This window comes from Pseudomonas saxonica (genome assembly GCF_007858365.1).
Lineage (GTDB): Bacteria > Pseudomonadota > Gammaproteobacteria > Pseudomonadales > Pseudomonadaceae > Aquipseudomonas > Aquipseudomonas saxonica.
Genome location: NZ_VFIO01000003.1, coordinates 57,672 through 171,020, shown reverse-complemented (window position 1 = coordinate 171,020; position 113,349 = coordinate 57,672). Strand labels below are relative to the sequence as shown.

Genomic DNA, 113,349 nt, shown 5'->3' with positions numbered 1-113,349 from the left:
TAGGGCTGGCCCACAGGATTTCCAGCGCACCGTTGGATATGGACAATGCCCGGCGCAGGTTCTGTTCCATCAAGCCACCCAGAATAAAGCCCAACAGTACGGGCGAAAGAGGGAAGTCGAGTTTGCGCAGGATGTATCCAAAGATGCCAATACCGATCATCAGGAACAGATCGAAGGTGGTGGCGTGTACGGCATAGACGCCAATGGCCGTGATGATCGCAATCACCGGAACCAGCGCCCAATTGGGGACGGACAGGATACGGGTGAATATGCGAATCATCGGGATGTTGAGGATCACCAGCATAATATTGGCAACGAACAATGACGCGATCAGGCCCCATACGATGTCGGGTTGCTGTTGAAATAACAGCGGGCCGGGAGTGATGTTGTACAGCGACAGGGCGCCAATCATCACCGCCGTAGTACCTGACCCTGGGACACCTAGCGTCAGCATGGGCACCAACGCACCGCAGGCCGAAGCGCCAATGGCGGTTTCGGGGGCGGCCAGGCCGCGCATGTCGCCTTGACCAAAGGTGCCTGATGCCCCGGCCAGACGTTTTTCAGTCATGTAAGCCACGGCACTTGCCAGGGTTGCTCCTGCGCCCGGCAGTACACCCATGATGAACCCGAGCAAACCGCAACGGATATTCACGACAAAGACTGAAGACGCTTCCTTGAAGTTGAACAGCATGCGGCCTGACGCTTTTACGGCTTCCTGACCGCGATGGGTTTTTTCCAGCAGCAACAGAATTTCACTGATCGAAAACAACCCCAGTACCAGCACGACAAACTGGATGCCATCAGTTAAATGGATATTGTCCCCTGTAAAACGGTAGACGCCGCTGTTCGCATCTATTCCCACTGCCGACAAGAACAAGCCGATCAAGGCGGCGATAAAGGTTTTGAGTGGACGATCTCCTGCCATGCCGCCTAAGCACACAATGGCAAATACCATGAGTACGAAATATTCTGCCGGGCCGAAGGCTATCGCCCATTTGGCCAGCAGGGGAGCAAAGAGCACCATGCCGCAGGTAGCAATAAAGGCGCCAATGAATGAGCTCCAGGCTGAAAGTGAAAGCGCCACACCTGCCAACCCTTTGCGGGCCATCGGATAACCGTCGAGGGTGGTCATCACAGTCGATGCTTCGCCGGGTATGTTCAGCAAGATTGAACTGATACGCCCGCCGTATTCGCACCCCAGATACACGGCAGCCAGCAAAATAAGGGCGGACTCGGGGGGTAAGCCCAGGGCAAATGCGATTGGAATCAACAGCGCGACGCCGTTGATTGGCCCAAGTCCGGGCAGTAAGCCGACAACGGTGCCAATTAACGTGCCGCATAGAGCGGTAATCAGGTTGTAAGGACTGAGCGCGACCCCGAAGCCTTGACCTAAATAGCTGAACGTATCCATATCAGTTCTCCAGAATGTCGAGCACACCCAGCGGCAGGTGAACTTCCATTGCTTTATCAAACAGCAGATAGAGGCCAATGCTGACCAAGCTGATAATCACGATGCTGGATAACCAGCGGCCGCCATACAGGCGTGCCATCGGGATGCCGATCAATAGGCTGCTGAGGATAAAACCCAGGGGTTCGAAGGTGCCGGCGAACACCAGCAGCAGTAAGACGCACAGAGCAATCTTGGTCAGGGTTTGGCGATCGAGTTTTGGGTCTTCTTCGCTATGCACCACAGGAGATGGTCGCAAGATCATGTAGATCAAACCCACTCCCATCAGCGCAAGCATCAGTAAGGGGAAGGCCCGAGGCCCGACAGGTTCGTAAGAAAAGGCGGCCTGATAGGGCCATGCCATCGCTGCCAGTCCCGCGCAGACGAGCAGCAGCGCCGCAGCAAAAATGCGTTGTAAGAGCATGGTGCACTCCAGGGCTGCGCCGCATTGAAAAAAGGGCGCAGCCTGCGATCAGCGAAGGTTACTGAATCAGGCCAAATTCTTTGGCCAGCGTTTTGTAATCTGCGACCTGTTTCTTTATGTAGGTATCCAGCTCTGGGCCGGTCATGGCAAAGGGAAACAGTTCGCGCTGATCGCGCAGTTTGGCGAAGTCTTCGGAGGCCAACAGGGTGTCGAAAGAGGCTTTCCACCACGCGTAGTCTTCATCGCTGACTTTTGGGCCGAGATAGAAGCCGCGGACCACCGGCCATACGATGTCGTAGCCTTGTTCTTTGGCTGTTGGAATGTCTTTCATGTCCGGCTCATCCAGACGGTCCTGCGAGAACACCGCCAAGATGCGCATGTCACCGCTCTGGATATGGGGCATGGAGTCGGAGATGTCAGTGCTGCCTACCTGAATGTGGCCCCCTAGCAACGCAGTGGCAATTTCGCCGCCACCTTCAAGTGCTACATAGCGCAAGTCGCGAGGGTTGATACCGGCTGCTTTGGCGATCAATGCCGTTTGCATCCAGTCTTGACTGCCCACGGTGCCGCCGGAACCTATCACCACTTTGCCCGGGTCTTTTTTAAGGGCTTGGACCAGATCGTCGAGGTTTTTGTAGGGGGAGTCGCTTTTAACTGCGATGGCTCCGTAGCTTGTGCCGATGGCTGCAAGCCAACGTACGGCGTTTTCATCGAAGCGACCGAACTTGCCTTGTGCAAGGTTTAGCAGAGAACCGCTGGACCACGCCACGAGCGTGCCCGCATCGCCTGGGCGTTGCGCAACGACGGCGTTATAGGCCACCGCGCCAACGCCTCCGGGCATGTACGTCACACGCATCGGTTTGCTCAACAGTTTTTCATTGACCAGGGCGCTTTGCGCCAATTTGCAGGTCAAGTCAAAACCACCGCCTGGTGAGGCCGGGGCGATGCATTCCGGGCGTTTAGGTTCAGCCATTAATTGGCCAGCGAGCAGCATGCAGCTGGCAGCAAGAGCTACAGAGCGCAGTGAAAGATTCATGTTGTCTCCACAGGAGTTGTTATTTTTAGGGGGGCAAAGAGGGTACTGGTCGGCCAAAACGCTGGCGTCAGGGATCGCTCATTCAAGAGAGCAAGGTCAGGGCGATATCAGCGATAGAGCGATAGGGGCAAAGGTATGGGCGCGCAATACGGGCTTGAACATATGAGGTGCTCCGTTTTTATTCTTATTCGTCGAAAACGCTTCGAGGCGTTTTTCTGGTCGCAACAGTGACTGGGTGTGAAATTGTGACTGTTGGTTTCTTGATCCTATTCCCCCAACCTTTCACTAACCTTTCAGGGTAGTGCACTGTTTTTTGCCCTTCACAAGCGCCTCAGCGTCTGTACACTCCGTGCACAAAAATAATGAGGCAAATCCCATGCGTGTTCTGTTGGTCGAAGACCAGTTGCAGTTGGCCGAGAGTGTGGCTCAAGCCCTTAAAACACAGGGCCTGACCGTGGATGTGCTGCACGATGGGGTGGCTGCCGACCTGGCGTTGAGCAGTGAAGAATATGCGGTGGTTATCCTTGATGTCGGACTGCCACGTATGGACGGTTTTGAGGTGCTTGCACGTATGCGGGCGCGCGGCAAGAACCTCCCTGTATTAATGCTGACAGCGCGCAGTGACGTACGTGACCGGGTTCACGGGTTGAATCTGGGCGCCGATGATTATTTGGCCAAGCCGTTTGAGTTGACCGAGCTGGAAGCACGAGTCAAAGCCTTGCTGCGGCGCAGCGTGTTAGGTGGCGAGCGTCTACAGGAGTGTGGTGCGCTGATCTACGACCTGGGTACGCGACGTTTTAGCCTGGGGGGTGAAATGCTCAATCTCACCTCGCGTGAGCAGGCCGTGCTGGAGGCCTTGATCGCAAGGCCCGGCAGAGTGATGAGCAAAGAGCAATTAGCCGCGCAGGTCTTTGGCCTGGATGAAGAGGCGAGTTCCGACGCCATCGAGATTTACATACACCGCCTGCGAAAAAAGCTGGATGGTCATTGCGTGGCCATTGTGACGTTCCGGGGCTTGGGCTACTTACTTGAAGGTCGCGATGCATAAGCTCGACAGCTTGCGCTGGCGCTTGCTGTGGAACCTGACATTAATGCTGGTGGTGTTGATGCTGGCCAGTGGTTTAAGTGCGTATTACAACGGCCGTGAGGCCGCTGATACCGCGTATGACCGAACCTTGCTGGCGTCTGCTCGCACTATTGCTGCTGGCCTTTCGCAGCGCGATGGCAGCTTGAGCGCCGATGTTCCTTATGTAGCCCTCGATACGTTTGCCTACGACAGTGCAGGCCGTATCTACTATCAGGTCAATGATATTCATCAGCGCCTTATTTCCGGCTATGAAAACCTTCCTGCGCCCCCCCCCGGCACGCCCCGCACCGATGACTATCCGGCCTTGGCGAGTTTTTATAATGGTCAGTATCAAGGTCAGAATGTGCGCGTGGTGAGTCTGCTCAAAGCGGTAAGCGAGCCGAACATGAACGGCATGGCTGAAATTCGAGTGGCCGAAACCGATGAGGCGCGTGTGTCCATGGCGCGCAGCTTGATGGCTGATACGTTACTGCGTCTGGGCATGCTGGGGCTGGGCGCACTACTGGTTGTATGGTTGGCCGTCAGCGCTGCCTTACGACCGCTGGAACGCTTGCGGCGTGCCGTCGAAGAGCGTGAGCCGGATGACCTCAGGCCGTTGCCGCGAGTGGCGGTGCAACGTGAGTTGCGGCCTTTGGTACAAGCGCTCAACCACTTTACCGAGCGTTTACGTGGGCAGTTTGAACGTCAGTCGCAATTTATTGCTGACGCGGCACACGAGCTGCGCACGCCTTTAGCTGTCATCAAAGCCCGCCTTGAATTGGGTTTGCGCGCCAATGATCCTGCGACCTGGCGCAGTACGCTTGAACAGGCTGTGCAAGGGACAGATCGATTGACCCATTTGGCCAATCAATTACTGTCACTGGCTCGAATCGAGAATGGTGCGCGAGCGATAGCTGAAGGGGGCGCGCAAAGGCTCGACCTCAGTCAACTGGCTAGAGAGCTGGGCATGGCTATGGCTCCTTTGGCGCATGCGCGAGGAGTTGCGTTGGCACTTGAGGCCGATCAACCGGTCTGGTTACGCGGCGAGCCGACATTGCTCAGTGAGTTATTGAATAATTTGCTCGACAACGCGATGGCGCATACGCCCATAGGCGGCAATGTGATCTTGCGGGTCACACCGCAAGCGGTGCTGGAGGTCGAGGATGACGGGGTAGGGATTCCCTTTGAAGACCGCGAACGTGTGTTCGAGCGTTTTTATCGACGTAACCAGCAAGTCGCCGGGTCGGGCTTGGGGTTGGCGATTGTGGGTGAAATTTGTCGCGCGCATCGGGCGCGCATCACCCTGCATGACGGCGCACAAGGCGGGTTGAAAGTACGCGTCAGTTTTGCCCCGTTGAGCGGTGGGCGGGGCGGTGAAGCTGGTGAAGAAAGGTAAACCCTACGGCCAGCCTTAAATAAACATCCCGCGTGCGGTGTTTAATTCGCTCAGCAATTTTGGGCTGTCGGCCTCTATTCCCAATTTTAAAAACGCAGGCAGGGCGTTCAGTTCTTGTCTAAGTACCGTCTCGCCATGTTGAGAACAGATGACCGTCGCAATTTGCACCAGATCGATATAGTCAAGGTGTGCTGAGTTTCGACTGAAGTCGAGGTATTGGCCGGGTAGCTTTACCAGCATTTCCGGAAACTCCCAGCCGGCGAGCAATTTGTCCCCGATCAGCGGGTGGATGCATTCAATGACGTGATTGAGTGAAACCGGGTCTGATAGCAATTCGTTGTGGTCTTCGGCATAGGTCAGAATCGGCAGCACGCCGATTTGATGAACCAGCCCGCCGAGTGCGGCCTGGTCAGGTTTGAGCGAGGTGTAGCGCCGACACAGGGTGTAGCAAATACCTGCAACTTCCAGGCTTTTGCGCCAGACATCCCGCATTTTTCGTTCGACCACTTCCGAGCGGGCATGGAAGATTTGCTCCATGACCAGCCCGATGGCCAAATTGCTACTGTAGTTGACGCCCAGGCGGGTGATGGCAGTGTGCAGGTCAGTCACCTCATACAGGGCTCTCAACAAGGGGCTGTTGACGACTTTAATCAGCCGCGCACTCAATGCGGTATCACGACCGATGACTTTGCTCAGATGACTGACGCTGATTTCAGGATTTTCTGCAGCCTTGCGAATATTTAACGCCACTTCCGGTAGCGTCGGCAAAACCAGGTCATCTTTATCGATGGCCTTAATCAAGTCCATTTGGACTTTGTGCGCCAACATGCTCATTTCTGTTCTCTACCGTACCGCGATTCAAAGTGTGGCAATTAGCGCTGGATCTCGCGATCGCGGTCTAGTGTGTAGGGCAAGTCAAGCACCGTCAGCTTGGGACCTTGTGCCTCAGCCACATGAATTTCGCCTGCTTCAACTGCATCAGCGGTCAGGACGGCGAGCAACTCGATGCCTTCTTCTGCGTACGCGGCAATGACCACTTCGCCTACGGCACTGCTGTGACCGGGGGCAAACAGGGGGGTTCCAGGGAGTGGCAGTTCGGTGGCGCCGAGCGACAGGCGGTACAAGCGGCGCTTGAGCTTGCCCAGATATTGCATGCGCGCGACTATTTCCTGGCCGGTGTAACAGCCTTTTTTGAAGCTGACCCCGCCCACCGCTTGAAGGTTGAGCATTTGTGGAATGAACAGCTCTCGGGTTTCACCCATGACCTGACCAATACCGTCGCGAATTTGTCCGAGCAGCCATTGATTGAGATCGGCTTCACTCAGTTGCGTTTTGAGACGCTGCGAAAGGTCTTCGGACTGCTCTGCAGGGGCCCATAATTCAGCCCGTTCATGGGATACGCGAATGGCAATCAGACCATCTGCCCTGGCTACACTGTCAGTCTCTGCAGGCAAATGTATACCCAGACTGTTCAGCGCCGCGTCACCTTTGTAGAGGCCGAAACGCGCCCAGTGGGCACTGTCGTCGGTCAGTTTTGATTTGGAGAATACGGCGTATTTTTTCAGGTCTGCCAACTGAGGTTCAACCAGTTCGCGCGCCATCGCCAGCAAGCAACCTTCAGGCTCAAGGACGATGCGAAAGCTGGACTGCATCCGGCCTTTTTGCGTGCAGCGGGCACCCAGACTGGAGTGGGTTTCACTCAAGTAATTGAGGTTACAGGTCAATTGGCCCTGCAAGAACTTGCTGGCGTCGGTGCCGATAACAGCGAGAACGCCTTCGTGAGACAGGGTGCAGAAAAAAGCAGAGTCGGCCATGGGTCATCGCAGGTAATAAAGTCTGAGGCACATCATAGAGGGGCGATCTGCAAATGGGTAGTTCGCAAGGATCAACGAGCAGCGACCAAAGCCGACTGTTCTAGAGTGGATCGGCCTGTATACTTGCGCTCTATTTGTTGAGGAACGCTCCATGGTCGAAGATGTTGAACTCAATCGTCTCTACTGGCACAGCCGCCGCGGCATGCTTGAACTTGACGTTCTGCTGGTGCCTTTCGTCAAGGAAGTGTATGCCACCCTTAATGATGTTGACCGCGAATGCTATCGCAAGCTGCTTGAGTGTGAAGACCAGGACATGTTCGGCTGGTTTATGGAGCGCTCGGAGTCCGAGGACCCAGAGTTGCAGCGCATGGTTCGCATGATTTTGGACCGTGTCCAGCCCAAGTAATTACTTCGAATGCCGCTGGCAGGCCTCCGGGCAGTTGCTGGCGGCGTATCTTGCAGCCCAGTTACTGGCGCTGATCGCAATCGGTCTTCTCGCTATTCCCGTCTGGGCGCGCCTCCTTGGCGCAGTGTTGTGCCTGTTGCATGGGCTCTGGACTGTGCCCAGGCATATCACGCTGACCCACTCGAGGGCGTTCAGTGCAATGCGTCGCGATGCACAGGGTTGGCAATTGTGGAGTCGTGGCAAGGGTTGGCAAGCCATGCAGCTGCGTCGCGACAGCCTTGCGTTGCCTTTTGTGGTGATTGTGCGCTTCAGATTGAGCGGCGAGCGGCGTATTCGGGCCGTGTGCATTCCCCACAACGCGCTGGCGCCGGATCAGCACCGGCGTTTGCGCGTAAGACTCAAGTTCAGCCGGCGTAGGTGGTTGGCACCAGAATAGTATCGAGCGCTTCGGGCAGCATGTGCGGGTAGTCGAGGGTGTAGTGAAGGCCCCGTGATTCCTTTCTCGCCATTGCGCTGCGGATCATCAACTCTGCAACTTGTGCCAGGTTACGCAGTTCGATCAGGTCGCGGCTGACCTTATAGTTGCTGTAGAACTCGTCAATCTCGTCCAGTAACAGGCGCACACGATGCTGCGCGCGTTGCAGGCGCTTATTCGTTCGCACGATACCCACGTAGTCCCACATGAAACGGCGTAACTCATCCCAGTTGTGGGCAATGATCACGTCTTCGTCCGAGTCCGTGACCTGGCTGGCATCCCAGCTTGGCAACGCTGACGGGATGGTGATGCGTTGCAATTGGGAAAGGATGTCTTGGGAGGCAGACCGTGCGTAAACGAAGCATTCAAGCAGTGAGTTGCTGGCCATTCGATTGGCACCGTGCAAGCCGGTAAAACTGGTTTCACCAATGGCATACAACCCCGGCACATCGGTGCGGCCATGGCCGTCGACCATCACACCGCCACAGGTGTAGTGCGCCGCAGGCACCACCGGAATCGCCTCTTGGGTGATATCGATCGAGAATTCCAGACAGCGCTCATACACGGTCGGAAAGTGGGTTTTGATAAACGTGCTGGGTTGATGGCTGATATCCAGATACACGCAGTCAATGCCCAGACGCTTCATTTCGTGGTCAATGGCGCGGGCAACAATATCGCGTGGGGCCAATTCTCCTCGCGGATCGAAGCGGTGCATAAAACGCTCGCCGTTGGGCAATTTGAGGTGAGCACCTTCGCCACGCAGGGCTTCGGTGATCAAAAAGCTTTTTGCTTGAGGGTGGTACAGGCACGTGGGATGGAACTGATTGAACTCCAGGTTGGCCACGCGACAACCCGAACGCCATGCCATAGCGATGCCATCACCGCAGGCCCCATCGGGATTGCTGGTGTACAGGTACACCTTGGCGGCGCCGCCCGTTGCCAGTACGGTGAAGCGTGAACCAAAGGTGTCGACTTCGCCGCTCGTGCGGTTTAGCACGTAAGCGCCCAGGCAACGATCACCTTCAATACCCAGTCGCGGTTCGGTAATCAGGTCAACGGCCACGCGCTGTTCGAGCAACTCAATATTGGGTCGCAGGCGCGCCTGATCGAGCAGGGTTTTGAAAATCGCTGCGCCGGTTGCATCGGCGGCGTGGATAATTCGCCGATGACTGTGGCCACCTTCGCGGGTGAGATGGAACTCAAAACCCGGATGATCGGGGTCGGCAGGTTCGTCACGGGTAAACGGCACACCTTGATCGATCAGCCACTGAATCGCCTCGCGGCTGTGCTCGACGGTGAAGCGAACCGCATCTTCATGGCACAGTCCGCCTCCGGCGTTAAGCGTGTCTTCGACATGCGACTGTACGGTGTCGGTATCGTCCAGCACGGCAGCTACGCCGCCTTGCGCCCAAAATGTCGAGCCATTGGCCAGATCGCCTTTGCTCAGCACCGCAATGCGCAGGTGTTCCGGCAATGTCAGGGCAAGGCTCAAACCGGCAGCGCCGCTGCCAATCACCAGCACATCATGTTGAAAATGTTGGCTCATTCTTCTGACATCCGCAAAAAAAGCGCCCACTAGTATATAGAGGGGGGGATCGGCACAATAGCCGGGCCTTGGTGGCATTTGGAAAGTACAGCGGGGGGCAAGTGTGCCTCAGACTTTAAGTGCCTGCATGTCGATTTGCACAAATAATCGGCATGGGTTCACAGGGTGAATCAAGGGGTGACCTTGTCCTCAAGTCTCGAATGATGGGGTTTCGTACGAGACTTTTGAACTTTTCTGATCGCCAAGGGTTCCATAGAGGGTTGTCCTTCATGGAGGAAAACAGCGCCGCAGTGCAGCTAGGTTTGTGTTTTGACCCGGATGCACACGCTGGCGACAAGATTATCGACGCAGCCGGGCAGGCCCGAGCTGCGTTTTTCGTGCGTGCCAAATTCGAGTGCGCAGGAAACTTGCCAAGGGGGAGAGAACTTTTGTGTAAAGCCCGAGTCTATGTTTGCAAGCCTGATCAATTAGCAAAGCAATCTTCCTCTCGGTCTTATGAGGAGTATTCATGCTAACCCAGGAAGAGGATCAGCAACTGGTCGAACGCGTACAGCGCGGCGACAAGCGAGCTTTTGATCTGCTCGTGTTGAAGTATCAACACAAAATTCTCGGGTTGATCGTGCGTTTCGTGCACGACACCCATGAAGCCCAGGATGTCGCCCAGGAAGCTTTCATCAAAGCTTACCGGGCACTTGGTAATTTTCGCGGTGACAGTGCCTTTTACACATGGCTCTATCGCATCGCCATCAACACGGCGAAAAACTACCTGGTGTCACGCGGTCGTCGTCCACCCGATAGTGATGTGAGTTCTGAAGACGCTGAATTTTATGATGGGGATCACGGTCTCAAGGATCTGGAGTCGCCGGAGCGCGCTTTGCTTCGTGACGAGATTGAGGGCACGGTCCACCGCACCATTCAGCAACTGCCAGAAGATTTGAGAACCGCGTTAACTTTACGTGAGTTTGATGGTCTGAGTTACGAGGACATTGCGAGCGTCATGCAATGCCCGGTGGGTACCGTGCGCTCCCGGATTTTCCGCGCTCGGGAAGCCATTGATAAAGCCCTGCAACCGTTGTTGCAGGAAAACTGAGACAGCGGCGACAGCCAAGAGAGGAACCGCAATGAGTCGTGAAGCCCTGCAGGAATCGCTGTCCGCGGTGATGGATAACGAAGCGGACGAACTGGAACTACGTCGGGTATTGAATGCCTTTGACGATACACAAACACGTGATACCTGGTCTCGTTACCAAGTGGCCCGTGCTGTGATGCACAAGGACCTGCTAATTCCGCGTCTGGACATCGCATCAGCCGTTTCGGCCGCTTTGGCTGAAGAGCAAACCCCTGCCAAGGTTGTACGTGGTCCGTGGCGCAGCATTGGCCGTCTGGCCGTCGCTGCTTCGGTCACAGTGGCCGTGTTGGCGGGTGTACGCCTGTACAACCAGGACGACATCGTCGGTGCTCAACTTGCTCAGCAAGGCAGCCCGCAAAGCGTGATTACGCCGACTGTTAAAGGCCCGGCAGTATTGGCCAACTACAGTGAGAGCGCCGATCAGGGCACGGGCCCGATGGCCAATGGTGTGCTGCAAGGTCAGCCGGGTTGGCAAGATCAGCGTCTGCCGGGTTATCTGCGTCAGCACGCTCAGCAGGCCGCGATGAAGGACACCGAAAGTCCTCTGCCTTATGCACGTGCTGCAAGCCTGGATAACCGTTAAGGAACATGATGCGCGTTCTACCTCTGTTACCTCTTCTGCTCAGCGGCTGGTTTGCCGTACCTGCTCAGGCGAATGATGCCCAGGACTGGCTTAAACGTCTTGGGCAGGCTGAGCAGCTGCAAAGCTATCAAGGCACTTTCGTTTACGAGCGTAATGGTAGTTTTTCTACCCATGGCATTTGGCACAGCGTGCTGGATGGCAATACGCGGGAACGGTTGATGCAATTGGATGGCGCTACTCAGGAGGTAGTTCGCAGTGACGGACGCACCGATTGTGTCGGTGGCAAGACGATTTCCGGACTAGGCAAAGTCAGCGTTGCCGCGCCGCGCAAGTTTGATGCGCAAAAATTGATCAACTGGTATTCAGTGGCCAAGACGGGAGACTCACGGGTTGCCGGTCGGCCGGTTGAAGTGATTACCTTGACCCCGCGCGATCAGCATCGCTATGGGTTCGAACTTTATCTGGACAGCGAAACCGGTGTGACCCTCAAGTCCTTGCTGCTTAATGACAAAGGTCAGTTGCTGGAACGCTTTCAGTTCATCACGTTTGATCCTGCTGCGCCCAGCGAGAGTCAATTAAAGCCTACAGCGCGATGCCTTCCAGTGGTTGCATCAAACACCTCAGCGTCTGCGCCAAAATCATCCCAGGTTTGGCACTCGGACTGGCTGCCGCCCGGCTTTGAACTGGTCGCAAGTGCTGTTACACGTGATCCCCAGACTAAGTCAGAAGTCACTAACCTTCTGTATGACGATGGCTTGACCCGCTTCTCGGTCTTTCTTGAGCCGTTGCTTGGCGCTGCGGTTCCCGACAGCCGCTTGCAACTGGGTCCCACTGTTGCTGTTTCACGTCACCTGACCAGCCCGGACGGCGATATGATGGCGACTGTGGTAGGTGAAATTCCGATGGGCACCGCTGAGCGGATCGCGTTGTCAATGCGCTCAGGTGTTGTCACGCCTCAGGGTAAGCCCTAGGCGGTTCAGACATGGCAGGTGACAATTTCAGTTTGCCATTCTCTTATTATGAAGGTCAGAGTCCTGAAGGGCTTTGGCCTTGTTTGTTTTTCGGGGCCTGAAAAACGGTCTATGCTTTGACCTTGGTTTTTGGTGCCTGCCGCTTAACTTTGCTGCTAATAACGGGAGCTGTATATCGATGCCTCGATTGAAATCTTATTTACCCATTTTTGCAGCCGTACTGATGCTCGGGCAGGCAGTGCCAGCCTTTGCTGAAGCACAGCTACCTGACTTCACGCAGCTGGTCGAGCAAGCCTCGCCGGCAGTGGTGAACATCAGTACTACGCAAAAATTGCCGGATCGTCGAATTTCCAGCATGGGCCAAATGCCTGACCTGGAAGGTCTGCCACCAGGTCTCCGTGATTTCTTTGAGCGCAGCATCCCGCAACCGCGAGGCGGGCAGGGCGGACGACAGCGTGAGGCTCAGTCGTTGGGGTCAGGTTTTATCATCTCGCCAGATGGTTACATTCTGACCAACAACCATGTGGTGGCCGATGCCGATGAAATCATCGTGCGCCTGTCCGATCGCAGTGAAATGAAAGCCAAGGTTATCGGCACCGATCCGCGCTCCGATGTGGCCTTATTGAAAATCGATGGCAAAAATTTGCCTGTCTTGAAACTGGGCAAATCTCTGGACCTCAAGGCGGGTCAATGGGTGGTGGCGATCGGATCTCCGTTCGGTTTTGACCACACGGTGACCCAAGGGATTATCAGTGCAATCAATCGCAGCTTGCCGAATGAAAGCTACGTGCCATTTATCCAGACAGATGTGCCAATCAATCCGGGGAACTCGGGCGGGCCTCTATTCAATCTGGCGGGCGAAGTGGTCGGCATCAACTCGCAAATCTACACCCGTTCCGGTGGGTTTATGGGGGTGTCTTTCGCGATTCCTATCGACGTCGCGATGGATGTTGCCAACCAGCTGAAGGCCGGTGGCAAGGTTAGCCGTGGCTGGTTGGGCGTGGTCATTCAAGAGGTCAACAAGGATCTGGCCGAGTCGTTCGGTCTGGAAAAACCAGCCGGTGCGCTGGTGGCTCAGGTGCTTGAGGACGGCCCTGCCGCTAAAGGTGGTCTGCAAGTGGGTGACGTGATTCTAAGCATGAATGGTCAGCCAATCATTATGTCTGCTGACCTGCCGCATCTGGTCGGTGCACTCAAGGCGGGCAGCAAAGCAAGCCTGGAAGTTGTCCGTGACGGCAAGCGCAAAACCCTGGACCTGACCGTGGGTGCTATCCCCGACGAAGGCAAGGAAATGAACGCTGTCACCGGCGCCGAGCAAAGCAGCAACCGTCTGGGCGTGTCTGTGGCGGACTTGAGCGAAGAGCAGAAGAAAGCTAACGACATCAAGGGCGGCGTCATCATCAAGGATGTTCAGGACGGTCCAGCGGCCTTGATCGGTCTGCAACCGGGCGATGTGATCACTCATTTGAACAACCAGGCAATCAACAATGCCAAGGAGTTCGCTGACATTGCCAAGGCATTGCCGAAGAATCGTTCGGTGTCGATGCGGGTTCTGCGTCAGGGACGTGCCAGCTTTATTACCTTCAAGCTGGCCGAATAGTTGATGCTCATGCGTAACCCTTATCGGATGCCTTAGGCTGCGCAAATAAAAGCCCGTATCGAGAGATGCGGGCTTTTTTGTGTGCTCTATTTTTTCGGCTTGGGAATGCGCACCAACTGAGTGCTGGAATACAGGTCATGCCAAGTGCGCTTTTGTCTGTCAAACAGCGACCAGAAAAACCCCAGCCCTAAACACAGCCATGAGCCAATCGATACGATAAACCGCAGCAAAGCTTGCCACAGGCTAATGGCGGTGCCGTCGGCATTCTGAACCCGCACGCCCCACACCTGCATGCCCAGGGTTTGCCCTGAGTGAGTCCAGAACTTGGCGAAGAAAGCGAACAGAACAAAAAATAAAATCGTAGAGAGCAACGGGTCGCCATCCAAGGCACCGGATTCTGACAGTGCCCGCATTTTGGCTTCGCCGATAAAGCCCATCATGACCAGCTTATAAATAAAGGTGGTGACGATCAGCAAGGCCGTACACAGCAAAGAGTCATAGAAGATGGCTGCCAAGCGACGCCCCAGACCGACGGCAGGAAACTCGCCTTGGGGGCTAAGCGGTGGATTTGACATGGCAGGCTCTCTGTAAGGTAAAAATCAATCTTACAAAATTGCGCCCATAAAAAAGCCTCTGATATCAGTATCAGAGGCTTTTGTGCAGCAGAAAATTAACCTTCGGCTTGCACTTCGTCAGCTTGCAGGCCTTTTTGGCCCTGAACCGAGATGAAGGTAACTTTCTGACCTTCTTTCAGGCTTTTGAAACCATTGCCCTGAATGGCTCGAAAGTGCACAAACAAATCGGGACCGTTTTCAGGGGTGATAAAACCAAAACCTTTCTCGTCGTTGAACCACTTGACGGTACCGCTTTGACGTTGGGACATTTCTTAATTCCTTGACACTAACAATTGATGGCAGCCTCTTCGCGTGGAAGAGGATCGGTGCTGGGTTGCAGGAAGTAAGAGACGTAGAGCGGGTTGTAGCAAACAATGAAGCTACTGCCCAGGTCACGGTTCCAGCGACCCATGCAAACACAGTAAGCAAACTCTACGAAAATGAAATTAAAAAAACAACCCTCTAATCGAAGTGCAGTGAGTTCTGTTTGTTATGGTTGAGTCCTGTTTAATAAACAGAACATATTAATAGTCGTGTTCAATTGAATGAATGTTTTAAGTCAATTTTTTACTATCGTTATCCGATATTGATATATCGCAGTTGCAGGCACTTGTGCAGGGCCTGCAACTGTTAAGGCCGCGTTTAACCTCTGTAATAGCGCTGCGGCACAAACGGCATTTTCGCCACTTTCATCGGCACTCGTTTACCCCGCACGATGGCCCAGACTTCGGAGTCCAATGGGGTAAACGCGGTGTTCACATAACCCATCGCCAAAGGCGCACCCAGCGTAGGGCCAAAGCCGCCGCTACAGACCGTGCCGATAGACGTACCGTTAGCATCGACAATCTCTGCACCTTCACGTACCGGGGTGCGTTCTTGTGGCAGCAAACCCACGCGTTTGCGCGTCACGCCCTGTTGCTGTTGGGTGAAAATCTGTTCTGCGCCCGGGAAACCTCCGGCACGCGTGCCATCGCTACGGCGCGCCTTTGAAATCGCCCACAGCAAGCTTGCTTCAATCGGCGTGGTTCCTTGATTCATATCGTGCCCATACAGGCACAGCCCGGCCTCCAGGCGCAGCGAATCCCGGGCTCCCAGACCTATCGCCTGAACCTCGGGCTCTGCCAGCAGGCGGCGAGCAAGCGCTTCAGCGTGTTCGGCCGGGACGGAAATTTCAAAGCCGTCTTCGCCGGTATACCCTGAGCGGCTGACATAACACGGCACACCTTGCAGCGTGACCGGGGCAAATTGCATAAAGGTCATGCGGGCCACTTCAGGCGCCAGCCGTTCCAGCACAGTCACAGCCTGCGGGCCCTGCAGGGCAAGCAGAGCGCGCTCTTCGAACAACGGTTCGATCGTGCAATAGGCGCTCAAGTGTTTGCGCAGATGCGCCAGATCCTGTTCTTTGCACGCCGCGTTGACCACTAGAAACAGTTGATCATCACCCAGGTTGGCAACCATCAAGTCGTCCAGAATGCCGCCTTTTTCGTTGGTAAACATGGCATAGCGCTGCATGCCCACTGGCAAGTCGATAATGTCCACCGGCACCAGAGCTTCCAGGGCCTGGGCAGCATTAGCACCGGTCAGGCGAATTTGACCCATGTGCGATACGTCAAACAGCCCGGCATGCTCACGGGTGTGTTGATGCTCTTTCATTACACCCAGTGGGTATTGCACGGGCATGTCATAACCGGCAAAGGGCACCATGCGGGCGCCGAGCTCAATGTGCAGTGTGTGCAGAGGGGTTTTAAGCAGTTGTTCGGTGGACATTCGAGACTCCTTGAAAATCAGCACTCAATAATGTTGACAGCCAGACCGCCGCGAGCGGTCTCTTTGTATTTGCTTTTCATGTCGGCGCCCGTCTGGCGCATGGTGCGGATCACTTTGTCCAATGACACAAAGTGCTGACCGTCGCCTCGCAAAGCCATGCGCACGGCGTTGATGGCCTTGACCGAACCCATGGCGTTACGCTCAATGCAGGGCACTTGCACTAATCCGCCAATCGGGTCGCATGTCAGGCCAAGGTTGTGCTCCATGCCGATCTCGGCTGCGTTTTCAACTTGCTGAACGCTTCCGCCCAGCACTTCACACAAGGCCCCGGCAGCCATCGAGCAAGCCACCCCAACCTCGCCTTGGCAGCCAACTTCGGCCCCTGAGATCGAGGCGTTTTCCTTGTATAAAATGCCAATGGCAGCGGCCGTGAGCATAAAGCGCACCACGCCGTCTTCATTGGCACCGCCAATAAAGCGCATGTAGTAATGCAACACAGCGGGAATGATCCCGGCCGCGCCGTTAGTGGGGGCAGTCACTACGCGCCCGCCGTTGGCGTTTTCTTCATTGACCGCCAGTGCATACAGGTTCACCCAGTCGAGCACCGAAAGCGCATCGCGCAACGCGGCTTCGGGGTTACTGCACAATTGACGGTGCAGGGCGGCGGCCCGTCGTTTGACCTTCAAGCCTCCGGGCAAAATGCCTTCGTTGCGACAGCCTGCGCTGACGCAGTCCTGCATGACTTGCCAAATGTTGAGCAGACCCCTGCGAGTTTCGGCTTCCGGGCGCCATGCGCTTTCATTGGCCATCATCACCTGACTGATCGACAGACCGTGGGTGACGCAATGGCGCAGCAGGTCTTTAGCGGTCTTGAACGGGTACTTCAGCTCGGTGCTGTCCTCGACGATGCGATCAGCGCCCGCCGCGCCTTCATCGACTACGAAGCCACCGCCTATGGAGTAATATTCGCGGCTGCGAATTTGAATGCCGGCGGCGTCCAGAGCGCGGAAAATCATCCCGTTAGGGTGATAGGGCAGGGGTTTGCGAATCATCGCCAGATGCGACTTTTCATTGAAATCGATGGGGTGTTCGCCCAGCAGGTTCAAGCGCCCGCTGCTGCGGATCGTGGCCAGACGTTCGGCCACGGTGTCAGTGTTAACGGTGTCCGGGTGTTCGCCCTCCAGGCCCAGCAATATGGCTTTGTCGCTGCCATGACCTTTGCCGGTAGCGCCCAGTGAGCCATACAGCTCCACTTTTACGCAGGCGGTATTTGGCAGTAGCTCATCGCGGCGCAACCCTTCGACAAAGCGCGCGGCTGCGCGCATGGGGCCGACGGTATGGGAGCTGGAAGGGCCGATGCCAATCTTGAACAGGTCGAACACGCTTAACGACATAGGGTTCTCCGGTTTCTTATTAGGGACAGGTGAAAAGGTGTAGCCGCTGCCGCAGGCTGCGATGGACTGCGAAGCTGGCCCCCGCTTCTAAACGTGCAAGCGAAGGCCCTTCAGTCCTTATCGCAGCCTGCGACAGCGGCTACGGGGTGCTTATGCCTCTTGGTAGCTTTCGATCGACGGGCAGGCACAGACCAGATTGCGATCGCCGAAGACGTTGTCGACCCGGCCAACCGGCGGCCAGTATTTACCTTCGATCAAGGACGCTACCGGGTACACAGCCTGCTCGCGGCTGTACGGATGAGTCCATTCGCCAACCATTTCAGCTGCGGTGTGCGGAGCGTTTTTCAGCGGGTTGTCGTCTTTGTCCAGCGTGCCGTTTTCGACCGCGCGAATCTCGTCGCGGATGCGGATCATCGCTTCGCAGAAGCGATCCAGTTCTTCTTTGGATTCACTTTCGGTTGGCTCAATCATCAGCGTACCGGCCACCGGGAACGACATGGTCGGGGCGTGGAAGCCAAAGTCGATGAGGCGCTTGGCCACGTCGTCGACACTGATGCCGCTGCTGTCCTTGAGCGGGCGCAGGTCCAGAATGCATTCGTGCGCCACCAGGCCATTGCTGCCCGAGTACAGCACCGGGTAGTGCTCTTCAAGGCGGCGGGCAATGTAGTTGGCGTTGAGGATGGCCAGTTGCGATGCACGCTTGAGGCCTTCGCCGCCCATCATGCGGATGTACATCCAGGTGATCGGCAAAATGCTCGCGCTGCCAAAAGGCGCTGCGCAGACTGCACCCTCTTTGCGTTCCATCGTGCCATGCCCCGGCAGGAAGGGAGTCAGGTGCGATTTGACGCCAATCGGGCCAACACCCGGGCCACCACCGCCGTGGGGAATGCAGAAGGTTTTGTGCAGATTGAGGTGGGACACATCACCGCCGAACTTGCCCGGCGCGCACAAACCGACCATTGCGTTCATGTTGGCGCCGTCGATGTACACCTGACCGCCGTTGTCATGAATGATGCCGCAGATTTCGCGGATGCCTTCTTCGAACACGCCGTGGGTGGACGGGTAGGTGATCATCAGCGCTGCGAGATGATCACGATGCTCAAGGGCTTTGGCGCGCAGGTCTTCAATGTCGACGTTGCCGCGTGCGTCACACGCGGTGACTACGACCCGCATGCCGGCCATGTTGGCGGTGGCCGGATTGGTGCCGTGGGCCGAAGACGGAATCAGGCAGATGTCGCGGCGCTCATCGCCACGGCTCTGGTGATAGGCTCGAATCGCCAGCAGGCCCGCGTATTCGCCCTGAGAACCGGCGTTCGGTTGCAGTGAAATGGCGTCATACCCAGTGGCCGCGCAGAGCATGGCTTCCAGTTCAGTGGTCAGCTGCTGGTAGCCCAGGCTTTGTTCAGCAGGCGCAAATGGGTGCAGGTTGCCAAACTCGGCCCAGGTCACCGGGATCATTTCGCTGGCAGCATTGAGTTTCATGGTGCACGAACCCAGCGGAATCATTGTGCGATCCAGTGCCAGGTCCTTGTCAGCCAAACGACGCAGGTAGCGCATCAGCTCGGTTTCGGAGTGATAGCGGTTAAATACCGGGTGGCTGAGGATCGGTGACTGACGCATCAGCGCTGCTGGCAAGGTGCCAACTACGCTAGCCGCCAGTGCGTCGAAGTCAGGCAGGGCCTGGCCATCGGCGGCGAACAAGCCCCACAGGGCAATCACATCGGATTCGCTGCTGGTTTCATCCAGTGACAGGCCAAGACGCTGATCGCTGATAACGCGCAGGTTGATGTTCTGTGTCAGGGCTTTGGCGTGCAGCGCGGCGGTATTTGCGCCAGTGTTGAGCGTCAGGGTGTCGAAGAAGTTCGCTGTCTCGACTTTCAGGCCCAAATCGATCAGGCCTTTGGCCAGAATGGCAGTCAGTTGGTGAGTGCGCTGAGCGATTTGGGTCAGGCCCGCCGGGCCGTGATACACGGCGTACATGCTGGCGATATTGGCCAGCAGCACTTGTGCGGTGCAGATGTTACTCGTGGCCTTTTCACGGCGGATATGTTGCTCGCGGGTTTGCATCGCCAAACGCAGCGCCGGCTTGCCATGACGGTCAACCGACACACCGACCAGACGTCCCGGCATGTCGCGCTTGAACGCGTCGCGGGTTGCGAAGTAGGCCGCATGCGGGCCACCAAAGCCCAGTGGTACACCAAAACGCTGAGCGCTGCCGATGGCCACGTCCGCGCCGAACTCTCCCGGCGGCGTCAACAGGGTCAATGCCAGCAGGTCTGCCGCAACGGCAACCAGTGCATTGGCGGCGTGAAAGCGCTCTACCAACTCGCGGTAATCGAATACATCGCCGTTGCTCGCGGGGTATTGCAGCAGCGCGCCGAAGAAGGTCGATACGTCACTCAGTTCACGTTCATCCGCAACGACCACTTCAATGCCCAATGGCTCGGCCCGCGTGCGCAGCACGTCGAGGGTTTGCGGGTGGCAGTGGCTGGAAGCAAAGAACTGATGGCTGGTTTTGTTCTTGCTCAGACGTTTGCAGAAGGTCATCGCTTCGGCAGCCGCGGTGGCTTCATCAAGCAACGAGGCATTGGCGATAGGCAAGCCGCTGAGGTCGCTGATCAACGTTTGGAAGTTGAGCAGGGCTTCGAGTCGGCCTTGGGATATTTCTGGTTGATACGGCGTGTAGGCGGTGTACCAGGCCGGGTTTTCCAGCAGGTTGCGCAGGATCGGCGAGGGCGTGTGGCAGTTGTAATAGCCTTGGCCGATATAGGTTTTACACAGTTGGTTTTTCGTCGCTATGGCTTTGATCGAGGCCAGGGCATCGGCTTCGCTCTGGCCAGCGGGCAGGTCGAGCACGCTGGTGCCCTTGATGCTGTCCGGGATGACGCTGGCGCTGAGCGCTTCCAGAGAGTCAAAACCGAGGGTGGCGAGCATCGCCTGCTCATCGGCGTGACGCGGGCCAATGTGGCGAGCGATAAATTCGTTGGCAGTGCTGAGATTGATGGTCATGACGGCTCCTCAGGCTTGGGCGTTGGCTTTGATCAGGCGGTCATACGCATCTTGATCCAGCAGTTTGCTGACGGCGCTGGCATCGGTGGGCTGGAAGCGGAAGAACCAGCCTTCACCCAGCGGGTCTTCGTTAACCAGTTCAGGGCTGTCATCCAGTGCCGGGTTCACTTCGAGCACTTTGCCGTCCAGGGGCATGTAAACACCGCTGGCCGCTTTTACCGACTCGACCGTGGCGGCTTCTGCGCCCTTGTCGTAGACCTGCAACTCAGGGAGTTGCACAAACACCACATCGCCCAGAGCGTTTTGCGCAAATGCAGTAATGCCTACGGTGATGCTGCCGTCAGCTTCGGCGCGCAGCCATTCGTGGTCTTCAGTAAAACGCAATTCGCTCATGCAAACTCCTCAGGGCCAGACACGTCTGGTGGTCACAGTTAATGCTCGCGCAGGTCGAGCTTATTGAGGAGATGAATGCAAGATGGTTGCCAATTTGAAAATATCGTTATTTATCAATGGCTTAATTAATTTTTAGAGGCTTGGCTGGTGAGTCGGCTGTAGCGAAATCGCTACAGATACCGGGTTGGAAAAAAATCTATGCGGATCAAAGCCTTGCACTGTTGAGCTTGTAACCGAGTGTATCGAAATCGCTCCACTGGAGCGAAAACGATACAGTTGCACCTCAAGACTTGCCGGGGATGCCGTACTTGCGCAGTCGGTGCGCAATGGCGGTGTGCGATGTTTGCAGGCGGCTGGCCAATTGCCGAGTCGAGGGGTAGCTGACATAAAGTGTTGTCAGCAAGGCTTTTTCGAAGGCTTCTACAGCGCCTTCGAGGGTTTCAATTTCGCCGTCACTTTGGCGTGCAACGGAGGTTCCGGCGATGTCCAGGTCACCAATGTCGACCAGCGTGCTTTCGCAGATGGCGGCGGCGCGGAAGATGACATTCTGCAATTGCCGCACGTTGCCGGGCCAGGGGTTGCTTAGCAACGCCGGGTAGGTGCCTGGCGCAAGGCGGCACACCGGACGCTGTATTTGCGTGCAGGCCTGCTGCATGAACGTACGCGCCAGCAGCAGAATGTCCTGACCGCGCTCACGCAGGGGCGGTACGGCGATGTTGAGTACATTCAGCCGGTAGAACAGATCCTCGCGAAAGGTGCCCTCGCTGACCATTTTGTCGAGGTCGCGGTGGGTGGCGCTGAGGATGCGTACATTGACCTTGACCTCGCGCTCGCCACCGACCCGGCGAAAGCTGCCGTCGTTTAAGAAGCGCAGCAATTTGGCTTGCAGGTACGGTGACATTTCGGCGATTTCATCAAGAAACACTGTGCCGTGGTTGGCCAATTCCATCAGTCCCGGTTTGCCCCCGCGTTGGGCGCCGGTAAAGGCACCGGGGGCATAGCCGAACAGTTCGCTTTCGGCGAGGTTCTCGGGCAGCGCTGCACAGTTCAAGGCCAGAAAGGGTGCATTGAAACGATCACTGATGGCATGGCAGGCGCGGGCCACCAGTTCTTTGCCGGTGCCGGTTTCGCCCTGAATCAATAGCGGTGCATCCAGCACGGCCACGCGTTGAGCGCGGGCCTTGAGGGTGCGGATAGCCGGTGAGTCGCCCAGCAGGGCGTCAAAGCCTTCGGCATGATCGTGATGCAGGGCCGCCAGTCGCTCACCAATACGGCTGGGCTGGTACAGCGTGAGCAAGGCGCCTGCATCGGTGATCGGCGTTGCGTCGAGCATCAGCGGGTGACCATTGAGCGTGACTTCGCGCAGGGGAAGACGAAAGCCGTTGCTCAGCAACACATCAAGCAAGCCGGGGTCGCTGAACAGTTCACCGATACTTTCACCGGTCGGCTCATGCCCGTAAAGAGCCACAAGTGCAGGGTTGGCCAGCAGCACGTGGCCGTCACTGTCGAGCGCCAACACGGGGTCGGTCATGGCTGCCAGCAGCGCGTCGAGTTGCAGGTGGCGGCGTTGCCCCGGAAGTATGTCGACCACCGTGACAGCCTGTACGCCCTTGATGTTGAAGAGCGCATCGCGCAACTCATCGAGGACCCGCTGACTCAGGGTCGGGGCGTCGATGTAAACGTTGGGCGGAACCATTTCCACGGCATCCAGATTAAGGTTTCTGCCGCCGAGCAAGGCCAGGACTTCCTGGGTGATGCCGACACGGTCGATAAAACTGACATGGATGCGCATGAACGGTGATTACTTTTGGCCAGCAGGGTTGGCCAGTATGCCTTGGAGGGGGGGATAGGTGAAATGTGGCGGTTACTAACGTGCTGCTGACCCGCACAGGCCTTGACTTGTAGTCGCTGGCGAAGGCTGCAATCGAGCGCGAAGCGGTCGCAACATGCAATGCCACGGGTATCCGGTTGTTCGACGGCGTTGCCGCCGATTACAGCCTTGGTTCCTCGTCAGCGACTACCAGAGCAGTCGAGCATCCAACAGTTCAGTCGAGATGACTGAGATCAATAGGGTCACCCGGCTTGTGATTAAGCTGGGCCATCACATCCGCAAACATTTTGTCGTAGAAACCGTGCATCGCGCGGATGTCTGCAGTCTTTGGAATACCGTGTTTCACCGCAATCTGGAAGGCATCATGGGCAAAGTTGAAGGCCAGATCCTTGGGCAGGGTGAATGACTCTTTAAAGTCTTTGCCTTTGATTTGGCCGTGCATGTCGAATTGCATGGCTTTACCAACCTTGGGGTCTTGCACGACCTTGTAATCAATCTTGATGTCGTACCCGAAATCGCCAGGTTGCAACGGCTCTCGATGGATGTGCAAGTGACCGGGTTCGAACGAGGCCATAGAGGAACTCCTTGAGGCATGGGGTTAAAGGGCAGACCCTGCGGCCCGCCCTCTGGTTCAGAAGTAGGTGATGCCTGGCTTCTCGGTGCTGACCCGAGTGCCTGCTTTACCTTGAACGATTGCTTCAATATCCGCCAGTGCGCCAATGACTGCGGTATGGCCGGTTTTACGGGCAAATTCGCAGGCAGCTTCTACTTTAGGCCCCATCGAACCTGCCGCGAAGCCGAGTTTTTCCAGCTCGTCCGGGTGGGCATGGGAGATGCCTTTTTGTGTGGGTTTGCCCCAGTCGATAAACGCGGCGTTGACGTCTGTAGCGATTACCAGCAGGTCGCTTTTCAGCTCTTGAGCCAGCAGCGACGAGGCCAGGTCCTTGTCGATGACCGCTTCGATACCCTGAAGTTTGCCGTCCTCGGTGTACATGGTCGGAATGCCGCCACCCCCTGCACAAATCACGATGGTGCCTTTTTCCAGCAGCCATTTGATCGGGCGAATTTCGAAAATATGTTTGGGTTTCGGGCTGGGCACCACACGGCGGAATTTGTCGCCGTCCGGGGCAATGGTCCAGCCTTTTTCGGCCGCCAGACGCTTGGCTTCTTCTTCGCTGTACACCGGACCAATCGGCTTGGTGGGTTTTTGGAAGGCCGGATCTTTGGGATCGACTTCGGTCTGGGTCAGCAAGGTGGCGAAGGGCACTTCCTTGGGCAATACATTGCCCAGCTCCTGCTCGATCATGTAGCCAATCATGCCTTCGGTTTCAGCACCCAGCACATCCAGAGGATACGGCGCGACTTCTTTGTAGGAAGCGGCCTGCAAGGACAGCAGGCCCACTTGCGGGCCATTGCCGTGAGCCACCACCAGTTCGTTGCCGGGAACAATGCGGGCGATTTGTGTGGCGGCGGTGCGGATGTTTTCGCGTTGATTCTCAGCGGTCATGGGCTGACCGCGACGCAGTAGGGCGTTACCGCCCAGTGCTACGACGATACGCATAGATAATGTCCTTATTGAAAGGCAAATTGGAACAGCAGGAGCGGGCAGACCCGCTCCTGCGCTGAGGCTTAGATATCAGCCAGTGCTGCCACCAGAATGGCTTTGATGGTGTGCATGCGGTTTTCAGCTTGTTCAAAGGCAATGTTGATCGGGGATTCGAACACTTCCTCAGTCACTTCAATGCCGTCTTTAAGGTTCGGGTGATGCTCTGCCACATCTTTGCCGACCTTGGTTTCACAGTTGTGGAACGCAGGCAGGCAGTGCATGAATTTAACCCGTGGGTTTTCGGCCGCCTTGATGATGTTCGAGTTGACTTGGTACGGCAGCAGCAACTTGATGCGCTCGTTCCAGGCTTCAACCGGTTCGCCCATCGATACCCACACGTCGGTGTGGATAAAGTCGACGCCTTTTACCGCTGCTTTCGGGTCTTCTGTCAGGGTGATGCGTGCGCCGCTTTCTTTGGCGAATGCCTGGCACTCTTTTACAAACGACTCTTCAGGCCACAGGCTTTTTGGTGCGCCAATACGCACGTCCATGCCCAATTTCGCGCCGATCAGCAGCAACGAGTTACCCATGTTGTTTCGGGCATCGCCCAGGTACGCATAGCTGATGTCATGCAGTGGCTTGTCGCTGTGTTCGCGCATGGTCAGCACGTCAGCGATCATTTGTGTCGGGTGGAATTCAGCGGTCAGGCCGTTGAACACCGGTACACCGGCATACTTGGCCAGTTCTTCGACGATGGCTTGTTCAAAGCCGCGGTATTCGATGGCATCAAACATACGGCCCAGAACGCGGGCGGTGTCTTTCATGCTTTCTTTGTGACCGATTTGCGAAGAAACCGGGTCGATGTAGGTCACGTGTGCGCCCTGATCGTGGGCGGCAACTTCAAACGCGCAACGGGTACGCGTCGAGGTTTTTTCGAAGATCAAGGCAATGTTTTTGCCTTTGAGGTGTGGCTGTTCCGTGCCGGTGTACTTGGCGCGCTTCAGGTCGCGGGACAGGTCCAGCAAAAAGTGCAGCTCACGTTGAGTGTGGTGCATCAGACTCAGCAAGCTGCGGCCTTTCATGTTAAACGCCATGGTGATCTCCTTGGTTTTAAGTTAACCGGCTTGCGCCAGCCCTTTGTGAGGGCAGGCGCAAGCAATCAATAAATGAATTAATTAATAGTCGATTGGGTCGCGAATGATTGGGCAGGTCATGCAGTGACCGCCGCCACGGCCGCGTCCCAGTTCCGATGCACTAATAGTGATCACTTCCACACCGGCTTTGCGCAAGAGGGTGTTGGTGTAGGTGTTGCGGTCGTAGCCGATGACCACACCCGGTTCCAGTGCTACCACGTTGTTGCCGTCGTCCCACTGCTCACGTTCGGCGGCGAAGGCGTTACCGCCGGTTTCGACCACGCGAAGTTTTTTCAGGCCCAGTGCCTTGGCAACCACGTCAACGAAGCTGCCTTCTTCCTGGACGACTGCGATACCGCCGTTGCGGCTTTCGTCCGGATACAGGGAGAACGCAACGATCTGGTTCACGACTTCAGGGAAAATGGTGACCAGGTCGTGGTTGCAGAAGCTGAACACGGTGTCCAGGTGCATCGCCGCGCGAGATTTTGGCAAGCCCGCGACGATGACGCGTTCAACCGCTTTGTTTTGGAACAGGTTTTGCGCCAGTTGGCCAATGGCCTGACGCGAGGTGCGTTCGCCCATACCGATCAGCACCACACCTTTGCCGATTGGCATCACGTCTCCGCCTTCAAGGCTGGCGTTGCCGTGGTCAACAGTCGGGTCGCCGTACCAGATCTGGAAGTCGGCGTTGGTGAACTCAGGGTGGAACTTGTAAATCGCCGTGGTCAGCAGGGTTTCCTGACGACGGGCAGGCCAGTACATCGGGTTCAACGTCACGCCGCCATAAATCCAGCAGGTGGTGTCACGGGTGAACTGGGTGTTAGGCAGCGGCGGCAGGATAAAGCTGGTGTGGCCCAGTACGTCGCGGAACATCTGGATGGTCTTGCCACCAAAGCTGTCGGGCAGATCATCAGCCGACACGCCACCAATCAGGTATTCAGCTGCTTTGCGTGGCTCCAGACTTTTAAGCCAGGACTTGACCTCGTTGACCAGGCCCACACCCACTTGGTTTGGCGTTACCTTGTGCTCAAGAATCCAGTCCAGCGCTTCTGGAATGGCAACGATGTCGGTCAGCAGGTTGTGCATTTCCAGCACGTCGATACCGCGATCACGCATTTTGGTCACGAAATCGAAGTGGTCGCGCTTGGCCTGGTTGACCCACAGTACGTCATCAAACAGCAGTTCATCGCAGTTGCTGGGCGTCAGGCGCTGATGTGCCAGCCCAGGGGAGCAGACCATTACTTTGCGCAGCTTGCCGGCTTCGGAATGTACGCCGTACTTCACTTTTTCGGTGGTCATTACAGTCATCCTCCAAAGAACATAAACAGGTGTGTTACAGGGTCAGGAAGCCGTCGTAGAGCCCATAGGCCGCTATGAGGGCACCTATCACGACGGCGGCAAAAATAACTTTTTCGATGTTGGTGAAAACGGGTTGACCGCTTTCACGCTTGGCCTTGGCGAACAGGATGGCGCCTGGTGCGTACAGCAAGGCCGAGAGCAGCAGGTATTTCAGGCCACCGGCATAGATCAGCCAGATGGCATAGATCAACGCAATACCGCCGATGATCAGGTCTTTTTTGCGTTCGGCCAGGGCGTTCTCATAGGTCTCTGCGCGCACCGCCAGCAGGAAGCCGTAGGCTGCAGACCACAGGTATGGCACCAGGATCATCGAAGTCGCCAAGTAGATAAGCGACAGATAAGTACTGGCCGAGAACAGCGTGATGATCAGGAACAGCTGAACCATGGCGTTGGTCAGCCACAGGGCGTTGACCGGCACGTGGTTAGCGTTTTCTTTCTTCAGGAACGCCGGCATGGTGTGGTCTTTAGCGGCCGCGAACATGATTTCGGCGCACAGCAGCACCCACGACAGCAGCGCACCCAGCAGCGAGATGATCAAGCCCACACTGATCAGCACTGCGCCCCAGTGACCGACCACATGCTCAAGCACGGCCGCCATCGAAGGGTTCTGCAGTTTGGCCAGTTCAGGCTGAGTCATGATGCCTAGGGACAGTACGTTCACCAGCACCAGCAACAGCAGAACGATGATGAAGCCGATGACGGTGGCTTTACCCACATCGGAGCGTTTTTCTGCCCGAGAGGAGAAAATGCTCGCCCCTTCGATACCGATAAACACCCAGACCGTTACCAGCATCATGTTGCGGACCTGATTCATCACACTGCCCAGATCAGGGTTTTTAACGCCCCAGATGTCGCTGGTGAAGATGTCCAGTTTGAAGGCGAAGAAGGCGATCAGAATGAACAGCACCAGCGGCACGACTTTGGCAATCGTGGTCAACAGGTTGATGAACGCTGCTTCCTTGATACCGCGTAGCACCAGAAAGTGCACGGCCCAGAGCAGGATTGACGCGCCGATAATGGCTGCCGGCGTGTTGCCTTCGCCGAAGATCGGGAAAAAGTAGCCCAAGGTGCTGAACAGCAGCACGAAGTAGCCGACGTTACCCAGCCATGCGCTGATCCAGTAACCCCAAGCAGATGAGAAACCCATGTAATCGCCAAAACCGGCCTTGGCATAGGCGTACACACCGCCGTCAAGATCGGGTTTGCGATTGGCCAGGGTCTGGAACACAAAAGCCAGCGTCAACATGCCGACCGCGGTGATCGCCCAGCCGATAAGAATGGCGCCGACATCGGCACTGGCTGCCATGTTTTGTGGCAGCGAAAAGATACCGCCGCCAATCATTGAGCCGACTACCAGAGCAACCAATGCACCCAGTCGAAGTTTTCCAGGAGTATCAGACATTTGTAGTGACTCCAATCCAGGAGAGATAAGGTCTAAAAGATTAATCCGTTGTTTTTTAAGCCGGTTGACTTAGGTCAGGGCATTACGACATTCCATTGTCAGTCGAGCGAAGAGGGGGCAATCGATAGCGCGGTTTATTATCGACCACACTGAGAAAGCCTGATTCAGAGGCTTTCGTAGCGACAGTTGCGCTTTTAACTGCGGTGTTGTGGGTATTGAAGCTAGACAGTATTTTCAGATTTGCAAATGCACTGCTCATGTTTCATCTGCTTCGAAAAAATCTAAAAAGCCGCCTACATATGAATTGTTTTTTAGGTTTCAATAGATAATCTTGCGATTAAAAAATCGGGGTTATTACGCGGCGTATTAAACGAATCAGGCCCGCATATATTTAGTCAGTGAACGCCTGTAGCCTGCTAAACATTAAACATCAACTTAAACACAGAGGTGTCGATGGATCAGCAGACCCAGAAGCTTCGGCTCAATGCATTGATTGCATTGGTGGTCGGCTCAATGATTGGCGGCGGTATCTTTTCCTTGCCGCAAAATATCGCCGAGCACTCTGCTGGTGGTGCCGTACTGATCGGTTGGGCGATTACAGCGGTGGGGATGCTCGCATTGGCCTTTGTGTTCCAGACGCTGGCCAATCGCAAGCCGGAACTGGATTCAGGTGTTTACGCTTACGCCAAGGCCGGGTTTGGCGATTACATGGGGTTCTCATCCGCCTGGGGTTACTGGATCAGTGCCTGGATGGGTAACGTCGGTTACTTCGTGTTGCTGTTCAGCACCCTGGGGTTTTTCATCCCGGCATTTGGTCATGGCAACACCCCGCTGGCCATCGGCTGTGCATCGTTACTGCTGTGGGGGGTGCATTTTTTGGTGATGCGCGGCATTAAGGAGGCCGCCTTTATCAATCAGCTCACCACCATTGCCAAGCTGGTGCCCATCGTGATGTTTATCGTGCTGGCGGGGGTCGCCTTCAAAGCCGATATCTTCACGATGGATTTTTGGGGCGAACAGACCCCGGCGCTCGGCAGCGTCATGGATCAAGTGCGCAATATGATGCTCGTCACAGTGTTTGTGTTTATCGGTATCGAGGGGGCCAGCGTTTACTCGGGGCGGGCCGAGAGGCGTTCGGACGTGGGCAAGGCGACGGTGATCGGTTTTCTCGGGGTGTTGGCATTGCTGGTGATGGTCAGCGTGCTATCTCTGGGGATCATGACTCAACCTGAACTCGCCAAATTGCAAAACCCCTCGATGGCCGGAGTACTCAAGCATGTGGTGGGGGAGTGGGGCGCGATCCTGATCAGTATCGGGTTGGCCATTTCGCTGTTGGGGGCGTTGTTGTCCTGGGCGCTGCTGTGCGCTGAAATTCTCTTTGCCACGGCCAAGGACAAGACCATGCCGGCGTTCCTGAAAAAGGAAAACGCCAATCGTGTGCCGGTTAATGCCCTGTGGCTGACTAACGTGATGATTCAGGTATTTCTGCTGATTACACTGGTGTCTGCCGGAAATTACACCACGCTGATCTATCTGGCGTCATCGATGATATTGGTGCCGTATTTGTGGTCGGCTGCCTATTCAGTGCTGCTGTGCGTGCGCGGTGAGACCTACGAGCGGGCGAGTCGTCGCCGTATCAAGGATTTTCTGGTGGGCGCGGTGGCACTGATTTATGCCGTATGGCTGTTGTATGCAGCGGGGCCCAAATACCTGTTGCTGTCCGCGTTGTTATACGCGCCGGGGATCGTCTTTTTTGCCAAGGCCAAGCATGAACAAGGCCAGGTGCTGTTTAAACATTGGGAAAAAGTGATCTTTGCCGGGGTGGTGGTGGCCGCGCTGGTGGCGGCTTATGGGTTGTACAGCGGCGCGTTGACGTTGTAGGGCTGCCCCCTGTAGTCGCTGCCGCAGGCTGCGATAAGAACCGCCGGGCCTTGGCTCAGGCAGAATCGCGAGATCCGCTGCGCAGCCCATCGCAGCCTTCGGCAGCGGCTACAGGAGCGGGTGTGGGTAAACGCTCGGGGCGCGACCAGATCCACAGATTACCCAGACTCATGCCCGCAATGGCCAGAAATACCGGCCAGTTGTGATCAAGCACGTACAGCATCACCCCGGCGCACACCAGCATGCTGAGGGTGGCGCTGACTTTGGCTTTGCGCTGGATTATTTTGCCATTACGCCAGTTGCTCAGAATCGGGCCGAACAAACGGTGATTTTCAAGCCATGCGCTCAGGCGCGGGGAGCTTTTGGTCGCGGCCCACGCGGCAAGCAAAATAAATTCGGTGGTCGGCAGGCCAGGAATCACGATCGCGATCAGGCCAATGCCCAAACTTACATAAGCGAGCAAGCCGAACAGGATACGAGCGATTTTCGACGAGGATCGGGTTTGGCAGGTCATAAGCTCAGGACGTATAAAAAGTACACCCGGTCAGCGAGGGCTAACCGGGTTGCTAGCTTAAGCCAGTTCAGGTTGTTTCGCGTAGGTCTGTTCCAGCAAGAAGGTGAAACGACTGAAGGCATCGTTGGCTGCTTGCTCCAGCTCGGCATCTTCCTCAGGCGTGAGTTCGATGCTGTCGAGCATTTCGATGAAGCTCTTCCAGTTGCGGCCACGGCCTTCGGCGGGCTCGCCCATGTGGCGTGCTCCGTGGGTTTCGCTCAGGCCCAGCAGACGCGCCTGTTTGATCAATACACCGGCACCCAGTTTCGAGCCTTCTGAGACAAATACCCAGCCCAGCGCTTGCGCTTTGCTCGGGTTTTTCACAGCGCCCGGAACCGGGGCAGGCAGGTCGACACCCAGGTCATTCAGATCAGCCTTGATCTGCGACGCACGGCAACGCTCAGGCAGGTTCGGAATGTGTTGGGTCAGTCGTGGGTCTGTGTGCAGTGGCGCCAGTTCAGTCAGGAACAGATACTGCGCAGTCGCGAAATGGATGTAGTTTTCGAGACTGCCAAACGGGTCGCGCCCCATGACTTTTTCGCCCAGCGTGTCGTGAGTTTCACGGGTAGCGAGGGTCAGGCGCTTGGAACGCTCGGATGGACGCAGAGCTGAATCTGTTGTGGTCATGAAAATATCCTTTGAGGATGAAATGCGCTTTGTAACTAGACGAACAAGAAGACGCATCACAGTAAAAAATCCTCACTGCGTAGCGTTAATGTCTACGCAATGAGGCCCCTGGCTTAGATGTCCCAGACCAGATTGACCGAGAAGTTACGGCCTGGAGCCGTCAGGCGGTCCATGTTGGCCGGGTTCAGCACGCCCGCTTCACCGACGCTGTCATAGCCGCGCACGTCATCCCAGTTCCAGTACTTCTTGTCGGTCAGGTTGTACAGGCCCGCGTTGACGGTGACGTCCTTGGTCACTTTGTAGTAACCGCTCAGGTCGACGACGCCATAGCCCGGCGACTTGAATTGGGAGCTGGTGCCATCTGGCGAGAAGAAGGTGCTGTCGTCGACCTGGTCTTTGCGCTTCACCAATGTCCAGCTCACCAGCGCCCCATAGTTTTGTTGCTCGTAACCCAGGCCCATGACTGCTGTCAGCGGGTTGACGCTGTTGATCGGCTGACCGGTGTCGTTGTTGCGGCCGTGGGCATAGGCCACCGAGCCCCGCGTGTAGAGACCCTGAGGAGCACCGAACGCGTCCAGGTTCAGGCGGCCTTTGACTTCAGCCCCCTTGATGGTGGCGTGTTTGATGTTGTTGCTCTGGAAGGCAAGTTCGCTGTAACCGGGGGTGATAGCGTCTTCGTTTATGAAGTCGCGGTATTTGTTGTAGAAAATAGCCAGATCGAAGGTGCCAGCCTCAAATTTACCGCGCAGGCCAGTCTCGTAGCTTTTGCTTTTTTCCGGCTCAAGATTCGGGTTCGGTTCTACGGAGTAGCCCGCCTCAAGGTTTTCAAAGCGGCCATACAGCGCCTTGGCAGTTGGCGTGCGGAAGCCTTCGGCGTATTGGCCGTACCAGGTGTAGTTGTCGTTAAACTCGTACGTCACGCCAAACTTGGGCGACAGACGATGCCAGACTTTGTCGGCATCGCTCACCGGGTCTTTCTGGAGGGGGTTAACGGTGTTGAGGAACTCCTGAGTGATATGCGGAGTGAGCTTGGTGTAGTCGTAGCGCAAGCTCGGCATGAAGGTCCAGTTGTTCCAGCTGATTTGGTCTTGCGCGAACAGGCTGTAGGTGTTGATGGTCGGGTCCGGGAAGTCGCTGGACTTGACCAGATAGTCACTGGGGCTCGGGGCTCCTATCGCCGTGCAACCCCGACCCACAGCCAGGCATATGCCCGAGCCGCTGCGTGAGCCGGTGACTTTCTGGTGTTTGACGGTGGCACCGTAGGTCAACAAATGATCGGTGTCGCCAAGGTGGAAAGCCTTATCTGCCTGAGCGTCGAGCACCCACATTTTTTCTTCGTAGGTGGTAGTGCGCGAGCGCATCACGCGACGGGTGTAAGGGAAATAATCCTCCAGCGTGTCCTGATCGGTTTTAGCGACCTGATAGTTCAGGCTCCACTTGAAGTGATCAGCCACCGCGGTGTCGAGCACCATGCTGTTTTCCAGCCCGAAGCGTTCGCGGCTAATGGTGTCTTTACCCTCGCGCGAAAGGTACATGCCAAGAGGTTTGCCTGCGTTGAACGGCCCGCCGACAGCGCTTTTTTCATTGACCGAGACGCGGTCCTTGTACTTTTCGTAGGTAAACCCCAGACGGTCGTCTTCGTTGTAGTTCCAGCCTGCCTTGGCCAGCACGTTCGTGGTTTTGATGTCTTCCGGGTTGGCAGCGGTGCGGGACAAACCGGTACCGCCATGATCACCGTAGGATTCGGTTTCGTGACCTTCGCGCTGGCTCAGGTGCAGCAAACCGTCAAACTCACCAGAACGGCCCGCCACGGTGCCGGATTTCAGCCAGCTGCGATCGGCCGAGCTGTAGCCGGCCTTGAGGCGGGCGCCCACATCCTTGCCTGGCTTGATGATGTCATCCGGGTCGAGGGTGAAATAACTGACGGCGCCGCCAATGGCGTTACTGCCATACAGCGCTGAAGCCGGGCCACGCAGGATCTCAACGCGCTTGATGATTTCCGGGTCGACGTAGTTACGCTGAGTCTTGGCATAGGGGCCATTGAAGAACGAATTGGGAATTTCGACGCCATCGATCTGGGTCAGAATCCGGTCGCCGTCGATGCCTCGAATGTTGTAGTTGCTGATACCGCCGCGCTGACCGGCACCGCCTACTGACACACCTGGCTCATAGCGCACCAGATCCTTGATGTTATTGACGTTATCGCGGTCGAGCTCTTGGCGATCATGCACGGTGACTGTGCTGGGTACCGAGTTGACGTCCTGTTCCTGACGCGTCGCGCTGATGGTCACTTGTTGAAGGGCCAGCGTGCCGCTGTTGCCGCTGCGCTTTTCAAGCACGATGTTGTTGGCGCTCAGTTTGCGATAACCCAGGTTGGTGCCAATGAGCAAACGGTCCAGCGCTTTTTCGGGGGAGAGCGAGCCGTGTACACCTGGTGAGGACACATCCTGCGCCAGTTCGGCGGGTAGTCCCACCTGCCAGCCGGTGACGGCAGTAAAGTCATTCAGGGCGGAGGCGAGGGGCTGTTGAGAAATTGCAAACTTGTAATTGCCCACGGAGGTGCTGGCAGGCGGCGTATTGGTTGCGGCGATGGCCGGAACCGCTTGTACGCCGGCTAAAAGCACGGCGACGGTCAACAACGACAGCGTGTATTGCTGCAACCCGCCTGTGCGGGCGTTGGAGTTGGACCGGCTGTTGAAACGTGTGGGCATTGATAGCGCTCCGTGGTGAACGAATCTTATTAGTTGCGAAGCTGACTCAAAATGCGAATCAGTTGCATTGACTACTACGAGACGTATGACCTACGGCGATCGCGTAAAAAAATAGTTAATCGTTTAATTTTTAATTGAGGATCACCAGTGCCGGAAATTCCGAAACACGGCTGGAAGTGATGCTGGCCAGGGAACGAATGATGTCCAGTGGCTGGTCGAGCCGGTAATTTCCGGTTACGGCGACCTGTGAGAGCTTTTCGTTGTTGTTGATGATCCAGCCGGGGTAATAACGGCGTACTTCATCAAGCACTTTACCCATCGGGCAGTTCTCAAACACTAAACGTCCCTGAACCCAGGCCAGGTCGGTTTGCGGATTGAGCTTCGCGGTCTTGCTGAAACCGTTGGGGCCAATGCTGACACTGTTACCCGCAGACAGGCGCATTTGTGTGCCCACGCTGTTGACCTGTAATTCCACATTACCGCGTTGTACCCGTACTTGCGCTTCACCGTTGAGGTAGCGCACGGCAAAAGCGGTATCGCGCACGCTGACGCGAACCGGGCCAGCGTCGAGCACCAAGGGAAATTCAAGGTTGGCTGGAATTTCAAAAAAAGCCTCGCCCTGCAACAGCCGCGCGCTGGCCTGTGCATTAACGACTTTGCTGGAAAATGCAGAATTGGTGTTCAGCAGGACTTTGGAGCCGTCTTCGAGTTGCAGGCGCTGACGCTCACCGATCACGGTCAAATGATCGGCTTGTAGGCGCATGGGCACATTGCTGTAAGTGCCCACCGTCAATACCAGCACGGCAGCTGCGGCGACGTGTTTCCAGTGACGGCTGATGCGCCGTAACCGGCTTGGCGTGGGCCGAGCGTGCAGGGTTTGAGCGGCCGCCAAAACAGGTTGTCCGTTCCAGATAGCGCTGGCTTTGGCGAAGGCTTGAGCATGTGACGAATCAGCATTGAGCCAGGCATCAAAAGCGACTTTTTGCTCTTCGCTCGCGCACTCAAGGGTAATCAGCCAGTCCAGAGCCTGATCCATGGCGCTGTCGCGCAGCACGTCTTGAGCAGATTTTTGTATATCCGTCACGGGTGTTCCTTGGCAGTCTCAGAACTTTCTTACAAGAATCGGCTGTGCAGATTAAGGCCGATTGAGTCTGTCGGCTACCCCGATACAGATCGCCATGATCAATTTGAGTTCTTTTTGAACGGTGCTCAAGGAAACATTCAGTTCTTCGGCGATTTCTTGATAACTGCAACCATGCAGGCGGCTAAGGATGAAAATCCGTTGTTGGCGCGCCGTTAACTGGCTCAGGCTCACACTCAAACGCTCCAGTAATTGCGCGGCTTGATGGGCTTCTTCGGGCGTGCTTAGGGGGGAAGCGACCCCTTCAATAATCTCCGTTGGCACATCTTCGACGACAGTGCGCGATTGAATGCGGCGAGCCCGCAGATGGTCGAGCGCCAGGTTGCGGGCAGTCTGGAAGACAAAAGGCTCAAGGTGCTCAACGGTGCGGTCATTAAGGGCGCGGGCGACGCGCAAGTAAGTCTCTTGCAACAAGTCCTCGGCGGTACTGTGGTTGTTCACCATCCGCTGTAACGTGCGCAGCAAACTTTCCCGCTGAGTAAGGAAGACTTGATTGAAGTGGGACTGACTCACAGAACTACCCGACCGGTTTTGAGCGAATGATAATGCTTATCATCTATGGTGTTGGTCAAGTAATGTTTTGCAAAGAGGGGGAATACAGAGGGTGCAGTGACTGATGAGGAGCGACAGGGTATCGCCAGCGGTGTTTTGATCTGCTTGGGATCTGCTTGTGATCTGCTTGTGATCTGCTTGTGATCTGCTTGTGATCTGGTTTTTGATCTTGATCTGCCGCCCCTTCGGGAGGCCGAATGGAGGTTTCGCGGAGTGGGTCGACCGGCATGGATGCCGGGAGAGCTGCGATCGGGCCAAGGATGGCCCGTCGCAGCGTGCCCACGGAGCGGGACCGGAGTGAGGGACACCTGAGCGAAGCGAGGGCCGTACGCGGGGGCGGAAGCGTTTTGGTTACTTTGTCATGGTCCGACACTCGGCTTTTGCAAAGTGACACGCCGTAAGGGCGTAACCCGTAGAACGTCTTAATACACCCAATGGATATGTACGCAGGCCAATTAAAAGCTTCGAGTACATATCCATTTCATGCTTTTAACTGGAATAAAGGTTTCGCCCATACGGCGAGGCACTTTTGTCAAACAGCCGAGTGTCGGACCACCTTTAAACCCGGCCCTTCAAATACGCGTTGTAATCGGGAACGCGATGCTCATGCGGCTGCCCCATCAAGGGGCTGCTGATTAAATAATCGGCGCTGCATTCATTGCATGCCACGGGAATGTTCCACACGGCGGCCACCCGCAACAGTGCCTTAATGTCCGGGTCGTGCGGCTGGGGCTCGAAGGGGTCCCAAAAGAACACCAGCATATCCACCCGCTGCTCGGCGATACGTGCGCCGACTTGCTGATCACCCCCCAAGGGGCCGCTGATCATGCTTTCAATCGGCAAGCCCAGGCGCTGACTCAACAACAAGCCCGTTGTACCTGTTGCGCACAGGTCGTGCTGGCTGAGGGAGGTTTTGTGGCGCTCGGCCCAGTCCAGCAAAAAGCCCTTGCAGTTATCATGAGCCACCAGGGCGATACGCTTGCGCGCCGCCAGGGAGGCCGTCGTGAAACTGATGCCGATCATCGCGTTACTCCGCGTTGTGCAGCGCCAGGCAGTTGTCGAGCATGCGGTTGGAGAAGCCCCACTCGTTGTCATACCACGCCAGCACTTTCAGCAATTTGCCACTGACTTTGGTGTGATTGGCATCAAAAATAGACGAAAGCGGGTTGTGGTTGAAGTCGCTCGACACCAGCGGCAATGCGTTGTAACCCAATACTTTTGAATGTTGGCTGGCTTCTTTGAACACCGCATTGACTTCGGCTGCGGTCGCTTCGCGCTTTAGCTCAATGGTCAGGTCGACCAGTGACACATTAATCACCGGAACGCGCACCGCCATACCGGTCAACTTGCCTGCCAGTTCGGGCAATACCAGGCCTACCGCTTCTGCGGCGCCGGTTTTGCTCGGGATGATGTTGTGCGTGGCCGAACGCGCGCGGTAGGGATCGCTGTGGTACACGTCGGTCAGATTCTGGTCGTTGGTGTAGGCGTGGATGGTGGTCATCAGGCCATTGGCAATGCCGAATTCGCGATTCAGGATTTGCGCAACCGGTGCCAGGCAGTTGGTGGTGCAGGAGGCGTTGGAAATAATTTGATGCGATTGGCGCAGAATGTCGTGGTTAACCCCATAGACTACGGTCGCATCGGCATTTTTGCCGGGGGCAGAGATAATCACTTTGCGTGCGCCAGCGCTGATGTGCGCCTCGGCCTTGCTACGTTCAGTGAACAAACCGGTGCATTCAAATACAACGTCAACCTTCAAATCGGCCCATGGCAGATCAGCCGGGTTACGGATGGCGCTGACAGCAATACGGTCACCGTTGACTGTCAGGCTCTCCTGATCGTGCTCTACGGTCGCATCGAAAGTGCCATGAACGGTGTCGTACTTAAGAAGATGAGCATTAATCGAGCTGTCACCCAGATCGTTAATAGCGACGATCTGCAAGTCTTGGCGGTAGCCTTGGGTATACAGTGCACGCAGGACGTTGCGGCCGATACGGCCAAAACCATTGATTGCGATTCGTAGAGTCATGGGGAGCGCCTGCCTCGATTTGTTGTTGGAATTACAAGATTATTCTCATAAAAATAGAAAACAAGCCATTTAAGTGGCAATATTTTGTTTTATCTACAACGAGTGACCTGAATCAACGGGTCCGAATGATTGAATCGGCGTATCTACGCCCTCGGTCAGCATAGGACACGTACAGGTCGCCACATCCGTTAGCCTGGAGTTCAACACATGCATCCCCGCGTTCTTGAAGTTACCGAGCGTCTTATTGCCCGCAGCCGAGCAACCCGAGAGGCGTATCTGGCGCTGATTCGCGGCGCTGCCAGCGACGGTCCGCAACGCGGCAAGCTGCAATGTGCCAACTTCGCTCACGGGGTGGCCGGGTGCGGTACGGATGATAAAAACAACCTGCGCCTGATGAACGCTGCCAACGTGGCAATTGTTTCTTCCTATAACGACATGCTCTCGGCGCATCAGCCCTACGAACATTTTCCTGAGCAGATCAAGCAGGCGTTACGCGAAATGGGCTCTGTGGGTCAGTTTGCGGGTGGCACCCCGGCCATGTGCGATGGCGTGACTCAAGGCGAAGCAGGGATGGAACTGAGCCTGCTGAGCCGCGAAGTGATTGCACTGTCCACGGCGGTGGCGCTGTCGCACAACATGTTCGATGCCGCAATGATGCTGGGTATTTGTGACAAGATCGTGCCGGGCTTGATGATTGGGGCGCTGCGCTTCGGCCATCTGCCTACTATTTTTGTGCCGGGCGGGCCTATGCCGTCGGGTATTTCCAACAAAGAAAAAGCCGATGTTCGGCAGCGCTACGCTGAAGGCAAAGCCAGTCGCGAAGAGCTGCTGGAGTCGGAGATGAAGTCGTACCACAGCCCTGGCACCTGCACCTTTTACGGCACGGCCAACACCAATCAGTTGCTGATGGAGGTCATGGGGCTGCACTTGCCGGGCGCTTCTTTCGTCAACCCTTACACACCGTTGCGCGATGCACTGACCCGCGAAGCCGCCCATCAGATCACCCGTCTGACCAAGCAAAGTGGCAACTTCATGCCGTTGGGCGAGATCGTGGACGAGCGCTCGCTGGTCAACTCCATTGTGGCGCTGCACGCGACGGGTGGTTCGACCAACCACACGCTGCATATGCCAGCCATTGCCATGGCGGCGGGTATCCAGCTCACGTGGCAAGACATGGCTGACTTGTCCGAAGTCGTACCGACCTTGTCCCATGTGTATCCAAACGGTAAAGCCGATATCAACCACTTCCAGGCCGCAGGCGGCATGGCGTTCCTGATTCGTGAGTTGCTCGAAGCCGGTTTGCTGCACGAGAACGTCAACACCGTGGCCGGCTTTGGCCTGAGCCGTTACACCCGCGAACCGTTCCTGGTTGATGGTGAGCTGGTATGGCGCGACGGGCCGATCGAAAGCCTTGATGAAACAATTCTGCGCCCAGTGGCGCGTGCGTTCTCGTCCGAAGGCGGGTTGCGGGTGATGGAGGGCAATCTGGGGCGCGGTGTGATGAAAGTCTCGGCCGTTGCGCCAGAGCATCAAATCGTAGAAGCCCCAGCGCGTGTGTTCCAGGATCAACAAGAGCTGGCCGATGCGTTCAAGGCGGGTGAACTGGAGCACGACTTTGTGGCGGTCATGCGCTTTCAGGGGCCACGCTCCAATGGCATGCCTGAGCTGCATAAAATGACGCCATTTCTTGGCGTGTTGCAGGACCGCGGCTTTAAAGTCGCGCTGATCACTGACGGGCGTATGTCCGGTGCGTCAGGCAAAATCCCGGCGGCCATCCATGTCAGTCCCGAAGCAGCTGTGGGGGGCGCGCTGGCGAGAGTGCGTGATGGCGACATGATCCGTGTCGATGGCGTAAAAGGCACGTTGCAACTGCTGGTGGATGAGGCAGAATTCGCCGCACGTACTCCGGCAGTCGGCACGCTGAGCAATGCAATCGGCACGGGGCGCGAGCTGTTTGCATTTATGCGCCAGGCCTTCAGTTCAGCTGAGCAGGGCGCCAGTACTTTCACCTCGTCTCTGGAAACCTTGAAATGAAACTCGCGCTGGTCGGTGATATAGGCGGTACCAACGCTCGCTTTGCGTTATGGGAAAACGACCAGTTGCATTCGGTTCAGGTTCTGGCGACTGCTGATTTTGCATGCCCCGAGGACGCCATCAGGCTTTACCTGAGCGGTCTGGATTTAGCGCCGGGGGCGGTAGGTTCGGTGTGCTTGTCCGTCGCCGGGCCAGTCAGTGGCGATGAGTTTCGCTTTACGAATAACCATTGGCGGTTGAGTCGAACGGCGTTTTGCCAGCAATTACAGGTCGACAACCTGCTGCTGATCAATGACTTCAGTGCGATGGCGTTGGGCATGACCCGCTTGCAACCTGACGACATACGTCAGGTCTGTCCCGGCATGGGTGAACCGTCGCGACCGGCAGTGGTGATCGGCCCAGGCACCGGCCTGGGTGTGGGCACGCTGCTGCGTTTGGACAACGGGGAATTCATGGCGTTGCCGGGGGAGGGCGGTCACGTCGATCTCCCTATGAGCAACCCGCGCGAAGTGCAGTTGTGGCAACACATTTACGCTGAAATGGGTCATGTCAGTGCCGAGTCCATCTTGAGCGGCAGCGGTTTGCCCCGTGTCTACCGTGCGATCTGCGCGGTAGATGGCCATACACCTGTGCTGGACAGCGACCGGGCCATCACGGCGGCCGCGCTGGCTGGCGATCCGGTAGCGCTGCAAGTGTTGGAACACTTCAGTTGCTGGCTGGGGCGTGTGGCGGGTAATAACGTCCTAACGGTAGGTGGTCGAGGCGGGGTGTATATCGTGGGCGGGGTGATTCCACGCTTTGCTGATATTTTTCTGGCCAGTGGCTTTGCCCGCAGTTTTGCCGACAAGGGTTGCATGAGCGATTACCTAAAGGGTATTCCGGTGTGGCTGGTTACGGCGCCGTATTCCGGTTTGATCGGTGCGGGCGTGGCGTTGCAGCAGGCGTTCGCTTGAAAAGCACCTCTCCCTGAGGCAGAGGAGGCTGATTTTCGATGTTGTTGAGGCTGCAGGGAGGCAGTTGGGGAGCGAGGGGCGGGCTGCGGGCCATCTATAACAATAAGGAACACCGCTATGAGCGCACACGGCAAATCCATCTTGCTGGTCGATGACGATCAGGACATTCGAGAACTGCTTGATCAATACCTCAGCCGGGCTGGCTTTGTGGTGCATACCGTAGGCGATGGCGCGGGTTTTCGTCAGGCGCTGGAACATGTGCCCTGTGATTTGCTGATCCTTGATGTGATGTTGCCCGACGAGGACGGGTTTAGCCTGTGTCGCTGGGTTCGCCAGCACGCACGCTTTGCCCAGACCCCCATCATCATGCTGACCGCCAGTTCTGACGAGGCCGACAGGGTCATCGGGCTTGAACTGGGCGCGGACGACTACCTGGGTAAACCTTTCAGCCCCCGTGAGCTTCAGGCGCGCATTAAAGCGCTGTTGCGCCGTGCGCAATTTGCAAGCGTTGGGGCGCCGGCGGGAAGCGAAATATTGGCATTTGACGAGTGGCGTCTAAACACCGTGACCCATCGGCTGTTTCATGCCGATGGCGAAGAAGTCATCCTGTCCGGGGCTGACTTTGCACTGCTCAAGCTATTTCTGGATCACCCGCAACAGATCCTTGATCGCGACACGATCGGCAACGCTACCCGTGGCCGCGAGCTGATGCCCCTGGATCGTATTATCGACATGGCGGTCAGTCGCTTGCGCCAACGCCTGCGCGATACCGATAAGCCTCCTCGACTGATACGTACCGTTCGTGGCAGTGGTTACCAATTAGCGGCGCAGGTCGCAGCCGTTCATGGGCTTTAAATTCTTTCGTAAAGTCCGTGTGCCCCGTTCGTTGTTGGGACGCATGTTGCTGCTGACGTTGCTGGCCATTGTGTTGGCACAAACCTTGTCGAGTGCTATCTGGTTGTCACAGTTGCGCACCACCCAACTGGAAGGGCTGGTGACCAGTGCCCGTAGCCTCGCGCGCTCCATGACCGCCACCGTGACCTACTTGCGCTCATTACCCTTGGCTTATCGCCCGCTGGTACTGGATCAAATGCGCAGCATGGGTGGCACACGTTTCTTCGTGAGCCTCAATGACAAGCCTTTAGGGATGCCGACGTTGCCTCCCTCACCCCGCAAGCAAGCGGTACTGGAGGCAGTGGATCAAGTGCTGCGTCAATCCCTGGGCGCTGATGCGGACGTGTCCGTGAAATTTGTCAGCCCCACCGATTTACGCATCTTCAATGCGGGTCTCAAGCTTGAAGAGCTGCCGCGCTCCTGGGCGCACTTTGCCCTGACTCTGGAGCCGGTCAACCCGCCAGTATTGGTCACGCAAATCCAGATGGCGCCGGGTGAGTGGCTGTACATTGCCTCGTTACTGCCCGAGCCCTACACCAGCCTTGAAGAGGAAGGTTTGCCGGCGGTGCAGGTCTGGTTTATCGCACTGAGCAGCATCTTCCTGTTGCTGTTTATCGGTTTGCTGGTGCACTGGCAAAGTCGTCCGCTTAAGCGTCTGGCGCGGGCGGCACGGGATATGTCGTTGGGTGAGGATGAGTTTAAACCGGTTGAAACAGGCGGCGGCAGTGAAGTTGTTGAAGTGGGGCGCGCGTTTAACACCATGCGTGCTCGCATCAGCCGTTATTTGACCGAGCGCAGCCAATTGTTCAGCGCCATTTCCCATGACTTGCGTACACCCATCACCCGCTTGCGATTACGGGTGGAGCTGCTTGAGGACGAGCAGGTGCAGCACAAGTTTGGTCGCGATCTGGATGAGCTTGAAATGCTGGTCAAAGGTGCGCTGCAATGCGTGAAAGACACTGACATTCACGAAAACATTGAACCCGTCGACCTCAATGTGTTGCTCGATTGTTTGATCGAGCCTTACTTGCTCCCCCACGGAAATGGCCGAGTGACCTTGCACGGCAAAGCGCTGAGGCCCTATGCAGGTAAACCGTTGGCTTTACGTCGCTGTATGGGCAACTTGATCGATAATGCCCTCAAGTATGGGCAAAACGCCCATTTGTGCATTGAAGACAACCACAACGCTTTTATGTTGATCGTTGATGACGAAGGCCCAGGCGTTCCTGAACAGCGACTTGAGCAAGTGTTTGAGCCGCACTTCAGGCTATCGGGAAACCAGCAGGGTTATGGCCTGGGGCTGGGTATCGCGCGCAGCATCGCGCACAGTCATGGTGGCGAAGTCAGTTTGCAAAACCTGAGTGCCGGTGGTCTACGCGTTACTTTATGCATGCCGCGAAATGCCGATTGATAGACTCGCGTGCCTGCTCGGCACTTATTGGTAGAACGGGCTCCAGATTAGGGTCTGGTGTGTGTTCAGTGGCAGTTTTTGATGTGTGAGTTTTATCCATCGCAGCCTTGATTCGTTTTTCGCGCACGCAACGGCTGGTCTGGCTGAAGTGCTGCTGTAGTTTTTCCATGGCGACGTCATAAGGTTCGCTGCACAGCGTCAATTGCCGCTCGCGCTCTTGCAGGGCCAGTTGCAAAGCGCCTTCGTTGCCATATCGATCAATACGAAAGCTCTTGCTCAGGTTGTAGCCATGAATCCGCGTCGTAGCTCGCCAGTAGTCCACGTGGTTGGATTGCACGCGATACACGCCTGGATGACCGCTGGTGTTGTTAGGCATTACCCGTTGACGGTTTTCATAGGTGAACACCTGCGGCATTTTTAAAACCAGCAGGTTGCGTACACTTTCTGCGGCCTCTAATGCGGCATATTCGTTTATATAGTCGGCGAAGTTGAAAATTTGCGTGTGCAGTTTGCCTGCGCGCTGAATGTCGATTTTCCAGGCGTAGGGTCGACCGGCATCATCCTTGAGCGGGTAAATAAAGCAGTGATTGCGCTGGGTCAGATTACGCTTTTGCATGGTCTGCATCTCCTGATAAGTGTCGGCATCCGTTCATTTCGTCGTGTCGATGACTAGCAGACTCGCTGAAGTTTTTTGCCAGTACAACGTGGGAAAACGACTTCGGGATGCGTCCTACAGGCAATGCGGAAAATGCTTTATTTCAAAGTAGGGCTATCTTTAGTGCGTCGGCAGGGCCGAGTACTTGTTTTTATTGATAAAAATCCAAACGCTATTTAACTGTCACAGGTTGGTGACATTTGTGCGTCTCTTCGTTACGTGAGTTCCCTTAGCGATGGATACACTCATGACAAGCGCAAGCAAAAGACTTGCTCAGTTATAACAACAAGAAAGGTCATCTCATGCATTCATTCAGCCGCCTCGCGGTTTTCGTCTCTCTCGCCTCTCTCTTTCCTTTGAACGTCTATGCCGCCGACTCCAAAGGCACCGTAGAAGTGGTGCACTGGTGGACGTCGGGTGGTGAAAAAGCCGCTGTGGATGTCCTCAAGTCCCAAGTTGAAAAAGATGGCTTCACCTGGAAGGACGGCGCTGTCGCCGGTGGCGGTGGGGCTACGGCCATGACCGTACTGAAAAGCCGTGCCGTTGCGGGTAATCCGCCTGGCATGGCACAGATCAAGGGGCCCGATATTCAGGAATGGGCGTCCACCGGTCTGCTCGACACAGACGTTCTCAAGAACGTCGCCCAGAGTGAAAAATGGGACGGCCTGCTCGACAAGAAAGTCTCGGATACGGTGAAGTACGAAGGTGATTACGTGGCAGTGCCGGTGAACATTCACCGCGTGAACTGGCTGTGGATCAACCCTGAGGTATTCAAAAAAGCCGGCATCGAAAAGCCCCCTGCCACGCTTGAAGAATTCTACGCGGCGGGCGACAAGCTCAAGGCTGCGGGTTTTATCCCGCTTGCCCATGGTGGCCAGCCTTGGCAGGACAGCACTGTTTTCGAAGCGGTGGTGCTGTCAGTGATGGGTGTGGATGGCTACAAAAAAGCCCTGGTCGATCTGGATAACGACACCTTGACCGGCCCGCAAATGGTCAAGGCGCTTACTGAGCTGAAGAAAGTCGCCACCTACATGGACCCGGATGGCAAAGGTCAGGACTGGAACCTGGAGGCCGCCAAAGTCATCAACGGCAAGGCCGGCATGCAGATCATGGGCGACTGGGCCAAGAGCGAATGGACTGCGGCGAAAAAAGTCGCAGGCAAGGACTATCAGTGCGTTGCCTTCCCGGGTACCGACAAAGCCTTTACCTACAACATCGACTCGCTGGCAGTGTTCAAACAGAAAGACGCCGGCACAGCCGCTGGTCAGCAGGACATCGCCAAGGTGGCCTTGGGTGAAGATTTCCAGAAGGTCTTCAGCATCAACAAGGGTTCCATTCCGGTGCGCAACGACATGCTGAACGACATGGGCAAATACGGATTTGACGCCTGTGCCCAAACGGCTGCCAAAGACTTTCTGGCGGACGCCAAGTCCGGCGGCTTGCAACCAAGCATGGCGCACAACATGGCGACCACGCTGGCTGTACAGGGTGCGTTCTTTGATGTCGTAACCAACTTCATCAACGACCCGAATGCCGACCCTGCCGATACCGCTAAAAAACTCGGCGCAGCGGTCAAGTCAGCCAAGTAATCCTTAATGCGGCAGGTCCTCCAGATTGGAGGGCTTGTCTGGATTGCGGGTCAGTCATTCCCTGTCAACGCTGAAAACCCAGTTCAGCAAAGACCTTGTTGTTTTCTTTCCTGCATGGATTTCTCCCATGAGTTCTGTTGCTGTGTTCAGCAAAGTCTCACCCCTCGATGCCTTGCAGCGCTGGCTACCCAAACTGGTACTGGCGCCCAGCATGTTCATCGTTCTGGTGGGCTTTTATGGCTATATCCTGTGGACGCTTGTGCTGTCGTTCACTAACTCGACTTTTTTGCCGACCTACAAGTGGGTCGGTCTGGCTCAATACCAGCGTTTGTTCGACAACGACCGTTGGTGGGTGGCCAGTAAAAACCTGGCGGTATTCGGTGGCATGTTTATCGCCATCACCTTGGTGATTGGCGTGACGCTGGCGGTATTTCTCGATCAGCGAATTCGCCGCGAAGGGTTCATTCGGACCATCTATCTGTATCCCATGGCGCTTTCGATGATCGTGACCGGTACGGCCTGGAAATGGCTGCTCAACCCGGGCATGGGGCTGGACAAGCTGCTGCGGGACTGGGGCTGGGAGGGCTTTCGCCTTGACTGGCTGATTGACCCTGATCGCGTGGTGTACTGCCTGGTGATCGCTGCCGTATGGCAAGCCTCGGGCTTTATCATGGCCATGTTCCTGGCCGGCCTGCGCGGTGTGGATCAATCGATCATTCGTGCGGCCCAGATCGATGGCGCGAGCTTGCCGCGAATCTACTGGACCGTGGTGTTGCCCAGCCTGCGGCCGGTGTTCTTCAGTGCAGTCATGATTCTGGCGCATATCGCGATCAAGAGTTTTGACCTGGTGGCAGCGATGACAGCCGGTGGTCCGGGCTACTCATCTGATCTGCCCGCCATGTTCATGTATTCCTTCACCTTCAGTCGTGGCCAGATGGGCGTGGGGTCGGCCAGCGCCATTTTGATGCTCGGTGCGATTCTGGCGATCATTGTGCCTTACCTGTACTCCGAGTTAAGGGCCAAGCGTCATGACTAGTTTCGTGGGTAAATCATCCTTGAGCTTGAGTCGCCTCGCGATTTACGCCGTGCTTATTCTCGCCGTGTTGCTGTATCTAGTGCCTTTGGTGGTCATGCTGTTGACCAGCTTCAAGACCCCCGAAGACATTAGCACCGGTAACTTGCTCAGTTGGCCGACCGTCGTCACCGGCATAGGCTGGGTCAAGGCCTGGGCCACCGTAGACAGTTACTTCTGGAACTCCATCAAAATCACCGTCCCGGCGGTGCTGATTTCGACGGCGATCGGTGCGTTGAATGGCTATGTGCTGTCGATGTGGCGCTTTCGCGGTTCGCAGTTGTTCTTTGGCCTGTTGCTGTTTGGCTGCTTTCTGCCGTTTCAGACCGTGCTGCTGCCGGCGTCATTCACCTTGGGCAAGATGGGGCTGGCCAGCACCACTACGGGGCTGGTATTCGTCCACGTGGTTTACGGGTTGGCGTTTACCACGCTGTTCTTTCGTAACTACTACGTCAGCATTCCCGATGCTCTGGTCAAGGCTGCCCGCATGGACGGTGCAGGTTTCTTCACCATTTTCCGGTTGATCATTTTGCCCATGTCGACGCCGATCATCATGGTCTGCCTGATCTGGCAATTCACGCAGATCTGGAATGACTTCCTGTTTGGGGTGGTGTTCTCCAGCGGCGAATCGCAGCCCATTACCGTGGCCCTGAATAATCTGGTCAACACCAGCACAGGTGCCAAGGAATACAACGTGGACATGGCGGCGGCGATGATCGCCGGGCTGCCGACTCTGCTGGTCTATGTGGTCGCAGGCAAGTATTTCGTGCGCGGGCTTACGGCCGGCGCAGTCAAGGGGTAAGGCATGGCAACGCTCGAATTACGTAACGTCAACAAAAGCTACGGCAAGGGTTTGCCCGATACGCTCAAAAACATTGAACTGAAAATCGATGACGGCGAATTTTTGATCCTGGTGGGGCCTTCGGGCTGCGGCAAGTCAACCTTGATGAACTGCATCGCCGGGCTTGAAAGCATTAGCGGCGGCTCGATTCTGGTGGATGAAGCCGACATCAGCGGCATGAGCCCCAAAGACCGCGACATCGCCATGGTGTTTCAGTCTTATGCGCTGTACCCGACCATGAGCGTGCGCGACAACATCGCATTCGGTCTAAAGATCCGAAAAATGAGTGCGGCAGCGATCGATGAAGAAGTCGCTCGTGTGGCCAAGTTGCTGCAAATCGAACACCTGCTCAAGCGCAAGCCCGGTCAGTTATCGGGCGGCCAACAGCAGCGCGTCGCAATGGGACGGGCGCTGGCGCGGCGACCCAAGATTTACCTGTTTGACGAACCGCTGTCTAACCTCGACGCAAAGTTGCGGGTTGAGATGCGCACCGAAATGAAGCTGATGCACCAGCGACTTAAAACCACCACTGTCTACGTCACCCATGACCAGATTGAAGCCATGACACTGGGCGATAAAGTGGCGGTTATGAAAGATGGGATCATTCAACAGTTTGGTACGCCGAAGCAGATTTATAACGATCCGGCCAATCTGTTTGTCGCCAGTTTTATTGGTTCACCGCCGATGAACTTTATTCCGGTGCGCTTGCAGCGCCGCAATGACTGTTTGCTGGCTGTACTGGAAAGCGGACAGTCACGGTGCGAGTTGCCGTTGGCCTTAAGCGATGCGGGGCTGGAGGACCGAGAGTTGATCTTGGGCATTCGCCCCGAGCAAATAGTATTGGCGTCAAGTGAACTCAGTAATTTGCCCATTCTGCGAGCAGAAGTGCAAGTTGTAGAGCCAACTGGGCCTGATACTTTGGTTTTTGTAAACATCAATAACACTAAGGTCTGCTGTCGTTTGACACCGGATTCTGCTCCTGACTCCGGCCAAAATCTAACTCTACAGTTCGATTCCAGTAAAGTGTTACTATTTGATGCTAATACTGGTGAACGTCTCAGGGCCTTGTGTGTGCCTCAAGAATGCGTGGCGTAGTTCAGGCGTGTTGAGTTTAGGCAAATAATTTGCTGCCTGCTCTGTTTGAGCTATACCACGTACACAGTCGAATAAAGAAATTTGAGGAATATGGGATGGACAACAGAATCACTCGCCCTCGACTGGCGTGCCAGCTTTTAGCTGTAGCATCGCTAGGGCTTTGTGCCAGCAACAGTTTTGCCGCGGAAGAAGCCTTCAGCGCTGACTCCAAGTGGATGTTCGGTGACTGGGGTGGTACACGGACTGAACTGCTGGAAAAAGGCTACGACTTTACCCTCGATTACGTGGGTGAAATGGGTAGCAACCTTCAGGGCGGCTACAACAAGAACACCACGGCACGATACAGCGACCAGTATGGCCTTGGGGTCAAAATGGATCTTGAAAAGATCCTGGGCTGGAAAGATACCGAGTTCAAGGCAATGATTACTGCCCGTCAAGGCAATAACATTTCCAATGACCGTATTGGCGATCCGCGCGTTGGCACACTGAGTTCTTCTCAAGAAGTGTGGGGTCGTGGCCAAACAGTACGTTTGACCCAATTGTGGATCAAACAAAAGTACTTTGACGGAAAGCTGGATGTTAAAGCCGGTTATTTCGGTGAAGGTGAAGACTTCAACTCATTCCCTTGTGATTTCCAGAGCCTGTCATTGTGTGGTTCCCAAGTGGGCGACTATGACGGCGGTGTTTGGTACAACTGGCCCGTCAGTGTTGCGGCTCTTCGCGTGAAGTACAACATCACGCCAGAGTTCTACGCGCAGATCGGTGCGTACAACATGAACCCTTCGCAGCTGGAGTCCGGTAACGCCTTCAAGCTGAGCGGCAGCGGCACCAAAGGTACTGTGCTTCCCGTTGAGTTGGTATGGTCGCCCAAGGTCAATGGCCTGCCGGGTGAATACCGTGTGGGTTACTACAAAAGCACTGCAGATGCTGACGACGTCCGTAAAGATGTAAACGGTCAGGACGCGGTCATTACCGGTAATGCCTTCCGCAGCCACGACAGCAAGTACGGTTACTGGTTGGTTGTGCAGCAGCAGCTCACCACTCATAACGGTGATGCTTCTCGTGGTCTGCACTTCTCGGCCAACGCCACGTTCCATGACAAAGACACCAACATGATCGACAACTATCAGTCGTTGATGCTGGTTTACAAAGGCCCGTTCGATTCGCGTCCTAAAGATGATATCGGCATCGGTGTCGCTCGTATTCACGTCAACGACGACGTGACCAAAGGTGAGCGTCTGCTGAATGCTTACAACGATGTGTCCAACTACGACAACCCGTTGTATCAGCCAGTGCAGCACACTGAGTACGACATTGAAGTCAATTACGGTTTCCATGTGACCAACTGGTTGACCTTGCGTCCTAACTTGCAGTACATCAAGCACCCAGGTGGTGTGACTCAAGTAGAAAATGCTCTGGTTGGCGGCCTGAAGATTCAAGCTGCATTCTAAGTCGCACTTTCAAGCGCTTGGAAATTGCCCGAAACGGACAGCCTAGGCTGTCCGTTTTTGTTTCAGTACGTCACCTTTCAGCGGGCAGGCCCGCACGATTTCAGGACTGCGGCACATGCATGAAAACCCGCTTCACCGCTTTTATAAATCCAAGCGCGAGCAACCGATCTTCCAGTGGGAGCGCTTTCAGCAGCGCGACGTATTGGTCATTGATCACCCGCATTGCCAGGCGGTGTTCAGTCGTCAGGGGGCTCAGTTGCTGCACTTTCAGCCGACCGGGCAAAAGCCCTGGCTGTGGTGCGCTGCCAAGTGGCCTCAGGTGGGGGCAATTCGTGGAGGGGTTCCCATTTTTTGGCCCTGGTATGGCCGCCATCCCAGCGAAAATGCGTGGCCATCCCACGGTTGGGCGCGTTTGATTGACTGGAAACTGTTGAGCAGCAGTTCAGATGAAGACGGGGTTTCCTTGCACTGGCGCTTGCAGTTGTGTGACTGGCAGGTTGATTTGCATGCGCGTCTGGGTGAAGAGATGGAACTGCGCCTGAGCACTGAGCATCAGGACGATGAACCTTGCCAAGTGAGTCAGGCGTTGCGCGCATACTGGCGTATTGGCGACGTCGCGGAGGTAGCGCTGTCTGGGCTCGAAGGTGCTCATGGTTATGATCAGCTGAATCGACAAGTCTGCCAGCAACAAGGTGAGTTACGCGTCGAAGGCGGTTGCCAGCGCGTGTTCCAGCAAGAAGGTGAAATGCAGCTCAATGACTACGCCTGGCAACGGGCATTGAGTATCGACACCGGTGACACAGCCAATACTGTGGTGTGGCATCCCGGTAAGCGCCCCTTGTTGGGCGTGAGCTGGAATGAAGTCATGGGCTTTGTCTGTGTTGAATCTACCAGTGGTGGCACCCATAGCCAGGCGCTTGCCCCTGGTGAGCAAGCGCATTTGAGTCTGCAGGCGCGGGCAGGGTTGTGCAGCGCCTGACATTTATCAGTTGAATTCATCACCGACCGGATACCGGCTGGCATTGAGGCTCTCTTTGATTTTGCGCAGGTGGGGTTGAAAGTCCACGCCACGGCGCAGTGTCATACCCGTCGCCAATACATCCAGCACAGTCAACTGGATGATGCGCGAGGTCATCGGCATATAAATGTCAGTGTCTTCCGGCAGCGGAATATTCAGGCTCAAGGTACTGGCTTTGGCCAGCGGCGAGTTTTCGGCGGTCAGGCCCAGTACTGAAGCGCCATTGGCCCGTGCAATGCGTGCCACTTCCACCAGTTCCCGCGTACGTCCCGTGTAGGAAATAATCACGAATAGCTCGCCAGTGTGCGCCACGGAGGCAATCATGCGCTGCATCAACACGTCAGCATGGGCTGTGACGGCGAGGTTAAAGCGGAAGAACTTGTGCTGGGCATCCAGCGCCACCGGAGCCGAGGCGCCCAGACCAAAAAAGTGGATCTGACGCGCCTGAATCAGCAAATCAACAGCGCGACTGATAAGGTTCGGGTCCAGGGCTTGGCATGCGCTGTCGAGGGACGCAATGGCGCTGCCGAAAATCTTGCGGGTATAAGCTTCTGGATCGTCGTCTGCTTCAACGGCGCGGCTGACATAAGCTGCACCACTGGCCAGACTTTGTGCCAGTTGCAGCTTGAGCTCCGGATAGCCGCTGACGCCGAAGGAGCGGCAAAAGCGATTAACGGTAGGTTCACTGACAGACGCCGCCTGAGCGAGCGCCGCGATGCTGAATCGGGTCGCTTGCTGCGGGTTCTGCAAGATGATTTCAGCCACTTTGCGCTCAGCTTTATTCAGCTCTTCGAGGCGGCCTTTGATTTGTTCGAGTAAATTTCGCACGCGGTCCATTTATGATCCTAGGTTCAGCGATGCAAAGAGCGCCGCTCTAAAGCGAGCCTGTAAGGTGGCCTATCCTACTGATGGTGTGTAATGACCACTAGTAAGATTCTGTATTTTGAGAAAATGTTGTGTTTATTACTACATTTTTCCTTGAGTGATGCCTTGAAAAAAGGTATTTGTAGCTTAACTTGATAAAAGAACCAACATCATGCCTTCGATAACGGTTGAACCGTGCACCTTTGCCTTGTTCGGCGCCTTGGGCGATCTGGCCTTGCGCAAGCTGTTTCCTGCTTTGTATCAGCTGGATCGTGCCGGCCTTTTACATGACGACACGCGAATCCTTGCATTGGCTCGTGAGCCCGGGGACGCGTTGACGCACTTGGCGCGCATCGACAGCCAACTGCGTCAGTATGTAGGCAGCAAGGAGATCGAAGAGGACGTACTGACCCGCTTTCTGGCGCGTCTGAACTACCTGCATGTGGACTTTCTTAACGCGCATGACTATGTGTCTCTGGCTGAACAGGCCGGCACGGCTCAACGTCTGATTGCCTACTTCGCTACGCCTGCTGCTGTGTATGGGGCGATTTGCGAAAACCTGGCAAAGGTCGGCCTGGCTGAAAACACCCGCGTTGTACTGGAGAAGCCTATCGGCTCGGACCTTGAGTCTTCGCGCAAGGTCAACGACGCTGTCGCGCAGTACTTTCCGGAAAACCGTACTTATCGCATTGACCATTATCTGGGCAAAGATACGGTTCAAAATCTGATTGCTTTGCGGTTTGCCAACAGCCTGTTTGAAACCCAGTGGAACCAACGCTACATCTCCCATGTTGAAATCACCGTGGCCGAGAAGGTCGGTATTGAAGGGCGCTGGGGGTATTTCGACAAGGCTGGCCAACTGCGGGACATGATTCAAAACCACTTGTTGCAGTTGCTCTGTCTGATCGCCATGGATCCGCCCGCGGACCTGTCGGCGGACAGCATTCGTGATGAGAAAGTAAAAGTACTCAAGGCACTGGCGCCAATCACGCCGGAAGGGCTGACGACGCAAGTCGTGCGCGGTCAGTACATTGCCGGTTACAGCGAAGGCCAGTCGGTGCCGGGTTATCTGGAAGAAGAAAATTCCAATACCCAAAGCGACACCGAAACGTTTGTTGCCCTGCGTGCCGATATTCGTAACTGGCGTTGGGCGGGTGTGCCGTTCTACTTGCGCACCGGCAAGCGTATGCCGCAAAAGCTGTCGCAGATTGTTATCCACTTCAAAGAACCGTCGCACTACATCTTCGCACCGGAACAGCGCCTGCAAATCGGTAACAAGCTGATTATTCGTCTGCAGCCGGACGAAGGCATTTCCCTGCGTGTGATGACCAAAGATCAAGGCCTGGATAAAGGCATGCAATTGCGCAGTGGTCCGCTGCAATTGAATTTTTCCGACACCTATCGCAGCGAGCGGGTTCCGGACGCCTATGAGCGTCTCTTGCTCGAAGTGATGCGCGGCAATCAGAACCTGTTTGTACGCAAAGATGAAATTGAAGCGGCATGGAAGTGGTGCGACCAGTTGATTGCTGGCTGGAAGAAGTCGGGCGACGCGCCCAAGCCCTATGCGGCCGGCTCTTGGGGGCCTATGAGCTCCATTGCACTGATTACACGTGACGGGAGGTCTTGGTATGGCGATATCTGATTTGAAACTGCCAGAAGGTGTGCACGCGCATACGTTCAAAACACCGGCTCAACTGGCGGAAGAACTGGCAAAAGCGGTTGCTGCTCAATTGAATGAGGCCATTGCCCGTCAAGGAGTGGCGACCTTGGTGGTGTCTGGAGGGCGCAGTCCGGTAGCGTTTTTCCAGAGCCTGATCAAGCAGCCTGTTGATTGGTCCAAAGTGGTCGTCAGTCTGGCGGATGAGCGTTGGGTGCCGGTGGAGCATGGCGACAGTAACGCCGGCTTGCTTAAAAAACATTTGCTCCAAGGCCCCGCGGCCAAAGCGCGGTTTGTGGGGCTGTACAACGCGGCCAACACCCTCCAGGACGCTGCCGATCAGGCGAATCAAGCCTTGGCAGAATTGCCGCCTATCGATGTGTTGATTTTGGGCATGGGTGATGACGGCCACACCGCATCCTTATTCCCAAACAGCCCGAATCTGAACGACGCCCTGAGCGTTGAGAGTCCTCGTCGTTGTTGGCCGATGCTGGCACCGACTGTGCCGCATCAACGTTTGAGCATGAGCCGCAAACTGTTGGCGAGTGCCAGGTACACGGTGCTGTCGATTCAGGGACAGTCCAAATTGAACACTCTTAATGACGCGCTGGCCGGGAATGATGAAGCAGCCTTGCCAATTCGTGCCTTTCTGCAACCTACGTTAGAGATTTACTGGTGCCCATGAGCCAAGGATCAGCTGCCATGACAATAAAAACTGCGAACGTTTCGATGGCGGATAAAGTCGCCCTGATCGACCAACTGTGTGCTCAGGCACGCATACTTCCGGTAATCACCATCGCCCGTAAGCAGGACATCTTGCCTTTGGCCGATGCGCTGGCGGCCGGTGGTCTGACCGCGCTTGAGGTCACCTTGCGTTCCCAGTTTGGCCTGGAGGCAATTCGTGTGTTGCGTGAGCAGCGGCCAGAATTGGTGACCGGGGCGGGTACTGTGCTGGATCGCCACATGCTGGCGGCTGCCGAAGAAGCCGGCTCGCAGTTTATCGTTACGCCTGGCATTACCCGAGACCTGCTCGAAGCCAGTGTCGCCAGCGATATTCCGCTGCTGCCAGGTATCAGCAACGCCTCCGGAATTATGGAAGGCTACGGTTTGGGTTATCGCCGTTTCAAATTGTTCCCGGCTGAAGTCAGTGGCGGTGTGGCCGCCATCAAGGCGCTGGGCGGGCCGTTTGGTGAAGTTAAATTCTGCCCAACGGGCGGAGTGAGCCCGGCCAATATCCGCAGCTACATGGCGTTGAAAAACGTGATGTGTGTGGGTGGCAGCTGGATGCTGGACAGCGAGTGGATCAAAAACGGTGACTGGGCACGCATTCAAGAATGCACGGCTGAGGCACTGGCGTTGCTGGACCAATAATTGTGTAACTGATGTGTTGTATGTTCTACGGTTTTTAGGTGCGCTCGGTCGGCGCACCTTTTTTTTGCCCGTTTATAAAGCAGCTCTGCTTTTGCTTCTAGTCCCCTCTCCCTAAGGGAGAGGGTTAGGGTGAGGGGCTTTACCCTTGCGCCAATTCCCGTAGCCCCTTGATCAACTGGTTTATGTCATCCACCGACGTGGCAAAGCCCACCGTGATCCGAATACAGCTGCCACAGGCTGAGCCGTCTCGGGCCACGGTAAACAGGTTGTACTCCTTGAGCAGGCGATCAGCCATCGGCTGTTGATCCTGTAGGCCGGTGAACCGCAACGACGTAATTGCGCATTGCAAACGTGGATCATCCGGCACCAGCACCTCTATGCCGGGCAACTTTCGAGCCTCATTCACCCACAGGTCACGCAGATAGTTCAGGCGGGCGCCTTTGGCTGTCGAGCCGCCCAGATCCTTGTGTTCTTGCAGCACCTTGGGCAGGGTCAGCCATGCCGGAATATTGCCCGTGCCATACGGCGCACGTGTGCGCACATCGGGCTCGGGGTAACGCTCACTGCCCATATCCGGATCAATATCAGCAAGGCGCAGGGGGTCGATGTACATAAAGCCTAATGTCAGCGGCGATCCAATCCATTTGTGCAGGTTGTAACCCGCAAACGCGACACCCAGTGCCTTGAGGTCAAAGTCGATCTGGCCCAAGGCATGGGCCCCGTCGAGAATCACCTCAACCCCGTGCTCTTTGGCAGTCTGCACAATCGCCTCAACGGGCATGACCAGCCCCGTGCGATGGGTAACGTGAGTCAGGGCCATCAGTTTTATGCGGGGGTAACGCTCAAAGGCATCGCGATAGCTGGCCACCAGGCTTTCATAGGTGGCTGGATGCGCATGGACTATTTCGATGACTTCGAGTCCGCGTTGCTGTGCGACCCAGCGCATGGCGTATTCAACGCTGTGGTACTCCAGATCACTGATCAGCAGTTGGTCGCCCGGTTGCAAACCGTTGTAGTTACGGATCAAGGACTGCAGTGCGTCAGATGCGCAATTGGTCAGGGCAATGCTGGTGTGTTCTACGCTCAGCAGGTCGGCCAGTTGATTACGAATCTCAAGGCTCTGGGTGTTATCGAACTGCTGACGGACATGCACCGAGTTACTGCGGTTAATAAAGTCGATATTGCGCTGATAGTCCTGAGCCACCCCACGGGTCATGCGCCCGAAGTAGCCGTTTTCCAGATTGATCGGGCCTGGGGCCAGATCGTAGCGCTCGGCAATGGCGTGCCAGAAGTTCTCGTCGCGGGCGTTCTCTTCAATCCTTGGCATGGGGCAGCTCTATCAGTGGCGAGGTTTGGGTTTTCCGTGTTTGGCGCGTAACGGGTCGAGCAGATCCGACAATCCATTGTGGTCAATCTCTTGCATCAGGGCGAGCAGGCCGCCCAGTTCGCCGTGGGGGAACCCTTCGCGAGCAAACCAGTTCAAGTACTGGCCGGGCAGATCGGCAATGATCCGGCCTTGATATTTACCGAAGGGCATTTGGCGGGTGACCAGTAACTCGAGTTTTTCGGGGTTCATGCAGCAGCCTTCGGGTACGTGAAACGTTCAGATGAAAATACAGGCAATCTGCATGAAGGCCAAATGACAGTTCATGCAAATAAACCGGATACAGATTTTTGTATAAATATAACTTGTTGTTTTATAAGGCTTTTATTTTTTCTAAAACTTGGCACAGCCCATGCAATCTCTATTGCACGATCCTCAACTGTGTAAGGAATTGAACAATGACTGACCTCAATAAAGAAGCCATTAGCATCCTGAACGATTTGATCGAAACCAGTAAAGACGGTCAGGAAGGCTTTAAATCCTGCGCTGAAGACGTTAAAGACGCCCTGCTAAAAAACTTTTTCGTTCAGCGTTCTGCTGACTGTGCTAAAGCGGCTGCCGAGCTTCAGGCGCAAGTACGGGCACTGGGCGGCGAGCCTGAAACATCCACCAGCGTTGCTGCCGATCTGCACCGTCGTTGGGTCGATGTGAAGTCGATGTTCACAGGTAAAGATGACGAGGCCATTCTTAATGAAGCCGAGCGCGGTGAAGACCATGCGCTGAAAGCTTATAACGATGCCATTAAAAAAATAAACGAACACAATTTGGTTGGTATTCGTGACCTTGTAGAGCGTCAACTCCATGGTGTGCAACGCAATCACGATCAGGTGAAAGCGTATCGCAATGATGCTCGCGCTAAGTCTTGAAGCACACGTAATTAAAAAAAAACGCCGGCTAGCCGGCGTTTTTTGTACCTGCTGATCAGCCAATGCTGATCGCTGGCAAGACGGGCAAGTTCACCGTCTGTTGTTTGCGAGGGGCGATGATCTCGGCTTCACCATCCACCACGAGTTCATCGCGCTGATTGAAGACTCGGGTCGCAATGCGCACGCGGAATTTCGGCAGCTTCTCCAGAATTTCAAGACGCACGGTCAAGGTGTCACCGATTTTCACCGGCTTCTGGAAGGTCATTTGCTGGCCGACATAGATCGTGCCGGGGCCTGGAAGCTCGCAAGCCACTGCAGCGCTGATCAGGGCGCCACTGAACATGCCATGAGCGATGCGCTCTTTGAACATGGTGGCCGCTGCAAATTCAGGGTCCAGGTGCACTGGGTTGTGATCGCCGGACATGGCAGCAAACAGCTGAATATCGCGCTCTTCGACGGTTTTGCTGTAGCTGGCAGTCTGGCCGACTTCGAGGGCTTCGTACGGTGTATTGGTAACCTGAGTCATCTAGCGCATGTCCTGTGACGAGTGTTTAATTTCAAAATGTTGATAATTTAAAACCTGAGGTGGCTATTCACGGGGGCGTGCGTGAGTGGCCCAAGGCTTGATCGAGCCAATGAATAACATCTGCGGTGACTTCATCGCGGTTGATTTCATTAAACAATTCGTGCCGTGCCTGAGGGTAGAGATTGAGTTGCAGGTGTTGGCTGCCCGCACTGCGTAAAGCGTTGGCCAGATCTTCAAGACGCTTGCCTTGACTGACCGGGTCACAAACACCTCCGATCAACAGCAAGGGCAAGCCGGAATCGATTCGATTGAGATTGGACGCTTTACTGATTTGCTGCAAGCCGTTGAGCAGATCTACCCACAGTTGGTTGGTGCACCGAAACCCGCAAAGCGGGTCGCGCGCATAGGCATCGACCTCGTCCGGATCGCGGCTGAGCCAATCAAAAGAGGTGCGATTGGGTTTGAAGGCTTTATTAAAGGAGCCAAAAGACAACCACTCGATGAGCGCGCTGCGGCCTTTAGGGCCTTGTCGCTTGCGTTCAAACCGTGCGATCAGGCTGGCGGCGCGGTACAGCGCTACTGGCTGGAAGTTGGAGCCGCTGAGAATGGCACCCTGTAAACGGGCGCCGTGAGTCATTAAATAGGCCAGGGCAATGTAACTGCCCATGCTATGGCCCAACAAAAAGACCGGCATGCCCGGGTGGTTCTGGTTGATGTGCTGATGGAGGGTCGCCACATCACCGACCACGGCGAGCCAACCTTCGTCATCTGCGAAATGCCCCTGTGTGTGGTTTTCCGCCGTTTTGCCATGACCTCGTTGGTCATGCGCGTATAGACCCCACCCGGCCTCGCACAATGCATTGCCCAGTCGGCCATAGCGACCGCTGTGCTCCGCCATGCCGTGGGCCAGCAGCACAATGCCTTTGGGCGCGCTCGCTGGCAGCCACTGATTGACGAAGAGAGTGGTTTGGTCACTTGCATCCAGCCAGAACTTTTTATGGTTCATGGTGCTTCCTTTGCACGGGTCTAACGCAGTGTATCGCTCAAGCCACTGAGCAGTGGCTGGCACAGTAATACGATTCAAGATGTAAATGGCGAAGTTCGCTGTATTTGCCAGCTCCGGGATTACTGATACCGTCCATTAGCTTCGCTTTCTAGTGCATGTGCTATATGGCCAGACACGCTCAGGTAAGAGGATAAAAATAATGGAACCTGATTTCTGGAATGACAAACGTCCTGCCGGTGTACCCCAAGACATTGATATGACCGACTTTGCATCGGTCGTTGATGTGTTTGAGCGCTCCTGTAAAAAGTTCGCCGATCGTCCCGCGTTCAGCAACTTGGGCGTGACACTTACCTACGGCGAGCTGGAGCGTCACAGCGCTGCTTTTGCCGGCTACCTGCAAAACCACACAGACCTGAAGCCTGGCGACCGTATCGCCGTACAAATGCCCAACGTATTGCAATACCCGATTGCGGTATTTGGCGCTCTGCGCGCGGGTCTGATCGTGGTCAACACCAATCCGCTGTACACCTCGCGCGAAATGCAGCATCAGTTTAAAAGTGCCGGTGTGCGTGCGTTGGTGTATTTGAACATGTTCGGTAAACGTGTTCAGGACGTGTTGGAAAGTACCCCGATCGACTACCTCATTGAAGCCAAAATGGGCGACATGATGTCGGCGGCCAAAGGCTGGATTACAAACCTTGTGGTCAATAAGGTCAAAAAGCTGGTGCCGGCCTACCAACTGCCCCAGGCCATTGGCTTCAAAAGCGTTTTGCATAAGGGGGGAGGGCAGGCTCTTCGTCCCGTACCGGTCACGCTGGAGGACACCGCCGTATTGCAATACACGGGGGGAACCACCGGGTTACCTAAAGGTGCAATGCTGACCCATGGCAACCTGGTCGCCAACATGCAGCAGATACGGGCCTGTCTGTCCCAGCATGACGCGCAGGGTCAGCCGATTCTCCAGGAAGGCTGCGAGATCATGGTGGCGCCGCTGCCGCTTTACCATATCTACGCATTCACGGCCAACTGCATGGGCATGATGGTCACGGGCAACCACAACCTATTGATCACCAACCCACGAGACATCAAAGGGTTTATCAAGGAGCTGAAGAACTGGCGGTTTACCGCGTTTCTGGGGCTGAACACGTTGTTTGTGGCGCTGATGGATCATCCAGATTTCAAAACACTGGATTTCTCCGGGCTCAAAATTACCAACTCGGGAGGCACGGCTCTGGTCAAGGCGACAGCAGATCGCTGGGAACAGCTCACCGGATGCCGCATCGTTGAAGCCTACGGCTTGACTGAAACCTCGCCAGCTGCCAGCTGCAACCCGTGCGGGGCTCTGGCCAGAAGCGGGACGGTGGGTACCCCGGTGCCGGGTACGGCCATGAAAGTCATCGACGATCTTGGCACTGATCTGGGCCTTGGCGAGCGCGGCGAGCTATGCATCAAAGGCCCGCAAGTCATGAAAGGTTATTGGCAAAACCCCGAGGCGACCGCTGAAGTTCTGGACAGTGAAGGCTGGTTTAAAACGGGTGACATCGCAGTTATTGACCCTGATGGTTTTGTGCGCATTGTTGACCGTAAAAAAGACCTGATCATTGTTTCAGGCTTCAATGTCTACCCTAACGAAATTGAAGACATCGTCATGGCTCATCCCAAGGTGGCAAGTTGCGCAGTCATTGGCGTGCCGGATGATCGCACGGGTGAGGCGGTGAAGTTGTTTGTTGTCGCGCGTGCTGGAGGGGTCAGTGTTGAAGAGCTCAAGGCCTACTGCAAAGACAATTTCACTGGCTACAAAGTCCCGAAAATCATTGTGCTGCGCGACAGCTTGCCCATGACGCCGGTGGGCAAAATCCTGCGTCGAGAGCTGCGCGATATCGCCTGATGCCTCTTTGGTTTCAGCCATCACTCGCCTGCTTGATGTAAGTGGGCGATTTTTTTTGGCTTTCAAATAGCGGGAAATCTTCACTCTGAAGGCGTAAATACGCGGCTTGGAGAGAGGTGAAAGCATTTATAGAGTAGTTGCACTAATGATGACTTAGGATTGTCCTACAGTCAGGTTGGTGACGCTGAAGGCCCTTTTTGGCTCTAGTCGACTCCTGGCAAAGCTGCTACTCTCGGCGCGCTTTGTGACTTCTCGGTAAGTAAAAGCCACGGTTTTCAACTACAAAAATCAAACAAATAATAACCGCAAAAAATGCGGTGAAGAATTCGCAACGCTGAGGAGTGGGCTTCCATGATTGAAAGCTTTTGGAAGGATAAGTACCCAGCCGGGATTGCTGCCGAAATCGACCCGGACCAATACCCGAACGTTCAATCGGTGTTGCGCCAATCTTGCCAGCGCTTCGCTGATAAGCCGGCGTTCAGCAATCTGGGTAAAACGCTCACCTACGGCGAGCTTTACGAACAGTCCGGCGCCTTTGCTGCCTACCTGCAACAGCACACCGACCTGCAACCCGGCGACCGTATCGCTGTGCAGTTGCCCAATGTGCTGCAATACCCGGTCGCTGTGTTCGGAGCCATCCGCGCCGGCTTGATCGTGGTGAACACCAACCCGCTGTACACCGCGCGGGAAATGGAACACCAATTCAATGACTCCGGCGCCAAAGCGTTGGTGTGCCTGGCGAACATGGCGCATCTGGCCGAGAAAGTCGTGCCGCAAACCTCGATCAAGTATGTGATCGTCACTGAAGTGGCCGACATGCTGTCGCCCTTCAAGCGCGTATTGATCAACAGCGTCATCAAATACGTGAAGAAGATGGTCCCGGCGTATCACCTGCCCAATGCCATCAAGTTCAATGATGTGCTGAGCAAGGGGCAGGGCCAACAAGTCAATGAAGCCAACCCTCTCAGCAGTGACGTTGCCGTACTGCAATACACCGGCGGCACTACAGGTGTGGCCAAAGGCGCGATGCTGACCCATCGCAACTTGATCGCCAACATGTTGCAGTGCAAGGCGTTGATGGGGTCCAACCTGAATGAAGGTTGCGAAATTCTAATTACACCCTTGCCGCTTTATCACATCTACGCGTTCACTTTTCATTGCATGGCAATGATGTTGCTGGGCAACCACAACATTTTGATCAGCAACCCGCGTGATTTGCCGGCGATGGTTAAAGAACTGTCCAAGTGGAAGTTCACCGGGTTTGTTGGGCTCAATACGTTGTTTGTGGCGCTGTGCAATAGCGAAGCGTTCCGCAAGCTGGACTTCTCGTCGCTCAAGGTCACCTTGTCGGGCGGGATGGCCTTGCAGTTGTCTGTGGCGGAGCGCTGGAAGACAGTCACGGGTTGCGAGATCTGCGAAGGTTACGGCATGACCGAAACCAGCCCGGTCGTCTCGGTCAACCCTATACAAAATATCCAGATCGGTACGATCGGCATCCCGATGCCATCGACATTGTGCAAAGTGATTAACGACGCCGGTGAAGAACTGCCACTGGGTGAAGTTGGCGAGCTGTGCATCAAGGGCCCGCAAGTGATGAAAGGGTATTGGGAGCGTCCCGACGCAACCGCCGAGATCATGGACAGCGATGGCTGGTTGAAGTCCGGAGACATCGCGATCATTCAGCCTGACGGCTATATGCGTATTGTTGATCGCAAGAAAGACATGATTCTGGTGTCGGGCTTCAATGTTTACCCGAATGAGCTGGAAGACGTCATGGCGTCGTTGTCGGGCGTGCTGCAATCCGCGGCCATCGGTATTCCGGATGAGAAAACCGGCGAGCTGATCAAAGTCTTTATCGTGGTCAAACCCGGTATGACCCTGACCAAAGAGCAGGTCATGGTTCACATGCGCGCCAACCTGACCGCCTACAAGTCACCCAAGATTGTCGAATTCCGCGACAGTTTGCCAACGACCAACGTCGGTAAGATCTTGCGCCGAGAGTTGCGTGACGAAGAAATGAAAAAGCTGGGCCTGAAAAAGTAAGCTGCCTGGAAATGAAAAAGCCCCGCATTGACGCAATGCGGGGCTTTTTCGTATAGGCAACTGCTGTTTAGCAGGCGTTGGGCGCGCAGGCCCTGACCACATCTTATTTTTGCAAGAACTGGGCGAAGTTCACGCCGGTGCCAGTAGGGCGCACATCCTGCAGGAAGGAGTCTTTGTCCGCGCTCAACTCCAGGCTCATGGTCGGCGTCCGTTTGTGCGTCGCGCGTACCACCATGCCTTCGCGTTTTTCGCGCAAGAATGCGGTAGTCACCTTCAAGTGAAGCAACTCGTCGGTGCTTGGGTTATGCAGCAACAGGTGCACCCATTCGTACTGACCGACGGCCAGACGAGCCAGTGGAATATCGAACCACCAGATGTTTTTGTTGGTGTTGAGCGTGGCGAAATGGCAGTTGTTAACGCCCAATACCGCGCCACCCAGTTCCTGATTTCTGCGGGCAATGGCCTGCTTTTTATCGAGTTTCATAACCTTCCTACAATTTTGGTTCTTCAGCGCCGTAGCCTGAATACGTCGCGCATTCTCGGGGGTATGCGGGCAAACATAAAGCCCAACCTGCGTGGAGCGACGAAATGTTCGACATAAATAAATGAAACTCTATGCGAACCTGGTGGGTCAACTCTTGTGTCGAGGTAATGACATCCGAAATTTCAGCAGGAGAAATCCCATGAGCAGCACTGGCGATAAGATCAAAGGCAAAGCGAACGAAGCTGTAGGCAATGTCAAACAAGCCGTCGGTAAAGCGACAGACAACGACAAGCTGCGTGCCGAAGGCAAAGCGCAGGAACTCAAAGGTGAAGGCCAGCAAGCGGTCGGTAAAGCCAAGGACGCGGTCAAGAAAACCGTCGATAAGGCCTGATAATACCGTTGCAGCCGGTGCGTCGGGCATCTGTTGCACACCTGAACGGCCATCCTTGCGATGGCCGTTTTTGCACAAGTGTTTCCAATGTCGCCAATTCAGCTACTTTTGAGGTAAAACCCTTACTTTCAATAATTGTCTGACTTACACATTAATTATTTCAGCGGCGAAAGGAGACGCTATGTTATTTCCGGTCTTGAAAGGCCTGCCTTTGGGTAAAGTTCTGGTTCGTACGGTCAAAGAGTTTATTGACGACGAGATGTCGACCTATGCGTCGGCGCTGGCCTATCAGATGCTTTTTTCGCTGTTCCCTTTCATTCTGTTTTTGATCGCGCTGATCGGTTTTCTGCATTTGCCCGACTTCTTCAGTTGGTTGCGCTTGCAGTCTGAGCTGGTATTACCCCCCCAAGCCCTGGAGTCGGTCAATCCAGTGATCGACCAGTTGCAGCAATCCAAAGGTGGATTGGTTTCGATTGGTATCGTGATTGCGCTCTGGACCGCTTCTGCAGGCGTGCGTTTGATGATGAGCGCGATGAATGCAGCTTATGACGTGGTCGAAGGGCGCCCCCTCTGGAAGCGTCTGCCGCTATCGATTTTTTACACCATCGGGATTGCCGGCATGCTGTTGGCTGCAGCGGCACTGATGGTGCTCGGGCCTCAATTCATGAGCTGGCTGGCAGGGCAGGTGGGGCTGGAGGAGTTTGTGGTCACGCTGTGGACCATTCTGCGTTGGCCGGTGATCATTTTGCTGCTGATGGTGGCCGTCGCGGTGATGTACTACGTGATGCCGGACGTCGAACAGAAATTCCGCTTCATTACGCCGGGTTCTGTGCTGGCCGTGGTGGTGTGGATTGTGGCTTCGCTGGGCTTTGCGTTTTATGTCAAAACCTTCGCTGATTACAACGCCATGTATGGCAGTATCGGTGCAATCATCGTATTGCTTTTGTACTTTTATATCTCTGCTGCGGTCCTGTTGTTAGGGGCTGAGATGAACGCTGTTATCGAACACATGTCTGCTGAGGGCAAGGACCCCGGAGAGAAAACCTTCGATGAGTCCGATGATTCTGATCCCAAACAGCATGTCTCAGGATTGGGCCGTGACCACTCCCTTCCCTCCACTTCAGATGAAGCCTGACTATGATTCGTGAAATCTTGAAAATGGGCGACGAACGCCTGATGCGTGTGGCCAGGCCAGTGCCTGCGCAAATGTTCGACACACCTGAGCTCTGGCAGTTGATCGACGACATGCTGCAGACGATGGAGCATGCCGGCGGTGTCGGCCTGGCCGCGCCGCAAATTGGCGTTGACCTGCAAATGGTTATATTCGGATTTGAGCACAGCGAGCGCTACCCCGATGCTGAGCCCGTGCCGCAAACCATCTTGCTTAATCCCCTGATCACGCCCCTCACCCCGGCTGTCGAAGAAGACTGGGAAGGCTGTTTGTCAGTGCCGGGTCTGCGCGGGACAGTAGAACGTTATCAGCACATCCGTTACGAGGGCTTCGATCCAAAAGGCGAGCCCATCGTACGCATTGCCGACGGGTTTCATGCACGGGTGGTCCAGCATGAATGCGATCATCTGATCGGTCGCCTGTATCCGTCGCGCATCAAGGACTTCAATAAGTTCGGATTTATTGAGGTGCTGTTCCCGGAGTTGGCATCAGGCACTAACGAGTAATACCCATCGCTATCATCGCTTTATTGCGTTGATAGCGAATCAGGCGCTCGAACAACACCTGCGGCAAGTCATCGGCCATACCGAATCCAATCCCTTCGTAGAAGCCTTGCAGTTCAGGGTCGCAAAACAACCATACCGGTGCCCCTTCGGTCGATGACACTGCTGCATCGACCAACGAGCGGGCGATACCGCGTCCTCGCACATCCGGTGCGACAAACAAACCCGTCAACCAGTAGCCATTGGCTGCCGACCGCAAACACAAGGCTGCGACGATTTCCTGCTCTCGGGCTACCCACAGTTGCGCGTCCTTACTCGCTTTCATCGAGGACTGATGGGCGCGGTAAAACTTGTTCATCAAAGGCCATAAAGGCGCTTCCAGTTGGGCGTAAGCAATAGCGGTCATAAGTCCGGAATCATGGTTCAAAGGCGTGGGCAGTATATACAAAGGGAAAGCTTGATTCGTTGAGCGTCACCAACGGAGTTTTCAGGGGTTGAGGGCTGCATCACAGGCTGATGGCATTTTGCTTGCGGCCCTGCTCAGTCTGGCTATGCTCAACGTCTGCGGGGGCTGGATCAAGCGTGCTTAAATCCCCGAGATGCGTGATCTCTGCCTATTAGGGCAGAGTGCGCAGGCGGTTTGTTGTGTTTTGAATTATGTGAATTATCAATAGACAGCACCCCAAGGGATTGAGCCATGTTTGATTTTCATCGCAAAGCCGACCTCATCGAAAATAGACGTCTTAGCTGTTCGCTGGACGAAATGCAGGCAAAGGTTCTGGCGATCAGTCGCTCAATGGCCATTATCGAATTTGCTCCGGACGGCACCATTCTGGCTGCCAACGAGAACTTTTGCCGGGTCACGGGCTACGCCCTCGACGAGATTCGCGGCAAGCATCACCGTATTTTCTGTGAAGAACCCTACACACGAACCACCGAATACGCAGCCTTCTGGCGTGATCTGGCGGGCGGACAGCCCATGAGTGGCACCTACTTGCGTCTCGATAAATCCCGCCGCGAAGTCTGGTTGGAAGCCAGTTACATGCCGATACTGGACGCCACTGGTCAGGTCGTTTCAGTGATCAAGGTCGCCTCGGATATCACTCAGCGGGTGAACAAGGAACACGAAAACCAGAGCATTGTGAATGCGCTGAGTCGCTCTATGGCTATGATCGAATTCTCACCCGATGGTCGGGTCATTCATGCCAATCAAAACTTTCTCGACACCGTCCATTACTCGTTGGCTGAAATTGTCGGTCACCATCACAGCATGTTCTGTCGACAGGCAGAAGCTGAGTCCGCTGAATACAAGGCGTTCTGGGCTTCGCTCAATCGTGGGGAATATCACTCCAGACGCTTTGAGCGTGTCGATAAATACGGCCATACGGTGTTTCTGGAAGCATCTTACAACCCGATTTTCGATGCCAAGGGCCGTTTGTATAAAGTCGTCAAATTTGCCAGCGACATAACCGCTCAGGTCACCAATCTGCAAGCAGCGGCAGAATCAGCCCATAGCACGTCGGTGCAAAACGACGCCTGTGCGCAAAAAGGCTCACAAGTGGTTCAGCAAACCGTTCAGGTGATTGAGGCTATCTCCAAAGACCTGAATGAGGCCGCGCAAAGCATTGATGCGGTCAGCAAACAATCCGACATCATCGGCAAAATAGTGCAGACCATTCGTGGCATCGCTGACCAGACCAACCTGTTGGCGCTCAATGCGGCCATTGAAGCGGCGAGGGCGGGTGAGCATGGGCGTGGCTTCGCGGTAGTGGCCGACGAGGTCAGAAGCCTGGCGGCGCGAACCAGCGCGGCAACCGTGGAGATTGTCGAGGTGGTTCGCAAAAACCATGATTTGTCGCTGAGCGCCGTTACCAGTATGCAGTCCAGCTTGAGCCGAACTGGGTTGGGGGTTTCACTGGCGAACGAGGCGGGTGAGGCGATCCTGGAAATCCAGCAAGGCAGCAGGCATGTGGTCGATGCCATCAGCCAGTTCAATTCAACCTTGCAGTTGCAATAGTTGCCGGGCTCACCAGCAGCACTCAGCTGCTTTCGCGCACCATCAACTCAAAGCCCATGTCCTGCACGGGGGCAGGCACTTTATTACCGGCCATCAGAATCAGCATCTGCTCCGCTGCCCGGCGACCTATGGCTTCGCGCGGCGTACGAATGCTGCTGAGTCGCGGCACCATGAATTCCGATGAGGGCAAGTCGTTGAAGCCTAAAATGGCGATTTGCTCCGGAATTTTAAGGCCGATCCGGGCCGCTTCCAGCAAGGCCCCTTGGGCAAGGTCGTCATTGCCGAAAAAGATCGCATCGACCTGCGGCTGGCTGGCCAGCAAATGCAAAAACAATTCGCCGCCCAAGCCGACAGAGGAGGGGCGTGGAGTCAGGATTTCGAGGTCAGGGTTATACAAACCGGCCTCCTGTAGCGCGCGACGGTAGCCTTCGCCACGCAGCAGGGTGCGCTGATCAAGTTGTGCGCCAATGTACGCAAGGCGTCGGCGGCCACGTGAAATCAAATGCCGTGCCGCAGTTTCCCCCGCCTTGAGCTGGGAAAACCCCACGCAATTAAGCCCTGCACCGGCGTCCAGTTCCATCATGTACACGCAAGGCACATTACTGCTTTCAATCATGCGGCGTGAGCTTTCAGAGCGATCGAAGCCGGTCAGCAATAAGCCGCGAGGCTGGTAGGCCATATAGTTGCGTAGCAGGTTTTCTTCTTCGTCGCGCGAGTAGTGAAAGTTACCAATCAGGACTTCAAAGCCTTTAGGTCGCAACACGTCATGAATGGCTTCGAGGGTGTCGATAAACAGCAGGTTGGACAAAGAAGGTACCAGCACCACTACGGAATGACTTTGCGCCGAAGCGAGCGCTCGGGCTGCGGGATTGACCACATAATTGAGTTCACCCGCCGCCTTGCGTACTTTCTCGGCCAGTTCAGTGGCCACGCTGCTGATTCCGCGCAGGGCCCGCGATGCCGTGATCGGGCTAACGCCTGCAAGCCTGGCAACTTCATTGAGAGTGGGGCGTCCCGTGGTTCGGGAGTTTTTATCGTTTTTAGAGGACGTCATCGGGGTGGCTTGCCAAACAAAAAACAAGTCACTAAGGTAGCGCTGTCCGCGCGTGCCCGCAATTGCCTGATTGTGTGCAGGCTTTCTACCCCAGCTTTGTATGTCGAGAGCGTTACCGCGTCTCCCCATAAAAATGAGAATTAGACGTCGGTAGCCTGTGCTTTGTGCTTTGCTTTCAAGTATTGAACGCATGAATAAAGACAGCGCTGTCTACGGACTGAGGTGTTTCATGAGTCAACCAATCACTGCCCTGGTCATCATGGGAGTTGCCGGCTGCGGCAAATCCAGCGTGAGCGAGGCGTTATGTACCCGCAATGGCGCCATCCAGATTGAAGGTGATTCATTTCACCCAACGGCCAACATTGAAAAAATGAGTGCCGGCATTCCCCTTTCCGACGACGATCGCGCCGGCTGGCTTGACAGCCTGTGTGAAGAACTTCGTCGTGCCGTTGCTAGCGGTGAGCGCCCGGTTCTGACCTGCTCGGCACTTAAATTGCAATATCGCGAGCGCCTGCGTGGCGCTGTCGATGGTTTGGGTTTCGTGTTTCTGGAGTTGACCCCAGAGGTGGCCGCAGAGCGCGTCACTCATCGCCCTGGGCACTTCATGCCATCAACGCTGATCGACAGTCAGTTCGCTACCCTGGAATCGCCTACTGGCGAGCCTCTGGTGTTGACACTGGACGCGACGAAAATGGATATCGACGAGTTGGCGAACGCCGCCGTTGTCTGGTGGGATAAACACAGAGTACCGGCAACCTCATGATGTTGTTTCAAATAGATAGCGCTATCCGACTCAGCTACGGCTGTACATTCGCCCTAAATAACAAGAACAAGTCAGGAGAAGCCCCATGCTAGGCATGTCTCACAATACCTTTCTGCTGTTAGATGCAGTGGTCACCATCATCGGCCTGATCGTTTTGATCACCCGATTCAAGTTGCACCCGTTTATTGCCTTGATCATAGCCTCCGCGTTTCTGGGGCTGACAGCGGGCATGCCGGCCAACCTGATTATCAAATCGTTTCAGGACGGCTTCGGTGGCGTACTGGGTTTTGTCGGTATCATCCTGGCGCTGGGCACCATGCTGGGCAAAATGATGGCCGACTCAGGGGGTGCTGATCAAATCGCACGAACCCTGATCCGCGCCTTCGGTAAAGAGAGGGTGCAATGGGCGATGATGTTTGCCGCCTTCCTGGTCGGTATACCGTTGTTTTTCGAAATCGGCTTTGTGCTGCTGATTCCGCTGGTCTTTATTGTTGCGCGCCGTACCGGTGTGTCGATCATCAAAATTGGTATCCCGTTGCTCGCCGGCCTGTCGGCGGTGCATGGCCTGGTGCCGCCGCATCCGGGTCCGTTGCTGGCCATTGGCGTGTTCGGTGCTGATATTGGCAAAACCATCCTTTATGGTCTGATCGTGGCGTTGCCAACGGCGATCATTGCCGGCCCGATCTACGGTACGTTCATCGCCAAATACATTCCGGGGCATGCGTCTCAGGAACTGATGGACCAACTGGCCAGCGAGCCAGAATCCAGCACTCTGCCGAGCTTTTCCATCACCTTGATCACCGTGCTGCTGCCGGTGTTCCTGATGTTGCTCAAGACGTTCGCGGACGTTGCTTTGCCGGATGGCAACTTCTTCCGGGTCTGGATGGACATGATCGGTCACCCGATCAGTGCTCTGTTGCTGGCGTTACTGTTGGCGCTCTACACCTTTGGTGCGCGTCAAGGGATCGACTCCAAGCGCATTCTCAAGCTGCTTGACGCCAGTTTGGCCCCAACTGCCGCGATCATTTTGATCATTGGTGCGGGCGGCGGTTTCAAGCAGATGCTGGTGGCCAGTGGTGTGGGTGATGTGATCGGCCACATGGCGGTAAACGCGCAAATTTCACCGATCCTGCTGGCATGGCTGGTGGCGGCGGTGATCAGGATTGCGACCGGTTCTGCAACGGTCGCGACCATTACCGGCGCCGGTATCGTGTTGCCGGTGGTGGATATGATTCCGGGTGTGAACCGCGAGCTGCTGGTGTTGGCAACTGGGGCAGGGTCGCTGATTTTGTCTCACGTCAACGATGCGGGATTCTGGCTGGTCAAGCAGTACTTCAACATGACCGTGGCTGAAACCTTCAAAACCTGGACAGCGATGGAAACCATCCTGTCGGTGGTGGGTTTGATCTTTATCTTGCTGCTGTCTTTGGTGGTCTAACGACCGTAGACCTGCAGGAGCGCGCTTGGCCAGCAAGCCGCTCCTGCAGTCTATTTAACCGGCGCTCACGCCATCGGCGCGAAACATGGCGCGAATCCCTCTCACGGCCTGACGAATGCGATCCTGGTTTTCAATCAGGGCAAAGCGCACGTGATCATCACCATATTCGCCAAATCCTACGCCGGGTGAGACACAGACCTTGGCCTCGGCGAGCAGTTTTTTGGCAAACTCCAGTGACCCCATGTGTGCATAGGCCTCTGGAATTTTGGCCCATACATACATGGACGCCTTAGGGTTCTCGACCATCCAGCCCAGTTCATGCAGTCCTTTGACCAACACGTTACGGCGCTGACGGTATTGTTCAGCAATATCCTTGACGCACTGCTGGTCGCCTTCCAGTGCCGCAATCGCCGCCACTTGCAGCGGGGTGAAAGTGCCGTAGTCGTGGTAACTCTTGATTCGTGCCAATGCGTTGACCAGCTCGGCGTTACCTACCATGAAGCCAATACGCCAGCCCGCCATGTTGTAGCTTTTCGACAGTGTGAAAAACTCCACCGCAATGTCTTTGGCGCCCGGTACTTGCATGATCGAAGGGGCTTTCCAGCCGTCATACACGATGTCCGCGTAGGCAAGGTCGTGCACCACCAGTACGTCGTACTGTTTGGCCAACGCCACCACGCGCTCGAAGAAATCCAGTTCGACGCACTGTGCTGTCGGGTTGGACGGGAACCCCAGAATCATCATTTTTGGCTTGGGGATCGAGCCGCGAATGGCTTTTTCCAGTTCGGCAAAGAAGTCGACGCCCGGGATCAGTGGCACTGAGCGTACTTGGGCGCCGGCAATCACGGCACCGTAGATATGAATGGGGTAGCTGGGGTTTGGCACCAGAACGGTGTCACCCTGGTCCAGAGTGGCCAGCATCAAATGCGCCAAACCTTCCTTGGAGCCAATGGTGACGATGGCTTCCTGTTCCGGATCAATGTCGACGTTGTATCGGTCGGCGTACCAACGAGAAATTGCTCGACGCAGGCGCGGTATGCCTCGTGAAGTGGAGTAGCCGTGAGTGTCCTCACGTTGTGCAACGGTGCAGAGTTTTTCGACAATATGCGGCGGTGTCGGACCGTCTGGGTTGCCCATGCTGAAGTCGATAATGTCCTCACCACGGCGGCGTGCGGCCATTTTCAGCTCGGCCGTAATATTGAAGACATAAGGGGGAAGTCGATCGATGCGCGCAAAGCGTCGCGGCGAACCTTGGTCTGCCATAAGTGCCTCTGATACGTAAGCGCCCGGAACCGTCCGAGCGACGCGACCACTGCGGTGGTCTCGGAAAACAATAAGGGCACTGATGGCGTTTTGTCTAGTCGCGAATGCGTCCCTGCGAACCAGCGGGTCAAGCACGCTTTAACTTGCGTGTTGATGTCCGCCCTGTGCGGGGGGCAGCCTGAAAACCAGGCGTCTTTCGCCGCGGTACGCTTCACCGCACTCAACCCAGCCCTGGCTCAGGTAAAAGGCCAGCGCGCAGGCGTTGAAGGGGCTGACTGAAAGCATCAGTTGGCGTATCTCGGGCCAGATTTGGCGAACCGACTCGGGGAGTGCGTGCAGGCAGATTTTACCCAACCCTCGCCCCTGGAATCGTTCGTCGACCTGGAGTGCATGCAACGTGGCGCTGTCAGCATCAGCCCAATGAGCCAGCAGTGGTTGACGCTTGAGCAGCAAAAAGGCGACGGGCCGATCATCGGCCAGCAAAACAAAAGCTGTAATTGCCGGATGACCTTGCCTTGGAAGAGCGTGCAGCGCGGATTCGACCGTACCGCAGAAAGCAATTTGTTCGGCATGAACCCTGACCTCATGCAATTGCACGCGTTGCTCGGGTGTCAGGAGATCGTAGGCACAGAGGCGGGTGTTCATGCGCAGGTTCTGTTGAGGTGCAATGGGAAGTCAGAGGCAAAGGACAGTGACGTTTGAAAGAACCGCTAGTGTCTACTCATATGGGGTTTAAATACAGATATTCCCCATCGGTCAGTCCAGGTTCTCTGAACGCAGACCACAAAAAGCCGCCTTGTTCATCAAGAACAAGGCGGCGGTTATCGAGGGTTCTCAAGTGTCTTGTTTGTTCTCTAGAACTTCACCCGTCGCTGCGTCGATTTTTACATCCCACTCGATATTTTTGCTGTCGCGCAGTTCAACTTCATAGACAAGTTTGCCCAGCTTTTTGTCCAGTTCAGTGTCGGTAATGGTTGCGCCGGGGTGTTGCTGAATAGCGATTTGATTGAGTTGTTCAAAGGGTTTGATTTGGCCCGATTTGAGCAAGTCCGGAATATGGTCAGGGCGCACATCGGCTTGAGCAACGCCGGCAGCCAGTGTCAATGTCATTGCGGCGAACAGTACGTTAAGTGCTTTCATGTTTGACCCTCTTGGGTAAGTTGTTTAAGTGGGTTCAGGTTAACCCTCGCAACTTAATTCATCCTTAATTTGTGGCCTTCGCATTTAATTTTCAAGAAGGTGTGCAGGTTGAGGCGGTGCGCCGTAACGGTTTAGCGGCGCCTCGCTGCCTGATCAATAGCCGTTTTGCTCCAGAACCTGTTTGACGGTCTGCGCGGTCACGCGCTGATAGTAGTTAAGTAATTCGCGGGGGCGGTTGGTGAAAATCCCATTTACGCCAGCGGTCATCGCCTTTTTGAAATCTACGGGCTCATCAAGGGTGTAAGCGTGCACCAGCAAGCCTCTTGCATGGGCAGTGGTGTTCATCCAGGGTTGAATCAGGTCGGAGTAACTCTGATCGCCTCCGTGGGTCAGAGCAGCGGAGGGGCCTGTGCCGATTGCACCGTTGGCCTTGGCGAAATCAAGCCATTGTGTGAACTCGGTTTTATCCTTGGGGTGCAGTGAGGCGTAATACGCTGCTTTGGTTTTTTCGCCGGAGTCCGCAAAGCTGACGCTCTTGTCAGGTGTCATCCCGCCGGCGCCCACCCAAAGAAGCAGCACTTTGGGTGTGTCAGGCATTTCTTTTTGGAGTAACTGAAGGCTGCTTTTGTCGAAGGTTTGCAGAATTACCTGTCCGGGGCGATCAGGTTGAGGAGGCAACAAACCACGCTGTGTCAGTTTGCGCTTGAGGTCGTGTTCTATCCCCGGGAACAGCTGCGGCTCTTTGGTTTCAATGTACAAACCGGGCGTGTGGCCAGGATTGCTTTGAGCGATATCGATTATTTCGTCCAGCGTCAGTATGGGCAGCCCAACGTAAGAGGGGCGTGCGCGATCCGGGTAGGCCTTGTTGAACCAACTGCCCGCATCCAGCGTTTTAAGTTCAGCCAGGGTAAATGCACTGGCGGGTTGGTTTTTGCGTGCCGGAAATTTATTTGCCACATCAGTGGTACGCAACAGGCTGTTGTCGTGGAGGGCAATAAGCTCACCGTCATGGGTGCGTTGCAGGTCCATTTCCAGATAGTCAGCGCCCAGATCTCGGGCGAGTGTGTAAGCCGCTGCTGTTGATTCCGGTGCATCGAACGATGCACCGCGATGGGCGATAACGGCAGGGTGCGCAATACCCTGCCTGCTTGCGATCAGTGCTGGCGGCGTGATGGTTTCGGTGGCGGCGTGTGCGCCGACCACCGCGAGTAACAGACAGGGCAGCAGGGCGCGTTTGGCAACGGTGACCGGCATTGGCGAGATCCTTGGCATTAGAAAAGTTGTGCAGTAGTCTGAACCCTTCAGCGTCCCCGGCAGAGGGAGGCGAGCCAAGTCTTGCGTGTTAACCATCGACCCTATTGCCTTCCGGGCTTGTCATTGAGGTTTACCATGCGCATCACTTCGCAATTAATCTGCCAGGCCGCAGATCTACTTAACGGCTTTGTTGGTTTCAATCGTAAGACAGCGCGGCATATTGTTCGTTTTAGCGAAGATTCTTTCGGAATGGACGTGGCAGATGACAGCATTACGCCCGCCCACGAGTTTGTCTGGCAGTCCGGCGAAGCAGATACCATGACCCTCAAGCGCGAGTTGATTCAGTTATTACTGGATCAACATGTCGATGACCGCCTGAACATTACTGAACCCCTGCGCGTGTATATGCAGCGTCAGGATGTGCCTGAAATCACTGCGGTACGCCGCTGTGTGAGTTGAGCGGCCGGTGGGGTTTAGCGTGTCAGGGGGCTTTGCGCACGAAGTGCTGATGCATTTCTGAGGTCAGGCTCTCGATCCGCTCGGTGAGCTGTTTGGTCATTTCGGTTAATCGAGTATTTTGCTCCAGCAATTCAATTATTTTTTCCGTGGTTTGTGCAGCGGCCGCTTGTCGCTCTGTATTGGCCACGGCCAGTGCTTCGCGGTGCTGGGCGTCGGCATCCGCCTGCGCTTTGTCCCTTGCCGCCTGGCGGGTTTGAGCAAGCAGTATCAGGGGGGCGGCATAAGCCGATTGCAGGCTGAAAGCCAGGTTCAGCAGGATGAAGGGGTAGATATCAAAGTGCGTCACGCCAAACAGGTTCAAACATACCCAGATCACCACGATCAGGGTTTGCGCCCCGAGGAAGGTGGGCGTGCCAAAAAAACGGGCAAAGGCCTCCGCTTTCAATGCAAAGGTGTCATTGCCAAATGTGGGGGCCAGATGCGCGTGGGCGCGATGAAAGCGCAAATGATCAACCTTTTTCCCTGCTTGGGCTGTAGCCGTTGTGTCAGCGCTGGAAGTGCTCATACGCTTTGATTCTCGCTTTATGTGCTTAAAGGATCTATCGGTGCTGAATCAAAAAGCAGGTCAGCGGCTCCGGTGCAGATCTTGTTACGACCTGTCTTCTTCGCGATGTACAACGCTTTGTCGGCTTCATTGAGCCACGCAGACGCGTCTTCATATTCAATTCGGTAGGACGCCAGGCCAACGCTCAGACTCACTCGCAATTCGGGTTCTGCGGCGTGCCTGAAGTCACAAAATACCTGGCTCACACGCTCCATTATTTCCTTGGCCTGTGACAGTGAGCGATTGGGCAGAATGACGCAAAACTCATCCCCGCCGTAGCGTCCGGCCAAGTCTTCAATGCGCAGGTTTTGCTGGAGTTCTGTGCTCAACTGGCACAGTACGCTGTCACCGACAAGATGCCCAAACGTGTCATTGATGTGTTTGAAATGGTCGATATCAATCAGTGCAAGTGTGGCGGTGGATTGGTTTTGCTGGCACTTTTGGAATTTCAGCTGCAACAGGTCTTTCCATGAACCGTGGTTCAGCAGGCCTGTCAGGCTGTCGGTACGGCTCAAGGCTCTGAGGGTGCTTTTGTGCTCTGCCAGTTTGATTGCCAGCCCGTAACTGACCATGCCGACTGAAAAGGGATAAAGGATCAGCACAGGCAGGCAGGCATAGACTTGAAGGTTAGAGGTGTGGGCGTTGAATGACGCACCAAAAAGCAGGCAGGAAACAAGAGCGCCGATGACTTGTGCCAATGCACCGCGCAGCAGTAGCTTCGGGCCTCCTGCGGCGACGTTATGCATCATCATCATCGATATGATGATGACGGTGAGAAGAGGATTAAACTGAATACTTGCTGCCCAAAAGCCCCCCCCCAGCGAGTCGACCAAAATATTACGGCGCTCAGCTTTGTAGGGATAGGCCGAACGGGTCGACAATTGATAGGCCAGGTGCGGCCATATAAAAGCATTCACCAGCAGAAGCGCCCACGTCCATATCGGGATGTCGAGCGGGTAGAGAAAAGGGATTAACGCGAGTCCGCCAAACCCTGAGCCAATGGCCCGAGGAGTATAGATCCGCCGTGCGAACGACAAGCCTTTGCCTCTTTGATTATCCATAGTTATCTGCGCAATATGTTTAGGCTCAAAGCCTGGCTATGACGACTACTGCACTAGCCCGGTGGAGTGAAATCACCATTGACGCTCCCGGGTGTTAAAAGCAAGCGCAATTATATTATTTCCGTCGAGGGGTAGTAGCCATATGCCATTTAGCACGTCAGACAATGATGGCTTTAAGCCTGCAAAGGAGCATCAAGGGCGCTTTCAAAATGAGCGAGTCATGCCCGCGTCCAGTCTTTTCAAGACCTTGGCTATCTTTTGGAAGTTGTTATTTCATAAGCCCGCCAATACCCGGCCAGCCGAGCCCATTCCTGTGCGGCCGTTAACCCGTCTAGAGCTTGAAGCGGCTGCGGATTACAGCGTTTATCGTCTTGGCCATTCAACAATATTGCTGAAATTCAATGGCAAGTTCTGGCTGACCGACCCGGTGTATGCCGAACGTGCCTCACCTTTTCAGTGGGCGGGGCCCAAGCGATTCCATGCTCCACCCATTAGTCTGGATGAGCTGCCCCCTTTGCATGCCGTGATTCTTTCGCACAACCATTATGACCATCTCGATCAAAAAACAGTTTTGCAGTTAGCGGGCAAAACCCGGCATTTTCTGGCGCCGCTGGGGGTGGGTGACCTGCTCGAGAAGTGGGGGGTGGCGAGTGAAAAAATTCAGCAATTAAACTGGTGGCAGGAGACGCAGTTAGACGGTATTCGCTTTATCGCGACGCCGAGCCAACACTTTTCGGGGCGAGGTCTGTTTGACCATAACCAGACCCTGTGGGTGTCTTGGGTGATAGTCATCAATGATGTGCGGATCTTTTTCAGTGGTGATTCAGGTTATTTCGACGGTTTCAAACAAATTGGTGAGCGTTTTGGACCCTTTGATCTGACCTTGATCGAAACGGGTGCCTACAACCTCGATTGGCCAGACGTACATATGCAGCCTGAGCAGAGTTTGCAGGCCCACATTGACCTCAAAGGCCGCTGGTTGCTGCCGATTCACAACGGCACCTTTGATTTGGCTTTTCATGCCTGGCATGAGCCATTTGATCGAATTGTGGCGTTGGCAGAGCAACGTAATGTGCTCATTACAACGCCACCGATGGGCGAGGCCTTCAACTTGCTACAGCCGCACAAGTGGCGTGCCTGGTGGTTTGATGCGCAAACCCGGACAGGCCCCTCGGTCAAGTAGGCGCACTGTTTAGTAGTGGGTGTTACTCGATCAGGGCGAAGTCTTCGCGGCCAATCGGGTCTGGGGTCGTCCCTCGAATATTACCGCCACGGCCAGGTGCGAACCCAGGAAAGAAGACCAGGCCTTGCGCTTCCAGGCTATATGCCAAAGCCAGGCGCGTGACATCGCGTATGGCTTCTCCGGCCTCAAAGCGCTGGATGGCAGCCACTGAAACTTTTGATTGCTGACTCAGTTGTTCGAGGGTCCAACCGAGCATTTCACGGGCTTGTGCGCAGTGCAGAGCAGTAAATTGATTGATGATGATGCGCTCGAATGTGCTGCGCATGGCTGAGTTGGGCATGGGGATTCTCCGGGCTGAGTCGATGCTTGAAAATACACTGTGTTTTTATACAGTTGTTTTCTGCGCTCATCAAACTCATTTTTCTGATCAGTGCTGAGGGAGAGTCATTGCCCGTGGCCCCGGTTCAAGCGGGGTGCCGTTGGAGTCAGGGTCTAAATTTTCGATTCATGTTTTCGATAAAACGCGTCCAATAAAAAAGGGCTGCCCGTAGGCAACCCTTTTTTAACGTCGGCGAACAGGCGAGTCAGGGATCAATCCCAGCTCAGTGCGCCGCCAGTCTGGTATTCGATAACCCGTGTCTCGAAGAAGTTTTTCTCTTTCTTCAAGTCCATGATTTCGCTCATCCATGGGAATGGGTTAGTGGTACCTGGATATTCTTCTTTCAGGCCGATTTGCGACAGGCGGCGGTTAGCGATGAACTTGAGGTAGTCCTCCATCATCGCAGCGTTCATGCCCAATACACCGCGTGGCATGGTGTCACGCGCGTATTCGATTTCCAGCTGGGTGCCTTGCAGGATCATCTGCGAAGCTTCTTCCTTCATTTCGGCGTCCCACAGGTGCGGGTTTTCGATTTTGATCTGGTTGATCACGTCGATGCCGAAGTTCAGGTGCATGGATTCGTCGCGCAGGATGTACTGGAACTGTTCTGCAACGCCGGTCATCTTGTTGCGACGACCCATAGAAAGGATCTGGGTAAACCCGCAGTAGAAGAAGATGCCTTCCAGCACGCAGTAGTAGGCAATCAGGTTGCGCAGCAACTCTTTGTCGGTTTCTACGGTGCCGGTTTCGAATTTTGGATCGGAGATTGAACGGGTGTACTTCAGGCCCCAGGTGGCTTTTTTAGCAACCGATGGAATCTCGTGGTACATGTTGAAGATCTCGCCTTCATCCATGGCCAGCGATTCGATGCAGTACTGGTAAGCGTGGGTGTGAATCGCCTCTTCGAACGCCTGGCGCAGGATGTACTGGCGGCATTCCGGGTTGGTAATCAGGCGGTACACGGCCAGTACCAGGTTGTTGGCAACCAGGGAGTCGGCTGTTGAGAAGAAGCCCAGGTTACGCATGACGATGCGTCGCTCGTCGTCCGTCAGGCCTTCCGGGTTTTTCCAGAGGGCGATATCGGCAGTCATGTTGACTTCTTGCGGCATCCAGTGGTTTGCGCAACCGTCGAGATACTTCTGCCAGGCCCAGTCGTACTTGAACGGGACCAACTGGTTAAGGTCGGCGCGGCAGTTGATCATCATCTTTTCGTCAACGGCTACACGGGCACTGGCGCCCTCAAGTTCAGCCAGACCTTCGGCGACGTCGAGGTTGTCCAGGGCGGCCTTGGCACGCTTGATTGCTTCAGAGTCGTTGGCAGTGACTGCACGAGCTTCCTGAGCCGCAACGCCACCAGCGGTGTCCAGGCGGTCCATGTTGGCTTCAGTGGCGTGGCCAGCGTTGGCGCCTTTAACGGCCACTTCGCCGTCTTCTTTGTCGAATTCGTCCCAGCTCAGCATGACGTGTCGTCTCCTGCGTGAGGGCCTGCGCCCGTGTGGTAACACTGAATGTTTGGTTGTCACACGGCCATAGGCCACTTGGATCTAAGAAATGTTGCTGCAGTAGCGATGTACGCACGCAAAAACATGAATTTATTCGGGGGCTGTCCCGCTGTCGCTAAGGGGATGCTGTGTGTGTTGCATCTCACCTCGGCCCACAAGGCCGGACGCGCGTGGCCTACAGCCCGCTCAAGGGATATTGCTGCCCCTTCGGAAGGCGCCAGTATACGGCTTTTGTACGGGGTATTTCAGCCAGTTTTTTTAGAGGCGATGCGACGAAATGCCCTAATTTCAAACATGCCTGCGGCAAGGCTGGGGCTTGGCAAGGTTTGGTCGGCAAAGTTTCAGGGCGTGGGGAAGGCGTCGCAGGGGGGAGGGCAGGAAGCAGGAGAGGGATGGAGCGGGTTTTACACCAAGGCAGACTAAGCCCGGCCTGAACCGGGCGATCAGTCGATGCGGTCTCAGCTTAAACGATGACCGTTCGTGCGGTCATAACCATCCTCTGCAAACTTGGCAGAGCGGGTGCTGTCGTAGCCATCCTCTGCAAACTTGGCAGAGCGGGTGCTGTCGTAGCCATCCTCTGCAAACTTGGCAGAGCGGGTGCTGTCGTAGCCATCCTCTGCAAACTTGGCAGAGCGGGTGCTGTCATAACCGTCCTCTGCAAACTTGGCAGAGCGAGTGCTGTCGTAGCCATCCTCTGCAAACGTGGCAGAGCGGGTTCTGTCGTAACCGTCTTCAACATAATGGGCATTGCGGGAGTATTCGGTACCGTCTTGTGAAACCGTCACGCGTTGTAAACTCTCGTAACCCTGAGCCGCGAAAGCGACACTTGCCAATACCGATATGCCAATGGCCAATACCAGTGAGCGATCCATTTGTCGATGTCCTGAGAAGGGGCGTTTAATAAAGAGTTCGCCCGAGTTAGTTATATAAAACTATTAATACCAGTGTGTAAGAGTGGCGTTAGCCGTTGGAGCAACCATTACCCATTACGCGGTATTCAAGGGTATGTTTCATGCCTTGGGAGTCTTCATAAACCATTTGCGCCGGTACCACTTCACAGACATTGGGGATTTCGCTCATGGAAATCACTTTGGCAATGTCCAGCTCCGAAGAGTAAGAGTAATGCTCTACAGCAGGTGGCTGGCTGGAAGCTTGAGTGCTAACTTCATCGGCCATGGCGGTAAAGCACACACTGCTGAGGGCCAGAACTAACAACGCTTTCATTTGATCAATACCTGTATTTTGGTCGAGTAAGGTCACGCAACCCTTGTGAGGCTGCGTGTAAAACTAAGTTAGGAAGAGCGACTAAACTTACCTTCGTGGGGGCAGTAACTTGTGTTAATCGCAGTGCCTTGGTTGGCGAAATGAATTTTATGCCTGTGCCGTACGGGTATATAGAGGGTCTTTTGATAAAGACTGTTGACGGTTTTTGCAACAATCAGGGCAGGCGACCGTTTGTCGCGTGTGTTTTTAAGGGCGGGCACAGAAGGGCAGGCAGCTGTAAGTCCCGTCCTTGAGCCGTCGCTACAAAAGCTATGGGTTTTCTAGCTGTTTCTTACTACCAACGTCGAATGGAAGTCGCGCCTAGGCCCGGCTACAACAAGGGAAAACAACAACTACAAACATTGAGGTATGAGACATGAGTGCCGCTTCCCTGTACCCCGTACGCCCGGATGTTGCCGCCAATACGCTGACCGACGAGGCGACTTACAAGGCGATGTATCAGCAATCTGTCGTTAACCCCGACGGGTTCTGGCGCGAGCAAGCCAAGCGTCTCGACTGGATCAAGCCGTTCACGACCGTCAAGCAAACCTCCTTTGACGACCATCATGTCGATATCAAATGGTTTGCAGACGGTACTCTCAACGTCTCCTACAACTGCCTGGATCGCCACCTCGCCGAGCGCGGTGATCAAATCGCAATCATCTGGGAGGGCGACGACCCTTCCGAGCAGCGCAATGTCACTTACCGTGAACTGCACGAAGAAGTGTGCAAGCTGGCCAACGCCTTGCGCGGGCAGGATGTGCACCGCGGCGACGTGGTGACGATCTATATGCCGATGGTGCCCGAAGCCGTGGTGGCCATGCTGGCCTGTACCCGCATCGGCGCCATTCATTCGGTAGTCTTTGGCGGCTTCTCGCCGGAAGCATTGGCTGGCCGGATCATTGACTGCAAATCCAAAGTGGTGATCACCGCCGACGAAGGTGTGCGGGGCGGCAAGCGCACAGCGCTCAAAGCCAACGTCGATGTGGCGTTGACCAACCCTGATACCTCAAGCGTGCAGAAAATCATCGTGTTCAAGCGTACCGGTGGTGACATTGCCTGGTACAAGCACCGCGACATCTGGTACCACGATTTGATGGCCGTGGCCTCGACGCATTGCGCCCCTAAAGAAATGGGCGCTGAAGAAGCCCTGTTTATCCTTTATACGTCCGGCTCCACGGGCAAGCCCAAAGGCGTACAGCACACCACTGGCGGCTACCTGCTTTATGCGGCGCTGACCCACGAGCGGGTTTTCGATTACCGTCCGGGCGAGGTGTTTTGGTGCACGGCTGACGTGGGCTGGGTGACCGGTCACACCTATATTGTTTATGGGCCGTTGGCCAACGGTGCCACCACGCTGCTGTTTGAAGGCGTGCCGAACTATCCGGACATCACCCGGGTGTCGAAAATCGTCGACAAACACAAGGTCAATATCCTCTATACCGCTCCAACGGCCATTCGCGCGATGATGGCCGAAGGTCAGGCTGCCGTTAAAGACGCTGACGGTTCCAGCTTGCGCTTGCTGGGTTCAGTGGGCGAACCGATCAACCCTGAGGCCTGGAACTGGTACTACACCACCGTGGGTAAAGAGCGTTGCCCGATCGTCGACACCTGGTGGCAGACCGAAACGGGCGCTTGCATGATGAGCCCGTTACCTGGCGCTCACGCACTAAAACCGGGTTCAGCGGCACGTCCGTTCTTCGGTGTAGTGCCGGGGCTTGTCGATAATCTGGGCAATCTGATTGAAGGCGCAGCTGAGGGTAATCTGGTCATTCTGGATTCATGGCCGGGTCAGGCGCGTACCTTGTATGGCGATCACGACCGCTTTGTCGACACCTACTTCAAGACTTTCCGCGGCATGTATTTCACCGGTGATGGCGCACGCCGTGACGAAGATGGCTACTACTGGATTACCGGTCGTGTGGATGACGTGCTGAACGTATCCGGCCACCGCATGGGCACGGCGGAAATCGAAAGCGCTATGGTGGCTCACCCTAAAGTTGCCGAGGCCGCGGTTGTCGGTGTGCCTCACGACATTAAAGGGCAGGGCATCTATGTTTACGTCACCCTTAACGGCGGCGAAGAGCCCACCGAAGCCTTGCGTCTTGAGTTGAAAAACTGGGTGCGCAAGGAAATCGGCCCGATTGCCTCGCCTGATGTCATTCAATGGGCGCCGGGCTTGCCAAAAACCCGCTCGGGTAAAATCATGCGCCGAATCCTGCGCAAGATTGCCACCGGTGAGTACGACGGTTTGGGTGATATTTCCACCTTGGCTGATCCGGGTGTGGTGCAGCACTTGATTGATACCCACAAAGGCATGAAGGTCGCATAGCGCGTTTTAATCTGATCAAGCCCCTCCCGGCGCAGCCTGGAGGGGCTTTTTATTGGGCTTTTTAACCGTTTTGAGCGCCTGGGCTGTTACCCGAAGGTGTAACCGACTGCCCCAATGTGTGGCCTTTGGACACCAAAAGCCCTGTTTTAGAGCGGTTTCAGGGGCGATACGGGATTAGATGAAACGCTACACTTGCCGGAATAGAAGGCTTTGCGAATAATAGGCCCGCTATTTGCAACTTGCCTAGGTTGTATGTTTTTTGCTCTTGCATGAATTTGAAGAGCTGTCAATTGCTAGAGTCGCCTTTCTCGGTGCATCTGTAATTTGTTGTCGCATTGAAGAAATAACGGCTTGAAGCCTGTCGTTAGAATGCCCCTCACTCGCTCGTCGTTGTTGTGCTGACCTCAGCAGAACGCCAGTAGGACGTGGCGCCGCATTCCCGGTTCAACCTCTGCATATTGGGCTCGCGCTCACTCTGCCTTTATTGCCCTTTACCGATGGAGTCCTAAGATGAAGAAACTCGTGCTTCTTGGCGCCTTGGCACTGTCCGTGCTGTCCCTGCAGGCTTTCGCAGATGAAAAACCACTGAAAATTGGTATCGAAGCAGCGTACCCTCCGTTTGCCTCCAAGGCGCCGGATGGCAGCATCGTTGGCTTCGACTACGACATCGGCAACGCTCTGTGTGAGCAGATGCAAGTCAAGTGTGTGTGGGTTGAGCAAGAATTCGACGGCCTGATTCCAGCACTCAAAGTGCGCAAGATCGACGCAATTCTGTCTTCGATGTCCATCACCGAAGACCGCAAGAAATCGGTCGACTTCACCACTCGTTACTACTTGACCCCAGCGCGTCTGGTGATGAAAGAAGGCACGGTCGTCAGCGACAGCCTTGACGAACTCAAAGGCAAGAAAATCGGCGTGCAGCGCGGTTCGATCCATGACCGTTTCGCCAAGGAAGTTCTGGCCCCTAAAGGCGCCACGGTTGTTCCTTACAGCTCGCAGAACGAAGTTTACCTGGACGTACAGGCGGGTCGCCTTGACGGCACAGTGGCCGACGCCACGTTGTTGCAAGACGGTTTCCTGAAAACCGACGCAGGCAAAGGCTATGCGTTTGTGGGCCCACAGTTCACCGACGTTAAATACTTCGGCGATGGCGTAGGTATCGCCGTTCGTAAAGGCGATGCACTTAAAGGCAAGATCGACGAAGCGATCACTGCCATACGTGCAAACGGCAAATACAAGCAAATTCAAGACAAGTATTTCGACTTCGATATTTACGGCGCTGACGCGAAGTAATTCATCGCTGCAATTTGTCTGAAATGGCGCAAGCAACAGAATTTCTGAAGTTTGCGCCATTTTTTCATCTTAATTTTCGAGCTAATTTTTCGAGGGCCGGAATCATGTTGAAAGGCTACGGGCCTGTCATCCTCGATGGTGCTTGGCTGACGCTTCAACTCGCCTTGTCGTCCATGGCTCTGGCCATTGTTCTAGGTCTGATCGGTGTCTCGTTGCGCCTGTCTCCGGTGCGCTGGCTGGCCTGGTTGGGTGATCTGTATTCAACGGTCATCCGCGGGATTCCCGATCTGGTACTGATCCTGTTGATTTTTTACGGTGGTCAAAACTTGCTTAACAACGTGGCGCCCATGCTGGGCCACGACGATTACATTGATCTGAATCCGCTGGCAGCTGGTATCGCCACATTGGGTTTTATTTTTGGTGCGTACCTCTCCGAGACTTTTCGCGGCGCCTTCATGGCCATCCCCAAGGGTCAGGCCGAAGCCGGCATGGCTTATGGCATGAGCAGCTTTCAAGTGTTTTTCCGGGTGTTGGTCCCGCAGATGATTCGCTTGGCGATCCCGGGTTTCACCAACAACTGGCTGGTATTGACCAAGGCCACAGCGCTGATTTCAGTGGTGGGTCTGCAAGACATGATGTTCAAGGCCAAGCAGGCAGCCGATGCCACGCGTGAGCCGTTCACATTCTTTCTGGCCGTCGCCGCGATGTACTTGGTGTTGACCAGTGTTTCGCTGCTGGCGTTGCGACAACTTGAGAAGCGCTACTCGGTAGGCGTAAAGGCGGCTGATCTATGATCTTCGACTACACCGTCATTTGGGACAGCATGCCGCTGTATCTGAGTGGTTTGCTGGAAACCCTCAAGCTGTTGGGGATTTCCCTGTTCTTCGGTCTATTGGTGGCGGTACCGCTGGGGCTGATGCGTGTCTCCAAACAGCCTTGGGTCAATTTTCCGGCTTGGCTTTACACCTATGTGATACGTGGCACGCCCATGCTGGTGCAGCTGTTTTTGGTTTATTACGGTCTGGCTCAGTTCGAAGCAGTGCGCGAGAGCTTTATGTGGCCCTTGCTGTCGAGTGCGACCTTTTGCGCGTGCCTGGCGTTTGCCATCAATACCAGCGCCTACACAGCCGAGATCATTGCCGGCAGCCTTAAGGCCACGCCGCATGGCGAGATTGAAGCCGCCAAGGCGATGGGCATGTCGCGTTCCAAAATGTACCGCCGTATTTTGCTGCCGTCGGCCATGCGCCGTGCGCTGCCGCAGTACAGCAACGAAGTGATCATGATGCTGCAAACCACCAGTCTGGCGTCTATCGTCACCCTGATCGACATCACGGGTGCGGCACGTACCGTCAATGCGCAGTACTACTTGCCATTTGAGGCCTACATCACGGCGGGTATTTTCTACCTGTGCCTGACCTTTATTCTGGTGCGCCTGTTCAAACTGGCCGAGCGCCGCTGGCTGGGCTATATGGCCCCGCGCAAGGCTTGACCCATGGAACGTATCGATCATGTATTGCCGTGGAGCAGCTTGGGCAGTGAGCGCCAGATCACGGTGTTTCGTTTCGGAGCTGGCGAACGCAAGGCTTATATTCAGGCCAGTTTGCATGCCGACGAGCTGCCGGGCATGCGTTGCGCTTGGGAGCTGAAAAAACGTCTCACTGAACTGGAGGCTCAAGGCTTCCTGAACGGTGTGATCGAGTTGGTGCCAGTGGCCAATCCTCTGGGCCTTGGACAACTGTTGCAAGGGAATCATCAGGGGCGCTTCGAGTGCGGCAGCGGCAAGAACTTCAACCGCGACTTCGTTGAGCTGAGTGAGCCTGTGGCCGCGAAGCTGGCAGGGCGCTTGGGTGATGACCCGCATGCCAATATTCGTATGATTCGTCAGGCGATGCTTGAAGTGCTGACGGGGTTGCCGGCGGCCACCACTCAATTGCAAGGGATGCAACGAGTGCTGCTGAGTCATGCCTGCAATGCCGATATTGTGCTGGACCTGCATTGCGATGCCGAGGCTGCGCTGCACATGTATGCATTGCCCCAGCATTGGCCCAAATGGCGCTCGCTGGCTGGGCATTTAAATATGCGTGTCGGGTTGCTGGCCGAAGATTCGGGTGGCAGTTCTTTTGATGAGGCGTGTTCTTTGCCATGGCTCAGATTGCAGCGTCAGTTTGGCGATGCACAGATACCTTTGGCGTGTATGGCTACCACCCTGGAGCTGGGCGGGCAGTCCGACACCGGGCGTGCGGAAGCACAAGCGTATGCCGAAGGCATTCTGGCGTTTCTCGCTGAGCAAGGCCTGATCACGGGCGAGTGGCCGAGCGCGCAGCATGAACCGTGCGAAGGCATGCCCTTTGAGGGCACTGAATTACTGTTTGCGCCGCACCCTGGTGTGGTGAGCTTTTTACGTCCGGCGGGCGCCTGGGTAGAAGCCGGCGAGCCGGTGTTTGAAGTGATTGATCCTTTATCCGACCGGGTCAGTACGGTATGCGCAGGTACGGCCGGCGTATTATTCGCCGTTGAGCGACTGCGTTATGCCCAACCCGGTTTCTGGCTGGCCAAAGTGGCGGGGCGCGAGCCTTTGCGTCACGGGCGCTTGCTCAACGACTGACTGTTTTTGTGAGAACCGACAGCATGTACAAACTTGAAGTCCAAGACCTGCATAAACGCTATGGCGCTCACGAAGTGCTCAAAGGCGTTTCACTGGCTGCCAAAGCTGGCGACGTGATCAGCATTATTGGTTCCAGCGGTTCTGGTAAAAGTACCTTTTTGCGCTGCATCAACCTGCTTGAACAGCCGCATGCTGGCAAGATCTTGCTCAATGGCGAAGAACTCAAACTGGTCGCCAACAAGGACGGCGGGCTCAAGGCCGCTGATCCCAAGCAACTGCAACGCATGCGTTCGCGCCTGTCGATGGTGTTCCAGCATTTCAACCTGTGGTCGCACATGACCGCGTTGGAAAACATCATGGAAGCGCCCGTGCATGTGTTGGGGATGTCTAAAGCCGATGCGAGGGAAAAGGCCGAGCATTACCTGAACAAGGTCGGTGTGTCTCATCGCAAGGACGCTTACCCCGGTCATATGTCTGGGGGTGAGCAGCAGCGTGTGGCCATCGCCCGGGCGTTGGCAATGGAGCCTGAAGTCATGCTGTTTGACGAGCCGACATCAGCGCTCGACCCTGAGTTGGTAGGTGATGTACTGAAGGTCATGCAGGATCTGGCGCTGGAGGGCCGCACCATGGTGGTGGTTACCCACGAAATGGGCTTTGCCCGTGAAGTGTCTAACCAGTTGGTGTTCCTGCACAAAGGTATCGTTGAAGAAAGCGGCAACCCGCGCGAAGTGCTGGTTAATCCGCAATGCGAGCGTTTGCAGCAGTTTCTGTCGGGCAGCTTGAAGTAGTTAATTTTAAGACTGCCGCTATGCACTCATATAGGGCATGCTTCGTTTCGCGCGAAACATGCCTGGCGCCTTTGTTTTTAATCCTGTTTTCGTTCCGGATAGCACGCTATGACCGCCCATCGAATTGGTTTTCTCATTTGGCCCAGCACCAAAGCCTTGACTCTGGCGCTGGCTGAGGAAGCCTTGCGTGTTGCTCAGCGCGTGCATCCCGAAGTCGTTTATGAATTGTCGTTTTTGCAGGCTGAGGCTCCCGCCGAGGGCGCCTGGCAACTGCCCGGCGAGCCTTGGGCTGGCAAGCTTGAAGGTTACCAAAAGCTGTTTTTGCTGGCGGATGAGCCGCCAATCGCCATCGCTCCGGCCTTGAGCAGCGCACTCAAGCAATTGGTACGTGCCGGATGTGTGATCGGAGGGCTGTCTGCCGGGGTTTACCCACTGGCGCAATTGGGGTTGCTCGATGGTTATCGTGCGGCAGTGCATTGGCGTTGGCAGGATGACTTCGCCGAGCGCTTTCCCAAGGTGATCGCCACCAGCCATTTATTTGACTGGGATCGCGACCGCTTGAGCGCATGCGGTGGGTTGTCGGTGCTGGATCTGCTACTGGCTGTTTTAGCCCGTGACCACGGTGCAGAGCTTGCCGGTGCCGTGTCCGAAGAGCTGGTGGTGGAGCGAATTCGCGAAGGCGGTGAGCGTCAGCGTATTCCGCTGCAAAATCGTCTGGGCTCCAGCCACCCCAAGCTGACCCAAGCGGTATTGCTGATGGAAGCCAACATCGAAGAACCGCTGACTACCGATGAAATCGCCCAGCATGTGTGCGTATCTCGCCGGCAGTTGGAGCGTATTTTCAAGCAGTACCTCAATCGTGTGCCGAGTCAGTATTATCTGGAACTGCGTCTGAACAAGGCCCGGCAAATGCTGATGCAAACCAGCAAGTCGATCATTCAGATCGGCCTGTCCTGCGGTTTTTCGTCAGGGCCGCATTTCTCCAGCGCTTACCGCAACTTCTTTGGCGCCACGCCTCGAGAAGATCGCAATCAGCGGCGCAGCAGCAGCCCTTTCGAATTGTCCTCGGCGCCCGCCGAGCGCGGTTGATGGTTACTCCTCTGCATCGCTAATGACGACAGGCTCTTCACCAGGCGGAGCCTCAAGCTCGACACTCATGTCAATGCCGGTTTGATTGAAGTAGTCGCGAACACGACCCAGGCTCTCATGTGAGAGGGGGTTGTCTTCCAGGTCGAGCGCCTCGGTGATGTAGGTCGGGGCAATGAAAAGATCGTCCGGCAACTCTCTGATCAGGTTCTCGCTCAAGTCGATGACTTCCAGCTCGGACAGGCCAAGCAGCGAGCTCGGGAACTCGCTTATCTCCGTATTGCGTAAATGCAGCGTGCTCAGGTTGGGCATGTTGCTGAAGTCAGGCGTGATAATGAGTGGGTTATGGTCCAGATCGATGTATTCCAGGTGCTCAAGCCCGGCCAGGCCTGCTGCGCTTTCGGGCGTCAAGGTAATCGCGCTGCCCTCCAGGCGTAACTCCGTCAGGTCCGGCATCGAAAAAATAGCCTCAGGCAGAAGATCGAGTTCAAAGCCCTGAAGCTGCAACACACGCAATCTGGGGAAGCGTAGAAGAAACTCGTTTACCCCGACCACCGGCCCCAATCCGCTCAAAGACAGATAAGTGACGTGATTGAAGTCGGCACTGATCTGCGGCATATCTTCCACGATCGTCCGTACAACCGTGAGTTCGAAGCCATCGCGGTTCGGGTCTGCGTAATGGTTGTCAAAGGCCGTTTGCCGGCGCCAGCATCTTTCTAGCTCCCTGCTAAATGCCCGCCGGTCTTGAACGCTTGCCACTCTTGAATTGGGCGAGATCATCTCGCCTGTTCGCTGGTTCACTGAAGGGGCATTGAGCGTCCAGAGTTCCAGATCATCGCGCAACGCTTGCAACTCAGTACGTAAACCGTCAAGCACCGGTTGAGCCAGTTCTTCAGTAGCGGGAAAGCTGGCCATGACGCGTGCTCTTTCTCGAGCGTTGAGGCTGGGGTAGAGCTGTTGCACTTGGCGCTCTATGTTTGAAAAGGGACGTTGCGGCGCATCAGCCCCCAGCAGAGGATAACTGGCACGGCCATGTGCCAGTTGCATTGCCGATTTGAAGTCTTGCGCAACCGGCGGCTGCTCCAGATACAGCCTGACGGGCAGGCGTGGCAATAAGGGCTGCTTGCGTACTGCGCTTTTTAGCTCGCTGCCAAGACCTACATGGGGAAAGCCCAGTTCATTGCGTTCCTGGTCGGGCAAGGCGTGCAGCAGGGCGCTGTATAAATCGTCCGGGCCGTGCAGTTCAAGGTTGAGATTGTCGCGCGCGCGGTAAAGGTTTCCGGACTTGATCAACACCTTGCGAATCGGCGCGGCTTCGTCGCCAAGGCTATTAAGCAACGGGCCTTCAAAGTCCTCGTCGCGGATCTCAAGGCGCACGGCTTTGGACCAGCCGGGCAGGGTCTCAATCGTTTTAAGGGTCAGCCACTCACTGTCAGGATCGTTGACGCAATCCAGGTACAAACCTTCATAGGCCCGGCAGACTCTGGACTCCATGACCTGCCACCGCGCTTCTTCTTGCAGGCGTATGGGAATGGTTTTGTGATTGAGCAGTTCCAATACCTCATCGCCCCGGGCGTGCCAGATCAGTTCGTGTGCCGCAGTACTGGAAAGGCCCGGGAAGGCTTTTTGCAATAGTGCTGATTGCGCAGTGCCGCGCAACTGCACAGTGGTGTAGCGCGAATTGAACAGCTGTACCCGCTTGCGGCGAGCCTCACGCGCCAAGTTGCTGCAGAGCTTGTCAATTTTGACCTGAAGGTTGGGCAGCTCATCACCGAAAGCTGGGCTTTCTCCCAGTAATAGACGGCTCTCTGATTCGTTCAGCTCCTCAAGCACGGTGCTCAGTAATTCGCCTTCCTTGATTTGCGATTCAAAGATGTGGACGTAAGAGGCGCTTGCAGTATCCGGAGGGTATTGAACAATCACCCACCCCTCTTGATCCAGTACCCTTAAACCTTTGGATGCTGACCAGTGCTCATTGTCGATGAGCAGTTGTAATTGAGTGTAGGGGTCAGCATTGAGGCGTACGGCCCGGTCCGGGCTTTCCATTTGGGCAATAAACTGTTCAATGTCTTTATCGATTTTGAAGCGCTGCACGGTATCGGCCAATTGGGCCGGAGCAGGAAGGGCGTTGTCGTGGATGCTGCGCAAGACGGCAGTATCCGTGCGGGAAATGGCTAAAATATTGGCAGCTTCTTCTTCGGAAAACTCGGCATATGACGGGCCAAGGCGTCTGAAAAGTTGCGCATCAGTCCACTGCAGAGGCGTTTCCGTTTCTCTCAACCACGCTCCGCTACCGTTATGCCTCAGCCGAGGGGAGTAAGTCTGGGGTCGTACAGGATGTTTTATTCGGTACTGGGGAGGGCGGCCACCTTCTTGCACTTGATAGGTGGTGTTGTCGACGGTTAAGAACTCTGAATCGTTGTAACGATGCAGTCCCTTGCTGTTGGGTTGCAGAGTGGCGGGTGGTCGGGTGGGATGTTCATAAGGTTTGAGATCCGCATGCCATAAGCGGGTAACGCCGTCGTTGCTTTGAACAGGTTTCAGGTGTTGCACGAACGTGGAGGATTTGGGCAGCAGGTCGCCGATTATTTTAGCGCCCACCGCGAACAGCCCAATTTGGACGGCGCTTTCCAGTATTGAAAACATATGTTCATAGGCTTCGAGCGCTTTGCCCTCTACCCAGTCGTGAACGCCTTCATAAACGTCATCCAGTAATTGATAAGCCATTTGCAGCAGCATTATTTCGCCAATGACGGGGACAAAAGGTGCGACCACAAACAGGGCAGCATTGAACAGCGCCGTACCAATCCGCTTAATGCGGTCCCATCGGTCTTGCCGGGTTTTGCGGTCTTCGGCATCAGTCGAAACGGCCAGTGTTTTGGCATCCGTGAATATTTTCGCCAGCTTTTTGCTGTAAAGGGTTTCCCATACATCGTCCACCACGCGGGACGTTGAATACGCCAGTGATGGATCACTGATCGGGACGAGCTCTTCGACGAAGCCAAAATCTCGTAGCGCAACATCAGGGGCGTTCGGTTTGTCGATGATCACGTTGAAGTAGGTGTATTTGAGTGCCGAAAAAAACGCAGCCAATTGAGCGTGATCCACGAGTCGGCTAATAAATTGCTGGTAGGCCACAGACTTCAAGCGGGTTGTCAGGTGCTCGATAAAACTGCCAATCGACACATACTCCTTGATCGGATGCAGGGGGTCATTGGGTATCGACACCACAATGGACCGCTGATGGTCGGGTATAAAAATAAGTACCCCGTCTACAGCCATCGAAAATAAAGAAAAAGTATAGGTTTTCCAGTCCTGGTTCAGGTTCGAAATAAAAGCCGTTAGGGAGGCATGGGTGGTAGTCGCAGTCTGCTGTGTCAGAAATCCATGCGCCAAATCGGCCTTCAGGTTTGCAATATGGCTATCGCGTATTTTTTGTTTAAGCCGTAATTGTTTAGCTCGATCATTAAGCCCTAACAGTTCTTTGAGGTAAGCCTTGTAACGCGCCCCAAGGTCGAGTGTGCGGCATAAAAGGATAAACCCGGAGACGGGCATTTTTTGGGTTATATCATCGCGTGCCGCAAAGCGCCCCAGCTCATCCGGACGGCTGATAAACCCTGATTCGGGTAGGTAGGCATTGGGCAAGCTTTCAGCGAGTTCGAAATTGTGCAGGGCCGCTTGAAGTAGCGAGACCCGCCAAGTGTGGGCGCCGCTGTCGGGAACACCAACGATGGGCAGGGTAGGGGCCACATACAGGTTGATAAAAATATCATTCACATTCAAATCAAGCCCGTAGTCAGCCTGGATATATTGCTTGAGCAAAGGTTCGGCAAACGCGAGTACGTCCAGACTGTTGGTCAGTTCTGCTTCGAGGTTCTGATGGGCAATCTGGCGCTGATGCAGTACTTTTTTGAAGTCGTTATTTTGCGTGGAAGTAATATTTTTCAATGAGGTATGGAGTGTTGGGTTGGTTTTTTTTAAATCGCTTAAAGTGTGTGAGGGTAATGATAGTGCCCAGGAGGGGAGCGCATTTTTAATAAGGTTGAAGTGGGCAAATTTTTGGATAGGGTTGGCCGGGTTGGCAATGACAGAGTGTGGCGTGTTCATGATGATGTTCTACAGAGATAAAGGTGTTGTAAGTTTAGAGTAGAGGGCCGGCTTGATAAGTTGAATGTGTAATTGGGTTTATATACATATGTAGTTTAATTGGTTAAATATATTCATTGGTTACAACAAGTGCGGGGGCAATTCCCGCTAAGTAAACCGCTGCCCTGCGAGCGCAGTGGGTCCTGAATCAGTGCTTGTGAGCGGTAGGGCAACCTCAATGACGAGCGCGCATGGGCAGTAGCGGGTTGTCTTGGGGAAAATCAATTTGGTTTTACACTGCCGAACAAGAGGCGCAGCGTTTAAACTGCGCCTTTGTGACGGAATATGTCGCATTGTCGAAAACCTTCGAAAAATGGGTTGAGCGTTATAAGAAGTTGTCGCTTGGCGGCAAGGCTCGACCCTCATGTGTCCTTACAATCCCCCCAACGCTCACCAGTTTAGGTAGGCGTTCCTCTTCAGGAGACTCCGATGTCCGTTGAGCAAGCTGCGGTGCAACGCGCCGATTTCGATCAGGTCATGGTTCCCAACTATGCCCCTGCGGCCTTTATTCCTGTGCGGGGTGCCGGCTCCCGCGTGTGGGACCAGTCAGGCCGAGAGCTGATCGATTTCGCGGGTGGTATTGCCGTAAATGTGCTGGGCCACGCGCATCCGGCGCTGGTCGGTGCGTTGACTGAGCAAGCGAACACTCTGTGGCACGTGTCTAACGTGTTCACCAACGAGCCGGCCTTGCGTCTGGCTAAGAAGTTGGTTGACGCCACATTTGCGGACCGCGTGTTCTTTTGTAACTCGGGTGCTGAAGCCAACGAGGCTGCCTTCAAGTTGGCTCGCCGCGTTGCGTTCGATCGTTTCGGTGCAGAAAAATACGAGATCATTGCCGCACTCAACAGCTTTCACGGCCGCACGCTGTTTACCGTGAACGTAGGCGGGCAATCGAAGTACTCCGATGGTTTCGGTCCGAAGATCACCGGCATCACCCATGTGCCATTCAACGATCTTGAAGCCTTGAAAGCAGCTATTTCGGACAAGACCTGTGCCGTGGTGCTGGAGCCGATCCAAGGTGAAGGTGGCGTGCTGCCCGGTGAGCTGGACTACCTGCAAGGTGCCCGCGAGCTGTGCAATCAACATAATGCGTTGCTGGTGTTTGACGAAGTGCAAACCGGTATGGGCCGTACCGGTCACCTGTTTGCCTATCAGCATTACGGCGTCACGCCCGACATTCTGACCAGCGCTAAAAGTCTGGGCGGTGGTTTCCCGATCGCCGCCATGTTGACCACTGAAGCCCTGGCCAAACATTTGGTTGTGGGTACACACGGCACTACGTACGGCGGTAACCCGCTGGCGTGCGCGGTCGGCAATGCCGTGATCGATGTGGTCAATACCCCTGAGGTATTGAATGGCGTGAAAGCCAAGCACGACCTGTTCAAGACCCGCCTCGAAAGCATCGGCCAGCAATACGGCCTGTTTACTGAAGTGCGTGGTTTGGGCCTGTTGATCGGCTGTGTGTTGAACGATGCCTGGAAGGGTAAAGCGAAAGACATTTTCAACGCCTGCGAAAAAGAAAACTTGATGATTCTGCAGGCTGGCCCGGATGTGGTGCGCTTCGCGCCAAGCCTGGTGGTTGAAGAGGCTGATATCGAAGAAGGCTTGAACCGCTTCGAGCGCGCGGTGAAAACACTGGCGCAAGCCTGAGTGTGACCTCGACGCTTGAGAGATCGGGCGTCGATTTTTTATGTGACGAGCCTGTGCGCCGTGCTCTGCGTACGCAGGCTCAACTTTCCCCCCCTTTTATTTTTTTGATTAAGGAGTGACACCATGCTGGTGATGCGCCCCGCGCAAATGGCTGACCTGGACGAAGTACAGCGTCTGGCTGCGGACAGCCCGATTGGTGTCACTTCATTGCCCGACGATGTAGGCCGCTTGCGCGACAAGATCGCAGCGTCCGAAACCTCGTTTGCCGCTGAAGTCAGCTTTAACGGCGAAGAGAGTTACTTTTTTGTGCTTGAAGACAGCGCCACCGGAAAGTTGGCGGGGTGTTCGGCCATCGTTGCGTCGGCGGGGTATTCGGAGCCGTTCTACAGTTTTCGCAACGAAACCTTCGTGCATGCCTCCCGCGAGTTGAAAATTCACAACAAGATTCATGTCTTGTCCCAGTGCCATGACCTGACAGGCAATAGTCTGTTGACCAGTTTTTATGTCGTGCCTGAATTGGTGGGGTCTGCGTGGGCTGAACTTAACTCCCGTGGCCGACTGTTGTTTGTCGCTAATCATCCTGAGCGTTTTGCCGATTCGGTGGTGACCGAGATAGTCGGTTACAGCGATGAAAACGGTGACTCACCGTTCTGGGACGCCATTGGGCGCAACTTTTTCGATTTGAATTACGCAGCCGCCGAGCGCCTGTGTGGGCTGAAGAGCCGCACGTTCCTGGCTGAGCTGATGCCCCACTACCCGATCTATGTGCCGTTATTGCCCGACACTGCCCAAGAGGCAATGGGTCAGGTTCATCCGCGTGCGCAGATCACCTTCGACATCCTGATGCGTGAAGGCTTCGAGACAGATCACTACATCGATATCTTTGACGGCGGCCCCACTTTGCATGCGCGGGTGTCGGGTATTCGTTCGATCGCTCAAAGCCGTGTAGTGCCTGTCAGAATCGGTGAGCTGAGCACTGGGGGAGGGCGCCAGTATCTGGTCGCCAATGCCCAGTTGCAGGATTACCGCGCGGTGTTGCTGGAACTTGATTGGGCACCGGGCAAGCCGGTCACGCTAGATCTGGAAGCGGCCGAAGCGTTGGGCGTTGGTGAAGGCGCCAGCGTACGAGTCGTCGCCGTTTAAAGCCTTTGAGCGATTTTCACGGGGTTCGTCAGCGGACCCTGTTTGAGGAGATAGCATGATCGTTCGTCCTGTACGTAACAGCGATTTACCGGCCCTGATTGAACTGGCCCGCAGCACCGGCACTGGCTTGACGACGCTGCCCGCCAACGAAGAGCGCTTATTGCACCGGGTGACCTGGGCAGAAAAAACCTTTCGTGGCGAAGCCACCCGTGGCGACGCCGACTACCTGTTTGTGCTTGAAAACGATGAAGGCAAGGTGGTCGGTATTTCCGCCATCGCCGGTGCCGTTGGCCTGCGTGAACCGTGGTACAACTTTCGCGTGGGGCTGACCGTCAGTGCCTCTCAGGAACTGAACATCTATCGGGAAATTCCGACGCTGTTTCTGGCCAATGACCTGACCGGCAACTCAGAACTGTGCTCGTTGTTCCTCAGCGCCGATTACCGTACGGGTCTTAATGGTCGTTTGTTGGCCAAGGCTCGGATGCTCTTTATTGCCGAGTTCCCGGAGCTGTTTGGCAACAAAATCATTGCTGAGATGCGCGGTATGTCTGATGACTCCGGGCGTTCACCCTTCTGGGAAAGTTTGGGGCGGCATTTCTTCAAGATGGAGTTCAGTCAGGCCGATTACCTGACCGGCGTGGGCAACAAGGCGTTCATCGCTGAGTTGATGCCCAAGTTCCCGGTGTATACGTGCTTCCTGTCAGAGGGGGCTCGTGCAGTCATCGGCAAGGTGCACACGGACACTGAGCCCGCCTTGAACATGCTCAAAAGCGAAGGCTTCAGCTATCAGGGTTACGTCGATATTTTTGATGCAGGCCCGGCGGTCGAGTGCGAAACCAGCAAAATCCGCGCGGTGCGTGATAGCGAAGCGTTGGTACTGGCTATTGGCACACCGGGTGACGATGCCACGCCTTATCTGATTCACAACCGCAAGCGTGAGGATTGTCGGATCACAGCTGCCCCGGCACGCTTGGCGGCGGGCACGCTGGTGGTCGATCCGCTGACGGCCAGACGCCTGCAACTGACGGCAGGCGATCAAGTGCGCGCTGTGGCGTTGTCGGCACAGCCAGTAGCCCACAGGGAGTCGAAATAATGAGCACGTTGTATATTGCAGGCGCGTGGCAGAACGGTCTGGGCGAAGCCATTGAGTCGCTCAACCCGGTGACTCAACAGGTGGTGTGGACAGGCAATAGTGCCAATGCCGAACAAGTGAGTGAAGCGGTCAAGGCTGCACGTCAGGCCTTTCCTGCGTGGGCCGGGCGAACAGTTGAAGAACGTCTGACGGTCCTTGAAGCCTTCGCCGCGTGCCTGAAAAACCACGCCGATGAGCTGGCTCATTGCATCGGCGAAGAAACCGGTAAGCCGTTGTGGGAATCGGCCACCGAAGTCAGCAGCATGATCAACAAGGTGGGGATTTCAGTACAAAGCTACCGCGAGCGCACCGGTGAAAAAAGCGCGCCGCTGGGCGATGCCACTGCCGTTCTGCGCCACAAGCCACACGGGGTGGTTGCCGTATTCGGGCCTTATAACTTCCCGGGCCATTTGCCTAACGGGCACATTGTTCCGGCGTTGTTGGCGGGCAACTGCGTTGTATTCAAACCGAGCGAACTGACCCCGAAAGTCGCTGAGCTGACGCTCAAGTGCTGGGTCGAAGCAGGGCTGCCAGCCGGTGTGTTGAACCTGCTGCAAGGTGCACGCAAGACCGGTGTGGCTTTGGCGGCTCACGCAGGTATCGACGGCTTGTTTTTTACCGGCTCCAGCCGTACCGGTAACAGCCTGCACCAGCAGTTTGCCGGTCGCCCGGACAAGATCCTGGCGCTTGAAATGGGCGGTAACAACCCGCTGGTGGTCGATCAGGTGGCTGATCTGGAAGCAGCCGTTTACACCATTATTCAGTCCGCTTTTATTTCGGCGGGGCAGCGTTGCACCTGTGCGCGTCGACTGCTCGTGCCTCAAGGCGCATGGGGTGACAGCCTGCTGGCACGTCTGGTTGAGGTCAGTAAAAGCATTGAGGTCGGAGCTTTTGACCAGCAACCCGCACCGTTCATGGGCTCGGTCATTTCCCTTTCAGCGGCGCGTGACCTGATGACTGCGCAAACGCTGTTGATCGACAGTGGGGCGAAGGTCCTGCTGCGCATGACGCAACCCACCACCACGTCGGCCCTGTTGACCCCCGGCATCATTGATGTAACCGAAGTCAGTGAGCGTTCGGACGAAGAGCTGTTCGGCCCGTTGTTGCAGGTAATTCGTTACCCGGATTTTGATGCGGCGATTGCCGAGGCCAATAACACCGCCTTTGGTCTGGCTGCGGGCCTGTTGTCTGATTCCCGTGCACGCTACCAGCAATTCTGGCTGGAGAGCCGGGCAGGCATCGTCAACTGGAACAAGCAACTGACGGGGGCGGCCAGTACTGCACCCTTTGGCGGTATTGGCGCGTCGGGTAATCACCGCGCCAGTGCGTATTACGCAGCTGACTATTGCGCGTATCCGGTGGCGTCGCTTGAAACCGCGACCTTGGCATTGCCCGCGGCGTTGACGCCCGGCGTGCGACTGTCCTGACAAGAGCCATGTAGCCGCTGCCGAAGGCTGCGAGGGCGGCGAAGCCACTCGTTTTGAGAGCCACACAAGCCTCTTGGCAGCCCTCGGCAGCGACTACAGAAATATTCTTGTAGCGTCTTTTTTTACAACAGTTTGTTGGAGCCTCGCTGATGAAGTCCTTTGAAGTCAATTTTGACGGTTTAGTGGGGCCGACCCATAACTATGGTGGCTTGTCGTTCGGCAACGTCGCGTCCCAGAGCAACAGTCAGCAGGCTTCGAACCCCAAGGAAGCCGCGCTGCAAGGCCTGGAAAAGATGAAAGCGCTGATGGACATGGGATTTGTTCAGGGGGTATTGGCACCCCAGGAAAGGCCGGATGTGGCAGCTTTGCGCAGTGTGGGTTTTGGCGGTTCCGATGCTCAGGTAATTGAGCGGGCGGCCAAAGAGGCCATGCCCTTGCTGGTCGCCAGTTGCTCGGCATCCAGCATGTGGGTAGCCAATGCGGCGACGGTCAGCCCCAGTGCAGACACGGCCGATGGTCGCGTGCATTTCACAGCGGCCAACTTGAACTGCAAGTTTCACCGCAGCATCGAGCACCCGACCACTAGCCGTGTGCTCGGCGCGATGTTTGCCGATCAAGACCATTTTGCCCACCACGCCGCTTTACCGGCGGTGGCTCAGTTTGGCGATGAGGGGGCTGCCAACCACACGCGTTTCTGTCGTGATTATGGTGAGGCAGGCGTTGAGTTTTTTGTATACGGGCGCAGCGCGTTCGACAGTCGCTACCCGGCGCCCCAGAAGTATCCGGCGCGCCAGACACTTGAGGCGTCTCAAGCAGTGGCACGGCTGCATGGCCTGAGTGACGAGGGCGTAGTATTTGCCCAGCAAAACCCGGCGGTGATCGATCAGGGCGTGTTCCATAACGACGTGATCGCGGTGGGCAATGGTGAGTTGTTGTTTCATCACCAGGATGCTTTTTTGAATACCGAGCAAACGCTCGCTGAACTGCACGGCAAATTGGCGGCACGTGGCGCCAACTTCCAGTCAATCAGCGTGCCTCGTGACCAGGTCGCGGTTGAGGATGCGGTGCGCTCCTACTTGTTCAATAGTCAGTTACTGACCCGTGCTAACGGCTCAATGTTACTGATTGTTCCCGAAGAGTGTCGTGCCAACCCGCGTGTCTGGCAGTATCTGCAAGGACTGATCGCGTCGGCGGGGCCGATTGCCGAGGTCAAGGTATTTGACCTCAAGCAGAGCATGCAGAACGGCGGTGGCCCAGCCTGCCTGCGTCTGCGGGTAGCGTTAAATGAAAAGGAACTGTCGGCGGTCAATCCGGGCGTTATCATGACGCCAGCGCTGTACGAAACACTGACTCAGTGGGTGAGCAAGCATTACCGTGACGCCTTGCGCGAAAACGATTTGGCCGACCCGCAGTTGTTGATCGAATGCCGTACGGCGCTGGATGAACTGACGCATATCCTTAACCTGGGTTCGGTTTATCCATTTCAGATCAATTGATCAAACGCGTGCTCGCGGCTTAGACCGCAGGCATGCGACTTTACTAAAGATGAGAGCGAAATTATGAGCGATTCCCTGCAACTGATTCTTGAAGACACTGACGGCACACAGCTTGAAACCTCATGCACGCGCGTGGCGATCATCTGGCAGGGCAAGGAAGTCTGGATTCAACAAGACGGCCGTGGCCAGTTGCTGATCGGTGTTGATGTGGAAGAAGGCGATGCTGAATACGCCAACCTGTTGCTACGTCCGTTGGCCACTAACCTGGTCAGCCTTCAACTCGAAATGGAACCGGCCGATCCGAGCGATGACGAAGAAGGTCACGTGCACGGCCCTGACTGCAATCACTGATTAAAGGTGCTTTATGCTCGCTCTCGGCAAGCTGCTTGATCTGACCCTGGCCGGACGTGAACCGGCCGAGAAAACTCAACTGACTGTCGATGGCGTGCGGATGCGCTGGCTGGCCGAGGGGGCACTTGAAGTGCGCCCTCCTGAAGCGCAGGACAGTGGCATGGACCTGCTGCTGTCTGCGGGCATCCACGGCAATGAAACAGCGCCCATTGAATTGCTTGATCGTTTGTTACACGACATCGCGCGGGGCGTTATAAAACCTCGTGCCCGCATTCTGTTTTTGTTTGGTAACCCGGCTGCCATGCGCACGGGCCTTCGGTTCGTTGAAGAAGATCTCAACCGACTGTTCAACGGTCGTCACGAAAGCAGCAGCGGTTATGAGGCCATGCGTGCCCACGAACTGGAACGGTTGGCCACAACATTTTTCAGTGTGGCGCACCGTACCCGACTGCATTACGACCTGCACACCGCTATTCGTGGATCCAGGATCGAACAATTCGCGCTGTACCCCTTTAAAGAAGGCCGAGCGCATTCCCGTCGTGAGCTTGGAAGGCTACGTGCGGCCGGTATGCAGGCCGTTTTGCTGCAAAACAAGCCATCCATCGTATTCAGTGCATTTACCTATGAGCAACTCGAGGTTGAGGCGTTTACCCTCGAACTGGGTAAGGCACGGCCGTTTGGTCAAAACGAGGGGGTGAACCTGCAGCCCCTTGAACGGCGCTTGAAACACATCATTGAGGGCACTGAACAGCCTGAAGATTCAATTGATGGTCTGGAGCTGTTTAGTGTCGCCCGTGAAGTGATCAAGCACAGCGACAGATTTATTCTGCATTTGCCGCTTCATGTCGAAAACTTTCATGAATTGCCCAAAGGCTATGTGCTGGCCGATGATCCGGGGCATGCGTGCTGGGTTATTGAAGAGCAGGGCGCGCGAATCATATTTCCCAATCCTAAGGTCAAGAATGGTTTGCGCGCCGGGATGATCATTGAGCCTGCCACCCTGAAAAACCTCGATCAAACATCTGAATAATAGATATAGGTTGTACGCAGGGGCAGTCCAAGCTCCTCGCGTATACCGTTTTCACTATAGGGCTTGGGGTTGGTTTTGCTGGCAGGGGTGGTGGGATCACCATCAAAATCGAAAGGCTCTACGTTGCAAGGAAGGCCTACGGCTTGCAGCTCAACATTGTTGATCAGCGGGGCTTGTTTGACGCCGGCAGGCCCGTCTGGGCTCGCGCCTAAAAACCGGGTGCCCGTCACGTGGTTATAGGCGTGACACAGTTCATGGTAGAGGACTGCAATCGGCAACGAGTCTTTGCTCGAAAATGTCGGGTTGTAATAGACCGTGCCGCCAAAATCTGGAATACCCGATTTCCCAACCTGAATAAAAGACCTCCCGTCTCCAATGTTCGGTATGTAAAGGCCATTCTTTACATGTTTGAGTTCGGCGATGGTGATGGGCTTGTTGCTTTTGCGGATGCTCTTGGTCAATTCTGAGATCAGTCGGTGGCCCGCGTCAGAACTCAGCAGCAGCCTTAAATCATCCTGCACCCGTTCAATGAACGACTCGCTGCCCAAGACGATAAAACCTGACTCAGACAGGGGGGTTGAGCTGACTTTTATAATGTTTGGGTTCGGCCGGCTTGATGGGGGACTCATCGTTTCGCCAAGGTCGATCTTGCCGTCTGTAATAAAGGCAGGATCACTGCCCGTATAAATCTTGTCGCTACCCTTCACGCCATCAAGAATGTCTTGGCCTTTGCCCGCATAGATAACGTTAGACCCGGAGCCTGCGGTGAGTAAGTCCTCGCCCTCATTACCCCACAAGACAGTGTGACCCTGGCCGCCGACCGCCACATCATTGCCTTCGCCTGCATCGATAAAAGCCCTGCCAGTTCCAGCTCGAATGAAGTCTGCCCCCTTGCCGGTATAAGCAACCGTTGTGCCGGAGCCGTTGGCGTTGACAATGTCGTTGCCGTCTCCTGTATTGACATAGGCGTTCCCTGCGCCCGTCATCACCATGTCATTGCCTTGGCCGGTGATGACGGTGGTTTCCTCGGCGTTGCTGACGACCGAGTCATTGCCGGCGCCGGTTTCAATATGGAACGGATTTTTAAAGCTATCGACGACATATACCGTGTCGTCCTCATGGCCGGTGTGTATCTCGATAATTTGTTTAACGCTGGCCGGTTTTATTTGATAACGCTCGTGGTTCAGGTCAATCACAAGCGTGTCTTGATCGCCTTTTGTCACGAAAATGGACGCACGCGACGTTGTGGCCGTGAAAACAAGTCGATCAATCGGTATGGGATAAAGCGCGCTTTGCGTCACGTGGCGCACGATTATGGCGTTGTCACCAATATGAAGGATGCTGCGTGTGGTGGTCTCTGAGACACCGGGCACAACTCTGGACACTTCAACAGACGTTCGTTCAGGCGCAGCGCTGGCGCTGCCATCGAACTCAAAATGATGAGGGGTACGGGAAGGAATAACAGAGGGGGGCGTTGGGCACATACACTTAATTCCAAAGAGTGGTTTTCAACAATCGCGAGCGTTGGCGCTCTTGAATGGCGATTGAAACCCTTTGTACTTTTATGTGTGCGCTATATAGCTATGCAGTCCACCTCGACTGGCCCGAGGATGGGCCAGTCGAGATCTGAACCCTTACATCGCGCGTTTTTGCTGGGTATCCAGACGCTTGATGGCACGGATTTTTTGCAGGGTATCTACGCAGGTTTTGGCTGCTTCCTGACCTTTGTGCACGAAATGGTCGAAGAAAAACTTTTGATGCTCTTCGCCCGCGTGGAAGTGGTGAGGGGTCAGGCTGACCGAGAACACTGGTACTTCAGTTTCCAGCTGCACTTGCATCAGGCCACTGACAACAGACTGGGCAACGAAATCGTGGCGATAGATACCACCGTCGACAACCAGAGCTGCGCCGACAATCCCGGCGTAACGACCGGTCTTGGCCAGTAGTTTGGCGTGCAGCGGAATTTCAAACGCGCCACCGACTTCAAAGAAATCGATGTCGCTTTCCTGATAACCCTGCACCAGCATTTCGGCCAAAAAGCCTTTACGGCTCTGGTCGACAATCTCTTTGTGCCAGGAAGCCTGGATAAACGCGACACGCTCGTTGTGGTGAATTGCTGTGGGTTGCATGTTCAGATTCCTGTTTGTGTGAAAAACAGGGCATATGAATCGAATGGGATTAAAGGGTACGTTCAGACGGGTTGCCGTGCGCAATAAGCACTGTGCAAACCCGTCTGGTTGACGGCCCTTTGGCGCCAATCCCGTTCTCTCTTCATCCGGACTATGACCGTCGGCCCCGGGATCACACCGGGTCTGCTGACCTTGACCGTCCCGTAGCCAAAGCTGTGGGGGCTGCCAAGCGCTCGCGGGCTATGCGCATTGCGCGCAATTACCGCCGGTGGGGAGTCGCACCCCGCCCTGAGAACGTTGCCGCCAGCCTTTCTGGCAGCGGACATTTTGTATCACATCTGTTTCAAGGATGCATTGATGCTTTTTGCTAATAGCCATCAAAATTCCTGATTGTTTTATCCGGCTATTCCTAATATTAGTGCTTGAGTGCGCTTATTCGTACCGACCGTACCCTTATCCGAAATGGAATTCTCCGATTGGCACCCTGTGCTGATCTCACATTGCCGAGGCTTGTTCAATGACTGTTATCGATCTTCGTAGTGACACCGTGACCCAACCCAGTGCCGGCATGCGCGAAGCCATGGCGAGGGCGCCGCTGGGGGACGATGTCTATGGCGAAGACCCGGCGGTTAACACGCTTGAGACCGAACTGGCCTCGCGGCTTGGGTTCGCTCAGGCTCTTTTTGTCCCCTCGGGCACTATGAGTAACCTGTTGGCGCTGATGGCGCATTGTGGGCGGGGCGACGAGTACATCGTGGGGCAGCAGGCTCATACCTATAAATATGAAGGGGGCGGGGCCGCGGTACTGGGCTCAATCCAGCCCCAGCCGCTGGAGAACCAGGCAGATGGCAGTCTGGATCTGAATCATGTGGCGGCGGCGATCAAACCGGACGATTTTCACTTCGCTCGCACGCGCCTGCTGGCGCTGGAAAACACCATGCAGGGCAAAGTCTTGCCTGTTGAGTATCTGGCCGCGGCAAGCCGTCTGACCCGCGAACATGGCCTTGCGCTACATCTGGATGGTGCGCGGCTGTACAACGCGGCCATTAAATTGGGCGTCGACGCCGCCGATATAACGCGCCATTTTGATTCGGTCTCGGTGTGCCTGTCCAAAGGGCTGGGCGCGCCGGTGGGGTCAGTGCTGTGTGGAACGGGCGAGCTGATCGGTAAGGCACGACGGTTGCGCAAGATGGTTGGCGGCGGCATGCGTCAAGCTGGCCAGTTAGCGGCTGCGGGCCTGTATGCGCTGGACAACCAGGTCGAACGCCTGGCGCATGACCATGATAATGCTCAACTGCTGGCCGAAGGGTTGCGGGCGGCGGGTTACGAGGTTGAGCCGGTACAGACCAATATGGTGTACGTGCAGTTGGGCGACCGGTCGCAAGCCTTGAAGGCCCTGGCTGGCGAACACAGCATCAAGCTGACGGCCGCACCGCGCTTGCGTATGGTGACGCATATGGACGTCAGTCGCGGGCAAATTGAGCAAGTGATCGACGTTTTCACTCAATTTAACCGTCTATGAGTGCGCAGGCCGTCCAATTGCTTGCGCCTATCGTATAAACACGCTGTACCCAAGGCGAAGGGCCGATATAATGCGGCCCTTTGCGAGTCGCATTGTCGTTGGACATGATTGACTTGCCTCTGGCCGCAGCCTCCGTGGAAGAACCTATGAAAAGCGCAGAAATCCGTGAAGCCTTCCTTCGCTTCTTCGAGGAGCAAGGTCACACCCGTGTCCCTTCCAGCTCCTTGGTGCCGAATAACGACCCGACCCTGCTGTTCACCAACGCGGGGATGAATCAGTTCAAGGACTGCTTCCTGGGTCAGGAAAAACGAGCCTACACCCGTGCAACCAGCAGCCAGAAGTGCGTGCGTGCCGGTGGCAAGAACAGCGATCTGGAAAACGTCGGTTACACCGCACGTCACCACACTTTTTTCGAAATGCTCGGCAACTTCAGCTTTGGCGACTATTTCAAGAAAGATGCGATCAACTTCGCCTGGACGTTCCTGACCGGCGTTTTGAAACTGCCTCAAGACAAACTGTGGGTGACGGTCTACGCCAGTGATGACGAGGCCTACGATATCTGGACCAAAGATGTGGGCGTGCCGCCTGAGCGCATGATCCGCATCGGCGACAACAAGGGTGCTCCGTACGCGTCCGATAACTTCTGGACCATGGGCGATACCGGCCCGTGCGGCCCGTGCACCGAGATTTTTTACGATCATGGCCCTGAAATCTGGGGTGGCCCACCGGGCTCGCCAGATGAAGACGGTGACCGTTACATCGAAATCTGGAACAACGTGTTCATGCAGTTCAACCGCACCGCCGATGGTGTGTTGCATCCGTTGCCAGCGCCGTCGGTAGACACCGGCATGGGCCTGGAGCGGATCAGTGCGGTGATGCAGCACGTTAACTCCAACTACGACATCGACCTGTTCCAGAGCCTGTTGAAAGCCGCTGCCGAAGCGATTGGTTGCGCCAACGAAGGTCAGGCCTCGCTTAAAGTCGTGGCCGACCACATTCGCTCGTGCAGCTTCCTGATTGCTGACGGCGTGCTGCCTTCCAACGAAGGCCGTGGCTATGTGCTGCGACGCATCATTCGTCGTGCGTGCCGTCATGGCAACAAACTGGGCGCAACCGGCAACTTCTTCTACAAGATCGTTGCGGCCCTGGTGGCCGAGATGGGTGCCAGCTTTCCGGAACTGGTGCGCGAGCAGGCCAACATCGAGCGCGTGCTTAAAGCCGAAGAAGAACAATTCTCCAAGACCCTGGAGCAGGGCCTGAAGATCCTTGAGCAGGATCTGGCTGAGCTCAAAGGCACGGTTGTGCCGGGCGACGTGGTGTTCAAGTTGTACGACACCTACGGTTTTCCGATGGACCTGACGGCTGACATTGCCCGCGAACGTAATCTGACCGTGGATGAAGCCGGTTTTGAACGCGAGATGGAAGCCCAGCGGGTGCGCGCGCGTTCGGCCAGCTCGTTCGGTCTGGACTACAACACATTGGTCAAAGTGGACGTGCCAACCGAATTCATCGGTTACAGCGCCACAGAAGGTTCGGCCAAAGTGATTGCTCTCTATAAAGAAGGCAAATCGGTCGACTTCCTTAATGAAGGCGACGAAGGCGTGGTGGTGCTCGATCAGACGCCGTTCTACGCCGAGTCGGGCGGGCAGGTCGGTGATTGCGGTTACCTGCAAGCCGGCGCAGCCCGCTTTGATGTGCGCGACACCACTAAAACGGGTGGCGCATTCCTGCATCACGGCGCTGTGGTAGCCGGTGCCTTGAAGGTCGGCGAAACCGTTACGACTCAGGTTGATGCGGATGTGCGTCACGCCACGGCATTGAATCACTCCGCCACTCACTTGTTGCACGCGGCTTTGCGCCAGGTGCTGGGTGAGCACGTGCAGCAGAAAGGTTCGTTGGTCGACAGTCAGCGCCTGCGTTTTGACTTCAGCCACTTCGAATCCATCAAGCCTGAGCAAATCAAGGCGCTGGAAGACATCGTCAACACCGAGATTCGCAAGAACACACCGGTTGAGATGCAGGAAACCGACATCGAAACCGCCAAGCAAAAAGGTGCCATGGCACTGTTTGGCGAGAAGTACGGCGACAGCGTTCGCGTACTGAGCATGGGCGGGGATTTCTCGGTTGAGTTGTGCGGTGGCATTCATGCCAGCCGTACCGGCGATATCGGCCTGTTCAAAATCACCAGCGAAAGCGGCGTAGCCTCGGGCATTCGTCGTATTGAAGCGGTGACCGGTGCAGCCGCTCTGGCGTATCTGAACGCCGCTGAAGAGCAGCTAAAGGAAGCCGCCAGCCTGATCAAAGGTTCGCGCGAGAACTTGATCGACAAACTGTCGGCCGTGCTCGAGCGTAATCGCCAGCTGGAAAAACAACTCGAACAATTGCAGGCCAAGGCCGCAAGCGCGGCGGGCGATGATCTGTCATCGTCTGCGGTGGATGTAAAAGGCGTAAAAGTGTTGGCTGCCCGCCTGGACGGTCAAGACGGCAAGGCGCTACTGGCGCTGGTTGATCAACTGAAGAACAAACTCGGCCGTGCAGTGATCCTGCTGGGCAGTGTTCATGAAGACAAGGTTGTACTGGTTGCAGGCGTAACCAAAGACCTGACTGGCCAACTCAAAGCCGGTGATTTGATGAAACAGGCCGCTGCGGCAGTGGGCGGGAAGGGCGGTGGTCGTCCTGACATGGCGCAGGGTGGTGGTGTTGATGCCGCCGCTCTGGATGCCGCGCTGGCCCTGACTGCGCCATTTGTCGAACAGGGTATCTGAGGTCCAGTACGCGCGGTCGTCTAGTGGCCGCGCGTCGTTTGAATGATAAATGGGCGCCCTTTATGGGCTGAGGCTGCTTTGAAATGGCTTTGATCGTACAAAAATTTGGAGGCACCTCGGTCGGCACTGTCGAGAGAATCGAGCAGGTCGCCGATAAAGTTAAGAAGTTTCGCGAAGCCGGCAACGATCTGGTGATTGTGCTTTCTGCGATGAGTGGCGAGACCAATCGCCTGATCGAACTGGCCAAACAGATCAGCGATCAGCCGTTGCCTCGTGAACTGGATGTGATTGTGTCCACTGGCGAGCAGGTGACGATTGGCTTGCTGGCGATGGCGCTGAACAAGCGTGGCGTGCCCGCGGTGTCTTACACCGGCAGCCAGGTGCGTATCCTCACCGACAGTTCGCACACCAAAGCCCGCATTCTGAAGATTGACGATGAAAAGATTCGCTCCGACCTCAGCGCCGGGCGCGTTGTCGTCGTGGCGGGCTTCCAGGGGGTTGATGAGCACGGCAACATCACGACCTTGGGGCGTGGCGGCTCTGACACCACCGGTGTGGCCTTGGCGGCAGCTTTGAAAGCTGATGAATGCCAGATCTACACCGATGTTGATGGCGTCTACACCACGGACCCACGGGTTGTGGCCAAGGCTCAGCGTCTGGAAAAGATCACCTTCGAAGAAATGCTCGAAATGGCCAGCCTTGGCTCCAAGGTGTTGCAGATTCGCGCTGTCGAGTTCGCAGGCAAGTACAACGTTCCGCTGCGCGTATTGCACAGCTTCAAAGAGGGGCCGGGCACCCTCATTACTATTGATGAAGAGGAATCCATGGAACAGCCGATCATTTCTGGCATCGCTTTCAACCGCGACGAAGCCAAGCTGACCATCCGTGGTGTGCCAGACACTCCGGGCGTGGCGTTCAAGATTCTGGGGCCTATCAGCGCGGCCAACATTGAAGTCGACATGATCGTGCAGAACGTTGCGCACGATAACACCACCGACTTCACCTTTACCGTGCACCGCAATGACTACAAGGCGGCATACCAGGTGCTCGAAAACACCGCTAAAGAGATCGGTGCGCGTGAAGTGGTGGGTGACACCAACATTGCCAAGGTTTCGATCGTCGGCGTGGGCATGCGCTCTCACGCGGGTGTTGCCAGCCGCATGTTTGAATCGTTGGCCAAAGAGAACATCAATATCCTGATGATCTCGACGTCCGAGATCAAAGTGTCAGTGGTGATCGAAGAGAAGTACCTGGAGCTGGCCGTGCGTTCCCTGCACACCGCTTTTGAATTGGATGCACCGGCCCGTCAGGGCGAGTAAGTGTTGCCAAGGGCGAGGTTGATCCGCGCCCTTTGTTTTTTTGATCTGCATGAACGCACTCCGTCATGTTGGTCAATACTTGGGGCAGCGGGCTATAGCTATTTAGCTAGTAGTCCCAAGCCCCTTTTTTTTGCAGACTGTTGTCCCTGAATTGAATAGCGTGAGGAGAAACGTATGCTGATTTTGACTCGCCGATGCGCGGAAAGCCTGATCATAGGCGATGGTGAGATTACGGTGACCGTGCTTGGGGTTAAAGGAAACCAAGTGCGTATAGGTGTGAATGCCCCCAAGGAAGTGGCTGTACACCGTGAGGAAATCTACCTGAGGATCAAGAAGGAAAAGGACGAAGAACCAAGTCTTTAATTTTATTTAAGTTTTTAGTTGCATACGGGGAAAAGGCTGGTTATTATACGCCCCGTGTTGCGGAGAGGTGGCCGAGTGGCCGAAGGCGCTCCCCTGCTAAGGGAGTACATCTCAAAAGGGTGTCGGGGGTTCGAATCCCCCCTTCTCCGCCATTATTTATGTAGCACGTTCAAATCTAGCCGGTTTCAGTAAGTTGTTGAAATTATTGAAAAAAAAGCTTGGCAGAGAGATTTAACGGTCTATAATACGCAGCTTCAAATGCACTCGTAGCTCAGCTGGATAGAGTACTCGGCTACGAACCGAGCGGTCACAGGTTCGAATCCTGTCGAGTGCACCATTTAAGAGTTAGTTGCTTCGGTAGTTAACTTTGCTTCAACCAGGGTGGTCTGGTCTAACAAACACAACTTGCACTCGTAGCTCAGCTGGATAGAGTACTCGGCTACGAACCGAGCGGTCACAGGTTCGAATCCTGTCGAGTGCACCAATTAAGAGTTAGTTGCTTCGGCGGTTAACTTTGCTTCAACCAGGGTGGTCTGGTCTAACAAACACAACTTGCACTCGTAGCTCAGCTGGATAGAGTACTCGGCTACGAACCGAGCGGTCACAGGTTCGAATCCTGTCGAGTGCACCAAACACCAAAAAGCCTGCACATTGTGCGGGCTTTTTGCTGTCTGCGATTTAAGAAATTTCGTGAGCAGCAACTGCTCTTGAATTAACCTGCCAAGGCGATGTCGGATAGATACACAGGCGTGAGAGCTGCGACTGAGTACCGAACGTTCGCAAAATGCGGTTAACCTTCGTCGGGCTTAAGCCGGCTTCACCCAACCTTCCTCTTTATCGGCGACCATGTAGGGGCATTCGCCCTCAGAACCGTTACAAATTGAGCGTTCGCGATGGGTTGCCCGTATCTCAGGCCACCGGCGAGACCCTGGGTATGTGCTCTGCCGGGTTTGGTGTTCGTCGCAATATGAGCTTTCAAGGTAAATACTAAAAACGCCTCGCAAGCATCTGTTAACGCCGAGATTTTTAGCGTCTTTAATTTTTAAGCCGTGTATGATTGCGCCCGTCAGCCCCGCCGGGGCTTGTGGAATACCTCCATGGACTTACCCAGTAGTTACTTAGCATCCTGTTTTTCCAATCATGAATTGACTGATTGATCCTTCCGGCGTGCCCTGCTGCTGGGAGTGGAGCTCGCCTATGACCGAAGTTGAAGTAAAGAAAACCCAAGACAGCCTGCAAAGCCGTCTTGCTCAAGTAATTGAACTGCTCAACCGCCAGCGTGTGGTCGAAGATCTGACTCATCGTCAGGAAGGCCATCACCATGACCGGGTTGAAAACCTGGTTCATCGGCAAAATCTTGTTGAACTCCAGCGCAAGCTCGAAGACTTGCACTCCGCGGACGTTGCCTACATCCTGGAAGCTTTGCCCCTGGACGACCGTTTAACGGTCTGGCAGCTGGTCAAGGCTGACCGTGATGGCGACATCCTGCTTGAAGTTTCTGACTCCGTACGTGAAACCCTGATCGCCGACATGGACGATCACGAGCTCCTGGCAGCAGCCAAGGAGATGGACGCTGACGAACTCGCTGACCTGGCTCCCGAGCTGCCGCGAGACGTTGTCCATGAGCTGATGGAGACCCTCGATGCCCAGCAGCGTGAGCGTGTTCGCTCCGCGCTGTCGTATAACGAGAACCAGGTCGGCGCCTTAATGGACTTCGAGATGGTGACAATCCGCGAGGATGTCAGCCTTGAAGTGGTATTGCGCTACCTGCGCCGGCTCAAAGAGTTGCCGGGCCATACCGATAAGCTGTTTGTGGTCGATTATGACGGCGTGCTCAAAGGCGTGCTGCCGATCAAGCGTTTGCTGGTTAATGATCCCGAAAAGCAAGTGGTCGATGTGATGGCCAGCGACCCGGTGAGTTTCCAGCCAGATGAAGACGCCTACGATGCTGCGCAAGCCTTCGAGCGTTATGACTTGATCTCTGCCCCGGTGGTCGACAAGAACGGCAAGCTGATCGGCCGTCTGACCATCGATGAAATGGTCGATTTGATTCGTGAGGAAAGCGAAAGCGAAGTCCTCAATATGGCGGGTTTGCGCGAAGAAGAAGACATCTTTGCGTCAGTCTGGAAGTCGCTGCGTAACCGTTGGGCCTGGTTGGCGGTCAATCTGGTGACGGCGTTCATCGCCTCGCGCGTTATCGGGCTGTTTGAAGGTTCCATTGAAAAGCTGGTGGCGCTGGCCGCGCTGATGCCCATTGTGGCGGGTATTGGCGGCAACTCCGGCAACCAGACCATCACCATGATCGTACGGGCCATGGCGCTTGATCAGGTCAACACCGGCAGCACTTCGCGTTTGATGCGCAAGGAGCTGGCCGTGGGCCTGATTAACGGTCTGGTGTGGGGCGGTGTGATTGGCGTAGTGGCCTATATGCTGTATGGCAGTTGGTCGCTTGGGATCGTGATGACGGCCGCAATGACCCTTAACCTGTTGCTGGCTGCGCTTATGGGTGTACTGATCCCCATGACGCTGGCCAAATTGGGGCGTGACCCGGCCATGGGCGCCAGTGTCATGATTACCGCCATGACAGACAGTGGCGGGTTCTTTATCTTCCTTGGGTTGGCAACGATCTTCCTGCTTTGATCCGCCCCAGGCGTAAATGACGTCCATAAAAAAAGCCAGCTGAGCTGGCTTTTTTTATGGCAGGTAGATCAGGATGCTTTGGCGGCTGCTTCAGCATCGTGAGCGATCAGAGCTACCAGTGCATTTTGTTGACGGTGCGAAAGCTGGCGAAAGCGTTGCAGCAATTCGCGTTCATGCAGGGAAAGCTCTGGGCTGTCCAGGCGCATGCTCAGATCATCACCCAGGGATCCTTCCTGAATAAGACTTTGCTCCAGTCGAGCAATGATTTCTGAGTTCATGCTGCGGTGATGTTCGCGAGCCACTTCGGCAATACGCTCGCGCATTCCGTCTGGCAGGCGTACGACGAACTTGTCAGCCGTACGGCTTGAGTAAATTGCCTGTTTCAATGGGCGCATTATAGTTAACCGGTTAGTTCAGGGGAGCGGTTCTCGGAATTGGCCGCGGGATGGCACTTATGACCATCCTTTTGACCAAATGTTCAACCTGAATTGTTAAGAGGCGCGCATCATGCCTCAAATCCGCCACTTCCCTGGCGTCAATTCTGTGACAAATATTGAACCGGATACAGGCTTTATGCCAGTAGCCATGATCAAAATGTGCGCTGAATTGAGGCATACCGCTACATTTTTCTTTAAAAAATATCCGTTCGGATAGATTTGCACGACATCATGTGCTTGAAAGTCATTACTCGGCCCCTTACCTGTAGACATCAATGAGGTTGGGCGCAGTTATACGGGCGGTCAAGCCCCCGGAGATCCAAAGCATGTCAGGCAAACTTATTTATTTGATGGGCCCCTCGGGCTCCGGCAAGGATAGCCTGATTGACGCGGTTCGGCCTTATCTGGCGCGCCGCGGATGTGAAGTCATTCAACGTGTCATCACCCGCTCCCCGGAGGCTTTGGGGGAGGAGGCGCGTGGTGTCTCTGTCGAAGAGTTTCAGGTGCTCAAGGCTCAGGGTGCGTTTGCCCTGCATTGGCAAGCCAATGGGCTGGAATATGGCATTCCCGTGCAGATTGATGAGTGGTTGAGAGCGGGTCGCCATGTACTGGTCAACGGGTCTCGGGGGCACTTAAAGCATGCGCGGGAACGTTACCCTGACTTGTTGCCCATTATGTTGCGAGTTGAAACCCCGGTCTTGCAGCAGCGCTTATTGGCGCGTGGTCGTGAGACGAGAGAAGAGATCTTCGCCCGGCTTGAGCGAAATCGATCGTTTCTTGAGACTACGCAGGCGATACACGGTGAGCGTATTCACCTGCTGGACAACTCGGCAGCCTTGTCGAGTGCGGTGCAACGACTCCTGGCCATCATCGATGAGGGCATAAAAACAGGCTCAGCGTAACTGCGGGTCGAACTTGATCCTGCGCCCGATGATTCGCGCCATCAGCCAGCTTGCAAAAAATACCACTGCCGCGATTAAAGGCGCATTGCCAAACGCTCCCTGAGTGACCACATCAAGGGCCAGGCTGAACAACGCCATCATCAACAATCCAAAAGCAATTTTTGACATGAGTATTTACGCTCTTTTTAAAATGCCCAGCGCTCGTCTTGGCTGTTCTGAATGGCAGCAGCCTGTTCGGCGGCCAGTTGCGGCGATATCTGGGTATTGCCTGACATAACGGCGCGTTGGGGCAGGACCTTCAGAGGTTTCTCGTAAGTGCCAGCCACATCGGCTGTCTGCTCGGTCTGGGTCGCCACGGGTTGAAAGTGAAAAACCACCAGCACGACTAGAGCAACGGCGTTTAATAGAATC

Annotated in this window: 103 protein-coding genes, 4 tRNA genes, 1 pseudogene and 1 riboswitch (2 of these 109 running past the window's edge); of the genes and pseudogenes, 58 read left to right on the top strand and 50 right to left on the bottom strand. The window is 55.4% G+C overall.

Going from position 1 to position 113,349, the window contains the following annotated elements:
- The 3 genes in view from FJD38_RS10495 to FJD38_RS10485 are tightly spaced (at most 58 nt apart) and all read right to left on the bottom strand, a layout consistent with a single transcriptional unit that may run on beyond the window.
- Window positions 1-1,411, bottom strand: the 5' portion of a protein-coding gene (locus FJD38_RS10495; RefSeq protein WP_122781895.1) for a tripartite tricarboxylate transporter permease. 104 nt of this gene lie to the left of the window's left edge; 1,411 of the gene's 1,515 nt are visible here — the first part of the coding sequence; it begins with the start codon at window positions 1,409-1,411; its stop codon lies beyond the left edge, outside the window.
- Window position 1,412: 1 nt separating this feature from the next.
- A complete protein-coding gene (locus FJD38_RS10490) occupies window positions 1,413-1,871 on the bottom strand; it encodes a tripartite tricarboxylate transporter TctB family protein (RefSeq protein ID WP_122781896.1) in 459 nt (152 codons plus the stop codon).
- Window positions 1,872-1,929: 58 nt separating this feature from the next.
- Window positions 1,930-2,907, bottom strand: a complete 978-nt coding sequence (locus tag FJD38_RS10485) for a Bug family tripartite tricarboxylate transporter substrate binding protein (protein ID WP_122781897.1) — start codon at window positions 2,905-2,907, stop codon at window positions 1,930-1,932.
- Window positions 2,908-3,283: 376 nt separating this feature from the next.
- Here FJD38_RS10485 and FJD38_RS10480 point away from each other — a divergent pair, with 376 nt between their 5' ends.
- Together FJD38_RS10480 and FJD38_RS10475 are read left to right on the top strand one after the other, a co-directional pair.
- Window positions 3,284-3,955 carry a response regulator gene (locus FJD38_RS10480; RefSeq protein WP_122781898.1) on the top strand — a complete coding sequence of 224 codons (672 nt, stop codon included), beginning with the start codon at window positions 3,284-3,286 and terminating at the stop codon, window positions 3,953-3,955.
- Entirely contained in the window at window positions 3,948-5,369 is a 1,422-nt protein-coding gene (locus FJD38_RS10475) for a sensor histidine kinase (protein WP_146385243.1), read from the top strand. The genes FJD38_RS10480 and FJD38_RS10475 overlap by 8 nt, the downstream gene beginning before the upstream one ends.
- Before the next feature lie 15 nt (window positions 5,370-5,384).
- On the opposite strand, the gene FJD38_RS10470 is transcribed toward FJD38_RS10475, so the two are convergent.
- Together FJD38_RS10470 and ygfZ are read right to left on the bottom strand one after the other, a co-directional pair.
- Complete coding sequence (locus FJD38_RS10470) at window positions 5,385-6,203, bottom strand: HDOD domain-containing protein (protein ID WP_146385241.1); 819 nt, start codon at window positions 6,201-6,203, stop codon at window positions 5,385-5,387.
- A gap of 38 nt (window positions 6,204-6,241) precedes the next feature.
- Entirely contained in the window at window positions 6,242-7,183 is a 942-nt protein-coding gene (gene ygfZ / locus FJD38_RS10465) for a CAF17-like 4Fe-4S cluster assembly/insertion protein YgfZ (RefSeq protein WP_122781901.1), read from the bottom strand.
- Window positions 7,184-7,334: 151 nt separating this feature from the next.
- Between ygfZ and FJD38_RS10460 the strand changes: the two genes are divergently transcribed.
- Both FJD38_RS10460 and FJD38_RS10455 read left to right on the top strand, forming a co-directional pair.
- Window positions 7,335-7,589: an FAD assembly factor SdhE gene (locus FJD38_RS10460; RefSeq protein ID WP_048363403.1), complete on the top strand. Its 255-nt coding sequence runs from the start codon at window positions 7,335-7,337 to the stop codon at window positions 7,587-7,589.
- Window positions 7,573-8,025: a protein YgfX gene (locus tag FJD38_RS10455; RefSeq protein WP_122781902.1), complete on the top strand. Its 453-nt coding sequence runs from the start codon at window positions 7,573-7,575 to the stop codon at window positions 8,023-8,025. The genes FJD38_RS10460 and FJD38_RS10455 overlap by 17 nt, the downstream gene beginning before the upstream one ends.
- Here FJD38_RS10455 and nadB read toward each other — a convergent pair.
- Window positions 7,994-9,610 (bottom strand): L-aspartate oxidase, encoded by a 1,617-nt coding sequence (gene nadB / locus FJD38_RS10450; RefSeq protein ID WP_122781903.1) that lies wholly within the window; start codon window positions 9,608-9,610, stop codon window positions 7,994-7,996. The genes FJD38_RS10455 and nadB overlap by 32 nt on opposite strands.
- A 508-nt stretch (window positions 9,611-10,118) precedes the next feature.
- Here nadB and rpoE point away from each other — a divergent pair.
- From rpoE to FJD38_RS10430, 4 genes are all read left to right on the top strand, one after another.
- Complete coding sequence (gene rpoE, locus FJD38_RS10445; protein ID WP_003172477.1) at window positions 10,119-10,700, top strand: RNA polymerase sigma factor RpoE/AlgU; 582 nt, start codon at window positions 10,119-10,121, stop codon at window positions 10,698-10,700.
- A gap of 31 nt (window positions 10,701-10,731) precedes the next feature.
- Window positions 10,732-11,322: a sigma-E factor negative regulatory protein gene (locus FJD38_RS10440; RefSeq protein ID WP_122781904.1), complete on the top strand. Its 591-nt coding sequence runs from the start codon at window positions 10,732-10,734 to the stop codon at window positions 11,320-11,322.
- A gap of 8 nt (window positions 11,323-11,330) precedes the next feature.
- A complete protein-coding gene (locus FJD38_RS10435; RefSeq protein ID WP_146385239.1) occupies window positions 11,331-12,293 on the top strand; it encodes a MucB/RseB C-terminal domain-containing protein in 963 nt (320 codons plus the stop codon).
- Window positions 12,294-12,465: 172 nt separating this feature from the next.
- Window positions 12,466-13,893: a DegQ family serine endoprotease gene (locus FJD38_RS10430; RefSeq protein WP_122781927.1), complete on the top strand. Its 1,428-nt coding sequence runs from the start codon at window positions 12,466-12,468 to the stop codon at window positions 13,891-13,893.
- Between the two features lie 86 nt (window positions 13,894-13,979).
- Here the strand turns inward: FJD38_RS10430 and FJD38_RS10425 are convergent, their stop codons facing one another.
- The 12 genes from FJD38_RS10425 to arcD (FJD38_RS10370) all read right to left on the bottom strand — a co-directional run bounded on the left by FJD38_RS10425 (window position 13,980) and on the right by arcD (FJD38_RS10370) (window position 28,341).
- Window positions 13,980-14,468, bottom strand: a complete 489-nt coding sequence (locus FJD38_RS10425; RefSeq protein WP_122781906.1) for an RDD family protein — start codon at window positions 14,466-14,468, stop codon at window positions 13,980-13,982.
- A 95-nt stretch (window positions 14,469-14,563) separates the two neighbouring features.
- Window positions 14,564-14,776 carry a cold-shock protein gene (locus tag FJD38_RS10420; protein WP_122781907.1) on the bottom strand — a complete coding sequence of 71 codons (213 nt, stop codon included), beginning with the start codon at window positions 14,774-14,776 and terminating at the stop codon, window positions 14,564-14,566.
- A gap of 373 nt (window positions 14,777-15,149) precedes the next feature.
- Window positions 15,150-16,274, bottom strand: coding sequence for a glycine cleavage system aminomethyltransferase GcvT (gene gcvT, locus FJD38_RS10415; protein ID WP_146385237.1), 1,125 nt, complete (start codon window positions 16,272-16,274; stop codon window positions 15,150-15,152).
- 17 nt (window positions 16,275-16,291) lie between these two features.
- Window positions 16,292-17,668, bottom strand: a complete 1,377-nt coding sequence (locus tag FJD38_RS10410) for an L-serine ammonia-lyase (protein WP_146385235.1) — start codon at window positions 17,666-17,668, stop codon at window positions 16,292-16,294.
- A 150-nt stretch (window positions 17,669-17,818) separates the two neighbouring features.
- On the bottom strand, window positions 17,819-20,677 hold the full coding sequence (gene gcvP, locus FJD38_RS10405; RefSeq protein WP_146385233.1) for an aminomethyl-transferring glycine dehydrogenase: 2,859 nt from the start codon (window positions 20,675-20,677) through the stop codon (window positions 17,819-17,821).
- Between the two features lie 9 nt (window positions 20,678-20,686).
- Window positions 20,687-21,070, bottom strand: a complete 384-nt coding sequence (gene gcvH, locus FJD38_RS10400) for a glycine cleavage system protein GcvH (RefSeq protein ID WP_122781911.1) — start codon at window positions 21,068-21,070, stop codon at window positions 20,687-20,689.
- A 283-nt stretch (window positions 21,071-21,353) separates the two neighbouring features.
- Window positions 21,354-22,862, bottom strand: coding sequence for a sigma-54-dependent transcriptional regulator (locus FJD38_RS10395; protein WP_122781912.1), 1,509 nt, complete (start codon window positions 22,860-22,862; stop codon window positions 21,354-21,356).
- Between the two features lie 253 nt (window positions 22,863-23,115).
- Complete coding sequence (locus FJD38_RS10390) at window positions 23,116-23,475, bottom strand: DUF5064 family protein (RefSeq protein ID WP_122781913.1); 360 nt, start codon at window positions 23,473-23,475, stop codon at window positions 23,116-23,118.
- A gap of 57 nt (window positions 23,476-23,532) precedes the next feature.
- Complete coding sequence (arcC, locus tag FJD38_RS10385; protein WP_122781914.1) at window positions 23,533-24,462, bottom strand: carbamate kinase; 930 nt, start codon at window positions 24,460-24,462, stop codon at window positions 23,533-23,535.
- Window positions 24,463-24,530: 68 nt separating this feature from the next.
- Window positions 24,531-25,541 (bottom strand): ornithine carbamoyltransferase, encoded by a 1,011-nt coding sequence (locus FJD38_RS10380; RefSeq protein WP_122781915.1) that lies wholly within the window; start codon window positions 25,539-25,541, stop codon window positions 24,531-24,533.
- A gap of 81 nt (window positions 25,542-25,622) precedes the next feature.
- Window positions 25,623-26,879, bottom strand: coding sequence for an arginine deiminase (gene arcA / locus FJD38_RS10375; RefSeq protein WP_122781916.1), 1,257 nt, complete (start codon window positions 26,877-26,879; stop codon window positions 25,623-25,625).
- Window positions 26,880-26,913: 34 nt separating this feature from the next.
- The gene (arcD, locus tag FJD38_RS10370; protein WP_122781917.1) at window positions 26,914-28,341 is read right to left on the bottom strand and encodes an arginine-ornithine antiporter; all 1,428 of its coding nucleotides are present in this window, start codon (window positions 28,339-28,341) and stop codon (window positions 26,914-26,916) included.
- A 453-nt stretch (window positions 28,342-28,794) separates the two neighbouring features.
- Here arcD (FJD38_RS10370) and arcD (FJD38_RS10365) point away from each other — a divergent pair, with 453 nt between their 5' ends.
- Window positions 28,795-30,222, top strand: coding sequence for an arginine-ornithine antiporter (arcD, locus tag FJD38_RS10365; protein ID WP_146385231.1), 1,428 nt, complete (start codon window positions 28,795-28,797; stop codon window positions 30,220-30,222).
- Between the two features lie 55 nt (window positions 30,223-30,277).
- On the opposite strand, the gene FJD38_RS10360 is transcribed toward arcD (FJD38_RS10365), so the two are convergent.
- The 7 genes from FJD38_RS10360 to gap all read right to left on the bottom strand — a co-directional run bounded on the left by FJD38_RS10360 (window position 30,278) and on the right by gap (window position 37,835).
- Window positions 30,278-30,736 carry a YbaN family protein gene (locus FJD38_RS10360; protein ID WP_146385229.1) on the bottom strand — a complete coding sequence of 153 codons (459 nt, stop codon included), beginning with the start codon at window positions 30,734-30,736 and terminating at the stop codon, window positions 30,278-30,280.
- A 57-nt stretch (window positions 30,737-30,793) separates the two neighbouring features.
- Window positions 30,794-31,402 carry a biliverdin-producing heme oxygenase gene (locus tag FJD38_RS10355; RefSeq protein ID WP_122781920.1) on the bottom strand — a complete coding sequence of 203 codons (609 nt, stop codon included), beginning with the start codon at window positions 31,400-31,402 and terminating at the stop codon, window positions 30,794-30,796.
- A gap of 113 nt (window positions 31,403-31,515) precedes the next feature.
- On the bottom strand, window positions 31,516-34,113 hold the full coding sequence (locus tag FJD38_RS10350; RefSeq protein WP_146385227.1) for a TonB-dependent receptor: 2,598 nt from the start codon (window positions 34,111-34,113) through the stop codon (window positions 31,516-31,518).
- A gap of 130 nt (window positions 34,114-34,243) precedes the next feature.
- Window positions 34,244-35,197 carry a FecR family protein gene (locus tag FJD38_RS10345; RefSeq protein WP_425281167.1) on the bottom strand — a complete coding sequence of 318 codons (954 nt, stop codon included), beginning with the start codon at window positions 35,195-35,197 and terminating at the stop codon, window positions 34,244-34,246.
- A 51-nt stretch (window positions 35,198-35,248) separates the two neighbouring features.
- Window positions 35,249-35,767: an RNA polymerase sigma factor gene (locus FJD38_RS10340; RefSeq protein ID WP_122781922.1), complete on the bottom strand. Its 519-nt coding sequence runs from the start codon at window positions 35,765-35,767 to the stop codon at window positions 35,249-35,251.
- A 597-nt stretch (window positions 35,768-36,364) separates the two neighbouring features.
- Complete coding sequence (locus FJD38_RS10335; RefSeq protein WP_122783456.1) at window positions 36,365-36,829, bottom strand: methylglyoxal synthase; 465 nt, start codon at window positions 36,827-36,829, stop codon at window positions 36,365-36,367.
- A 4-nt stretch (window positions 36,830-36,833) separates the two neighbouring features.
- Window positions 36,834-37,835 (bottom strand): type I glyceraldehyde-3-phosphate dehydrogenase, encoded by a 1,002-nt coding sequence (gene gap, locus FJD38_RS10330; RefSeq protein WP_122783455.1) that lies wholly within the window; start codon window positions 37,833-37,835, stop codon window positions 36,834-36,836.
- Window positions 37,836-38,042: 207 nt separating this feature from the next.
- On the opposite strand from gap, the gene edd reads away from it, so the two are divergent.
- The 4 genes from edd (at window position 38,043) to FJD38_RS10310 (ending at window position 43,127) form a co-directional block, all read left to right on the top strand.
- Complete coding sequence (edd, locus tag FJD38_RS10325) at window positions 38,043-39,869, top strand: phosphogluconate dehydratase (RefSeq protein WP_146385225.1); 1,827 nt, start codon at window positions 38,043-38,045, stop codon at window positions 39,867-39,869.
- Complete coding sequence (locus FJD38_RS10320; RefSeq protein WP_146385223.1) at window positions 39,866-40,822, top strand: glucokinase; 957 nt, start codon at window positions 39,866-39,868, stop codon at window positions 40,820-40,822. The genes edd and FJD38_RS10320 overlap by 4 nt, the downstream gene beginning before the upstream one ends.
- 117 nt (window positions 40,823-40,939) lie before the next feature.
- Window positions 40,940-41,677 carry a response regulator gene (locus FJD38_RS10315; protein ID WP_146385221.1) on the top strand — a complete coding sequence of 246 codons (738 nt, stop codon included), beginning with the start codon at window positions 40,940-40,942 and terminating at the stop codon, window positions 41,675-41,677.
- Window positions 41,667-43,127, top strand: a complete 1,461-nt coding sequence (locus tag FJD38_RS10310; RefSeq protein WP_146385219.1) for an ATP-binding protein — start codon at window positions 41,667-41,669, stop codon at window positions 43,125-43,127. The genes FJD38_RS10315 and FJD38_RS10310 overlap by 11 nt, the downstream gene beginning before the upstream one ends.
- Here the strand turns inward: FJD38_RS10310 and FJD38_RS10305 are convergent.
- Entirely contained in the window at window positions 43,096-43,743 is a 648-nt protein-coding gene (locus tag FJD38_RS10305) for an AP2 domain-containing protein (protein ID WP_146385217.1), read from the bottom strand. The two genes, FJD38_RS10310 and FJD38_RS10305, sit on opposite strands and share 32 nt — an antisense overlap.
- A gap of 341 nt (window positions 43,744-44,084) precedes the next feature.
- Here FJD38_RS10305 and FJD38_RS10300 point away from each other — a divergent pair, with 341 nt between their 5' ends.
- From FJD38_RS10300 to FJD38_RS10275, 6 genes are all read left to right on the top strand, one after another.
- Window positions 44,085-45,371 carry an ABC transporter substrate-binding protein gene (locus tag FJD38_RS10300; RefSeq protein ID WP_146385215.1) on the top strand — a complete coding sequence of 429 codons (1,287 nt, stop codon included), beginning with the start codon at window positions 44,085-44,087 and terminating at the stop codon, window positions 45,369-45,371.
- 127 nt (window positions 45,372-45,498) lie between these two features.
- On the top strand, window positions 45,499-46,407 hold the full coding sequence (locus FJD38_RS10295; RefSeq protein ID WP_146385213.1) for a carbohydrate ABC transporter permease: 909 nt from the start codon (window positions 45,499-45,501) through the stop codon (window positions 46,405-46,407).
- On the top strand, window positions 46,400-47,245 hold the full coding sequence (locus tag FJD38_RS10290; protein WP_146385211.1) for a carbohydrate ABC transporter permease: 846 nt from the start codon (window positions 46,400-46,402) through the stop codon (window positions 47,243-47,245). Before FJD38_RS10295 ends, FJD38_RS10290 begins: the two co-directional genes overlap by 8 nt.
- A 3-nt stretch (window positions 47,246-47,248) precedes the next feature.
- A complete protein-coding gene (locus FJD38_RS10285) occupies window positions 47,249-48,379 on the top strand; it encodes an ABC transporter ATP-binding protein (protein ID WP_146385209.1) in 1,131 nt (376 codons plus the stop codon).
- Between the two features lie 95 nt (window positions 48,380-48,474).
- Window positions 48,475-49,830, top strand: coding sequence for a carbohydrate porin (locus tag FJD38_RS10280; RefSeq protein WP_122783445.1), 1,356 nt, complete (start codon window positions 48,475-48,477; stop codon window positions 49,828-49,830).
- Between the two features lie 115 nt (window positions 49,831-49,945).
- The gene (locus FJD38_RS10275; protein WP_146385207.1) at window positions 49,946-50,809 is read left to right on the top strand and encodes a D-hexose-6-phosphate mutarotase; all 864 of its coding nucleotides are present in this window, start codon (window positions 49,946-49,948) and stop codon (window positions 50,807-50,809) included.
- 6 nt (window positions 50,810-50,815) lie between these two features.
- Here FJD38_RS10275 and FJD38_RS10270 read toward each other — a convergent pair whose 3' ends face one another.
- On the bottom strand, window positions 50,816-51,676 hold the full coding sequence (locus FJD38_RS10270; RefSeq protein ID WP_199750905.1) for a MurR/RpiR family transcriptional regulator: 861 nt from the start codon (window positions 51,674-51,676) through the stop codon (window positions 50,816-50,818).
- Window positions 51,677-51,884: 208 nt separating this feature from the next.
- Between FJD38_RS10270 and zwf the strand changes: the two genes are divergently transcribed.
- The 3 genes from zwf to FJD38_RS10255 are packed head-to-tail and all read left to right on the top strand — an operon-like array spanning window position 51,885 to window position 54,740.
- Window positions 51,885-53,354, top strand: a complete 1,470-nt coding sequence (zwf, locus tag FJD38_RS10265) for a glucose-6-phosphate dehydrogenase (protein WP_122783442.1) — start codon at window positions 51,885-51,887, stop codon at window positions 53,352-53,354.
- A complete protein-coding gene (gene pgl / locus FJD38_RS10260) occupies window positions 53,341-54,054 on the top strand; it encodes a 6-phosphogluconolactonase (RefSeq protein ID WP_146385205.1) in 714 nt (237 codons plus the stop codon). Before zwf ends, pgl begins: the two co-directional genes overlap by 14 nt.
- Window positions 54,051-54,740 carry a bifunctional 4-hydroxy-2-oxoglutarate aldolase/2-dehydro-3-deoxy-phosphogluconate aldolase gene (locus FJD38_RS10255; protein WP_199750895.1) on the top strand — a complete coding sequence of 230 codons (690 nt, stop codon included), beginning with the start codon at window positions 54,051-54,053 and terminating at the stop codon, window positions 54,738-54,740. Before pgl ends, FJD38_RS10255 begins: the two co-directional genes overlap by 4 nt.
- Window positions 54,741-54,879: 139 nt before the next feature.
- Here FJD38_RS10255 and FJD38_RS10250 read toward each other — a convergent pair whose 3' ends face one another.
- Together FJD38_RS10250 and FJD38_RS10245 are read right to left on the bottom strand one after the other, a co-directional pair.
- Window positions 54,880-56,067: an aminotransferase class V-fold PLP-dependent enzyme gene (locus FJD38_RS10250; RefSeq protein WP_146385203.1), complete on the bottom strand. Its 1,188-nt coding sequence runs from the start codon at window positions 56,065-56,067 to the stop codon at window positions 54,880-54,882.
- A 12-nt stretch (window positions 56,068-56,079) separates the two neighbouring features.
- Entirely contained in the window at window positions 56,080-56,316 is a 237-nt protein-coding gene (locus FJD38_RS10245; RefSeq protein WP_122783438.1) for a DUF3820 family protein, read from the bottom strand.
- Between the two features lie 206 nt (window positions 56,317-56,522).
- Here FJD38_RS10245 and FJD38_RS10240 point away from each other — a divergent pair, with 206 nt between their 5' ends.
- A complete protein-coding gene (locus FJD38_RS10240) occupies window positions 56,523-56,990 on the top strand; it encodes a ferritin-like domain-containing protein (protein WP_146385201.1) in 468 nt (155 codons plus the stop codon).
- A 55-nt stretch (window positions 56,991-57,045) separates the two neighbouring features.
- Here the strand turns inward: FJD38_RS10240 and FJD38_RS10235 are convergent, their stop codons facing one another.
- Window positions 57,046-57,516 carry a MaoC family dehydratase gene (locus FJD38_RS10235; protein WP_122783436.1) on the bottom strand — a complete coding sequence of 157 codons (471 nt, stop codon included), beginning with the start codon at window positions 57,514-57,516 and terminating at the stop codon, window positions 57,046-57,048.
- A 67-nt stretch (window positions 57,517-57,583) separates the two neighbouring features.
- Complete coding sequence (locus FJD38_RS10230; RefSeq protein ID WP_146385199.1) at window positions 57,584-58,522, bottom strand: alpha/beta hydrolase; 939 nt, start codon at window positions 58,520-58,522, stop codon at window positions 57,584-57,586.
- Between the two features lie 199 nt (window positions 58,523-58,721).
- Between FJD38_RS10230 and fadD2 the strand changes: the two genes are divergently transcribed.
- Both fadD2 and fadD1 read left to right on the top strand, forming a co-directional pair.
- A complete protein-coding gene (fadD2, locus tag FJD38_RS10225; protein ID WP_146385197.1) occupies window positions 58,722-60,410 on the top strand; it encodes a long-chain-fatty-acid--CoA ligase FadD2 in 1,689 nt (562 codons plus the stop codon).
- A gap of 351 nt (window positions 60,411-60,761) precedes the next feature.
- Window positions 60,762-62,453 (top strand): long-chain-fatty-acid--CoA ligase FadD1, encoded by a 1,692-nt coding sequence (gene fadD1, locus FJD38_RS10220; RefSeq protein WP_122783433.1) that lies wholly within the window; start codon window positions 60,762-60,764, stop codon window positions 62,451-62,453.
- Between the two features lie 103 nt (window positions 62,454-62,556).
- Here the strand turns inward: fadD1 and FJD38_RS10215 are convergent, their stop codons facing one another.
- Window positions 62,557-62,937, bottom strand: coding sequence for a hypothetical protein (locus FJD38_RS10215; RefSeq protein ID WP_122783432.1), 381 nt, complete (start codon window positions 62,935-62,937; stop codon window positions 62,557-62,559).
- 199 nt (window positions 62,938-63,136) lie between these two features.
- On the opposite strand from FJD38_RS10215, the gene FJD38_RS10210 reads away from it, so the two are divergent.
- The 3 genes from FJD38_RS10210 to def all read left to right on the top strand — a co-directional run bounded on the left by FJD38_RS10210 (window position 63,137) and on the right by def (window position 65,005).
- Window positions 63,137-63,328, top strand: a complete 192-nt coding sequence (locus FJD38_RS10210; RefSeq protein ID WP_122783431.1) for a CsbD family protein — start codon at window positions 63,137-63,139, stop codon at window positions 63,326-63,328.
- Between the two features lie 181 nt (window positions 63,329-63,509).
- A complete protein-coding gene (locus FJD38_RS10205; RefSeq protein WP_122783430.1) occupies window positions 63,510-64,463 on the top strand; it encodes a YihY/virulence factor BrkB family protein in 954 nt (317 codons plus the stop codon).
- 2 nt (window positions 64,464-64,465) lie between these two features.
- Window positions 64,466-65,005, top strand: a complete 540-nt coding sequence (gene def / locus FJD38_RS10200; RefSeq protein ID WP_122783429.1) for a peptide deformylase — start codon at window positions 64,466-64,468, stop codon at window positions 65,003-65,005.
- Here def and FJD38_RS10195 read toward each other — a convergent pair.
- Window positions 64,995-65,408, bottom strand: coding sequence for a GNAT family N-acetyltransferase (locus FJD38_RS10195; RefSeq protein WP_146385195.1), 414 nt, complete (start codon window positions 65,406-65,408; stop codon window positions 64,995-64,997). The genes def and FJD38_RS10195 overlap by 11 nt on opposite strands.
- A 291-nt stretch (window positions 65,409-65,699) precedes the next feature.
- On the opposite strand from FJD38_RS10195, the pseudogene FJD38_RS25140 reads away from it, so the two are divergent.
- Window positions 65,700-66,473 (top strand): annotated as a pseudogene (locus FJD38_RS25140) (PAS domain-containing protein); the annotation flags it as partial.
- A gap of 51 nt (window positions 66,474-66,524) precedes the next feature.
- Window positions 66,525-67,019, top strand: coding sequence for a methyl-accepting chemotaxis protein (locus FJD38_RS25135; protein ID WP_267904001.1), 495 nt, complete (start codon window positions 66,525-66,527; stop codon window positions 67,017-67,019).
- A gap of 22 nt (window positions 67,020-67,041) precedes the next feature.
- On the opposite strand, the gene gntR is transcribed toward FJD38_RS25135, so the two are convergent.
- Window positions 67,042-68,073 (bottom strand): HTH-type transcriptional regulator GntR, encoded by a 1,032-nt coding sequence (gene gntR, locus FJD38_RS10185; RefSeq protein WP_122783426.1) that lies wholly within the window; start codon window positions 68,071-68,073, stop codon window positions 67,042-67,044.
- 229 nt (window positions 68,074-68,302) lie between these two features.
- On the opposite strand from gntR, the gene FJD38_RS10180 reads away from it, so the two are divergent.
- Window positions 68,303-68,836, top strand: a complete 534-nt coding sequence (locus FJD38_RS10180; protein ID WP_146385193.1) for a gluconokinase — start codon at window positions 68,303-68,305, stop codon at window positions 68,834-68,836.
- Window positions 68,837-68,921: 85 nt separating this feature from the next.
- Window positions 68,922-70,274, top strand: a complete 1,353-nt coding sequence (locus FJD38_RS10175; RefSeq protein WP_122783424.1) for a GntP family permease — start codon at window positions 68,922-68,924, stop codon at window positions 70,272-70,274.
- A gap of 54 nt (window positions 70,275-70,328) precedes the next feature.
- On the opposite strand, the gene alaC is transcribed toward FJD38_RS10175, so the two are convergent.
- The 4 genes from alaC to FJD38_RS10155 form a co-directional block, all read right to left on the bottom strand.
- Window positions 70,329-71,537, bottom strand: coding sequence for an alanine transaminase (alaC, locus tag FJD38_RS10170; RefSeq protein ID WP_122783423.1), 1,209 nt, complete (start codon window positions 71,535-71,537; stop codon window positions 70,329-70,331).
- Between the two features lie 138 nt (window positions 71,538-71,675).
- Window positions 71,676-72,182, bottom strand: a complete 507-nt coding sequence (locus tag FJD38_RS10165; protein ID WP_146385191.1) for a GNAT family N-acetyltransferase — start codon at window positions 72,180-72,182, stop codon at window positions 71,676-71,678.
- A 189-nt stretch (window positions 72,183-72,371) separates the two neighbouring features.
- Window positions 72,372-72,677, bottom strand: coding sequence for a PepSY domain-containing protein (locus FJD38_RS10160; protein ID WP_146385189.1), 306 nt, complete (start codon window positions 72,675-72,677; stop codon window positions 72,372-72,374).
- Between the two features lie 153 nt (window positions 72,678-72,830).
- Window positions 72,831-73,931 (bottom strand): glycerophosphodiester phosphodiesterase, encoded by a 1,101-nt coding sequence (locus FJD38_RS10155; RefSeq protein WP_146385187.1) that lies wholly within the window; start codon window positions 73,929-73,931, stop codon window positions 72,831-72,833.
- A 135-nt stretch (window positions 73,932-74,066) separates the two neighbouring features.
- On the opposite strand from FJD38_RS10155, the gene FJD38_RS10150 reads away from it, so the two are divergent.
- Window positions 74,067-74,390, top strand: a complete 324-nt coding sequence (locus FJD38_RS10150) for a DUF2025 family protein (RefSeq protein ID WP_146385186.1) — start codon at window positions 74,067-74,069, stop codon at window positions 74,388-74,390.
- A gap of 22 nt (window positions 74,391-74,412) precedes the next feature.
- Here FJD38_RS10150 and FJD38_RS10145 read toward each other — a convergent pair whose 3' ends face one another.
- Entirely contained in the window at window positions 74,413-74,955 is a 543-nt protein-coding gene (locus FJD38_RS10145) for a DUF1003 domain-containing protein (protein ID WP_122783418.1), read from the bottom strand.
- 17 nt (window positions 74,956-74,972) lie between these two features.
- On the bottom strand, window positions 74,973-76,055 hold the full coding sequence (locus FJD38_RS10140) for a diguanylate cyclase (RefSeq protein ID WP_146385184.1): 1,083 nt from the start codon (window positions 76,053-76,055) through the stop codon (window positions 74,973-74,975).
- Window positions 76,056-76,197: 142 nt separating this feature from the next.
- Between FJD38_RS10140 and FJD38_RS10135 the strand changes: the two genes are divergently transcribed.
- Window positions 76,198-77,238, top strand: a complete 1,041-nt coding sequence (locus FJD38_RS10135; RefSeq protein WP_146385182.1) for an MBL fold metallo-hydrolase — start codon at window positions 76,198-76,200, stop codon at window positions 77,236-77,238.
- Between the two features lie 22 nt (window positions 77,239-77,260).
- Here FJD38_RS10135 and FJD38_RS10130 read toward each other — a convergent pair whose 3' ends face one another.
- The 4 genes from FJD38_RS10130 to FJD38_RS10115 form a co-directional block, all read right to left on the bottom strand.
- On the bottom strand, window positions 77,261-77,578 hold the full coding sequence (locus FJD38_RS10130) for a helix-turn-helix domain-containing protein (protein ID WP_122783415.1): 318 nt from the start codon (window positions 77,576-77,578) through the stop codon (window positions 77,261-77,263).
- A gap of 251 nt (window positions 77,579-77,829) precedes the next feature.
- Window positions 77,830-79,077 (bottom strand): ribonucleotide-diphosphate reductase subunit beta, encoded by a 1,248-nt coding sequence (locus FJD38_RS10125; protein WP_146385180.1) that lies wholly within the window; start codon window positions 79,075-79,077, stop codon window positions 77,830-77,832.
- A 500-nt stretch (window positions 79,078-79,577) separates the two neighbouring features.
- Window positions 79,578-79,991, bottom strand: a complete 414-nt coding sequence (locus FJD38_RS10120) for a heme utilization protein (protein ID WP_146385178.1) — start codon at window positions 79,989-79,991, stop codon at window positions 79,578-79,580.
- An 88-nt stretch (window positions 79,992-80,079) separates the two neighbouring features.
- Complete coding sequence (locus tag FJD38_RS10115) at window positions 80,080-80,343, bottom strand: DUF2790 domain-containing protein (protein WP_122783411.1); 264 nt, start codon at window positions 80,341-80,343, stop codon at window positions 80,080-80,082.
- A 415-nt stretch (window positions 80,344-80,758) separates the two neighbouring features.
- Here FJD38_RS10115 and acs point away from each other — a divergent pair, with 415 nt between their 5' ends.
- From acs to argR, 7 genes are all read left to right on the top strand, one after another.
- Window positions 80,759-82,714 carry an acetate--CoA ligase gene (acs, locus tag FJD38_RS10110; RefSeq protein WP_122783410.1) on the top strand — a complete coding sequence of 652 codons (1,956 nt, stop codon included), beginning with the start codon at window positions 80,759-80,761 and terminating at the stop codon, window positions 82,712-82,714.
- Between the two features lie 510 nt (window positions 82,715-83,224).
- Window positions 83,225-84,007 (top strand): ABC transporter substrate-binding protein, encoded by a 783-nt coding sequence (locus FJD38_RS10105; RefSeq protein ID WP_122783409.1) that lies wholly within the window; start codon window positions 83,225-83,227, stop codon window positions 84,005-84,007.
- A gap of 104 nt (window positions 84,008-84,111) precedes the next feature.
- On the top strand, window positions 84,112-84,801 hold the full coding sequence (locus tag FJD38_RS10100; protein WP_122783408.1) for an ABC transporter permease: 690 nt from the start codon (window positions 84,112-84,114) through the stop codon (window positions 84,799-84,801).
- The gene (locus tag FJD38_RS10095; RefSeq protein WP_122783407.1) at window positions 84,798-85,496 is read left to right on the top strand and encodes an ABC transporter permease; all 699 of its coding nucleotides are present in this window, start codon (window positions 84,798-84,800) and stop codon (window positions 85,494-85,496) included. Before FJD38_RS10100 ends, FJD38_RS10095 begins: the two co-directional genes overlap by 4 nt.
- Window positions 85,497-85,499: 3 nt before the next feature.
- Window positions 85,500-86,612 carry a succinylglutamate desuccinylase/aspartoacylase family protein gene (locus FJD38_RS10090; RefSeq protein WP_122783406.1) on the top strand — a complete coding sequence of 371 codons (1,113 nt, stop codon included), beginning with the start codon at window positions 85,500-85,502 and terminating at the stop codon, window positions 86,610-86,612.
- Window positions 86,613-86,635: 23 nt separating this feature from the next.
- Complete coding sequence (locus FJD38_RS10085) at window positions 86,636-87,400, top strand: ABC transporter ATP-binding protein (RefSeq protein WP_122783405.1); 765 nt, start codon at window positions 86,636-86,638, stop codon at window positions 87,398-87,400.
- 108 nt (window positions 87,401-87,508) lie between these two features.
- Window positions 87,509-88,489: a transcriptional regulator ArgR gene (gene argR, locus FJD38_RS10080; protein WP_122783404.1), complete on the top strand. Its 981-nt coding sequence runs from the start codon at window positions 87,509-87,511 to the stop codon at window positions 88,487-88,489.
- Window positions 88,490-88,492: 3 nt separating this feature from the next.
- On the opposite strand, the gene FJD38_RS10075 is transcribed toward argR, so the two are convergent.
- The gene (locus FJD38_RS10075; RefSeq protein WP_146385176.1) at window positions 88,493-92,434 is read right to left on the bottom strand and encodes a leucine-rich repeat domain-containing protein; all 3,942 of its coding nucleotides are present in this window, start codon (window positions 92,432-92,434) and stop codon (window positions 88,493-88,495) included.
- Between the two features lie 627 nt (window positions 92,435-93,061).
- On the opposite strand from FJD38_RS10075, the gene FJD38_RS10070 reads away from it, so the two are divergent.
- From FJD38_RS10070 to astE, 7 genes are all read left to right on the top strand, one after another.
- Complete coding sequence (locus FJD38_RS10070) at window positions 93,062-94,282, top strand: aspartate aminotransferase family protein (RefSeq protein ID WP_122783402.1); 1,221 nt, start codon at window positions 93,062-93,064, stop codon at window positions 94,280-94,282.
- 123 nt (window positions 94,283-94,405) lie between these two features.
- Window positions 94,406-95,425: an arginine/ornithine succinyltransferase subunit alpha gene (aruF, locus tag FJD38_RS10065; protein ID WP_146385174.1), complete on the top strand. Its 1,020-nt coding sequence runs from the start codon at window positions 94,406-94,408 to the stop codon at window positions 95,423-95,425.
- A 55-nt stretch (window positions 95,426-95,480) separates the two neighbouring features.
- Complete coding sequence (astA, locus tag FJD38_RS10060; protein WP_122783400.1) at window positions 95,481-96,518, top strand: arginine N-succinyltransferase; 1,038 nt, start codon at window positions 95,481-95,483, stop codon at window positions 96,516-96,518.
- Window positions 96,515-97,984 carry a succinylglutamate-semialdehyde dehydrogenase gene (astD, locus tag FJD38_RS10055; RefSeq protein WP_208727512.1) on the top strand — a complete coding sequence of 490 codons (1,470 nt, stop codon included), beginning with the start codon at window positions 96,515-96,517 and terminating at the stop codon, window positions 97,982-97,984. The genes astA and astD overlap by 4 nt, the downstream gene beginning before the upstream one ends.
- A 149-nt stretch (window positions 97,985-98,133) precedes the next feature.
- The gene (gene astB / locus FJD38_RS10050; protein ID WP_122783398.1) at window positions 98,134-99,480 is read left to right on the top strand and encodes an N-succinylarginine dihydrolase; all 1,347 of its coding nucleotides are present in this window, start codon (window positions 98,134-98,136) and stop codon (window positions 99,478-99,480) included.
- A 63-nt stretch (window positions 99,481-99,543) separates the two neighbouring features.
- On the top strand, window positions 99,544-99,831 hold the full coding sequence (locus tag FJD38_RS10045) for a topoisomerase II (protein WP_122783397.1): 288 nt from the start codon (window positions 99,544-99,546) through the stop codon (window positions 99,829-99,831).
- A gap of 13 nt (window positions 99,832-99,844) precedes the next feature.
- Window positions 99,845-100,861 carry a succinylglutamate desuccinylase gene (astE, locus tag FJD38_RS10040; RefSeq protein WP_122783396.1) on the top strand — a complete coding sequence of 339 codons (1,017 nt, stop codon included), beginning with the start codon at window positions 99,845-99,847 and terminating at the stop codon, window positions 100,859-100,861.
- On the opposite strand, the gene FJD38_RS10035 is transcribed toward astE, so the two are convergent.
- A complete protein-coding gene (locus FJD38_RS10035; protein ID WP_146385170.1) occupies window positions 100,846-102,345 on the bottom strand; it encodes a M91 family zinc metallopeptidase in 1,500 nt (499 codons plus the stop codon). The two genes, astE and FJD38_RS10035, sit on opposite strands and share 16 nt — an antisense overlap.
- A 150-nt stretch (window positions 102,346-102,495) precedes the next feature.
- Window positions 102,496-102,990, bottom strand: coding sequence for a 6,7-dimethyl-8-ribityllumazine synthase (locus tag FJD38_RS10030; protein WP_122783394.1), 495 nt, complete (start codon window positions 102,988-102,990; stop codon window positions 102,496-102,498).
- 129 nt (window positions 102,991-103,119) lie between these two features.
- Window positions 103,120-103,290, bottom strand: a riboswitch (FMN riboswitch).
- A 217-nt stretch (window positions 103,291-103,507) separates the two neighbouring features.
- Between FJD38_RS10030 and ltaE the strand changes: the two genes are divergently transcribed.
- From ltaE to mgtE, 9 genes are all read left to right on the top strand, one after another.
- Entirely contained in the window at window positions 103,508-104,512 is a 1,005-nt protein-coding gene (gene ltaE / locus FJD38_RS10025) for a low-specificity L-threonine aldolase (protein ID WP_146385168.1), read from the top strand.
- Between the two features lie 146 nt (window positions 104,513-104,658).
- Window positions 104,659-107,277, top strand: a complete 2,619-nt coding sequence (gene alaS, locus FJD38_RS10020; RefSeq protein ID WP_146385166.1) for an alanine--tRNA ligase — start codon at window positions 104,659-104,661, stop codon at window positions 107,275-107,277.
- Between the two features lie 83 nt (window positions 107,278-107,360).
- Entirely contained in the window at window positions 107,361-108,596 is a 1,236-nt protein-coding gene (locus FJD38_RS10015) for an aspartate kinase (protein WP_146385164.1), read from the top strand.
- Window positions 108,597-108,770: 174 nt separating this feature from the next.
- Window positions 108,771-108,959: a carbon storage regulator CsrA gene (gene csrA, locus FJD38_RS10010; RefSeq protein ID WP_003175645.1), complete on the top strand. Its 189-nt coding sequence runs from the start codon at window positions 108,771-108,773 to the stop codon at window positions 108,957-108,959.
- Window positions 108,960-109,020: 61 nt separating this feature from the next.
- A tRNA-Ser gene (locus tag FJD38_RS10005) sits at window positions 109,021-109,111 on the top strand.
- A gap of 108 nt (window positions 109,112-109,219) precedes the next feature.
- Window positions 109,220-109,296: transfer RNA gene (locus FJD38_RS10000), tRNA-Arg, on the top strand.
- 70 nt (window positions 109,297-109,366) lie between these two features.
- Window positions 109,367-109,443, top strand: a tRNA-Arg gene (locus FJD38_RS09995).
- Between the two features lie 70 nt (window positions 109,444-109,513).
- Window positions 109,514-109,590: transfer RNA gene (locus FJD38_RS09990), tRNA-Arg, on the top strand.
- Between the two features lie 566 nt (window positions 109,591-110,156).
- Entirely contained in the window at window positions 110,157-111,599 is a 1,443-nt protein-coding gene (gene mgtE, locus FJD38_RS09985) for a magnesium transporter (RefSeq protein WP_146385162.1), read from the top strand.
- 68 nt (window positions 111,600-111,667) lie between these two features.
- On the opposite strand, the gene FJD38_RS09980 is transcribed toward mgtE, so the two are convergent.
- On the bottom strand, window positions 111,668-111,994 hold the full coding sequence (locus FJD38_RS09980) for an Arc family DNA-binding protein (protein ID WP_122783389.1): 327 nt from the start codon (window positions 111,992-111,994) through the stop codon (window positions 111,668-111,670).
- A gap of 368 nt (window positions 111,995-112,362) precedes the next feature.
- On the opposite strand from FJD38_RS09980, the gene phnN reads away from it, so the two are divergent.
- Window positions 112,363-112,938: a phosphonate metabolism protein/1,5-bisphosphokinase (PRPP-forming) PhnN gene (gene phnN, locus FJD38_RS09975; protein WP_146385160.1), complete on the top strand. Its 576-nt coding sequence runs from the start codon at window positions 112,363-112,365 to the stop codon at window positions 112,936-112,938.
- Here the strand turns inward: phnN and FJD38_RS24530 are convergent.
- Both FJD38_RS24530 and FJD38_RS09970 read right to left on the bottom strand, forming a co-directional pair.
- Window positions 112,930-113,106: a PA3371 family protein gene (locus tag FJD38_RS24530; RefSeq protein WP_167654263.1), complete on the bottom strand. Its 177-nt coding sequence runs from the start codon at window positions 113,104-113,106 to the stop codon at window positions 112,930-112,932. The two genes, phnN and FJD38_RS24530, sit on opposite strands and share 9 nt — an antisense overlap.
- A 17-nt stretch (window positions 113,107-113,123) precedes the next feature.
- On the bottom strand, window positions 113,124-113,349 hold the 3' portion of the coding sequence (locus tag FJD38_RS09970; RefSeq protein WP_122783387.1) for a hypothetical protein. Its footprint extends 14 nt past the window's final position; the window shows 226 of its 240 coding nt (coding positions 15-240); its start codon lies off the right edge, out of view — the gene reads right to left on this strand; the stop codon is at window positions 113,124-113,126.

What these genes read in the sequence shown, in the direction of transcription:
- FJD38_RS10490 (WP_122781896.1), bottom strand. Translation starts at nt 1,871, where the DNA reads ATGCTCTTACAACGCATTTTTGCTGCGGCGCTGCTGCTCGTCTGCGCG.
- FJD38_RS10485 (WP_122781897.1), bottom strand. Translation starts at nt 2,907, where the DNA reads ATGAATCTTTCACTGCGCTCTGTAGCTCTTGCTGCCAGCTGCATGCTG.
- FJD38_RS10480 (WP_122781898.1), top strand. Translation starts at nt 3,284, where the DNA reads ATGCGTGTTCTGTTGGTCGAAGACCAGTTGCAGTTGGCCGAGAGTGTG.
- FJD38_RS10475 (WP_146385243.1), top strand. Translation starts at nt 3,948, where the DNA reads ATGCATAAGCTCGACAGCTTGCGCTGGCGCTTGCTGTGGAACCTGACA.
- FJD38_RS10470 (WP_146385241.1), bottom strand. Translation starts at nt 6,203, where the DNA reads ATGAGCATGTTGGCGCACAAAGTCCAAATGGACTTGATTAAGGCCATC.
- ygfZ (WP_122781901.1), bottom strand. Translation starts at nt 7,183, where the DNA reads ATGGCCGACTCTGCTTTTTTCTGCACCCTGTCTCACGAAGGCGTTCTC.
- FJD38_RS10460 (WP_048363403.1), top strand. Translation starts at nt 7,335, where the DNA reads ATGGTCGAAGATGTTGAACTCAATCGTCTCTACTGGCACAGCCGCCGC.
- nadB (WP_122781903.1), bottom strand. Translation starts at nt 9,610, where the DNA reads ATGAGCCAACATTTTCAACATGATGTGCTGGTGATTGGCAGCGGCGCT.
- rpoE (WP_003172477.1), top strand. Translation starts at nt 10,119, where the DNA reads ATGCTAACCCAGGAAGAGGATCAGCAACTGGTCGAACGCGTACAGCGC.
- FJD38_RS10440 (WP_122781904.1), top strand. Translation starts at nt 10,732, where the DNA reads ATGAGTCGTGAAGCCCTGCAGGAATCGCTGTCCGCGGTGATGGATAAC.
- FJD38_RS10435 (WP_146385239.1), top strand. Translation starts at nt 11,331, where the DNA reads ATGCGCGTTCTACCTCTGTTACCTCTTCTGCTCAGCGGCTGGTTTGCC.
- FJD38_RS10425 (WP_122781906.1), bottom strand. Translation starts at nt 14,468, where the DNA reads ATGTCAAATCCACCGCTTAGCCCCCAAGGCGAGTTTCCTGCCGTCGGT.
- FJD38_RS10420 (WP_122781907.1), bottom strand. Translation starts at nt 14,776, where the DNA reads ATGTCCCAACGTCAAAGCGGTACCGTCAAGTGGTTCAACGACGAGAAA.
- gcvT (WP_146385237.1), bottom strand. Translation starts at nt 16,274, where the DNA reads ATGTCCACCGAACAACTGCTTAAAACCCCTCTGCACACACTGCACATT.
- FJD38_RS10410 (WP_146385235.1), bottom strand. Translation starts at nt 17,668, where the DNA reads ATGTCGTTAAGCGTGTTCGACCTGTTCAAGATTGGCATCGGCCCTTCC.
- gcvP (WP_146385233.1), bottom strand. Translation starts at nt 20,677, where the DNA reads ATGACCATCAATCTCAGCACTGCCAACGAATTTATCGCTCGCCACATT.
- gcvH (WP_122781911.1), bottom strand. Translation starts at nt 21,070, where the DNA reads ATGAGCGAATTGCGTTTTACTGAAGACCACGAATGGCTGCGCGCCGAA.
- FJD38_RS10395 (WP_122781912.1), bottom strand. Translation starts at nt 22,862, where the DNA reads ATGCGCATCCATGTCAGTTTTATCGACCGTGTCGGCATCACCCAGGAA.
- FJD38_RS10390 (WP_122781913.1), bottom strand. Translation starts at nt 23,475, where the DNA reads ATGGCCTCGTTCGAACCCGGTCACTTGCACATCCATCGAGAGCCGTTG.
- arcC (WP_122781914.1), bottom strand. Translation starts at nt 24,462, where the DNA reads ATGCGTATCGTCGTAGCACTGGGCGGTAACGCCCTACTGCGTCGCGGT.
- FJD38_RS10380 (WP_122781915.1), bottom strand. Translation starts at nt 25,541, where the DNA reads ATGGCGTTTAACATGAAAGGCCGCAGCTTGCTGAGTCTGATGCACCAC.
- arcA (WP_122781916.1), bottom strand. Translation starts at nt 26,879, where the DNA reads ATGACCACCGAAAAAGTGAAGTACGGCGTACATTCCGAAGCCGGCAAG.
- arcD (WP_122781917.1), bottom strand. Translation starts at nt 28,341, where the DNA reads ATGTCTGATACTCCTGGAAAACTTCGACTGGGTGCATTGGTTGCTCTG.
- arcD (WP_146385231.1), top strand. Translation starts at nt 28,795, where the DNA reads ATGGATCAGCAGACCCAGAAGCTTCGGCTCAATGCATTGATTGCATTG.
- FJD38_RS10360 (WP_146385229.1), bottom strand. Translation starts at nt 30,736, where the DNA reads ATGACCTGCCAAACCCGATCCTCGTCGAAAATCGCTCGTATCCTGTTC.
- FJD38_RS10355 (WP_122781920.1), bottom strand. Translation starts at nt 31,402, where the DNA reads ATGACCACAACAGATTCAGCTCTGCGTCCATCCGAGCGTTCCAAGCGC.
- FJD38_RS10350 (WP_146385227.1), bottom strand. Translation starts at nt 34,113, where the DNA reads ATGCCCACACGTTTCAACAGCCGGTCCAACTCCAACGCCCGCACAGGC.
- FJD38_RS10335 (WP_122783456.1), bottom strand. Translation starts at nt 36,829, where the DNA reads ATGATCGGCATCAGTTTCACGACGGCCTCCCTGGCGGCGCGCAAGCGT.
- gap (WP_122783455.1), bottom strand. Translation starts at nt 37,835, where the DNA reads ATGACTCTACGAATCGCAATCAATGGTTTTGGCCGTATCGGCCGCAAC.
- edd (WP_146385225.1), top strand. Translation starts at nt 38,043, where the DNA reads ATGCATCCCCGCGTTCTTGAAGTTACCGAGCGTCTTATTGCCCGCAGC.
- FJD38_RS10320 (WP_146385223.1), top strand. Translation starts at nt 39,866, where the DNA reads ATGAAACTCGCGCTGGTCGGTGATATAGGCGGTACCAACGCTCGCTTT.
- FJD38_RS10315 (WP_146385221.1), top strand. Translation starts at nt 40,940, where the DNA reads ATGAGCGCACACGGCAAATCCATCTTGCTGGTCGATGACGATCAGGAC.
- FJD38_RS10310 (WP_146385219.1), top strand. Translation starts at nt 41,667, where the DNA reads ATGGGCTTTAAATTCTTTCGTAAAGTCCGTGTGCCCCGTTCGTTGTTG.
- FJD38_RS10305 (WP_146385217.1), bottom strand. Translation starts at nt 43,743, where the DNA reads ATGCAAAAGCGTAATCTGACCCAGCGCAATCACTGCTTTATTTACCCG.
- FJD38_RS10300 (WP_146385215.1), top strand. Translation starts at nt 44,085, where the DNA reads ATGCATTCATTCAGCCGCCTCGCGGTTTTCGTCTCTCTCGCCTCTCTC.
- FJD38_RS10295 (WP_146385213.1), top strand. Translation starts at nt 45,499, where the DNA reads ATGAGTTCTGTTGCTGTGTTCAGCAAAGTCTCACCCCTCGATGCCTTG.
- FJD38_RS10290 (WP_146385211.1), top strand. Translation starts at nt 46,400, where the DNA reads ATGACTAGTTTCGTGGGTAAATCATCCTTGAGCTTGAGTCGCCTCGCG.
- FJD38_RS10285 (WP_146385209.1), top strand. Translation starts at nt 47,249, where the DNA reads ATGGCAACGCTCGAATTACGTAACGTCAACAAAAGCTACGGCAAGGGT.
- FJD38_RS10280 (WP_122783445.1), top strand. Translation starts at nt 48,475, where the DNA reads ATGGACAACAGAATCACTCGCCCTCGACTGGCGTGCCAGCTTTTAGCT.
- FJD38_RS10275 (WP_146385207.1), top strand. Translation starts at nt 49,946, where the DNA reads ATGCATGAAAACCCGCTTCACCGCTTTTATAAATCCAAGCGCGAGCAA.
- zwf (WP_122783442.1), top strand. Translation starts at nt 51,885, where the DNA reads ATGCCTTCGATAACGGTTGAACCGTGCACCTTTGCCTTGTTCGGCGCC.
- pgl (WP_146385205.1), top strand. Translation starts at nt 53,341, where the DNA reads ATGGCGATATCTGATTTGAAACTGCCAGAAGGTGTGCACGCGCATACG.
- FJD38_RS10255 (WP_199750895.1), top strand. Translation starts at nt 54,051, where the DNA reads ATGAGCCAAGGATCAGCTGCCATGACAATAAAAACTGCGAACGTTTCG.
- FJD38_RS10250 (WP_146385203.1), bottom strand. Translation starts at nt 56,067, where the DNA reads ATGCCAAGGATTGAAGAGAACGCCCGCGACGAGAACTTCTGGCACGCC.
- FJD38_RS10245 (WP_122783438.1), bottom strand. Translation starts at nt 56,316, where the DNA reads ATGAACCCCGAAAAACTCGAGTTACTGGTCACCCGCCAAATGCCCTTC.
- FJD38_RS10240 (WP_146385201.1), top strand. Translation starts at nt 56,523, where the DNA reads ATGACTGACCTCAATAAAGAAGCCATTAGCATCCTGAACGATTTGATC.
- FJD38_RS10235 (WP_122783436.1), bottom strand. Translation starts at nt 57,516, where the DNA reads ATGACTCAGGTTACCAATACACCGTACGAAGCCCTCGAAGTCGGCCAG.
- FJD38_RS10230 (WP_146385199.1), bottom strand. Translation starts at nt 58,522, where the DNA reads ATGAACCATAAAAAGTTCTGGCTGGATGCAAGTGACCAAACCACTCTC.
- fadD2 (WP_146385197.1), top strand. Translation starts at nt 58,722, where the DNA reads ATGGAACCTGATTTCTGGAATGACAAACGTCCTGCCGGTGTACCCCAA.
- fadD1 (WP_122783433.1), top strand. Translation starts at nt 60,762, where the DNA reads ATGATTGAAAGCTTTTGGAAGGATAAGTACCCAGCCGGGATTGCTGCC.
- FJD38_RS10215 (WP_122783432.1), bottom strand. Translation starts at nt 62,937, where the DNA reads ATGAAACTCGATAAAAAGCAGGCCATTGCCCGCAGAAATCAGGAACTG.
- FJD38_RS10210 (WP_122783431.1), top strand. Translation starts at nt 63,137, where the DNA reads ATGAGCAGCACTGGCGATAAGATCAAAGGCAAAGCGAACGAAGCTGTA.
- FJD38_RS10205 (WP_122783430.1), top strand. Translation starts at nt 63,510, where the DNA reads ATGTTATTTCCGGTCTTGAAAGGCCTGCCTTTGGGTAAAGTTCTGGTT.
- def (WP_122783429.1), top strand. Translation starts at nt 64,466, where the DNA reads ATGATTCGTGAAATCTTGAAAATGGGCGACGAACGCCTGATGCGTGTG.
- FJD38_RS10195 (WP_146385195.1), bottom strand. Translation starts at nt 65,408, where the DNA reads ATGACCGCTATTGCTTACGCCCAACTGGAAGCGCCTTTATGGCCTTTG.
- gntR (WP_122783426.1), bottom strand. Translation starts at nt 68,073, where the DNA reads ATGACGTCCTCTAAAAACGATAAAAACTCCCGAACCACGGGACGCCCC.
- FJD38_RS10180 (WP_146385193.1), top strand. Translation starts at nt 68,303, where the DNA reads ATGAGTCAACCAATCACTGCCCTGGTCATCATGGGAGTTGCCGGCTGC.
- FJD38_RS10175 (WP_122783424.1), top strand. Translation starts at nt 68,922, where the DNA reads ATGCTAGGCATGTCTCACAATACCTTTCTGCTGTTAGATGCAGTGGTC.
- alaC (WP_122783423.1), bottom strand. Translation starts at nt 71,537, where the DNA reads ATGGCAGACCAAGGTTCGCCGCGACGCTTTGCGCGCATCGATCGACTT.
- FJD38_RS10165 (WP_146385191.1), bottom strand. Translation starts at nt 72,182, where the DNA reads ATGAACACCCGCCTCTGTGCCTACGATCTCCTGACACCCGAGCAACGC.
- FJD38_RS10160 (WP_146385189.1), bottom strand. Translation starts at nt 72,677, where the DNA reads ATGAAAGCACTTAACGTACTGTTCGCCGCAATGACATTGACACTGGCT.
- FJD38_RS10155 (WP_146385187.1), bottom strand. Translation starts at nt 73,931, where the DNA reads ATGCCGGTCACCGTTGCCAAACGCGCCCTGCTGCCCTGTCTGTTACTC.
- FJD38_RS10150 (WP_146385186.1), top strand. Translation starts at nt 74,067, where the DNA reads ATGCGCATCACTTCGCAATTAATCTGCCAGGCCGCAGATCTACTTAAC.
- FJD38_RS10145 (WP_122783418.1), bottom strand. Translation starts at nt 74,955, where the DNA reads ATGAGCACTTCCAGCGCTGACACAACGGCTACAGCCCAAGCAGGGAAA.
- FJD38_RS10140 (WP_146385184.1), bottom strand. Translation starts at nt 76,055, where the DNA reads ATGGATAATCAAAGAGGCAAAGGCTTGTCGTTCGCACGGCGGATCTAT.
- FJD38_RS10135 (WP_146385182.1), top strand. Translation starts at nt 76,198, where the DNA reads ATGCCATTTAGCACGTCAGACAATGATGGCTTTAAGCCTGCAAAGGAG.
- FJD38_RS10130 (WP_122783415.1), bottom strand. Translation starts at nt 77,578, where the DNA reads ATGCCCAACTCAGCCATGCGCAGCACATTCGAGCGCATCATCATCAAT.
- FJD38_RS10125 (WP_146385180.1), bottom strand. Translation starts at nt 79,077, where the DNA reads ATGCTGAGCTGGGACGAATTCGACAAAGAAGACGGCGAAGTGGCCGTT.
- FJD38_RS10120 (WP_146385178.1), bottom strand. Translation starts at nt 79,991, where the DNA reads ATGGATCGCTCACTGGTATTGGCCATTGGCATATCGGTATTGGCAAGT.
- FJD38_RS10115 (WP_122783411.1), bottom strand. Translation starts at nt 80,343, where the DNA reads ATGAAAGCGTTGTTAGTTCTGGCCCTCAGCAGTGTGTGCTTTACCGCC.
- acs (WP_122783410.1), top strand. Translation starts at nt 80,759, where the DNA reads ATGAGTGCCGCTTCCCTGTACCCCGTACGCCCGGATGTTGCCGCCAAT.
- FJD38_RS10105 (WP_122783409.1), top strand. Translation starts at nt 83,225, where the DNA reads ATGAAGAAACTCGTGCTTCTTGGCGCCTTGGCACTGTCCGTGCTGTCC.
- FJD38_RS10100 (WP_122783408.1), top strand. Translation starts at nt 84,112, where the DNA reads ATGTTGAAAGGCTACGGGCCTGTCATCCTCGATGGTGCTTGGCTGACG.
- FJD38_RS10095 (WP_122783407.1), top strand. Translation starts at nt 84,798, where the DNA reads ATGATCTTCGACTACACCGTCATTTGGGACAGCATGCCGCTGTATCTG.
- FJD38_RS10090 (WP_122783406.1), top strand. Translation starts at nt 85,500, where the DNA reads ATGGAACGTATCGATCATGTATTGCCGTGGAGCAGCTTGGGCAGTGAG.
- FJD38_RS10085 (WP_122783405.1), top strand. Translation starts at nt 86,636, where the DNA reads ATGTACAAACTTGAAGTCCAAGACCTGCATAAACGCTATGGCGCTCAC.
- argR (WP_122783404.1), top strand. Translation starts at nt 87,509, where the DNA reads ATGACCGCCCATCGAATTGGTTTTCTCATTTGGCCCAGCACCAAAGCC.
- FJD38_RS10070 (WP_122783402.1), top strand. Translation starts at nt 93,062, where the DNA reads ATGTCCGTTGAGCAAGCTGCGGTGCAACGCGCCGATTTCGATCAGGTC.
- aruF (WP_146385174.1), top strand. Translation starts at nt 94,406, where the DNA reads ATGCTGGTGATGCGCCCCGCGCAAATGGCTGACCTGGACGAAGTACAG.
- astA (WP_122783400.1), top strand. Translation starts at nt 95,481, where the DNA reads ATGATCGTTCGTCCTGTACGTAACAGCGATTTACCGGCCCTGATTGAA.
- astB (WP_122783398.1), top strand. Translation starts at nt 98,134, where the DNA reads ATGAAGTCCTTTGAAGTCAATTTTGACGGTTTAGTGGGGCCGACCCAT.
- FJD38_RS10045 (WP_122783397.1), top strand. Translation starts at nt 99,544, where the DNA reads ATGAGCGATTCCCTGCAACTGATTCTTGAAGACACTGACGGCACACAG.
- astE (WP_122783396.1), top strand. Translation starts at nt 99,845, where the DNA reads ATGCTCGCTCTCGGCAAGCTGCTTGATCTGACCCTGGCCGGACGTGAA.
- FJD38_RS10035 (WP_146385170.1), bottom strand. Translation starts at nt 102,345, where the DNA reads ATGTGCCCAACGCCCCCCTCTGTTATTCCTTCCCGTACCCCTCATCAT.
- FJD38_RS10030 (WP_122783394.1), bottom strand. Translation starts at nt 102,990, where the DNA reads ATGCAACCCACAGCAATTCACCACAACGAGCGTGTCGCGTTTATCCAG.
- ltaE (WP_146385168.1), top strand. Translation starts at nt 103,508, where the DNA reads ATGACTGTTATCGATCTTCGTAGTGACACCGTGACCCAACCCAGTGCC.
- alaS (WP_146385166.1), top strand. Translation starts at nt 104,659, where the DNA reads ATGAAAAGCGCAGAAATCCGTGAAGCCTTCCTTCGCTTCTTCGAGGAG.
- FJD38_RS10015 (WP_146385164.1), top strand. Translation starts at nt 107,361, where the DNA reads ATGGCTTTGATCGTACAAAAATTTGGAGGCACCTCGGTCGGCACTGTC.
- csrA (WP_003175645.1), top strand. Translation starts at nt 108,771, where the DNA reads ATGCTGATTTTGACTCGCCGATGCGCGGAAAGCCTGATCATAGGCGAT.
- mgtE (WP_146385162.1), top strand. Translation starts at nt 110,157, where the DNA reads ATGACCGAAGTTGAAGTAAAGAAAACCCAAGACAGCCTGCAAAGCCGT.
- FJD38_RS09980 (WP_122783389.1), bottom strand. Translation starts at nt 111,994, where the DNA reads ATGCGCCCATTGAAACAGGCAATTTACTCAAGCCGTACGGCTGACAAG.
- phnN (WP_146385160.1), top strand. Translation starts at nt 112,363, where the DNA reads ATGTCAGGCAAACTTATTTATTTGATGGGCCCCTCGGGCTCCGGCAAG.
- FJD38_RS24530 (WP_167654263.1), bottom strand. Translation starts at nt 113,106, where the DNA reads ATGTCAAAAATTGCTTTTGGATTGTTGATGATGGCGTTGTTCAGCCTG.